The following is a 112,084-nucleotide window of genomic DNA, read 5'->3' as shown; positions in this document are numbered from 1 at the left end:
CATGATCTCGGCAAGGCGACCACGCCCGAGGACGTGCTGCCGCGGCATATCGGCCACGAAGGGCGCAGCGTCGATCTGCTCAAGCCGCTGTGCGAGCGGCTGCGCGTGCCGAACGAGTGCCGCGATCTCGCGGTGCTGGTCGCGCGCGAGCACGGCAATATTCATCGCGTGATGGGGATGGGGGCGGCGGCGCTGGTGCGCCTGTTCGAGCGCAGCGACGCGATCCGCAAACCGGCGCGCTTTGCCGAGGCATTGCAGGCCTGCGAGTCCGATGCGCGCGGGCGGCTTGGCTTCGAGATGAGCGACTATCCGCAGGCGGAGCGGCTGAGGGTGGCGCTAGTCGCTGTGCGCGGAGTCGATGCGGGGGCCGTCGCCAGGCGGCTCGCCGATGCGCCGGCCGGCATCAAGGACGCCGTACATGAGGAGCGGGTGCGCGCGGTAGAAGCGGCGCTCGCGTGAAGTCGCGCGGGCGTAAAGTGGCGCGCGGCGCCTACAACGCCCGCGCCAGCAGCGACAACAGCATCGACAGCACCAGCGTCGACATGAACGGAAACGGATACTCGCGACCAAACAGCCGCAAGGTCACGTCGCCGGGCATCCGGCCGATGCCGAGCTTCCTCAGCCACGGCCAGCACGACGACAGCACCGCGACGGCCACGAAGGTAGTCAGAAGCCAGCGGATCATCGCGCGTCCTCGTGCCTGGGCGGATTCACAATCACAGCGTATGCGAGCGGTCGCCGTTCGAAAAGGCGCGTAGCGTGTCGTCGAGTCCGCGCGAAAACGCGATCACCTTGAAGAGTTCACCCATCTCCGCCTCGGAGAGCAGCTTCTGCACCGCGTTGGCTGCGGGCAGAAAGCGCGCGGTGTCGTCGGGATCGATTTCGCCGAGCGCCTCGGTGACGCCCGCATTCAGCAGGAAGCGCGCTTGCGACGTGAAGCCGAGCAGGTCCGCGCCGGTTTCGACGCCCGCTTCGGCAATGCCGGTGAATTCGACGTGCGCGGTGATGTCCTGCAGACCGGGGTACAGGAACGGGTCGCCGTGCGCGCGGTGCCGGTAGTGGCACATCAGCGTGCCCTGCGCGCGCTGGTCGTGGTAGTACTCGTGGCGCGGAAAGCCGTAGTCGATCAGGAAAATCGCACCGCGCGCGAGCATCGTGCAGATGGTGCGCGTGAAGGCGCGCGCGGCTTCGTGCGTTTCGGTCACGTAGTCGTCGCCGGCGGGGTCGCGCGTCGTGTCGATTTCGGCGAGCAGCGCGAGGTCCTCGGCGGCCGCGACCGGCCGGTCGTCAAATCCGAATGCGGCGTCTCGCCACACCACGCCGCGCTCGTGCCAGACGCCGCCGCTATGGGCGAAGAGCCGTACCGGCATCGCGTCGAGCACCTCGTTGCCGATCACGACGCCCTCGAAGCGCTCCGGCAATGCGTCGAGCCAGTGCACTTTCGCGAGCAACGCGGGCGCTGCCGCCGCGATCGTCTCGCGCTGCCGCTCGCGCAGCTCACCCGACAGATCGACGATCGAATAGCTGTCGAATTCCGCGCCGAGCGTGTCGAGCGCATTGAGCAGCCCGGCGGCGAGCTTGCCGGTGCCCGCGCCGAACTCGATGACGTCGCGCGTGCCGCTCGCCTCCAACGCTTCGGCGACCGGGCGCGCGAGCGTCGCGGCGAAGAGGGGCGACAGTTCCGGCGCGGTGACGAAGTCGCTGCCGTCGTCGGCGCGCAGGCCGAATTTGCGCGCACCGCCGCTGTAGTAGCCGAGCCCCGGCGCGTACAGCGCGCGCTCCATGTAGCGGTCGAACGGCAGCCAGCCGCCGGTCGCGTCGAGCTGCGCGCGGATCGCGGCGACCAGCGCGTCGGACTGCGCGAGCGCGCTCGGGCCGGGAGCAGGTAAACTATCGGGTTGGTGAGCTTTCGGATTCATCCCCGCATTGTAAATGACCGTCTCTCCGGACATCGCTGCCCGCGCGGCCGACTTGCCGCCCGAAATGCCTCGCGTCGTGCTGGTTACCGGCGCCGCGCGCCGCATCGGGCGCGCGCTTGCGCTCGGCTTCGCCGCGCGCGGCTGGGATGTGGCCGTGCACTACGGTGCGTCGCGCGAGGAAGCCGACGAAGTGGTCGCGCAAATCGTCGCGCTGGGCCGCCGCGCGATCGCGCTGCACGCCGATCTCGGTGACGAAGCGCAGGTCGCGCGGCTGCTGCCGGACTGTATCGCCGCGCTGGGGCGGCCGTCGTGCATCGTCAACAACGCGTCGCGCTTCGAGGAAGACACGGCGCGCGATGTCGGCTACGAGCTGCTGCTGAAGCTGACCGCGATGAACCTAGGCGCGCCACTCGTGCTCGCGCGGATGCTGTACGACGCGACCCCCGATGCCGCGTCGCGCGACGAAAGCCAGCGCGGTGTTGTCATCAATGTGCTGGACCAGAAGCTGTACAACATGAACCCGGACTATCTGTCGTACACGCTGTCGAAGGCGGCGTTGCAGACTGCGACGGTCGCGCTCGCTCAGGCGCTCGCGCCGAAGCTCCGGGTGGTCGGGCTCGCGCCCGGCCTGACCATGCAATCGGGCGACCAGACCCAGGACGGGTTTGAAGCCGCTCACCGTATGACGCCTCTTGGCCGTGCGTCGCGGCCCGAGGATATCGTCGCCGCCGCGCTGTATCTCGCGGATGCAGCCGGCGTCACCGGAACGACGCTGGTGGTCGACGGCGGGCAGCATCTCGTGCCGCTGCCGCGCGACGTGATGTTTTTGACGGGCGCCTGACACGCGCACGCGGCTTGCCTTGCCGAGGCGGCCGTCGCGCGTGGTGAAGTGCCCCTTTGCGTGCAAGCGCACGCTTTTTTGATTGGAACGAACATGTTTGCCGCTCTTTCGCACCCCCGGCTCGCCGATTGCCGCCGGCTCTTTCTGCGCAATTACGAAGTGCACATCAATATCGGCGTGCACGACTTCGAAAAGCGTGGCGAACAGCGCGTCGTGATCAACGTCGAACTGTTCGTGCCGCTCGCGATGTCCACGCCGGTGCACGACAAGCTCAACGAAGTCGTCGACTACGACTTCATGCGCTCGACGATCGCCAAGCGCGTCTCACAAGGCCATATCCATCTGCAGGAAACGCTGTGCGACGATCTCGTGCGCGCCATGCTCGAGCATCCGCAAGTGCGCGGCGCGCGCGTGTCGACCGAGAAGCCGGATGTGTATCCGGACTGCGATGCGGTCGGCGTCGAAGTCTTCCGCATCAAGGAGGATTGAGCGATGAATGCGCCGGAAATGCTGAACCAGGGCGACGGAGCCACCGAGGCCACGCAAACCGCCCGCGCCTCGAAAATGCCGCTCACGCGCCGCGAGCAGAAGGAAGCGTACGAGAACAACAAGCTGTTCAAGCGCCTCGCGCGCCAGGTCGGCCAGGCGATCGGCGACTACAACATGATCGAGGACGGCGACAAGGTGATGGTGTGCCTGTCGGGCGGCAAAGACAGTTACGCGATGCTCGAGATCCTGATGCGGCTGCGCGAGCGCGCGCCGATCAATTTCGACATCGTCGCGGTGAACCTCGACCAGAAGCAGCCGGGCTTCCCCGAGCACGTGCTGCCGGAATACCTGACGCAGCTCGACATCCCGTTTCATATCGAGAACCAGGACACCTACAGCATCGTCAAGCGGCTCGTGCCGGAGGGCAAGACCACCTGCTCGCTGTGCTCGCGGCTGCGGCGCGGCATCCTGTACCGCGTCGCGGGCGAGCTCGGCGCGACCAAGATCGCGCTCGGCCATCATCGCGACGACATCCTGCAGACGCTGCTGCTGAACCTGTTCTACGGCGGCAAGCTGAAGGGCATGCCACCCAAGCTGCAATCGGACGACGGCAAGAACATCGTGATCCGGCCGCTCGCCTACGTGAAGGAAACCGATCTGGAGAAGTACGCGGAGCTGCGCGAATTCCCGATCATTCCGTGCAATCTTTGCGGTAGCCAACCGAACCTCAAGCGCGCGGAAATGAAGGCGCTGGTCCGCGACTGGGAGAAGCGCTTCCCGGGCCGCATCGAGAACATGTTCAACGCGTTGTCGAACGTGGTGCCGTCGCACCTGATGGATCATCAGCTGTTTCCGTTCAAGGGGCTGCGCGCGACTGGCGAGGCCGATCCGCAAGGCGATATCGCGTTCGACGAAGAACCGTGCTCGACCGGCGACGAAGGCGCACCGCTCACCGGCGCGAAGACCATTTCGCTGGTCCAGTTCGACGACCTCTGACAACGCCTGTCGAACAGTGTCTGGTCTGCAGGCATTCCGGCGGCTTTCCGCCGGTTTGCCACCCCTGCCGAGGCCGCGTCAGCGGCCTTTGTTGCAGGTGCAGCATGATAGAATCCTCCGCTCCAAACTCGTCTGATTACCGACGCCATGAACATCGTGATTTTGGCGGCAGGTACCGGCAAGCGCATGCGGTCCGCGCTTCCCAAGGTGCTCCATCCTCTGGCCGGCCGGCCGCTCCTCGCTCATGTCATCGACACCGCTCGCGCGCTCAAGCCCGCGCGTCTGATCGTCGTGATCGGTCACGGCGCCGAAGCCGTGCGTGAAGCCGTCGCGGCGCCTGATCTTCAATTCGTGGTGCAGGAGCAGCAGCTCGGCACCGGCCACGCGGTGCAGCAGGCGCTGCCGCTGCTCGATCCCTCACTGCCCACGCTGGTGCTCTATGGCGACGTGCCGCTCACGCGCGCGGAAACGCTGCGTGCGCTGACCGGGCGCGCCGGTCAGGACGGCTACGGCGTGCTCACCGTCACGCTCGACGACCCGACCGGCTACGGCCGCATCGTGCGCGATCAGCATGGCAAGGTGCAGCGCATCGTCGAACAGAAGGACGCCAGCCCTGAACAGCTGAGGATCGCCGAAATCAACACCGGCATCATGGTCGTACCGACCGCGCGCCTCGCCGGCTGGCTAGCGGCGCTGAAAAACGACAACGCGCAAGGTGAGTTCTATCTGACCGACGCGGTCGAGATGGCGATCGAAGCCGGCCTCGAAGTCGTCACCACGCAACCCGACGACGAATGGGAAACGCTCGGCGTGAACAGTAAGCAGCAGCTCGCCGAGCTCGAGCGGATTCAGCAGCGCAATGTCGCCGACACGCTGCTCGTCGCGGGCGTGACGCTCGCCGATCCGGCGCGAGTCGACGTGCGCGGCACGCTCGAATGCGGGCGCGACGTGTCGATCGACGTGAACTGCGTGTTCGAAGGCCGCGTGACGCTGGCCGATAACGTCAGCATCGGGCCGAACTGCGTGATCCGCAACGCGAGTCTCGGCGCCGGCACGCGCGTCGATGCGTTCACACACATCGAAGGTGCGGAAGTTGGCGCGAAGGTCGTGCTCGGTCCGTATGCGCGCTTGCGTCCAGGCGCGGCGCTGCAGGACGAGTCTCATGTAGGAAACTTCGTCGAGATCAAGAACGCGGTGCTCGGTCATGGCTCGAAAGCCAACCACCTCACCTATATCGGCGACGCCGATATAGGCGCGCGCGTGAATATCGGCGCGGGCACGATCACCTGCAACTATGACGGCGCCAACAAATTCCGCACCGTGATCGAGGACGACGTGTTCGTCGGCTCCGACACGCAGCTCGTCGCGCCGGTGCGCGTGCAGCGCGGCGCGACGATTGCGGCCGGCACCACGGTCTGGAAGGACGTCGCCGCCGATGCGCTGGTGTTGAACGACAAGACTCAAACGAGCAAGACCGGTTACGTGCGCCCGGTCAAAAAGAAAAGCTGATCGATATGGCGCGCCCACGAGGCGCGCTCACTGAATCCGGCACTGAAAAGGAATACACCATGTGCGGCATTGTCGGCGCGGTTGCGCAACGTAATATCGTTTCCGTCCTGATCGAAGGACTGCGGCGCCTCGAATATCGCGGCTACGATTCGTGCGGCGTCGCCGTGCTCGGCGGGCGCGGCCCGACCCGCGCGCGCAGCGTTGCGCGCGTCGCCGACCTCGAAGGCCAGGTGCGCGACGGAAACCTCGAAGGCGTGACGGGGATCGCGCATACGCGCTGGGCCACGCACGGCGCGCCGGTCACCGACAACGCGCATCCGATCTTCTCGCGGGATGCGCTCGCATTGGTACACAACGGCATCATCGAGAACTATGAGGTGCTGCGCGAAACGCTGCGGGGCAAGGGTTACGAGTTCGTCTCGCAGACCGACACCGAGGTTATCGCGCACCTGATCCACAGCCTGTATCGCGGCGATCTGTTCGCGGCGGTGCACGCGGCAATCGCGCAACTGCACGGCGCGTATGCGATCGCGGTGTTGCACAAGGACCAGCCGCATACGGTGGTCGGCGCGCGCCAGGGCTCGCCGCTCGTGGTCGGACTCGGCGACGTTGAGAACTTCCTCGCGTCCGACGCGCTCGCGCTCGCGGGCAGCACCGAGCGCTTCATCTTCCTCGAGGAAGGCGACGTCTGCGAACTGTCGCTCGATGGCGTGCGCATCGTCGATCGCCAGGGCGATGCCGCGCAACGCGAGGTGCGGCAGGTAGCGTCGTATGGCGGGGCGGTCGAACTCGGCCCGTATCGCCATTTCATGCAGAAGGAAATTTTCGAGCAGCCGCGCGCGATCACCGACACGATTGCCCAGGCCGATGCGTTCGATGCGTCGATTTTCGGTGAAGGCGCGGGCCAGGTGTTCGCGGACATCAACAGCCTGCTGATTCTCGCGTGCGGCACGAGCTACTACTCGGGGCTCACAGCCAAGTACTGGCTCGAATCGCTCGCGAAGATTCCGACCCAGGTCGAGATCGCTAGCGAGTACCGCTATCGCGAGTCGGTGCCGAATCCGAAGTCGCTGGTGGTGGTGATTTCGCAGTCAGGCGAAACCGCGGACACGCTCGCGGCGCTCAAGCACGCGCAGGAGCTCGGCCACAAGCATACGCTCGCAATCTGCAACGTCGGCACGAGCGCGATGGTTCGGCAGACGGAGTTGTCGTTCCTCACGCACGCGGGCCGCGAGATCGGTGTCGCGTCGACCAAGGCGTTCACGACGCAGCTGGTCGCGCTGTTCACGCTGGCCGCGACGCTCGCGAAGCTGCGCGGTCGCCTGAACCACGAGCAGGAAGCGGATTATCTGAAGCAGTTGCGCCACCTGCCGGCTGCGCTCAACAGCGTGCTCGCGCTGGAGCCGCAGATCATCGCGTGGTCGGAAGAGTTCTCGCGCAAGGAACACGCGTTGTTCCTCGGACGCGGCCTGCACTATCCGATCGCGCTCGAAGGCGCGCTGAAGCTGAAGGAAATTTCGTATATCCATGCCGAGGCGTATCCGGCTGGCGAACTCAAGCATGGGCCGCTGGCGCTCGTGACCGAAGCGATGCCGGTGGTGACGGTCGCGCCGAACGACGCGCTGCTCGAAAAGCTGAAGTCGAACATCCAGGAAGTGCGCGCGCGCGGCGGCCAGCTTTATGTATTTGCCGATGCGGATACGAAGATCGTCAACGGCGAGGGACTGCATGTGATCCGGATGCCGGAGCACTATGGCTTGCTGTCGCCGATTCTGCACGTCGTGCCGCTGCAGTTGCTCGCGTATCACACCGCTTGTGCGCGCGGCACGGATGTGGATAAGCCGCGGAACCTGGCGAAGTCGGTGACGGTGGAGTGAGGAAGCGGGCATAGCGGCAAACTGAACTGAGCTACAGGCTCAGGCGAAATTAGCCACACCGCCATGCGGTGTGGCTGACGAATCATCCACTGCTTCAGTCGGCATCCGTTGATCCTCGATGCCTCGACGTGACGACGCCACATCGACTACCCTCTGTCGACATCCCCGTGGCCTCGTCACCATGAAGACCTCATCCCCCAACACGCTAACCGCGAAGCTCAAGTCGCGAATCGTCCTGATCGCGCTGTTCGTCGGTTCGATGTGGGCGGTATTCTTTCTGTCGGTTGCATTGCCGTTCCTGCATCTGAACGAGCACGGCGTCGTGCCGCGTTCGCTCGGCGGCCTGCAAGGCATCCTGTTCGCGCCGTGGCTGCATGCGAGCCTGGGGCACATCGCCGCCAACACGAGCGGGCTCATCGTACTCGGCTGGCTGTGTACGTGGCCAGACATCGCCGGCTTCTTTCGTGCGACCCTCGGCGCGATGCTCGGAGCGGGCCTTTGCGCGTGGCTTTTCGGCGCGCCGGATTCGGTGCATATCGGCGCCAGCGGGCTGGTGTTCGGCTATGCGGGCTATCTGGTCGCACGCGGCTACTACGCGCGCAATCTCGTGTCGATCCTCGTGGCCCTGGTCGTTGTCAGCAGCTACGGTCTGAGCCTGCTGTTCGGCGTGCTGCCTATCTATCCAGATGTGTCGTGGCAGAGCCATATCGGCGGCGTGCTCGGTGGTGTGCTCGCCGCGCGTGCGCGGGCTGGCGCGGCAAGCCGGGTACGCGTGCGCTGACCGACTCGCGCGTGTTCGCGCATCGGTATATCGCCGGGTAATCGACGAATCCTATAACTCTGGCCGCGCCAGATCGCTCGCGACGATGTGTTCGCCATAAACCTGTGCGGCCGCAAGCGCTTCGAGCCGGCTCGCGTGCGGGCCCAGTTCGGGCGCGCCATCGAACGGAAACAGCACGCGGCCGTCGGTCGTGCGCACCACCTTCAGCACACCAAAAAAGCGCCGGTAGCCGGCCATCTTCGCGCTCGCCGAAATCTCGAAGTCGTCCTCCGACGTGCCGGGGACGCTGGGAATAAACGCGGTCTTGCTCATAGCTGAAAACATCGGTTGTTCATTGAAGCGGCGCGCAACGATAAGCGTGGCCGACGGGCATTGTCTCAAATCCGCGCGAAGCGTGAATCGAGTGGGCAACCCTCGGTGGCGCGAGCAAGCGCGCGATCCCAACACGTTCGATGTTTCGCCAATGGATTGATTGGTGAACCAACGTCAACTTTCACGGAAATGTCATGGGTGCTCCCTAAAGTCTGCCCGCAATTGAGACAGCCATCACTACATGGCAACAAAAGACAACAACAGAGGGCAACCAACATGTCACACCGCATCGGGTTACGCGCGTTCCTCATGGCCGCTTGCGCGGCTTTAATCGCTTTGATCGTGGCCGCCTGCGGCTCGTCTTCTTCCGGCGGGCTGCAATTGACCGGACAGCAGCAGATTCGCCACGTCTTCGTGATCACGCTCGAAAACGAAAATTACGCGACCACGTTCGGCGCGAACACCAAGGCGCCGTATCTGGCGCAGACGCTCGCTTCGCAAGGCGCGCTCGTGCAGCAGTACTACGGCACCGGCCACGTGAGCCTCGACAACTACATCGCGATGATCAGCGGCCAGTCGGCAACCAACGAGACCGATAACGACTGCATGACCTATCAGGACTTCAAGCTCACCGGCATGACGTCCGATGGCCAGGCGATCGGCTCCGGCTGCGTGTATCCGGCGAGCGTGAAGACGCTGCCGGACCAGCTCACGGCAGCGGGCTATACGTGGAAGGGCTATGAAGGCGACATGGGCAACGACCCGTCGCGCGAAGCCGCCACCTGCGGCCACCCGACGCTGAACACGACGGACCTGACGGAGTCGGCCGAAGCGCCGAGCGCGGCCGTGCCGCTCGGTGACCAGTACGCGACGCGCCACAACCCGTTCATGTACTTCCACTCGATCATCGATTCGCCGGACTGCGGGACGCACGTCGTCAATCTGAATAACCTGCAGAACGACCTGCAATCGGTTTCGACCACCGCGAACTTCAACCTGATCACGCCGAACCTGTGTGACGACGGCCACGACGCGCCTTGCGTGAACGGCCAGCCGGGTGGCCTGACGAGCGCGAACACGTTCCTGCAGAAGTGGGTGCCGATCATCACCGCGTCGCCGGCGTTCCAGAAGGACGGTCTGCTGATCATCAACTTCGACGAAAGCAGCTACGCGACGGTCACAACTTCCGCATCGGGCGAGGATCTGGTCTTTTCCGGCACGACCTGCTGCAGCCAGCAACCGGGCCCGAACCTGCCGTCGTTCCCGGAGACCTCGTCGCTCGCGTATAAGGGCGTCACGATCAACCTGACCAAGACGAGCTACGGCGGCGACCAGACCGGCGCGGTGATGATCTCGAAGTTCATCAAGCCGGGCACGGTGTCGACGGTGCCGTACAACCACTATTCGATGCTGAAGAGCATCGAGGATATCTTCCAGCTCGGCTACCTCGGTTATGCGGGGCAGGCGGGTCTGGTCGGATTCGGCAGCGATATCTTCACGAACCTCTAAAAGACTCGATGCTGTCTTCTGCCATGCGATTCTCGGCGCGCGCGAGCGCGAGCCGGATAGCAGTCGCCGCCCTGATGGGCGGCGCGTTGCTAACGGGCGCCTTTGCGGTTCCCGCCTTCGCGTCGACTCCAACAGCAGCGCCCGCCGATGCGAAGCCCGTCTACAGCGATGCCGCCGCGCTCGGCAAGCTGATGTTCTTCGATCCGGCGCTGTCGAGCTCGGGCAAGATGTCGTGCGCGAGCTGTCATAGTCCGGAGCACGCGTACGGGCCGCCCAACGGGCTCGCCGCGCAACTGGGCGGCGCGGACCTGCATCAGCAGGGCACGCGCGCAGTGCCGAGCCTGCGCTACGTGCTCAACCGTACGCCGGTCTGGACGCATGCGCAGGCAGCGAGCCTGTCCGAGCGGCTCAGCGAAACGGATAACGCGCCTGTCGGCGGCTTCGGCTGGGATGGGCGCTTCAACTATCTGCACGATCAGGCAAGCTTCCCGCTGTTCAATCCAAACGAGATGGCCAACAAGGATCCGGCCGCGTTGCTCGCGAAGATGCAGCGCGCGCCGTATGCAGCGCGCTTCAAGGAAGTATTCGGCCAGAACATCTTTGCCGATTCGTCGAAGGCATTCACGCAGGCGATGTACGCGATCGAGCGCTTCGAGCTCGAAGATCCGAGTTTTCATCCGTACACGAGCAAGTTCGATTACTACCTCGACGGAAAAGTGCAACTAACTGCACACGAATTGCGCGGCAAAAAACTGTTCGACGACCCCGCCGGCGGCAACTGCGCATCCTGTCATATTGACCAGCCGGGCGTGAACGGCGCTCATCCGCTCTTCACCGACTTCAACTTCCAGGCGCTTGGCGTGCCGCGCAACCCGGAACTGAAGGTCAACGCCGATCCCAAGTATTTCGACATGGGTCTGTGCGGACCGCTGCGCCTGGATCAGAGCGACAAGCACAATTGCGGGCTGTTCAAGTCAGTATCCCTGCGCAATACCGCGACGCGCCACGTGTTTTTCCACAACGGCCGCTTCCATACGCTGAAGGACGCGCTGCGTTTCTACGTGCAACGCGATACGAACCCGGCCAAGTGGTATCCGAAGGATGCGCACGGCAAAGTCGACAAATTCGACGATCTGCCGGTCGCACTGCGCGTGAACGTCGACACGACCGACGAGCCGCTGTCGCGCAAAACGGGTGAGCGCCCGGTATGGTCCGAGCGCGATATCGACGACGTCGCCGCATTCCTTGCAACGCTGACCGACGGCTACGATCCCAAGTCAAAGTAGGACCGATTCTCACCGAGAGTTCCGATCATCCTTGATTTAAAAGGCAAAAATTGTGGATGACCGGTGCCGGCGGGCATCGCGGCGCTATAATGCGCCGATCTTTGCTACCTTCCATCATCCCTCATGAGTCGGTTACTTTGCCTTTTCGTGCTTTCGCTCGGCCTCGCGCAAGCCGCGGCGGCCGACGAAAACAGCGACCGAATATCGGCGTATCTGACGCAGAAATTCGGGCTGACGAAGGACAAAGCTCAAAAGATTTCAGACGCGGTGCAATCCGCCGCCTCCAAATACTCCCTCCCTCCGGCGCTGTTGCTCGCCATCATCTCGATCGAATCCCGCTTCAAGGAAAAAGCCCGCGGCGCCAATGGCGCGACGGGGCTGATGCAGGTCGTGCCGCAGGCGCATCGCGGGCTGCTGCGCAACGTGAAGGACCTGACCGAGCCGGGCGCGAACATCGAGGCCGGTTCGGCGATCCTGTACGGCTATATGCGCTCGGCCAACGGCGATCTGAATGCCGCGCTGAAGAGCTATGGCGGGTCGAAGGCGTATGCGCAGAAGGTAAATCTGCGCGTCGGGGATTTTGCGGAGATCGCGTCGTCCGTGGACGGCGCTCAGGGGGCCGATGGGCGGCCCGCGTCGTGCGAGGCCGATCGGTGCGCGGGCACAAACCAGTGGGCGGCCGCGTTCAGCGTGCCGGCCACGCTTATCGCTCCCGCAGCGAGCGGGGCCGTCGCGGCGGCGGCGGCCGCGGCCTCTGGGGCGACTTCGGCCGCGACGGCAGGTTCGACGCGCTCGGCGTCGAACTAGGCGCACTCGCGCGGTTTCTTCTCCCGTGTCTGTCTGCACGCGCCGTGAAGCTCGGACGGCGCGCATCATGTTGAGACGCTGTTACCTGCCGTAATAGGTCGCGGGCTGCCCGTTGCCCGCTTTTTACGCACATTGCGCTGCCCGCTCTACAATGCATTCCCATTCGCGCTCACGAGGCGCTTCTTGCACCTGATCATGCAGACCCTTTTTTCCCGCACCACCACAGCGGCCCTGTTCGGCCTGCTGGCGCTCACGGCGTGCAGCAGCACGCCGCGGCCTCAATTCACTCAGGAACAGTTCCTAACTGGCGCAAGCCCGTACGCGCGCAATTTCAATTCGAGTACGACCGATAGCTGCGAAGCCGCGCGTCGCGCACTGCTGAGCCAGGGCTATCTGACGACGATGTCGCGCCCGGATACCGTCGACGGCACGAAGGATTTTCAGCCGACCAGCGATACCCATGTGTCCGTCGAATTTCACGTCGTCTGCACGCCCGGCGAAGAGGCGGCCAATACCAGCATCGTTTATGTGAATGCCGTACAGAACGGCTACGCGTTGAAGAAAAGCGATACGTCGGCGAGCGTCGGGCTCAGCGTGCTCGGTTCGCTGTCGCTGCCGATCCGCTCGAATAGCGACGCGATGGTGAAGATCTCGAGCGAGACGATTCCATCGGGCAAGTTCTACGACCGCTTTTTCAGCCTCGTCGATCACTATTTGCAGACCGTGGTGCGCACGGAGCCGGTGACGAGCAGCACGATCGAAACGCGAACATTGCCGGTAGCTGCGCCGCTTCAGGTGACGACCCCTGAGCCGGTGCCCGTGCCGGTACCGGCGCCGACTCCCGCCGCCGTTCAGGCGACGACGGCCGTTCCGGTTCATCCGACGTCGCCAGCGCCCGTTCAACTGACGACGGGCACGTCCGAAGCGGTGACACCTCCAGCCGCGGCTCAGGCGCCAACCTCAGCCTCCGCGCCCGCAGCGGTTCCGTTAACGATCCCGTCGCCGGCCTCCCAACTCGCCGACCCGATCGGCCAGGCGGCATCGATCGAACCCGCGAGCGGCTCGGCACAGGTGCCGTGATCGCGGCGCAGCGCGCCGTCGCATTCAGGCTGATCAAGCTCCGGTCAGCCTGTGATTCACCCGCGCAGCGAGATTCACCTTATGGTGTTTACGGTATACGTATACATACATAGTAGTAGTTAACAAGGGTTAACTGTTTCTGTGGATAACTCGCAAATGTCCCGGCGCTTCAACATCATGCGAAACCCATAACCCTGCGGAACACGTCGGTAGAAAAACTACATAAGTGGGATAAGTTCGAACGCCCGTTAACCGACCCCGCCTTTATCAAGATTTCGCGCACAGGCTGTTCGTCGTGCTATCCCGAAGTTGTTCAGAGGTCGCTGTGGATAACCGTCCCTCTGAATGATGCCTCCCGTTGCCTCCGCACCGACGCTTCGCGCGATGCGAAGCGCTCGCCAACGCACAGATTTCCGCCTGCCGAACGCGCACATTGATAACGCGGCACGAAGATTGCGCGTCTTTTTTTTGCAAGCGCAACTGTTGCTATTTCGTCAAAACCATTTGTACAGCGAACAATCCGGCCTAAAGTTAAAGTGCTTTCTGAGGTTCCTGATGCAGTGCGGGGGGATGTATGAAACGCAGATCAGCACGACAGCTAGTCCATCTTCTCTCGGACCTTCGGCATGCGGCCCATTGCAGTTCGCTACGCGCGGCCGCGACCAATCGGGCGATGGCACTGGCAGCCGCCGAGGCTGACGAGAAAGTCGACGCCGCCGGCGACGACAGCCCCGAGTCCACACGCGACACGCAGCGGGACAGACTCTTCCGGAGCAGATCATGAGAGCCGCGAGCGAGCAGTCGTTGCGGTTTCTGGTCGAGAAGTGGCTTGCGCCATTGCCTTCCCAGCCGGTTCACGTAACGGAGTTCAGCCGAACGCGCATGGGCGGGCGGCGTTATGTGCGAGTGGAGACGTCGGCGGAAGAGGGCGGGCGAGGGTTGTTCTTCTTTCGTCACGACGACGGCTGCTGGTGCGTGTTTCCGCCGACCGCCGATGCACCGAGCGTTGTCGCTCATCCGCGCGCGGCCTAGTTGGGCAAATCGGCGAGGCCGGCTGAACGCTCAACGGGTCAGCCGCACAACGAACCCGTTCACAACGCCTGCGGCGCACGCTGCCGGGCGCGCTTCCAGCCCGGCAGTACCTGACACACGATCAACCCCGCCAGCATCAGCGCACAGCCGAACAACGCGCGAGCCGTCAGCGTTTCGCCGAGAACGAGCCAGCCCGCGAACGCCGCGAACACCCCTTCCATGCTGAAAATCACCGCCGCGTGCGACGGCGCCGCGTAGCGCTGCGCGACCACCTGGATCGTATACGCGACGCCCACCGATAACGCCCCGCCGTATGCGATCGTCGGCGCAGCGCGCGCGATCACCGCGGTGCTGACCGGCTCCACGGCGAGACCGATCGACAAACACACGAGCCCGCAGACCACGAACTGCACGAGGGCGAGCATCAGCGTGTCGTGGCGCGCCGCGAAGCGGCCGACCAGCATCATCTGCGCGGAAATCACCAGCGCCCCCGCGAGCTGATACCAGTCGCCGTACAGCATCGAAAAATGCTCGTCGACGCTCAGAAAATACATGCCGAGCGCCGCGAGCAGTGCGCCAAGCCACGTACCGAGGCCGGTCCGGTGGCGAAACAGCACGCCGAGCAGCGGCACGATCACCACATAGAGCGAGCTGATGAAGCCCGCGTTCGCGATCTTCGTGAATTGCAGGCCGATCTGCTGCAGCGAAATCGACACGGCCAGCACGACACCGAGCAGCGCGCCCGCGCCAAGCAGTTCGCGGGCTCCACCGGGCGCGCGCTTCGTCAGCTCGGCGAGCGCCGGGCGGCGCACGCAGACGATCATCGTCAGTACGACGAGCGCGCCGAGCAGAAAGCGCAAGCCGGTGAACAGGAACGGGCCGATCGTATCGAGGCTCAGTCGCTGCGCGACGAACGCGGAGCCCCAGATCATCGCGGCGATCAGCATCAGCACGTTGGCGCGCAGGTGTTGGCGGGAATCGGGATTCAAGGATTTTTCTGATTTGGTGTGTGGATCGTGCCGGCCGCAGCACAGGCGCAACAGGCGGTGCTTGGCCGGTAAGGAATCGCTCACATGATACGCGGGCCTCGCGCGCGGGCAGGTAAAGCGCATCAGTCGCGCGATAATCGCGCAACGGCCGCGCGGCAATTGAACCGCGATATTCGGCTCCTTCACGAGCAAACCAAATGGACGACAAGGACTGGATCGCGGGCGCCGCGAAGGCGCTCGCGATCATCGAAGCATTCGACGAAGAGCACGCGCGCATGACGCCAACGATGGTCGCCGCCCGCGCCGGCCTGTCACGCACGGCCGCGCGCCGCTATCTCCTGACGCTGCGCGAGCTCGGCTACGTCGACACCGACGGCAAGCTGTTCTGGCTCGCCCCGCGCGTGCTGCGGCTCGGCCAGTCTTACCTCGATTCGGCACGCCTGCCGCGCACGGTGCAGCCGTTCCTGCAGCGGATCACCGCGACTGTGCAGGAAACCGCGCTGGTCGCGATCCTCGACGAACATGACGTGGTCTATGTCGCGCGCAACGGCGTCAATCGCGCGATGGCGGTCGGCTTCGTGACCGGCTCTCGCGCGCCGGCGCCATTGTCGTCGGCGGGGCTCGTGCTGCTTGCGTTCCAGCCGCCCGACGGTATCGACCAGTGGCTCGCGTCGTATCCGATCAAGGTTTTTACGCCTTATACCTATTCGACGGTCGAACGGCTGAGAGAAGTGCTCGGCGAAATCCGCCGCAACGGCTACGTGGTTACCGACCAGCAACTCGAGATCGGGGTGCGCGGCGTCGCGGTGCCGTTGCGCGACCGGCACGGCACGGTGGTCGCGGCGATCAGCGTCAGCATGCCGATCGGTGAAGAATCGGCGAACGCCGCGCTGCACCGCGTTTTGCCGGCGCTACAGGAGACCGCGAGCCTGTTGCGCAATCTGGTTTGAGCGTGCCGGAGCGGTCGGCGAGGCACGTGCCGGGCGGCTTCGGGTGGGCCTGGTCATGCCCCTGGTACGGCCTGCTGGGCAAATGAAAGTACGCTGAAAGTAAGCTGTCGCCCGGAAAATACATATCGGGTTTTGCGCATGACAAACCGCCTACGCCTGGGTAATACTCTCCCGCGGGGAGCGCAAGGCGCCTCGAAGTCCAGCCCGCTCCACCGTATAGCTGTTGTATTCATTCACATTGACTCAGTCGTCTGGTTTGGGGAACAACACATGAAGAAAGTTATCGTCTCGCTCGCAGCCGCTTCGATCGCGCTCGTTTCCGTTCAAGCTTTCGCACAGGCATCGGAAGCCGCTCCCGCAGCAGCGGCAAGCGCACCGAAGAAGCACCACACGAAGCAGCTGAAGACCCACGGCAAGAAAGCACACGTTTCCGCGGAAGCTTCCGCAGCAGGCACGAACGACAAAGGCACGCAAAACTGATCCGAAGCCCGCTCGTCGGGCGCGCCGTACCGCTGCGCCGGGCCGCTAGTCGGTCGATGCAGCCGTGGCGGCAGATGCGTTGCCAGCAAAAAGGCCAGAGCATGCTCTGGCCTTTTTGCTTTTGCGGCGGGTCTTGCTTGGGCGGATCAGCCCTCGAGTCCGCGCCGGATCACTTCATCCAGCAGCCCGTTCAGGCCGTCCGGATGCGTGGCGGCGCGCGTTTTCAGCTCTTCCACCAGTCCGCTGTTCAGCTTGCACGCAAACGGGACCAGGCCTTGCGCCTGATCGAGCTTGCGCTGCTCGCGCCGGTCGATCTTCGGCTCGGTCGCCGTGCCCTTGCCGCCGCGGCTCGCGGCCGCCTGCTTCATCGCGTTGCCCAGTTTCAGTGCCTTGTTCTTCTCAAGGTCGGTTTTTTTCATCGCCATCGGAAAGGCCTCTGCGAAATAGATCAACCCGCATTGTACGCAAGCACGCGGCGTCAGCCGATGCGGTCCGGCTCGCCGGCGGAAACGCTGTCCATCAACGCGCGCATCCTCTGCCAATGCGTGCCTTCCCAGAACACGCGTCCGCAGATGTCGCACGTGACGAAGCGGCTATGCCGTTGCAGCACGCCGTGCGGCACGCGCGGGCCGGCTTCCTCGCGCCCGATGCGCCGCAGCGGCGCGTTGCATACCAGACATAGCCGGAACGGCTGGGCGCTGCGCGCGAGATCGAGCCGTTCAAACACTTCGCGCAACTGCTCTCGCGGGCGCAGCGCGCGCACATAGCAGCCGTGCGTGATGTTGCGGCGTTTGAGCAACTCGCGGTCGCGCGTCAGCACGATGCGCTGTTGCGCGGCGGCGAGCGCCTCGATATCGGCGTCGGGAAAGTGATTGTCATAGAGCGTATCGAAGCCCGCGAGCCGCAGCAGCGGCGCGAGGCCGCCGAGATGCGCATCGGCGATGAAGCGCATCACCCGCAATGGCCGCTCGCGCACGCGCAGCAGCGGCTGGATGTCGAGCGCCTCGAATTTCGGATAGACGGCGACGCGGTCGCCGTCGGCAAGCGGATGATCGAACCCGACCGAGTCGCCGTTCACGAGTATCAGCTCGACCTCGGTATGCGGCACGCCGAGCACTTCGATCATATGCTTGGTCGTCGCGTCGCGAGCGCAGACGCAGGTAAACGCTCGCCGGCGCAGCGGCCGGGCGATGAAGTCGTTAAGCTCCTCGTAGAAGCGGAATGTCGCCGTGACCATCTCAGGAGTATGGCACCGCTCGTGTTGCGCGTTGTCCTGCGCTTGTCGCATGAGTGTGCTTTACTTCGGGTTCTTTAGAAGACGGAGCGATAGATGGACATCGGTTTTATCGGTCTCGGCGAGATGGGCGCCGCGATGGTTGCAAACATTCTGAAAGCCGGGCACCAGGTGCGCGTGTGGAACCGTTCGCCGGAAAAGGCGCAGCCGCTGGCCGGGCTGGGCGCGCAGATCGTCGCGACGCCGGCAGAAGCGTTTGCGGGCGACGCCGTGTTCTCGATGCTCGCCGACGATGCCGCGCTGCGCGAAGTCATCACCGCGTCGCTGCTCGAACATGCGCCGCGCGGGCTGATCCACGCAAACATGGCGACGATTTCCGTGGCGCTCGCCGAGGAACTGGCGACCGCGCACGCGTCGCGCGGCGTGCACTATGTCGCCGCGCCAGTGCTCGGACGGCCTGACGTCGCAGCGGCGGGCAAGCTAACGATCGTCGCGGGAGGCCCGGCCGAATCGATCGACCGAATCCAGCCGATTTTCGACGCGCTCGGCCAGAAGACCTGGCGCATCGGCTCGCTGCCGCAGCAGGCAAATGTGATGAAGCTGGCCGCGAACTTCATGCTCGGCGCGGCGATCGAGGCGCTCGGCGAAGCGGCCGCGCTCGTGAGCGGCCACGGTGTCGCGATGCAGGATTTCCTCGACGTGATCACGAACGGCCCGTTCCCGGGACCGGTGTACTCGGGCTACGGCAAACTGATCGCCGAGCAGCGCTTCGAACCGGCGCTGTTCAAAGCGCGCCTCGGCCTCAAGGACGTGCGCCTCGCGCTCGCCGCCGCCGATGCGGTGACGACGCCGATGCCGGTCGCGAGTGTGGTGCGCGACAGCCTGATCGAGGCGATCGCGCACGGCGACGGCGAGAAGGATTTCGCGGTGCTGGGTCAGGTGGCGACGCGTCGCGCCGGCCGTTGACGATGGTTGTGGATCGCCGGACCAACGTGGCCGCGTGAAGTTACGAAGGGCGGCAAGGCATAATAGTCGCCCGATTCTCCCTCACCCCGATTTCGATGACTCTGCACACCTGGTGGCTGTTCGCCGTCACCGTTTTCGTCGTTTCCGCTATTCCCGGTCCCAACATGCTGCTCGTGATGACGCACGGCGCCCAGCACGGCCTGCGCCGCGCAAGCGCGACGATGGCCGGCTGTCTGTCGGCGTTGGTGCTGATGCTGGCGGTATCGGCGGCGGGGCTTGGCGTGTTTCTGTCGGCGTGGCCGACAATGTTCAATGCGCTGCGCATGATCGGCGCGGCCTATCTCGTCTATCTGGGCATTAAGGCATGGCGCGCGCCGGCTGACGAAACCGCTGCGCAAAACGTCGACGAACTGACAGCCAAACCCGCGCGCTCGCGCTTTGCGCTATTTCGCAACGGTTTTCTGGTCGCGAGCAGCAATCCGAAGGCGATTCTGTTCGCGGCCGCGCTGCTGCCGCAATTCATCGATGCGGCGCAGCCGAAGCTGCCGCAATTCGGCGTGCTGGTCGCCACGTTCGCGTCGATCGAAGTCAGCTGGTATCTGGTGTACGCGGGCTTCGGCACGCGCATCGGTACGAAGCTGAAGAGCCGCAGCGTCGCGCGGATGTTCAACCGGCTGACGGGCGGCGTGTTCGTCGGTTTCGGCGCGATGATGGCGCTGGTGCGTCATTAAGCAGCTTGCGTCTGGGCAGACAAGGGGAAACTGAACCATACGAATGTGACCGTTGTATGTTCGCAACATCGAGGGTCAACCCTAATTTGCATGTTGCGACGCACCAAGCGGTTTGCTATAGTACGTCTTGTCTCCTCCATGTCTCCTCTGATATGGATTCAGCCCGCCAACCTAGGCGGGCTTTTTTTTGCCCGGAATTCAGCGGACAAAATGAGCGCGCTTTAAAGCAAAAAGCCGGTCTGTAAAGACCGGCTTTTCCGTGGGATTGCGGACGCTTGACCTCTTGCCGACGTCCGCGGGCCGGTTCGCCTAGCGCTTCAAGCCGGTGTCTTCGGCCGCGCCAATCGCGAGGTTCATACACTGGATCGCGGCGCCCGATGCGCCCTTGCCGAGATTGTCCAGACGCGCCACGGTCACGAAGCGCTCCTCGTTACCGAACACAAACAGGTCGACGCGATTGGTGTCGTTGTTCGCCTGCACGTCGAAGAAGCCGTTATCGAGATTCGCGTCGGCGCTGAACGGTGCGACGTGCACGAACGCTTCACCCGCGTAGTACTCGGCGAACAGAGCCTGCACGTCCTGCGGCGTGGTCTTCTTCGCAAGCTGGTCCGGCGAGAAGTACGTGGTGACCGAGAGGCCCTTGTAGAAGTCGCCGACGATCGGCGTGAAGATCGGCGCCGACTTCAGGCCGGTATGTGCGGCCATTTCCGGCAGATGCTTGTGCGTGAGGCCGAGCGCGTACGGGCGCGGACTCTTCAGCCTGTCGTTGCCGCCCGCTTGGTAGTCGGCAATCATCTTCTTGCCGCCGCCGCTGTAGCCAGTGATCGAATAGGCGTGCGCGGCGAACTCGGGCGCGACTACGCCGGCTTGGACGAGCGGGCGCATCGCGAGCACGAAGGCCGATGCGTGGCAGCCCGGCACTGCAATGCGTTTGGCCGTGCGCAGACGCTCGCGTTGCGAGCGGGCCAGCTCGGGCAGGCCGTAGGCCCAGTCGGCCGACGTGCGGAACGCGGTGCTCGCGTCGATCAGCACGGTGCGGCCGTTGTCGACGAGCGATGCGGATTCGCGCGAGGCGACGTCGGGCAGGCACAGGAACGTGACGTCCGACGCGTTGATGAGACGACGGCGCTCGTCGAGATCCTTGCGCTTGGCTTCTTCGATACGCAGGATTTCAACGTCGGCGCGCTGCGACAGGTATTCAAAAATCTTCAGGCCGGTGGTGCCTTCCTGTCCGTCGACAAAAACTTTCGTGCTCATCTCGATCTCACTCGCTGGAAACGGGGCGCGACGCCGCGCCGGAACGCCATTTTAAGACTTCATCGCCGCGCACGTGCGGTGCAGCGCGAAAAAACGACGATGCGCGCGGAGCGTGACATCGGCGTGACCTGTTGCGAGGTGAATGCGGGCCGAAGACCGCCGATAAGCGGCAGATGAGCGCGGCGCCATCCCGGCGGCGTACAGCCGTTACCTGCGCGCCGCGATCCAGCGCGCGGTGACGTCCGCAATCCGCTCGCCGAACAGCCGGGCGGTTTCGAGGTCCCCGGGCGGCGGTGCTTCCTCGGCCGACGCATCGGCCGCTGATTGCGTGAGCAGTCCGGTAAAGCCGCCAACGAAGTTCAGATCGTCGCGCGTCGCGGCCTTCGTGTTCGACGGCATCATGCCGGTGCCCGCCCAGATCATGCTGTGCTGCATCGCCAGCGTGACGAAGTACTGGATCGTCGAGAACTTGTCGCCGTTCATCGTCGCCGAATTTGTGAAGCCGGCCGCGATCTTGTCCCTCCACGCCTGGCCGAACCACGGTTTCGAACTCGCGTCCGCGAACTTCTTGAAGTCGGCCGACGGGCCGCCCATGTAGGTCGGCGCCCCGAAGATCAGCGCATCGGCCGCGGCGAGCTCGTCCCACGAGGCGTCGTCGAGGTCGCCGACCGGCATCAGCTTCGCCTGCGCACCGGCTTCGAGCGCGCCGGCGAGCACGGCTTCGGCGACCTTCTTCGTGTGTCCGTAGCCGCTGTGATAAACGATGACGATCGTCGGCATGGAGGGCTCCAGCAAGGCAATCAGAAAGGCGAACGGGAAAGCAACGCAGTGCAGCGCGACGGCGCGCCAGGACGACCACGACGAGCGCCGCTAGCGCCCGTAATTGATCACCAGCCGCGCGCTGCCGATCGCGGCCGTGCCGATCTCGTGATCGAACATCAACGCGGGACGTCCTTGCGCGAGACGCAGATTGGCCGAGTTCAGCGCGTACACGGTGATGATATAGCGATGCGGTTTGCCGGGCGGCGGACACGGGCCCCCATAACCGTCGGTATCGAAGTCGTTGCGCGCTTCGACCGCGCCGAGCTTCTGCAGGAAACCGGACGAACTCGCATTTTCGGGCAGGCTGTCGACGCTAGCCGGGATGCCTGCGACCGCCCAGTGCCACCAGCCGCGCCCCGGCGCGTCCTCGTCGAACATCGTGATCGCGAAGCCGCGCGTGCCGGCCGGCGCGTTGCGCCATGTCAGTTGCGGCGAATGGTTGCCGCCCTTGCAGTCGTTCTGGTCGAACACCTGCGCGCTCTGCACCGTACCGCCCCCGCGCACGTTCGCGCTCGTCAGCGTGAACGCGCCGTCGGCCCGCGCACCGCCACTATGTGCCGCGAAGAGCGCGAGCATCGCGCCGACCGCGAGCGATCGATCCCGCCACGATGAAGCCAGCGAAACAACCAGGCAACGCATGCGCATATGCCGGTTCTCCTGTCAGGGCGCGAGGCGGATCTCCTCGCGATGGTCGTTGTCCTTAATTGTGCCCCAAGGTCGAATCAAGTCTAACATTAGCGCTGATTAGCTCTGCGATGCATTATGTTCGCGTCTCGCGGAATTAGCAGATAGGAAATCAGCTATAGTGGCAGGCATAGTCGCGCGACCCTGATGGCATTTCACTCGCTTAAATGGCGAGCGTTGAAATAAGTGTTAGAAGTTGTGGAGACCGGTTTATCCGTCCAGAGGAGGACGATGCAAGTTTCACTCAGGGTCGTGGTTGCAGATGATCATCCGGTCATTCTGTTTGGCGCAGAACATGCGCTGCTCAAGTTTCCCGGTATGCAAGTCGTTGGGCGTGCAAGGCAGTCGACGGAACTCGTCAAAATGCTGCAATCCACCGAATGCGACGTGCTCGTCACCGACCTGGCCATGCCAGGCGGCCAGTACGGCGATGGCTTGCAACTGATCGACTATTTGCGCCGCAATTTCCCGAATCTGCCGATCGTCGTGCTCACCATGCTCGAGAACGCCGCGTTGCTCAAACGGCTCAAGGAGCTTGGCGTGACGTCGGTCGTGAACAAATCGGACGATCTGAGCCACATTGCGCTCGCGGTGCAGCACGTCGGCCGTCGCATCGGCTATATGAGTCCGTCGGTGAAGGCGGTGCTCGATGGGTTGAGGGTCAATTCTGCCGGCAGGCGCGACGACTCGAAGCTGTCGCGGCGCGAACTCGAAGTCGTACGCCTGTTCGTGTCGGGCATGACGATCAAGGAAATTTCGGAGCGTTTGAATCGAAGCATCAAGACGATCAGCACGCAGAAAAATGCGGCCATGCGCAAGCTGGGAATCGATCGCGACTCCGAACTATTCAAATATGCTCAGAGTAATGGTTTGCTGAATCTGTCGTCGAATTTGCGTAAGGACACCGGCAGCGAGTCCTGATATCGCGCATCATTTTGTCCGCAAGCCGATCGGCGATAAAAAAGCCGCCTGTTTCGCAACAGGCGGCTTTTTCATTCATTTCGCATAAAGCGACAGTGCTTTACTGCGGCGCAGCCGTTGCACCGCCATGCGCAGCCGACCACTCGGCCGGCGCGTGCAGGAATTTCTCCACTTCGTCGATCGTCTTCGTGTCGAAGTAGTTGTTTGCCTTCGCGACACGCAGCACGTCCCACCACGTGGCGAGCGCGTGCAGATCGACGTCGATGTCTTTCAGCACCGACACGCTTTCCTTGAAGATGTTGTAGTGGAACAGCACGAAGCAATGGTTCACCGTGGCGCCGGCGGTGCGCAGCGCGTTGATGAAGTTGATCTTGCTACGGCTGTCGGTGGTCAGGTCTTCGACCAGCAGCACGCGCTGGCCTTCGGTCAGGAGACCCTCGATCTGCGCGTTGCGGCCGAAACCCTTCGGCTTCTTGCGCACGTACTGCATCGGCACCATCAGGCGATCGGACAGCCAGGCCGCGAACGGGATGCCCGCGGTTTCGCCGCCGGCGACCGCGTCGATCTGCTCGTAGCCAACGTCGCGCAGGATCGTCGCTTCGGCCATTTCCATCAGGCCACGGCGCACGCGCGGATACGAAATCAGCTTGCGGCAGTCGATATACACCGGGCTTGCCCAGCCGGACGTGAAAATATACGGTTTCTCCGCGTTGAAATGCACTGCTTGCACTTCGAGCAGCATCTTGGCGGTGGTGTCGGAGATCGTCTGGCGATCGAAGCCTGTCATGGGCGGATCCTTCGGAATGAGCGGGGGAGAAGCGGGCGCTGGGCCCGGTGGCGCAGCAAGCGGGGTATGCCGCGCCATGTTGGGCGGGATACGCGGCCGGGGGCAGAGCACAGACCGGCGTTTGCTGCGCGCGTGGGCGGCTATTTTACCTGAAATGGGTCGTCCCGAGGAGGCTGTCGTGAGCGGCGGTGCGGGGGCGCTTCGCCGCGCGCATCGTCTTGTGACCGGCTGAGGCCGCCTTTACACTCACGCGACTTCTCCGGGCCGCTGTCCGCACAGTCGCCCCATGACCTACGGAATGCTTTCAATGAACGCCGCCCCACCCGCCATCTCGACCGACACCCGCCTTCCCGACAATCAGGGCTATGCGGGCCGCGCGCTGCTCGCGTCGGTGCTCGGCTACGCGATGGACGGCTTCGATCTGCTGATTCTCGGCTTCATGCTGCCGGTAATCGCCGTCGACCTGCATCTGAGCTCGTCGCAGGCCGGTGCGCTGGTGACCTGGACGCTGATCGGCGCAGTCGCGGGTGGCGTGATCTTCGGCGTGCTCAGTGATTATTACGGGCGTGTGCGAATGCTGACGTGGACGATCCTGGTCTTCGCGGTGTTTACCGGTCTGTGCGCACTCGCGCAGGGCTACACGGACCTGCTGGTTTATCGGACGATTGCGGGTATCGGGCTCGGGGGCGAATTCGGCATCGGCATGACGCTCGTCGCGGAAGCGTGGCCGGCGGCGCAGCGGGCGCGGGCTTCATCGTATGTCGGGCTCGGCTGGCAGCTTGGCGTGCTGGCGGCCGCGTTGCTGACGCCGCTGCTGCTGCCGGTGATCGGCTGGCGCGGCATGTTCGCGCTGGGGCTGCTGCCGGCGCTAGCGTCGTTCTTCGTGCGACGCCGCGTCGAGGAGCCGGCGCTTTTCAACGAACGCGTCGCGCGCGGCATGCGCAAGCTGCCGCTCAAACTGCTGTTTGTCGATGCGCGCACGGCGCGCGCGAGTCTCGGCGTCGTAGTTCTGTGCTCGGTGCAAAACTTCGGCTATTACGGGCTGATGATCTGGCTGCCGAGCTATCTGTCGAAGACTTTCGGCTATTCGCTCACCAAATCAGGGCTGTGGACCGCCGCAACGATCCTCGGCATGGCGTCCGGCATCTGGCTATTCGGCATCGCCGCCGACCGCTTCGGCCGCAAGCCGACGTTCCTGTTCTACCAGGCGGGCGCTGTCGTGATGGTGTTCGTGTATGCGCAACTGACGACGCCGGCGGCACTGCTGATCGGCGGTGCGGCGATGGGGGTGTTCGTGAACGGCATGATCTGCGGCTACGGCGCGCTTATATCGGAGCTCTATCCAACCGATGCGCGCGCCACCGCGCAGAACGTGCTGTTCAACGCTGGCCGCGCGGTGGGCGGTTTTGGGCCGCTCGTCGTGGGCGCGCTGGCGGCACGGTACTCGTTCGGGGCGGCGCTCGCGCTGCTGGCGTCGATTTACCTGTTCGACATCTTCGCGACACTGTTCCTGATTCCTGAGCGACGCGGCGCCGAACTCGACTGACCGCATCGACGCCGTGCGGCCATCAATCGTGTCGGGAACGAGCACAGTCCGCGTGCGGCGACGCAGCATCGGCGGCGATTGCTTCGCTAATGGCGAGTCCTGTTAACCACGCAGTGCATCGAAGCATTCGGGGTGTACACTGATCGACCCGCGAAGCACTCCACATCATCCCGTCTTCGTCGAGGTAAGCCATCGCGCCTGACTAGGCGCGTGCGAAACCTGCCTCGGTCGGCTATGCGTCCGACAGATGAATGCGCTGCAACGGTGTGGGGCACCGGGCCCAATCACTTACGTCTCGCAGGCCTAGAAATGGACGAACAACTCAAGCAAAGCGCTCTCGCATATCACCAGAATCCGAAACCTGGCAAGATTTCGGTGACGCCCACCAAGCCGCTGTCGAACCAGCTGGATCTGTCGCTGGCGTATTCGCCGGGTGTGGCCGCAGCCTGTATGGCGATCTACGACGAACCGCTCGACGCGCAGAAGTACACGTCGCGCGGCAACCTTGTCGGCGTGATCACGAACGGCACCGCGGTGCTCGGCCTCGGCAATATCGGCCCGCTCGCCGCGAAGCCGGTGATGGAAGGCAAGGGCTGTCTGTTCAAGAAGTTCGCGGGCATCGACGTGTTCGACATCGAACTCTCCGAGTCGGATCCGGACAAGCTTGTCGAGGCGATCGCGATGCTCGAGCCGACGTTGGGCGGCATCAACCTCGAAGACATCAAGGCGCCCGAGTGCTTCTACATCGAGAAGAAGCTGCGCGAGCGTATGAAGATTCCGGTCTTCCACGACGATCAGCACGGCACCGCGATCATCGCGTCGGCGGCCATTCTGAACGGCCTCAAAGTGGTCGGCAAGAAGCTGGACGAAGTGAAGCTGGTCTGTTCGGGCGCGGGCGCGGCGGCCATCGCGTGTCTGGATCTGCTCGTCAATCTTGGTCTGTCGAAGAAGAACGTTCTCGTCGCCGACTCGAAGGGCGTGATCTACGAAGGGCGCGGCAACCTCGATCCGTCGAAGGAGCGCTATGCGGCGCACACCGAAGCGCGCACGCTCGCCGATGCGATCCGTGGCGCCGACGTGTTCCTCGGCTGCTCGAGCGCCGGTGTGCTGAAGCCGGAAATGGTCGCCGAAATGGGTTCGCAGCCCCTGATTCTCGCGCTCGCGAACCCCGAGCCGGAAATCCGTCCGGAAGAAGCGAAGAAGGTGCGCCCGGACTGCATCATCGCGACCGGCCGTTCGGACTACCCGAACCAGGTCAACAATGTGCTGTGCTTCCCATTCATCTTCCGCGGTGCGCTCGACGTCGGCGCGACGACGATCACCGAAGAAATGAAGCTCGCGTGCGTGCGCGCGATCGCCGAGCTGGCCGAAGAAACCGACCAGGGCGATGAAGTTGCGAAGGCCTACGAAGGCCACTCGCTCGAATTCGGTCCCGAATACCTGATTCCGAAGCCGTTCGATCCACGCCTGATCATCAAGATCGCTCCGGCCGTCGCTCAGGCTGCGATGGATTCGGGCGTCGCGACCCGTCCGATCCAGGACATGGATGCGTACCGCGAACAGCTCGGCGCGACCGTCTATCGCTCGGGCATGGTGATGCGCCCCGTATTCGCGGCGGCGAAGTCGGCACCGGCGCGCATCGTGTTCGCGGAAGGCGAAGACGAGCGCGTGCTGCGCGCCGCGCAATTCGTGCTGCTCGAAAAGATCGCCAAGCCGATCCTGGTCGGCCGTCCGTCGGTGATCGAGATGCGTCTGAAGAAGATGGGCTCGAAGCTCAAGTGCGGCGAAGACGTCGAGATCGTCGATCCGGAAGACGATCCGCGCTATCACCAGTGCTGGCAGGCGTATCACGAACTCGGCGCGCGCGAAGGCGTGACGCCGGACGTCGCGAAGGCCGCGATGCGCAAGTTCAACACGCTGATCGGCTCGATCCTCGTGCGCCTTGGCGAAGCAGACGGCATGATCTGCGGCATGATCGGCCAGTACCACACGCACCTGAACTTCATCGAGCAGGTGCTCGGCAAGGCCAGCGACGTGCAGAACTTCGCCGCGATGAACCTGCTGATGCTGCCGGGCCGCAACCTGTTCATCTGCGACACGTACGTGAACGAAGTGCCGACCGCCGAGCAGCTCGCCGACATGACGATGCTCGCCGCGCGCGAAATCGAGAAGTTCGGCATCACGCCGAAGGTCGCGCTGCTGTCGAACTCGAACTTCGGCAGCGCGCCGTCGTCGTCGTCGCAGCGCATGGCAGCGGCGCGCAAGCTGATCACTGAACGCGCGCCGTCGCTCGAAATCGACGGTGAAATGCATGGCGACGCGGCGCTGTCGGAGGCGATCCGCAAGGCCGCGTTCCCGGGCACGACACTCGCCGGCGAAGCGAATCTGCTGATCATGCCGAACGTCGAAGCGGCGAACATCGCCTACAACCTGCTGAAGGTCGTCGGCGGCGAGGGCGTGACGGTCGGTCCGTTCCTGCTCGGCGCGGAAAAGCCGGTGCACATCCTGACGCCGGCCGCGACCGTGCGCCGGATCATCAACATGACGGCGGTCGCTTCGGCGAACGCGCGCAAGCCGGTGAACGCGAAGTAACCTGCATCGCGTGACGTTGAAGCGGGCTCGGTAATCACGCGCTCGCGATCGCGCCGTCAAAAGCGCTACGGAACTCCGGTTCCGTAGCGCTTTTTTTCCGCGCAAAAAAATGGCGGTCTGCGAAGACCGCCGCCTTTTCCGTTCAGCTGCGAGAGTCGATCAAGCCGCGTGCTGCGTCGTCTTGCCCGCGTCCGGCGAACGCCAACGCGCAAGCAGCTCGTTCCACGTGATGTGCACACCCTTCAGGTTGTTCTCCTTCACGTGGCCATAACCGCGGATCGCATCGGGCAGATTCGCGAGCTCGACCGCGAGATCGCGTTTTTGCGTAGTCAGCCCCCCTATCAACTCGCGCACCAGCGCCTCGTACTCGCCGATCAGCGCGCGCTCAGTGCGCCGCTCGGCGGTGTTGCCGAACACGTCGAACGCGGTGCCGCGCAGGAACTTGAACTTCGCTAGCATGTGCATTGCGCGGAACATCCAGGGGCCGTACTTCCTCTTCACCAGATGGCCGTGCGCGTCCTTCTTCGATAGCGTCGGCGGCGCGAGATGCACATGCAGCTTCCAGTCGCCTTCGAACGTCGCGTTCAGCTTTTCGATGAACGCCGGGTCGCTGTACAGACGCGCGACTTCGTATTCGTCCTTGTACGCCATCAACTTGTGCAGGTTCTTCGCGACCGCTTCGGTGAGCGGCAGCTGGCCGTCGGCGGATTCGAGCGCTGTTTCCGCGACCCGCACCTGCGACACCAGCGCGCGATAGCGCTCCGCATACGCACGGTTTTGCCACGCGGTGAGATAGGCGGCGCGCTTGTCGATCAGCGTGTCGAGCGACTTCGGCGTATGCAGCGCGATGATCTTGCCGCTCGCGCTGTCCGCCGTCTCGCCGCGTCCCTGCGATTGCGCGAGCTTGCGTACCGCGGCCAGATCGTGCGCGGCGCGCCGTCCCCACTCGAACGCCGCGCGGTTTTTCTCCACCTGCACGTTGTTCAGCTCGATCGCGCGGATAAGCGATTCATGCGTGAGCGGCACCCAGCCGCGCTGCCACGCGTAGCCGAGCACGAACGGGTTCGTGTAGATTGCGTCGCCGAGCAGCGCTACCGCGAAGTGATTCGCGTCGACGGTCGAGACGTTGTCGTCGCCGGCGGCGGCGCGCACGTCGGCCTCGGTGCTGGTGCCGGGGAAGCGCCAGTTCGGGTTCTTGATCAGCTCAGCCGTCGGCGTATGCGCGCTGTTCAGCACGACGCGCGTGTGATCCGCCTGCATGCGCGACACGCATTCGTCGCTCGCGGTCACGATCGCATCGCAGCCGATCACGAGGCTCGCTTCGCCCATCGCGATGCGAGTCGCGTGAATGTCGGCGGGTTGGTTCGCGATCTGCACGTGGCTCATTACGGCGCCGCCTTTCTGCGCGAGGCCGGTGACGTCGAGCACGGTGACGCCCTTGTTCTCGAGGTGCGCGGCCATGCCGAGCAGCGCGCCGATCGTGACGACGCCCGTGCCGCCGACGCCCGTCACCAGCACGCCGTACGGACGGTCGATGGACGGCAACTCGGGGTCCGGAACCGGCGGCATCGCGTCGGCGCCGGCACCGGAAGCCGCCTTTGGCTTGCGCAACTGGCCGCCTTCAACGGAGACGAAGCTCGGGCAGAAGCCGTTCACGCACGAGAAGTCCTTGTTGCAGGTCGACTGGTTGATCTGGCGCTTGGTGCCGTACTCGGTGTCGAGTGGCTCGACCGACAGGCAGTTCGATTTCACCGAGCAATCGCCGCAGCCTTCGCACACCGCCTCGTTGATCACGACGCGCCGCGCCGGATCGGGATACGCGCCGCGCTTCCTGCGACGGCGCTTTTCGGTCGCACAGGTCTGGTCGTAGATCAGGATCGTGGTGCCGGGAACCTCGCGCAGCTGGCGCTGCACGTCGTCGAGCTGGTCGCGGTGATGAACGTCGACGCCGGGCGCGAGGCCGACGTTCGCCGCGTACTTCTCCGGCTGATCGGTGACGATGACGATTTTCGCCGCGCCTTCGGCGGCGAGCTGATGCGTGATCTGCGGCACGGTCAGCACGCCGTCGACCGGCTGGCCGCCCGTCATCGCGACCGCGTCGTTGTACAGCAGCTTGTACGTGATGTTCGCCTTCGACGCGATGGCCGCGCGAATCGCGAGTAGTCCCGAGTGGAAGTAGGTGCCGTCACCGAGATTGGCGAACACGTGTTTGTCGTTCGTGAACGGCGCCTGGCCGATCCACGCGACGCCTTCGCCGCCCATCTGGCTGAACGTGCTGGTGCTGCGATCCATCCAGACCGTCATGTAATGACAGCCGATACCGGCCATTGCGCGCGAGCCTTCCGGCACGTTGGTCGACGTATTGTGCGGGCATCCCGAGCAAAACCACGGTTTGCGCTCGACTTCGACGCGCGGCCGCGCGAGCGCCTTTTCCTTCGCCTCGATCACCGCGATGCGCGCGGCGATGCGGGCTCTCACATCCGACGGCAGATCGAACTTGTCGAGCCGCGTGGCGATCGCCTTCGCGATGATCGCGGGCGACAGCTCGTAATGCGCCGGTAGCAGCCAGTTGCCCATCGGCACCGACCATTCGCCGCCCGCGCCGTCTTTTTCGTCGAACTTGCCGAACACGCGCGGGCGCTGCGCGTCGGGCCAGTTGTACAGCTCTTCCTTGATCGCGTATTCGAGGATCTGGCGCTTTTCCTCGACCACCAGAATTTCGTCGAGGCCGCGCGCGAAGGCCTGTGCGCCTTGCGCTTCGAGCGGCCACACGCAGCCGACCTTGTACAGACGGATGCCGATGCGCGAGCAGGTTTCGTCGTCGAGACCGAGGTCGGTCAGCGCCTGACGCACGTCGAGATAGGCCTTGCCGCCGGTCATGATGCCGAAGCGCGCGTGCGGCGAATCGATTTCGACGCGGTCGAGTTTGTTCGCGCGCACGTAGGCGAGTCCCGCGTACCACTTGTAGTCGAGCAGACGCGCTTCCTGCACGAGCGGCGGATCAGGCCAGCGGATGTTCAGCCCGCCGTCGGGCATCAGGAAGTCTTCCGGCAGGATGATGTTCGTGCGGTGCGGGTCGATATCGACGGAGGCGGACGATTCGACCACATCGGTCACGCATTTCATCGCGACCCATAGGCCCGAGTAGCGGCTCATCGCCCAGCCGTGCAGGCCGAAGTCGAGATATTCCTGCACGTTCGACGGAAACAGCACCGGCAGCCCGCACGCCTTGAAGATGTGTTCGGACTGGTGCGCGAGCGTCGAGGATTTGGCCGCGTGATCGTCGCCGGCGAGCACGAGAACGCCGCCGTGCCGCGACGAGCCGGCCGAGTTGCCGTGTTTGAAGACGTCACCGCTGCGGTCGACGCCGGGGCCCTTGCCGTACCACATCGAGAACACGCCGTCGTATTTGGCGCTCGGGTACAGATTGACCTGCTGCGAACCCCACACGGCGGTGGCCGCGAGGTCTTCGTTGACGCCGGGCTGGAACACAACCTGATGCGCGGCCAGATGCTTTTGCGCTTTCCACAGCGACAGGTCGAGTCCGCCGAGCGGCGATCCGCGGTAGCCGGAGATGAAGCCGGCGGTGTTGAGGCCGACGGCGCGGTCGCGTTCCTGCTGCAGCATCGGCAGACGCACCAGCGCCTGGATGCCGCTCATGTACGCGCGGCCGCGTTCGAGGGTGTATTTGTCGTCGAGCGTGACGGAAGATAACGCGGCTTCGAGCGAGGCTCGCTGACCTGCGTCTAGCGGGGCATTCATTATGTGTACTCCTCCACTTCAGCTTGGGATCACCAAAACTTTTCTGGCTCCCGGCATCTCGTGAATGCTGGGGCCGGGGTCGTCATATTGACGGGTTTTAAACGATGATAGCACTGGTGGAAACCCGCCGCAGCGGGTCAAAAATCGCCCGCGCATGGCCCGAATTCGGGCGGATTCGCCGCAAGTTGACTACGTATTGCACGCATTTGCCCGGTATTTCCGTTGGAATTGACTTGTATTGCGATTTCGCGTGTAACAAGCTGTAAAACCTACAAATTCGCGGAACCGCAGTGAAAACCACTGTCTAACACCGACCTGCGAGCGATGCCGAACGTCGCGCATTCTGCGTGGCTTCAGGGCAGCAGGGACAGTTAGAAAAGGAGTACACATGAACACGAAAAACATCCAGACCTTCCTGATGGTGTCCGCCGCCTTCTTCGCGATGAGCGCGCCGGCGCGCTCGAATCCGGGCAGCACGGGGGCACTGGCGAACGCGATCATTCGCACCGCACAGGTTGCGCCGGCGTGTGTCGGGACGAGCCGGATCGACGGTTCGGTCGGCAGCGACGAGTAGAGGGAGAATTCGTGACGCGCCGCATCGTGCGCGTCTTTTGACAACCGGCCGCCGGTCCGACGCGAGCGGCGGCGCAGCAAAGTAAAAGGGCGAGGATCCTGTGATCCTCGCCCTTTTTTCGTCTGCGCGCCGCTTACGCGCGATGCATCGTGGTCAGCTCTTGTCCTGCACGACGCCGCGCCGGATCTGGTCGAGTTCGATCGATTCGAACAGCGCCTTGAAGTTGCCTTCGCCAAAGCCCTGGTTGCCCTTGCGCTGGATGATCTCGAAGAAGATCGGACCGATCTGGTTTTCGGTGAAGATCTGCAGCAGCAGATCGTCCGGCGCGCCGTCGATCAGGATCTTGCGCTTGCGCAGTTCGTCGAGCGGCTCGCCGTGATTCGGCACACGGCGGTCGACGAGTTCGTAGTACGTGTCGATCGTGTCGAGCAGCGAAATGTTCGACGCGCGCAGGCCGTCGACGGTGCGGTAAATGTCGCCGGTGCCGAGCGCGATGTGCTGGATGCCTTCGCCGTGGTACGCGTCCAGATATTCCTGGATCTGGCCGGCGGTGTCCGAGCCTTCTTCGTTGATCGGAATGCGGATCTTGCCGCACGGCGAGGTCATCGCCTTCGACTTCACGCCAGTCACCTTGCCCTCGATGTCGAAGTAGCGCACCTCGCGGAAGTTGAACAGGCGCTCGTAGAACTCGGCCCATTCCCGCATGCGGCCGCGATGCACGTTGTGTGTCAGATGATCGATATAAGTCAGGCCGTGGCCGACCGGGTTCGGGTTCGCGCCCGGGATCGGCTCGAAGTCGACGTCGTAAATGTCGATGTCGCCGATGCTATTCGGCGCCGCACCATTCTTGCCGCGCCAGCGGTCGACGAAATAGATCAGCGAATCGCCGATGCCCTTGATCGCCGGAATGTTCAGCTCCATCGGGCCGGTCTTGTTGTCGAAGCCCCACGCGCCTTTTTCGAGCGCCTGGCTATACGCCTTCGCGGCGTCCTTCACGCGAAACGCGATCGCGCAGATCGACGGACCATGCAAGCGCGCGAAGCGCTGCGCGAACGAATGCTTTTCCGCATTGACGATGAAGTTGATGCCGCCCTGACGATACAGCGTCACGTCCTTGTGACGATGCCGCGCGACCGCAGTGAAGCCCATCCGCTCGAATAGCTTGCCGAGCGCTTTCGGGTCCGGGGCCGTGTATTCGATGAATTCGAAGCCGTCGGTACCGACCGGGTTTTCCCAAGTTGAAACCTGCATTGTCTGTCTCCAATCCCATACCGGATAGAGCAAGTGTAGAACTGTGATGGAGGCAAAAACTTGCGAAGTTAATCGTCCGTCGCTACGCTTGAGCCAGTTTATGGCTCGAGCAGAAGGATGCGTGGCAGAACATGGCGAACACCGAGTTAGACGCGATCGACCGGCGTATTCTGGCCATCCTTCAGGAGAATGGCCGTCTGTCGAATCAGGAAATTGCCGAGCGGATCAATCTGTCGCCGAGTCCGTGCCTGCGGCGCATTCGCCGCCTCGAGGAAAGTGGCGTGATTCGCGGCTACGTCGCGCTGCTCGACGCGCAGCGTCTCGGGCTCGACCTGCTCGCGTATGTCAGCGTGCGGCTGGAGAAGGGGGGAGGTCGCGCGTTCAGCCCGCATGGCGAGGCCACGCACGCCGATCTGTTTGGCGCGGCCGTGCAGACGTGGCCCGAAGTGGTCGCGTGTCACGCGATGACCGGTGAGATGGACTACCTGCTGCGCATCCAGGTGGAGGACATGGCGCACTTTTCGCGTTTCGTGCAGGATCAGTTGTTGCGGCATCCGTCGGTGATCGACGTGAAATCGAGCTTCTCGCTCGAAAAGATCAAGGAAACTACAGCGCTGCCTATTCTTTAGGCTCCACGCGCACGGTCCGGCGCGTGCCGTCGGCCGCGTCGCAGATAGAAAAAAGGGCGACCGTGTGGCCGCCCCCTTCTCATTTCCCCGTAGCGATTATTCAGGCAGCGACAGCCACCGGCATGAACGACTCGAACAGTCGCGATGCCTGGCGCGCATGGCGCTTGAGTGCGTAGTCGAACACCGCGGCCTGCTCCTGCAGCATTTCCGCGAGGATGCTCGACTGGTCTGCCGGCGACAGCGTCAGATAGGCGTCGGCTTCGCCGTACGCGTACTCGATCTTCATGCCGGCCTTTTTGGCGATGTGCATCATGGTCGAATTGCGCGACAGGCAGTGGATGTAAAGCATCGTCACATGCGTGTTGCGGCTGCGGATCGCGGCGCGCTCGAACAGCTTTGAGCCGATGCCCTGGCCGCGCGCGCTTTCGAGCACCGAGACGCCGAATTCGGCGGTGCGCTTGTCGCCTTCGGCCGGCAGATAGGCCAGATGGCCGACGCCGCTCAGTTCCAGCTTGCTGTTGAATACGCCGAACACGGTGTCGCGCTTGAAGTCGATCGTGCGCACGTAGTTTTCGATCACTCGGTCCGGCACAACCTGGCCGAAGCGCAGCAGACGGTCTTCTTCGTCAAGCGCGAGGAAGTGGGTGAGCAGGCGTTCGCGATCGATGGCGGTGAGTTCGCGGACCAGAACGTGCGGGCGTCCGGCAGACAACGACGCACGATCGTTCGAGGCGATCGGCTCGGCGGTGCTAAGGGGCTGCGTGTTCATGGTCGGGTTCTCCTTTTAATCAGGCGGTGTTGTGCACCGCAATACCGATTTTAGCGGAAAGCGAAGCCAATCACTAGGGAAAACCCGTATCAAAATCCGAGGTGGATACCTGGAATGTCAGCGAGATGTTTTTAAAACAATGATTTTTAACGAGAAATTAAAATGAACGGGCGTTCGTGACAAGATGTCGCATGGATCCAACGCCCCGCTTTATTTCATCTGAATATTGTTGCCTTGCGTCATCCAGTGGGCTCGTGGCGGTCAATTCAGGCGGCTGCCTCAGTTGCCCGGCGCCGTCCCAAGACCATGCTCGACCATGCCGACCACCTGCTCGGCGAACTCGCGGTAGCCCATGCGGCCGCCCGGCTTGAGCCATGTGAAGGTCCAGTTGATCATGCCGAACACCATCATCGTCAGCGCGGTCTGGTTGTCGCGTGTCGCGCGTTCGGGGTAGGCGCGCGCGAGTTGCCGCGCGAACGCCGCGACCACGTCGCGCTGACGGTTCAGGATGATCTCGCGCTGCGTGTCGACCAGATACTTGACGTCGTTCAGCAGCGCGACGTGTCGGCTGTGCGACGTCTCGTACTCGGACAGGAATGCGCGAATCAGCTCCGCGAAGGATTCGCGCTCGCTCAGTCCGCGCCGCTGGCTCGAGCCTTCCACCTCGGCGATGATCAGCATCAGTCGCTTGGTGTAGCGATCGAGCAGGTCGAACAGGATGGCTTCCTTGCTCTCGTAATAGTGATAGAGGCGTGCCTTCGAGGTGCCGCTCGCCGCAGCGAGATCGGCCATCGACGTGCTCGGATAGCTGGTCTGCGCGAATTTCGCCGCAGCCAGTTCGAGAATCTGCTCGCGTTGGGTTTCGTGGTCGGGGGCTCGGGTGCGGGCCATAGTCGTGTGTTTTTATCTTATTGAGGTGAGCAGGAGGCGGGCGCTGCGCTCAGCTCGAGCGAGCGCCATGCGTTCGCGTCGCCGCGCAGGTGGATGCGCTGCTGCGCCGCGAGTTCGCGCATGCGCCACAACACGATGCGATCGCTGACGAGGAACCCCACCTCGGCGGTCATGACGTAGGCGGCGACGCGGTTGGCGGGCTGCCAGTCGTCGGTCGTGCGTTCGAGGATCAGCGTGTCGAGCTCGGCAAAGCTGCCGCTCGTGAACGTGTTGTCGCGCCAGCGCCGCGTCTCGCCGTTCGCCTGCCTGACCTCCTGCCATTCGAGCGCAAGCCGGCTGATGCGCAGCACGGAAATCGGCGCGGCGTCCTGCAGGTGCGTCTGCAGCACGTCCGGCGCGAACATACCGACCGATGTCGCGCGATCCTTACGGGTATGTGCCCACGCTTGGCGGTCGGTGAGCTCGGCAATCGACAGACGCACTTCGTTCAAACGCTCCGGGCTGTGGCTCAGCAGGTAGCAGACGCGGCGCAGCATCAGCTGGTCGGACGCGCTTTCGCCGTGCCACATCACGAGATTCGCGGGGCTGGTCGCGAGGTCGTCGAGCACCGCGGCCTGTTCGCGGAACTCGCGCACGAAGTCGCGTTGCGTATCGGCGGTGACGCGTTCCCAGAAGTCGGCGCGCACGTGTGGACTGTCGTCGATGCCGCGTAGCGGACCAACCGCCAGATCGTCCCGCAACGGCTGCACGCGATCGTCGCGGCCCGCCTGGGCCAGCGCGATGCGCAGCGACTCTGCGGCGACGTCGCCGTTGGTGAGGTGAATCGTGCTCATAGGCAAGGGCTCGCTGTGACGCCAGCAGCTATAACAAAAGGAGGCCGCTCGCCGACCAGGAACCGATGTCCCGATCGATGAGCGGCCCCTAGTGTAAGCGGATCGCGATACGGCCGAAAGCGGCGGTGGTTGTCACGCGAAGCCAGTGCGCACTCAGACTACGAAAGTCGTCGACTCAACGTTCGTCGTAACTGACGACGACCTTGTCGCTCACCGGATGACACTGACACGTCAGCACGAACCCGTCGCGGATCTCGTGTTCTTCGAGCGTGTAGTTCTTTTCCATCTTCACTTCGCCCTCGAGCACCTTCGCGCGACAGGTGCAGCAGACGCCACCCTTGCACGCATAGGGCAGCGCGAGACCGGCGCGCAGCCCGACGTCGAGCACGCTGACGCCCTGATACGGCAGGCGCAGCTTGCGCCGCTTGCCGTCGAGCACGATTTCGAGTTCGGCCGCGGGGGTGTCCCCGGTGATTTCGACGCTCGGCACGCCCGCCTGCGGCAGTGGTGTGCCGAAGCGCTCGACGTGCACCTTCGCTTGCGGCACGCCGGCCGCTTTGAGCGCGGCCTCGGCGGCGTCCATCATCGGCGCGGGGCCGCAGATGAACGCTTCGTCGATCGCGTCGGCCGGCAGCAGCTGTTCGATGAAGGCCGCGCACTTTTCCTGGTCGAGCACGCCGTTGAAGAGCTCCACGTCCTGCAGATCGTCCGAGAGCACGTGATACAGCACGAAGCGGTTCATGAAGCGGTTCTTCAGGTCCTCGAGCTCCTCGGCGAACATGATCTGCTCGACGCTGCGGTTGCCGTACACGAGCGTGAACGTGCTGCGCGGCTCGATCTCGAGCGTGGTCTTGATGATCGCGAGCACCGGCGTGATGCCCGAGCCGCCCGAGAACGCGAGGTACTGCTTGCCCTGGCCGGCGTTCAGGTGCGTGAAGAAACGGCCGTCGGGCGTCATCACGTCGATCGTGTGGCCGGGCTGCAGCGTGTCGAACGCGAAGTTCGAGAAGCGCCCGCCGCGCACGCGCTTGATGCCGATGCGCAGCTCGCCGTCGCGATCGTAGTCGGTGACGCCCACGCAGATCGAATACGAGCGGCGCGTTTCCTCACCGTCGATATGCGTCTTGAGCGTGACGAACTGGCCCTGCGTGAAGCGATAGCGCTCGCGCAGTTCGGGCGGGACTTCGAAGGCGACCGAGACCGCATCGGCCGTTTCGGGGCGCACTTCGCGGATACGCAGCGGATGGAATTGCGGGGTGGCCATATCAGTACGGTTTGAAGTAGTCGAAGGGTTCGCGGCAGTCGAGGCAGCGATACAGGGCCTTGCAGGCCGTCGAGCCGAATTGCGCGAGCCGCTCGGTGTGCGCCGAGCCGCAGCGCGGGCAGGACGGGGCGGGCAGGGCGCGTGGCACGAAACGCAGCACCTTTTCCTGCGGTGCGGTGGGCGCGCTGGCGGCCGAGGCGCATTGGCCCGTCGGCGGCGCGATGCCGTAGGCGCGCAGTTTTTCGCGGGCGCCGGCGGTGATCCAGTCGGTGGTCCAGGCCGGCGCGAGCACCGTGGCGACGCGGTAAGGCGCAAGCTGCGCGGCCTCGAGCGCGTGGCCGATGTCTTCGGCAATCTGCGACATCGCGGGGCAGCCCGAGTAGGTCGGCGTGATCACGACTTCGAGCACGCCGTCGGCGGCGCGTCGCACGTCGCGCAGAATGCCGAGCTCGCGGATCGAGACCACCGGGATCTCCGGATCCGGCACCGCTTCAAGGACGGTCCAGGCGCGATTGAGCGCAGCGTCTGCGGTGGCGGGCAGGGCGGTCGGAGTCGTCATCGCGTGATCACCAGCTGGCGCCCGGATGCTGGCGCGCGAGGCTCTGCATCTCGGCCAGCACGAAGCCCATGTGTTCGGAATGCTCGCCGTGCTTGCCCGTCGTCACGTGCCTCACCGCCGCGGGCAGCGTCAGCGTGGCTTCGTCGAGCGTCGCACGCACGTCGTCGAGCCATGCGGCTTCCAGTTCTGAGGTGCGCGGGCCGATGCCGGCCGCGGCGATGGCGTCTTCCACCGCGTCCGCGCTGAAGAACTCGTACGTGTACGGCATCAGGTAGTCGAGCGCGGCCTGCGCGCGGCGGTGCGATTCGTCGGTGCCGTCGCCGAAACGGACCAGCCACTCGCCCGCGTGATGCACGTGGTACTGCGTTTCCTTGACCGACTTCGCGGCGATCGCGGCGAGCTGTTCGTCGCTGGAGTGCGTCAGCGCGCGCCACAGATGCCTCATCAGCGTGGCGTACAGGAAGTTGCGCACGATCGTGACCGCGTAGTCCTTCTGCGCCTGCGCGGTGGCGGCGAGCGGCCCGTAATGCGGCAGCTCGACGAGCGTGTAGCTGGCGAACTCGCGCTCGGCGCGGAAGTACGCGTAGTCGTCTTCGGTGCGCGCGCGGCCGGTGAGCTGCTGCTCGAGCGCGGCCGCGTGCGTGTACAGCAGCCGCGCCTGGCCGATCAGGTCGAGGCTCATGTTCGACAGCGCGATGTCCTCTTCGAGGATCGGGCCGTGGCCGCACCACTCGGTGTTGCGCTGACCGAGGATCAGCGCGGTATCGGCAAGGCGCAGCACGTACTGCAGATGGTCGGGCGTGATGGACGTGGTGGACGTAGTGGACATGGCCGCGCCTACATGTGGTTGACTTCGTCGGGGAGCGTGTAGAACGTCGGGTGGCGATAGATCTTGTCGCCCGCCGGTTCGAACAGCTCGGCCTTCTCCTCCGGCGCGGAGGCCGTGATCGCCGCGGACGGCACCACCCAGATGCTCACGCCTTCCTGGCGGCGCGTGTAGACGTCGCGCGCCATGCGCAGCGCCATCGGCGCGTCGGCGGCGTGCAGACTGCCGCAGTGTTTATGGTCGAGTCCCTGCCTGCTGCGCACGAACACTTCCCAAATCGGCCATTCCCTGTTCATTGCTGATCTCCTGATTGCTCTGTTGTGCCGGGCCACTCAGGCCGCGTGCTGCTGCGCGCGCTGGCGCTGCCTGGCGGCGTGGGCGAGCGCGGCTTCGCGCACCCATGCACCGTCTTCATGGGCCTTCACGCGGGTCGCGAGGCGCTCGCGGTTGCACGGGCCGTCGCCGTTCACCACGCGCCAGAACTCGTCCCAGTCGATGGCGCCGTAGTCGTACTGGCCGCGCGCCGCGTTCCATTTGAGGTCCGCGTCGGGCAGCGTGACGCCGAGCACCCGGGCCTGCCCGACGGTCGCGTCGACGAATTTCTGGCGCAGGTCGTCGTTGGTGATGCGCTTGATACCCCATTGCGCCGACTGGTTGCTGTGCACCGACTCCCTGTCGCTCGGGCCGAACATCATCAGCACCGGCCACCACCAGCGGTTCACCGCCTGCTGGACCAGCTCGCGCTGCGCCTCGGTGCCGGCCATCATCGCGAGCAGCGCATCGAACCCCTGGCGCTGATGGAACGACTCTTCCTTGCAGATGCGGATCATGGCGCGCGCGTACGGGCCATATGTGCAGCGGCACAGCGGGATCTGGTTCATGATCGCCGCGCCGTCGACCAGCCAGCCGATCACGCCGACGTCGGCCCAGGTGGGCGTCGGGTAGTTGAAGATGCTCGAATACTTGGCCTTGCCCGCATGCAGCGCGGCGATGAGCTGGTCGCGCGAGACGCCGAGCGTTTCGGCCGCGCTGTACAGGTACAGCCCGTGGCCGGCTTCGTCCTGCACCTTGGCGATCAGGATCGCCTTGCGCTTCAGGCTCGGCGCGCGCGTGATCCAGTTGCCCTCGGGCAGCATGCCGACGATTTCCGAGTGCGCATGCTGGGAGATCTGCCGCACCAGCGTTTTGCGGTACGCGTCGGGCATCCAGTCCTGCGGCTCGATCTTGCCGTCGGCGGCCATGACCGCGTCAAAGCGCGCCTGTTCGGGCGAATCCGCCTGCGCGTCGGGCGGGGCGACATGGCCGGGGATATCGAGGGATTGCGTGTACATGAGAGACGCTCTCTGGGGGAGTGGTCGATGTCGGCGTAGTATAAACCAACCGACCGGTCGGTTAATAAATTTTTTGTGGACCGGTGCTGGAATCCGGAGGGGCGCGCACGGCCGTCGAAGCATGGTTGCTGGCCTGCCGGGGCGTTGATGCGGCGGCGGTTCATGACCGGCCGCCACCCCGCTCCGACACTTACGCCGGTAAAATTGCGAATTGGCCGCGATTTGCGGCCCACTTGCATCTCCGGTACTCATGTTACGTCTAAGCGAAATCAAACTCCCGCTCGATCACCCCGAGAGCGCCCTCGAAGCGGCCATCCTTGCACGCCTCGCGGAACTCGGCGTGGCGCGGGACGGACTCATCCGATACACCGTGTTTCGCCGCGCGCACGACGCGCGCAAGCGCGCCGACATCAAGCTCACCTACATCATTGATGTCGAGGTCAAGGATGAAGCGGCCGCGCTGAAGCGGCTCGCCGACGTGCCGCATTGCAGCGTGACGCCGGACATGAGCTACAAGTTCGTCGCCCAGGCGCCCGCGCAATTGAGCACGCCTCGTCCGGTCGTGATCGGCATGGGGCCGTGCGGCTTGTTCGCGGGCCTGATCCTCGCGCAAATGGGCTTCCGGCCGATCATCCTCGAACGCGGCAAGGCCGTGCGCGAGCGCACCAAGGACACGTTTGGCCTGTGGCGCAAATCGGTGTTGAATCCCGAGTCGAACGTGCAGTTCGGCGAGGGCGGCGCGGGTACGTTTTCGGACGGCAAGCTTTACAGCCAGATCAAGGACCCGAAGCACTACGGCCGCAAGGTGCTCGACGAATTCGTGCGGGCCGGCGCGCCGGAGGACATTCTGTACCTGAGCCGGCCCCATATCGGCACGTTCCGCCTCGTCAGCATGGTTGAGAAGATGCGCGCGAGCATCCACGAACTGGGCGGCGAGGTGCGTTTCGAGACACGCGTCGAGGACATCGACATCGACAACGGCCAGGTGCGCGGGCTGAAACTGTCAACCGGTGAGACGCTGCGCTGTGATCACGTTGTGCTGGCGGTCGGCCATAGCGCACGAGACACTTTCCAGATGCTGTTCGATCGCGGCGTGTATGTCGAAGCGAAGCCGTTCTCGCTCGGCTTCCGGATCGAGCATCCGCAGGGTGTGATCGATCGCAGCCGTTTTGGGAAATTTGCCGGTCACAAACAGCTCGGCGCAGCCGACTATAAGGTTGTGCACCACTGCAGCAACGGGCGCGCGGTGTATAGCTTCTGCATGTGTCCGGGCGGCACCGTTGTGGCGGCGACGTCCGAGCCGGGGCGTGTTGTCACGAACGGCATGAGCCAGTACTCGCGTGCGGAGCGCAACGCGAACGCGGGCATCGTGGTCGGAATTACCCCAGATGACTACCCGGGCGGCCCACTTGCCGGCATCGCATTCCAGCGCAAGTGGGAAGAGCGGGCATTCGAGCTCGGCGGCGGCAACTATATGGCGCCGGGGCAGCTGGTCGGCGACTTCATCGCGGGGCGGCCGTCCACGTCGCTCGGCTCGGTCGTGCCGTCGTACAAGCCGGGCGTGAGGCCCACTGATCTCAGCACCGCCCTGCCCGACTACGCGATCGAAGCGATCCGCGAAGCGCTGCCGCAGATGGAGAAAAAAATCGCCGGTTTCGCGATGCATGACGCCGTGCTTACCGGTGTCGAAACGCGAACGTCATCGCCGGTGCGCGTGCGTCGTGGCGACGATTACCAGAGTGTCAACGTTAAGGGGCTGTATCCCGCGGGCGAGGGCGCGGGGTATGCGGGCGGGATCTACTCGGCGGCCATCGACGGAATCGAGGTTGCCGAAGCGGTCGCGCTGAAGATTATGAGTCAGCAAACGGCGTGAGTTCGAGCGGCCACGGCCGCCGAGTCCAGCGGTGAGCTGACTTGCCTGCAATTGCCGGCGATTGCTACGACGATCGGGCACAATGCCCATTTCGCCTCGAACCGATCCTCCGAATGACCATTCGCACCCTGGCTGCCGCATGCGGCGCGGCGCTGCTTGCCCAATTTGCTCCGATCGTCTGTTCCTCGAGCGCGTTCGCTGCCGAGCCGCCCGAGCATTGGGTCGCGGTGTGGGCGACCGCGCTGCAACCGATTCCGCAGCGGGCCGAGTTGTCGCCGCTGTATCGCGCGCCGGAAGTCGCCGGGCGTACGGTTCGGCAAATCGTTTATCCGACGTTGTCGGGGAAGACGGCGCGAATTCATTTGAGCAATGCGTACGGCAAGACGCGGCTCGTCATCGAGGAGCTGCGCATCGCGCGCTCCGCTGGCGGTGGGGCGGCGCTCGAGGGCGCCGGTAGTCGGGTGACGTTCGGCGGCAAGGGCGCGGTCAGCATTCCTCCGGGCGGTGAGCTGGACAGCGATCCGATCGCAATCGACGTCGTCGAAGGCGCGCCGTATGCGATTAGCACGTTTATGGGGCCCGAGCAGCGGATCGTGGCGTGGCACCGCGTGTCGAATCAGGTGAATTATGTGTCGGAGCCCGGCAGTCACGCAGCCGACGAGTCCGCCGCGGCGTTTCGCGGCCGTTTCACGCAATATGTGTGGGTAACGGGCTTGTCGGTGGAGGCGCCGTCGCCGTCGGCAGCCGTGGCCGCGATCGGCGACTCGATTACCGACGGCATGCGCTCCAGCCTGAACCAGAACCGTCGCTGGCCGGATGCGCTGGCTCGGCGGGGGGCGGCAAGCGGCGCACAGTCGACCGCGATCCTGAATCTTGGCATCAGTGGAAACCGGCTTCTCAGTGACTCGCCGTGCTATGGCGACGCGCTCGCGAGCCGCTTCGACCGCGACGTTTTGCAACGTCCGGGCGTCAAGGCCGCGATCCTGCTGATTGGTATCAACGACATCAACTTTGCGGCAATGCCACCTCATGGCGGGCTCGACTGCGATTTTCCGCATACGTCGGTCACGGCCGCTGATCTGATTGCCGGCTACCAGCGAGTGATCACCGCCGCGCGGCGCGATGGCGTCAAGGTGTTCGGCGCGACGCTGACGCCGGCTTCGCTGCCGCCGGAGCGGGAAAACATCCGGCTGGCGGTTAATAGATGGATTCGGACCAGTCAAGCGTTCGACGGCGTTGTCGATTTCGACGCGGCGCTGCGTGACCGGGCGCAGCCGGATCGTTTGCAGCGCGCTTTCGATAGCGGCGACCATATCCATCCGAGCGATGCAGGCTACGCGGCTATGGCCGATGCTGTTCCTGTCGAGGCTGTAGTGAACGCCGCCCGGAAATGAGTCGCAACTTTTTTTAAGCGAAAGCAAAAATGGGTGTTGACGAAGTGGGGAAGAGTCTCCATAATCTCGTTTCTCTGCTGCAGACGCAGCGACGCAAACGAAGCGGTGCCGGGTAGTTCAGGTGCGGCGGGTGGTGCGACCGATCTTTAAAAACTAACAGCCGATAAGTGTGGGCGCTTGATGCGGAGTGCGGCGGCGGATTCTGAGGAATCTGCTGCATGGCAAAAGTATCAGAAGCCTCACACAGTAATGAAAGGAAGGTCTGGTCATCGGAAGATGGCTGGACACTTCGTCAGTACGTTGAGTGAGCGACCGGGTTCGAGAGAGCCCGAAAACAGTAACAGGTTTGAACTGAAGAGTTTGATCCTGGCTCAGATTGAACGCTGGCGGCATGCCTTACACATGCAAGTCGAACGGCAGCACGGACTTCGGTCTGGTGGCGAGTGGCGAACGGGTGAGTAATACATCGGAACGTGTCCTGGAGTGGGGGATAGCCCGGCGAAAGCCGGATTAATACCGCATACGCTCTGAGGAGGAAAGCGGGGGATCGCAAGACCTCGCGCTGCAGGGGCGGCCGATGGCAGATTAGGTAGTTGGTGGGGTAAAGGCCTACCAAGCCGACGATCTGTAGCTGGTCTGAGAGGACGACCAGCCACACTGGGACTGAGACACGGCCCAGACTCCTACGGGAGGCAGCAGTGGGGAATTTTGGACAATGGGCGCAAGCCTGATCCAGCAATGCCGCGTGTGTGAAGAAGGCCTTCGGGTTGTAAAGCACTTTTGTCCGGGAAGAAATCCCTGGTCCTAATATGGCCGGGGGATGACGGTACCGGAAGAATAAGCACCGGCTAACTACGTGCCAGCAGCCGCGGTAATACGTAGGGTGCGAGCGTTAATCGGAATTACTGGGCGTAAAGCGTGCGCAGGCGGTGATGTAAGACCGATGTGAAATCCCCGGGCTTAACCTGGGAACTGCATTGGTGACTGCATCGCTGGAGTATGGCAGAGGGGGGTAGAATTCCACGTGTAGCAGTGAAATGCGTAGAGATGTGGAGGAATACCGATGGCGAAGGCAGCCCCCTGGGTCAATACTGACGCTCATGCACGAAAGCGTGGGGAGCAAACAGGATTAGATACCCTGGTAGTCCACGCCCTAAACGATGTCAACTGGTTGTCGGGCCTTCATTGGCTTGGTAACGTAGCTAACGCGTGAAGTTGACCGCCTGGGGAGTACGGTCGCAAGATTAAAACTCAAAGGAATTGACGGGGACCCGCACAAGCGGTGGATGATGTGGATTAATTCGATGCAACGCGAAAAACCTTACCTACCCTTGACATGTATGGAACCCTGCCGAGAGGTGGGGGTGCCCGAAAGGGAGCCATAACACAGGTGCTGCATGGCTGTCGTCAGCTCGTGTCGTGAGATGTTGGGTTAAGTCCCGCAACGAGCGCAACCCTTGTCCCTAGTTGCTACGCAAGAGCACTCCAGGGAGACTGCCGGTGACAAACCGGAGGAAGGTGGGGATGACGTCAAGTCCTCATGGCCCTTATGGGTAGGGCTTCACACGTCATACAATGGTCGGAACAGAGGGTTGCCAAGCCGCGAGGTGGAGCCAATCCCAGAAAACCGATCGTAGTCCGGATCGCACTCTGCAACTCGAGTGCGTGAAGCTGGAATCGCTAGTAATCGCGGATCAGCATGCCGCGGTGAATACGTTCCCGGGTCTTGTACACACCGCCCGTCACACCATGGGAGTGGGTTTTACCAGAAGTGGCTAGTCTAACCGCAAGGAGGACGGTCACCACGGTAGGATTCATGACTGGGGTGAAGTCGTAACAAGGTAGCCGTATCGGAAGGTGCGGCTGGATCACCTCCTTTCCAGAGCTACGCATTGCTGCGCAAGTGCTCACGCTTATCGGCTGTGGTTAGAAGAAGAAACGCAGACAGACTCAGGGGTCTGTAGCTCAGTCGGTTAGAGCACCGTCTTGATAAGGCGGGGGTCGATGGTTCGAATCCATCCAGACCCACCACTGTCTTGTCTGTGGTGCTGACTGGTCCACCCCGGAGTGACAGGTAACTATCTGTGTATGACTGGGGGATTAGCTCAGCTGGGAGAGCACCTGCTTTGCAAGCAGGGGGTCGTCGGTTCGATCCCGTCATCCTCCACCAATCTTCAATGCCAAGGGTTCAGCAGGAAGTGCTGCTGAGTACTTGGCATTGGCGATTGAGCCAGTCAGAGCGGTACGGGGCAACCCGCTATCGGCTGTCGTTCTTTAACAATCAGGAAGAAGTAGTAAAGAGATTCACGAAAGCGTGCTTAGAGATGGGCGCGTGAGTAGGTGAATCAGGGTTGTGATTGTATCGATGTATTTTTAAGTGATCGAGAGATCGCTTTGGAATACGGCGCAACACGAATACTCAACCTGTAACGCAGTGCGTTTCGAGAGAGACTCACCCGTTATAGGGTCAAGCGAACAAGTGCATGTGGTGGATGCCTTGGCGATCACAGGCGATGAAGGACGCGGTAGCCTGCGAAAAGCGACGGGGAGCTGGCAAACGAGCTTTGATCCGTCGATGTCCGAATGGGGAAACCCACTCCTAATGGAGTATCCGTAGCTGAATCCATAGGCTACGCGAAGCGAACGCGGTGAACTGAAACATCTAAGTAACCGCAGGAAAAGAAATCAACCGAGATTCCCAGAGTAGTGGCGAGCGAAATGGGACCAGCCTGTACTCTTTATTTGTAGTGTTAGCCGAACGCTCTGGAAAGTGCGGCCATAGCGGGTGATAGCCCCGTAGGCGAAAACATTATGAAAGAACTGGGTGTACGACAAGTAGGGCGGGACACGTGAAATCCTGTCTGAAGATGGGGGGACCATCCTCCAAGGCTAAATACTCGTGATCGACCGATAGTGAACCAGTACCGTGAGGGAAAGGCGAAAAGAACCCCGGGAGGGGAGTGAAACAGATCCTGAAACCGCATGCATACAAACAGTCGGAGCCTCGCAAGGGGTGACGGCGTACCTTTTGTATAATGGGTCAGCGACTTACATTCAGTGGCGAGCTTAACCGATTAGGGCAGGCGTAGCGAAAGCGAGTCCGAACAGGGCGTCCAGTCGCTGGGTGTAGACCCGAAACCAGGTGATCTATCCATGGCCAGGTTGAAGGCACGGTAACACGTGCTGGAGGACCGAACCCACTAACGTTGAAAAGTTAGGGGATGAGCTGTGGATAGGGGTGAAAGGCTAAACAAACCTGGAAATAGCTGGTTCTCTCCGAAAACTATTTAGGTAGTGCCTCGTGTATCACCTTCGGGGGTAGAGCACTGTCATGGTTGTGGGGTCCATTGCGGATTACTACGCCATAGCAAACTCCGAATACCGAAGAGTGCAATCACGGGAGACAGACATCGGGTGCTAACGTCCGGTGTCAAGAGGGAAACAACCCAGACCGCCAGCTAAGGTCCCCAAATATGGCTAAGTGGGAAACGAAGTGGGAAGGCTAAAACAGTCAGGAGGTTGGCTTAGAAGCAGCCACCCTTTAAAGAAAGCGTAATAGCTCACTGATCGAGTCGTCCTGCGCGGAAGATGTAACGGGGCTAAGCCATATACCGAAGCTGCGGATGCGTGCTTTGCACGCATGGTAGGAGAGCGTTCCGTAAGCCTGCGAAGGTGCACTGGAAAGTGTGCTGGAGGTATCGGAAGTGCGAATGCTGACATGAGTAGCGATAAAGGGGGTGAAAGGCCCCCTCGCCGTAAGCCCAAGGTTTCCTACGCAACGTTCATCGGCGTAGGGTGAGTCGGCCCCTAAGGCGAGGCAGAAATGCGTAGCTGATGGGAAGCAGATTAATATTTCTGCACCATTGTGAAATGCGATGGGGGGACGGATCGCGGAAGGTTGTCCGGGTGTTGGAAGTCCCGGTCGCTGCATTGAAGAGGGTGCTTTGGCAAATCCGGGCACAGGACTCAAGGGTGTGGCGCGAGCTTCTTCGGAAGCGAAGCAACTGGAAGGGGTTCCAGGAAAAGCCTCTAAGCTTCAGTTTCACAGTGACCGTACCGCAAACCGACACAGGTGGGCGAGATGAGTATTCTAAGGCGCTTGAGAGAACTCGGGAGAAGGAACTCGGCAAATTGGTACCGTAACTTCGGGATAAGGTACGCCCTGGTAGCTTGATGCGCCTGCGCGCAGAGGGTGAAGGGGTTGCAATAAACTGGTGGCTGCGACTGTTTAATAAAAACACAGCACTCTGCAAACACGAAAGTGGACGTATAGGGTGTGACGCCTGCCCGGTGCCGGAAGATTAAATGATGGGGTGCAAGCTCCTGATTGAAGTCCCGGTAAACGGCGGCCGTAACTATAACGGTCCTAAGGTAGCGAAATTCCTTGTCGGGTAAGTTCCGACCTGCACGAATGGCGTAACGATGGCCACACTGTCTCCTCCCGAGACTCAGCGAAGTTGAAGTGTTTGTGATGATGCAATCTCCCCGCGGCTAGACGGAAAGACCCCATGAACCTTTACTGTAGCTTTGCATTGGACTTTGAACCGGTCTGTGTAGGATAGGTGGGAGGCTATGAAGCGTGGACGCCAGTCTGCGTGGAGCCGTCCTTGAAATACCACCCTGATCTGTTTGAGGTTCTAACCTTGGCCCGTGATCCGGGTCGGGGACAGTGCATGGTAGGCAGTTTGACTGGGGCGGTCTCCTCCCAAAGTGTAACGGAGGAGTACGAAGGTACGCTAGGTACGGTCGGAAATCGTGCTGATAGTGCAATGGCATAAGCGTGCTTGACTGTGAGACTGACAAGTCGAACAGGTGCGAAAGCAGGTCATAGTGATCCGGTGGTTCTGTATGGAAGGGCCATCGCTCAACGGATAAAAGGTACTCTGGGGATAACAGGCTGATACCGCCCAAGAGTTCATATCGACGGCGGTGTTTGGCACCTCGATGTCGGCTCATCTCATCCTGGGGCTGTAGCCGGTCCCAAGGGTATGGCTGTTCGCCATTTAAAGAGGTACGTGAGCTGGGTTTAAAACGTCGTGAGACAGTTTGGTCCCTATCTGCCGTGGGCGCTGGATATTTGAAGGGGGCTGCTCCTAGTACGAGAGGACCGGAGTGGACGAACCTCTGGTGTACCGGTTGTCACGCCAGTGGCATCGCCGGGTAGCTATGTTCGGAAGAGATAACCGCTGAAAGCATCTAAGCGGGAAACTCGCCTTAAGATGAGATATCCCCGGGGCTTCGAGCCCCTTGAAGGGTCGTTCAAGACCAGGACGTTGATAGGTCAGGTGTGCACGTACAGTAATGTACTGAGCTAACTGATACTAATTGCCCGTAAGGCTTGATCCTATAACCGGTGGGTTTCACCGGTTGAGATCCATGTTGTGCCAGAAACAGCACAACCCCCACACACGAATCCTTTACGCTTCTTCCCGATTGGCTGTGGCGCTCACCCGTAGCGACGCAGCAACCCGTCATGCCTGATGACCATAGCGAGTCGGTCCCACCCCTTCCCATCCCGAACAGGACCGTGAAACGACTCCACGCCGATGATAGTGCGGATTGCCCGTGTGAAAGTAGGTAATCGTCAGGCTCCCTCCCAGGCCAGAAACCCCACCCCTCGCGGTGGGGTTTCTGCGTTTACGGAAGACTGGCAATCAATCACTATATAAGTGAGAACGTTGGGTTCGGAACGGTCAAGCAGGTCTTGACAAGAAGGTGTTGTTCCACCATAATCATCAGTTCTCTGCGGAGGGGTGCCCGAGTGGCTAAAGGGGGCAGACTGTAAATCTGTTGGCTTACGCCTACGTTGGTTCGAATCCAACCTCCTCCACCAGAATGCGAGTTGTAGCGGTTGTTGGGAATCCATAATTCTTGCGGGTGTAGCTCAATGGTAGAGCAGAAGCCTTCCAAGCTTACGACGAGGGTTCGATTCCCTTCACCCGCTCCAGCAACACGGATGTAGCGCCCATGTGGCTCAGTGGTAGAGCACTCCCTTGGTAAGGGAGAGGTCGGCAGTTCGATCCTGCCCATGGGCACCAGATGTACTCGGTGATTGTTTGCGCCCGGCGCAACGTACGGAAAATCCTCTTAGGAGTCGAAAATGGCCAAGGGTAAGTTTGAGCGGACCAAGCCGCACGTGAACGTGGGCACGATCGGTCACGTTGACCACGGCAAGACCACGCTGACGGCAGCGATCACGACGGTTCTGACGCAGAAGTTTGGCGGCGAAGCGAAGGCGTACGACCAGATCGACGCTGCGCCGGAAGAGAAGGCGCGTGGTATTACCATCAACACCGCGCACGTCGAGTACGAAACGGCTAACCGCCACTACGCACACGTCGACTGCCCGGGCCACGCTGACTACGTGAAGAACATGATCACGGGCGCGGCACAGATGGACGGCGCAATCCTGGTGTGCTCGGCCGCTGACGGCCCGATGCCGCAAACGCGTGAGCACATCCTGCTGGCGCGTCAGGTTGGCGTTCCGTACATCATCGTGTTCCTGAACAAGTGCGACATGGTGGACGATGCCGAGCTGCTGGAGCTCGTCGAGATGGAAGTCCGCGAACTTCTGTCGAAGTACGACTTCCCGGGCGACGACACGCCGATCATCAAGGGTTCGGCCAAGCTGGCGCTGGAAGGCGACAAGGGTGAGCTGGGCGAAGTGGCGATCATGAACCTGGCCGACGCGCTGGACACGTACATCCCGACGCCCGAGCGCGCGATTGACGGTTCGTTCCTGATGCCGGTGGAAGACGTGTTCTCGATCTCGGGTCGTGGCACGGTGGTGACGGGTCGCGTGGAGCGCGGCGTCGTCAAGGTCGGTGAAGAAATCGAAATCGTCGGTATCAAGCCGACGGTGAAGACGACCTGCACGGGCGTGGAAATGTTCCGCAAGCTGCTCGACCAGGGTCAGGCAGGCGACAACGTTGGTATCCTGCTGCGCGGCACGAAGCGCGAAGACGTGGAGCGTGGCCAGGTTCTGGCCAAGCCGGGTTCGATCAACCCGCACACGCACTTCACGGCTGAGGTGTACGTGCTGAGCAAGGACGAAGGCGGCCGTCACACGCCGTTCTTCAACAACTACCGTCCGCAGTTCTACTTCCGTACGACCGACGTGACGGGCTCGATCGAGCTGCCGAAGGACAAGGAAATGGTGATGCCGGGCGACAACGTGTCGATCACGGTGAAGCTGATCAACCCGATCGCGATGGAAGAAGGTCTGCGCTTCGCAATTCGCGAAGGCGGCCGTACGGTCGGCGCTGGTGTCGTCGCAAAGATCATCGAGTAACGCCAGGCAGTTCTCGATAATCGGTTGTATCGGGGTTGGCGGTGTCGTCAGTCCCAAATGGTTTAGGGGTATAGCTCAACTGGCAGAGCGTCGGTCTCCAAAACCGAAGGTTGGGGGTTCGATTCCCTCTGCCCCTGCCAACTATCGCGTCGTAGTGGCGCTTCGTTAAGGTATTATGGCGAATCCTTCCGTCGAAACTGTAAATACATCCGGCGACAAGTTGATGTTGATCGCAGGTGTGTTGCTGGTCTTGGCCGGGTTCGTGGGGTTCTTCTGGCTAAGTGGCCAGGAATGGTACATCCGCGGAGCTGCCTTGGCTGTTGGTGCGATCGCGGGTGTTGCAGTCGGTCTTCTCTCAGCGCCAGGCAAGGGTTTTATCGCTTTCGCCAAAGACTCGTACAAAGAAGTCCGCAAGGTTGTTTGGCCCACTCGCAAAGAGGCCACCCAGACAACCCTCGTAGTGTTCGGCTTCGTAGTCGTGATGGCAATCTTTCTCTGGGTTTGTGATAAATCCATTGAATGGGCGATTTTCTCGGCGATTCTGGGTTGGAAATGATATGAGTGATACTCCGGCATCCCCGAGCGGTAAACGTTGGTACGTAGTGCACGCTTACTCCGGCATGGAGAAAAGCGTGCAACGAGCGCTTCAGGAGCGTATCGAGCGTGCCGGCATGCAGAACCAGTTTGGCCAGATCCTCGTTCCGACAGAAGAAGTTGTCGAGGTGAAGGGCGGTCACAAATCAGTGACAGAACGTCGGTTCTTTCCCGGCTACGTGCTGGTCGAAATGGAGATGACAGACGAAACGTGGCACCTTGTGAAGAATACGGCAAAGGTGACCGGTTTTGTCGGTGGGGCGCGTAATCGTCCGAGCCCGATTTCCCCTAGGGAAGTTGAAAAAATCATGTCGCAGATGCAGGAAGGCGTGGAGAAGCCGCGTCCGAAGACCCTGTTCGAAGTAGGCGAGATGGTGCGGGTGAAGGAAGGCCCGTTCACTGATTTCAACGGTAGCGTCGAAGAAGTGAACTACGAAAAGTCGCGAGTCCGTGTTTCCGTTACGATCTTCGGCCGCGCAACGCCGGTCGAGCTGGAATTCGGCCAGGTCGAAAAGTTGTGATCCAGATTTTACGGAACGCACCGCCCGGTGCGTTCCGTATTTCGCGCTTACGGTTCGCGTAATGGCCGTTGAGGAGCGTAACTAGCCGACTTTGTTGGCGAACACGCGCTACTACTCACTGAACGTTTGCACGCAAGCCTACGTTCCAAAGAGGTTCTCGAAATGGCAAAGAAAATCATCGGCTTTATCAAGCTGCAGATTCCTGCAGGTAAAGCCAACCCGTCGCCGCCGGTCGGTCCGGCACTAGGCCAGCGCGGCCTGAACATCATGGAGTTCTGCAAGGCGTTCAACGCGCAGACTCAAGCAATGGAACCGGGTCTGCCGATTCCTGTCGTGATTACGGCGTTTGCGGACAAGAGCTTCACGTTCGTCCTGAAGACGCCGCCGGCTACGGTTCTGATCAAGAAGGCAGCGAAGCTGGACAAGGGTTCCAGCAAGCCGCATACCGACAAGGTCGGCAAGATCACCCGCGCTCAAGCTGAAGACATCGCTAAGACCAAGATGCCCGATCTAACGGCTGCTGATCTGGACGCAGCGGTTCGTACGATCGCTGGTAGCGCCCGCTCGATGGGCATCACCGTGGAGGGCGTGTAAATGGCTAAGCTTTCGAAGCGTCTGCAAGCATTTGCAGCCAAGGTTGACCGTCAGAAGTTGTACCCGATCGAAGACGCTCTGTCGCTCGTGAAGGAATGCGCAAGCGCGAAGTTCGACGAGTCGATCGACGTCGCCGTACAACTCGGCATTGACGCGAAGAAGTCGGACCAAGTCGTTCGCGGCTCGGTCGTGCTGCCCGCGGGTACCGGTAAGTCGGTCCGCGTCGCTGTGTTCGCCCAGGGCGAAAAGGCTGAACAGGCTCGTGCAGCTGGTGCAGACGTGGTCGGTATGGAAGACCTGGCTGAACAGGTCAAGGCCGGCAACCTGAACTTCGACATCGTGATCGCTTCGCCGGACACGATGCGTATCGTCGGTACGCTCGGTCAGATCCTCGGCCCGCGCGGCCTGATGCCGAACCCGAAGGTCGGCACTGTCACGCCGGACGTCGCGACCGCGGTCAAGAATGCCAAGGCTGGTCAGGTGCAATTCCGTGTCGACAAGGCCGGTATTATCCACGCAACCATCGGCCGTGCTTCGTTCGAACCGACTGCTCTGCGCAACAACCTGAACGCGCTGATCGAAGCGCTGCAAAAGGCGAAGCCCGCAACGAGCAAGGGCGTGTACCTGCGCAAGGTCGCTCTGTCGAGCACGATGGGTGTTGGCGTTCGCGTCGACCAGACGTCGATCGCTGCACAGTAATGAATTTGGCCGCTCAGGTGCGAGCCGGAGCGGTTTGTAAGGGCTTTGGGCGGTTGCGAGGTGGCAGTCTGCATCGCGTAACCGGTTGTCAAAGACCGTTGGTGGGCACGCAGCAGGTAGGCGGGTCCTTAATGTAAAGCCAACGCAGATGGCGAACCCGAAAAGGTTTTGTAGTGATGAAGCCGTTGGATGTCCGTAGCGATGCGGGCTTTGTGCGGTCGAAATACTCCTGACTGGTCGGACGCCGTTATTGAACGCGGTACACAAGGCGCACGCTGCGTGTATCGAATCTGGAGGTTAACCGTGCCACTCAACAAAGAAAGCAAGCAGGCCGTCGTCGCTGAGGTTGCCGCGCAAGTCGCGAAAGCTCAGACCGTGGTTCTGGCTGAGTATCGTGGAATCGCGGTTGGCGATCTGACCAAGCTGCGCGCGAAAGCGCGTGAGCAACAGGTTTACCTTCGCGTGTTGAAGAACACGCTGGCGCGTCGCGCTGTCGAAGGTACCCCGTTTGCTCCGCTGGCAGAGCAGATGACTGGCCCCCTGATCTACGGCATCTCGGAAGATGCAATTGCTGCTGCTAAGGTCGTCAATGACTTCAGCAAGAGCAATGACAAGTTGGTCATCAAGGCTGGTTCCTACGAAGGCAAGGTGATGGACAAGGCTGGCGTGCAAGCGCTGGCGAGCATCCCGAGCCGCGAAGAACTGCTCTCCAAGCTGTTGTACGTTATGCAGGCACCTGTTTCTGGCTTCGCGCGCGCTCTGGCCGCGCTGGCTGAAAAGAAACAAGGCGAAGAAACCGCTGCGTAATGCACTTCAGTCGAGCGTGATTGATCGCTGGCTGTATCCGAATTCAATTTAGGAGTATTTCAAATGGCAATCGCAAAAGAAGACATCCTCGAAGCCGTAGGCTCGATGTCGGTTCTGGAACTGAACGAGCTGGTTAAGGCGTTCGAAGAAAAGTTTGGCGTGTCGGCAGCAGCTGTTGCAGTGGCAGGCCCGGCAGGCGCAGGCGGCGGCGCTGCTGCTGCTGAAGAGCAGACCGAATTCACGGTCATCCTGGCTGAAACCGGTGCAAACAAGGTCTCGGTCATTAAGGCTGTTCGCGAACTGACGGGTCTCGGCCTGAAGGAAGCGAAGGATCTGGTCGATGGCGCACCGAAGCCCGTTAAGGAAGCGGTACCCAAGGCTGCGGCTGAAGAAGCTAAGAAGAAGCTGGAAGAAGCCGGCGCGAAGGTTGAAATCAAGTAAGTTTCAACGCGCTGTGCGAAGGCTGGCGGTTTTTCACCGCCGGCCTTTTTGTGCTTTGTGGGGGCTGCGTTTTTGCAGGCGTATGCCGGCGAGGGCGTAATCCCAAGAAGCCAAAGAAAATCGCCAATGGTCAACATTGACCGGCGCTTCTCTTTGTCTTCTGAAGCGACTGCAGAAGGCAAGTTTGGTCGGGTAGCGGGCAACACAGGCATCCGCTGCCGTCAGCCAGCGGTTGGTAGCGGCCAACCACCAAGCTTCTAGGCTCGTTCAAGCCATCGGACGGCCATCGGGTCTCAGTCGGTGAACACTCGGGTTGTCTCATCAAGGTATCCTGCCTCGACAACTATGCCCGCCGTGATTCGGAGATCGTATGCAATATTCCTTCACCGAGAAGAAGCGTATTCGCAAGAGTTTTGCGAAGCGCCCCATCGTTCACCAAGTACCTTTCCTGCTGGCTACCCAGCTTGAATCATTCAGCACGTTTCTGCAAGCAGATACGTTGTCTACGCAACGCAAGCCGGAAGGCCTGCAGGCAGCGTTTACCTCCGTTTTCCCGATCGTTTCGCATAACGGCTTCGCGCGCCTCGAGTTCGTCAGCTACATGCTGTCGCCGCCGGCATTCAACATCAAGGAATGCCAGCAGCGCGGTCTGACGTACTGCTCGGCGTTGCGCGCCAAGGTGCGTCTAGTGCTGCTCGACAAGGAATCGCCGAGCAAACCGGTCGTCAAGGAAGTGAAGGAACAGGAAGTGTACATGGGCGAAATTCCGCTCATGACGCCGACCGGTTCGTTCGTCATCAATGGCACTGAACGTGTGATCGTTTCGCAGCTGCACCGTTCGCCGGGCGTGTTCTTCGAACACGACAAAGGCAAGACGCACAGCTCGGGCAAGCTGCTGTTCTCGGCACGTATCATTCCTTACCGCGGCTCGTGGCTCGACTTCGAGTTTGACCCGAAGGACGTGCTGTACTTCCGCGTCGACCGTCGCCGCAAGATGCCGGTGACGATCCTGCTGAAGGCGATCGGCCTTACGCCGGAACAGATCCTCGCAAACTTCTTCGTGTTCGACAATTTCACGCTGATGCCGGAAGGCGCGCAGATGGAATTCGTGCCGGAGCGTCTGCGTGGCGAAGTCGCGCGCTTCGATATCACGGACCGCGACGGCAACGTGATCGTCCAGAAGGACAAGCGGATCAACGCCAAGCACATTCGCGACCTCGATAACGCGAAGACCAAGTTCATTTCGGTACCGGAAGACTATCTGCTCGGCCGCGTGCTCGCGAAGAACGTAATCGATGGCGATACTGGTGAAGTCATCGCGAACGCCAACGACGAAATCACCGAATCGGTGCTCGAGAAGCTGCGCGAAGCGAAGATCAAGGACATCCAGACGCTCTACACGAACGATCTGGACCAAGGTCCGTATATCTCCTCGACGCTTCGCATCGACGAAACGGCCGACAAGATGGCCGCGCGCATCGCGATCTACCGAATGATGCGTCCGGGCGAGCCGCCCACCGAAGAAGCAGTCGAGGCGCTGTTCAACCGTCTCTTCTACAGCGAAGAAGCGTACGACCTGTCGAAGGTGGGTCGTATGAAGTTCAATCGCCGGGTTGGCCGTGACGAAATCGTCGGCCCGATGACGCTGCAGGACGACGACATCCTCGCGACGATCAAGATCCTGGTCGAGCTGCGCAACGGTAAGGGCGAAGTCGACGACATCGACCACCTCGGCAACCGTCGTGTGCGTTGCGTCGGCGAACTCGCGGAGAACCAGTTCCGCGCGGGCCTTGTGCGTGTCGAACGTGCTGTGAAGGAACGCCTCGGCCAGGCCGAAAGCGAAAACCTGATGCCGCACGACCTGATCAACTCGAAGCCGATTTCGTCGGCAATCCGCGAGTTCTTCGGTTCGTCGCAGCTGTCGCAGTTCATGGACCAGACCAACCCGCTGTCGGAAATCACGCACAAGCGTCGTGTTTCCGCACTGGGCCCGGGCGGTCTGACGCGCGAACGCGCAGGCTTTGAAGTCCGCGACGTGCACCCGACCCACTACGGCCGCGTGTGCCCGATCGAGACGCCGGAAGGTCCGAACATCGGCCTGATCAATTCGCTCGCTCTGTACGCGCACCTGAACGAATACGGCTTCCTCGAAACGCCGTACCGCAAGGTCACGGACGGCAAGGTTACCGACCAGATCGACTATCTGTCGGCGATCGAAGAAGGCCGTTACGTGATCGCTCAGGCGAACGCGGCGGTGGCCGACGACGGCACGCTGACCGACGAACTCGTGTCGTCGCGTGAAGCGGGCGAAACGCTGATGGTCACGCCGGACCGCATCCAGTACATGGACGTGGCGCCGTCGCAGATCGTGTCGGTCGCAGCTTCGCTGATTCCGTTCCTCGAACACGACGACGCGAACCGCGCGTTGATGGGCTCGAACATGCAGCGTCAGGCTGTGCCGTGTCTGCGTCCGGAAAAGCCGGTCGTCGGTACGGGCATCGAGCGCACCGTGGCGGTCGACTCGGGCACGACGGTTCAGGCACTGCGTGGCGGTGTGGTCGATTACGTCGACGCGGGCCGTATCGTGATTCGCGTGAACGACGATGAAGCGGTCGCGGGTGAAGTCGGTGTCGACATCTACAACCTGATCAAGTACACGCGTTCGAACCAGAACACGAACATCAACCAGCGTCCGATCGTGAAGATGGGCGACAAGGTTGCGCGTGGCGACGTGCTGGCTGACGGCGCATCGACCGATCTGGGCGAGCTCGCGCTCGGTCAGAACATGCTGATCGCGTTCATGCCGTGGAACGGCTACAACTTCGAAGACTCGATCCTGATCTCGGAGAAGGTCGTTGCGGACGACCGCTACACGTCGATCCACATCGAAGAACTGAACGTCGTTGCTCGCGATACGAAGCTCGGACCGGAAGAAATCACCCGCGACATCTCGAACCTCGCAGAAGTGCAGCTTGGCCGTCTCGACGAGTCGGGCATCGTGTACATCGGCGCGGAAGTCGAAGCGGGCGACGTGCTGGTCGGCAAGGTCACGCCCAAGGGCGAAACCCAGCTGACGCCGGAAGAAAAGCTGCTGCGCGCGATCTTCGGTGAGAAGGCGTCGGACGTGAAGGACACGTCGCTGCGCGTCCCGTCGGGCATGAGCGGCACTGTGATCGACGTGCAGGTGTTCACGCGTGAAGGCATCCAGCGCGACAAGCGCGCGCAACAGATCATCGACGATGAACTGAAGCGCTATCGCCTCGACCTGAACGACCAGCTGCGTATCGTGGAAGGCGATGCGTTCCAGCGTCTCGCGCGTATGCTCGAAGGCAAGGTGGCGAACGGCGGTCCGAAGAAGCTCGCGAAGGGCACGAAGATCGAGCGCGCTTACCTCGAAGATCTGGACCACTATCACTGGTTCGACATCCGCCTCGCGGATGAAGAAGCAGCGGCCCAGCTCGAAGCGATCAAGAACTCGATCGAAGAGAAGCGCCACCAGTTCGACCTCGCGTTCGAAGAGAAGCGCAAGAAGCTCACGCAAGGCGACGAACTGCCGCCGGGCGTGCTGAAGATGGTCAAGGTGTATCTGGCGGTGAAACGCCGTCTGCAGCCTGGCGACAAGATGGCAGGTCGTCACGGTAACAAGGGTGTGGTGTCGAAGATCGTCCCGATCGAAGACATGCCGTACATGGCCGACGGCCGTCCGGCTGACGTCGTTCTGAACCCGCTCGGCGTGCCGTCGCGGATGAACGTGGGTCAGGTTCTCGAGGTGCATCTGGGTTGGGCCGCGAAGGGTCTCGGCTGGCGTATCGGCGAAATGCTGCAGCGTCAGGCGAAGATCGCTGAACTGCGCGAATTCCTGACCAAGATCTATAACGAGTCGGGCCGCGCCGAAGAGCTGGACAGCTTCTCCGACGACGAAATCATCGAACTGGCGAAGAACCTGCGCGAGGGCGTGCCGTTTGCGACGCCGGTGTTCGACGGTGCGACGGAAGAAGAAATGTCGCGCGCGCTGGATCTGGCATTCCCGGACGACATCGCGCAGAACCTCGGCATGACGCCGTCGAAGAACCAGGTGCGGCTGTTCGACGGCCGCACGGGCGAGATGTTCGAACGGACGGTGACGGTCGGCTACATGCACTACCTGAAGCTGCACCACCTGGTCGACGACAAGATGCACGCGCGTTCCACGGGCCCGTACTCGCTCGTCACGCAGCAGCCGTTGGGCGGTAAGGCGCAGTTCGGTGGCCAGCGTTTCGGTGAAATGGAAGTGTGGGCGCTCGAAGCGTACGGCGCATCGTACGTGCTGCAGGAAATGCTGACGGTCAAGTCGGACGACGTGACGGGCCGGACCAAGGTTTACGAGAACCTGGTCAAGGGCGATCACGTGATCGATGCCGGCATGCCTGAGTCGTTCAACGTGTTGGTGAAGGAAATCCGGTCGCTGGGTATCGACATCGACCTGGACCGGAACTAATCGGACTACTGGAGAGAAGCGATGAAAGCTTTGCTCGATCTATTCAAGCAAGTCCAACAACCTGAAGTTTTTGACGCGATTAAGATCGGTCTGGCTTCGCCGGACAAGATCCGTTCGTGGTCGTTCGGTGAAGTCAAGAAGCCGGAAACCATCAACTACCGCACGTTCAAGCCGGAGCGCGATGGTCTGTTCTGCGCGAAGATTTTCGGTCCGATCAAGGACTACGAATGCCTTTGCGGCAAGTACAAGCGCCTGAAGCACCGTGGCGTGATCTGCGAGAAGTGCGGCGTCGAAGTGACGCTCGCGAAGGTGCGTCGTGAACGGATGGGCCACATTGAGTTGGCCTCGCCGGTCGCGCACATCTGGTTCCTGAAGTCGCTGCCGTCGCGTCTGGGCATGGTGCTCGACATGACGCTGCGCGACATCGAGCGCGTGCTGTACTTCGAAGCATATGTGGTGATTGATCCGGGCATGACGCCGCTCAAAGCGCGGCAGATCATGACCGAAGAGGATTACTACAACAAGGTCGAGGAATACGGCGACGAATTCCGTGCAGAGATGGGCGCGGAAGGTATTCGCGAACTGCTGCGCGCGATCAACATCGACGAGCAGGTCGAAGTGCTGCGCACGGAGCTCAAGAACACCGGCTCTGAAGCGAAGATCAAGAAGTACGCGAAGCGCCTGAAGGTGCTCGAGGCGTTCCAGCGTTCGGGCATCAAGCCGGACTGGATGGTCCTCGAAGTGCTGCCGGTGCTGCCGCCGGAACTGCGTCCGCTGGTGCCGCTCGACGGCGGCCGTTTCGCGACGTCGGACCTGAACGATCTGTATCGCCGCGTGATCAACCGTAACAACCGGTTGAAGCGTCTGCTCGAGCTGAAGGCACCTGAAATCATCGTCCGCAATGAAAAGCGGATGCTGCAGGAAGCCGTCGACTCGCTGCTCGACAACGGCCGTCGCGGCAAGGCGATGACCGGCGCGAACAAGCGTCCGCTGAAGTCGCTCGCCGACATGATCAAGGGTAAGGGCGGTCGCTTCCGTCAGAACCTGCTCGGTAAGCGTGTCGACTACTCGGGCCGTTCGGTGATCGTGGTCGGCCCGACGTTGAAGCTGCACCAGTGCGGTCTGCCGAAGCTGATGGCGCTCGAACTGTTCAAGCCGTTCATCTTCAACAAGCTCGAAGTGATGGGTGTCGCTACCACCATCAAGGCTGCGAAGAAGGAAGTCGAGAACCAGACGCCGGTCGTGTGGGACATCCTCGAAGAGGTCATCCGCGAACATCCGGTCATGCTGAACCGTGCGCCGACGCTGCACCGTCTCGGCATCCAGGCGTTTGAGCCGGTGCTGATCGAAGGTAAAGCAATCCAGCTGCACCCGCTCGTTTGCGCGGCGTTCAACGCTGACTTCGACGGTGACCAGATGGCCGTTCACGTGCCGCTGTCGCTCGAAGCGCAGATGGAAGCGCGCACGCTGATGCTCGCGTCGAACAACGTGCTGTTCCCGGCTAACGGCGATCCGTCGATCGTGCCGTCGCAGGATATCGTGCTGGGTCTGTACTACGCGACGCGTGAAGCAGTGAACGGCAAGGGCGAAGGTCTGACGTTCACGGGCGTGTCGGAAGTGCTGCGCGCGTACGAGAACAAGGAAGTCGAGCTTGCCTCGCGCGTCAACGTGCGGATCACCGAAATGGTCCACAACGAAGACAAGTCGGAAGGTGCGCCGGCGTTCGTGCCGCAGATCACGCTGTACGCAACCACGGTTGGCCGCTCGATCCTGTCGGAAATCCTTCCGCCGGGTCTGCCGTTCTCGGTGCTGAACAAGCCGCTGAAGAAGAAGGAAATCTCGCGCCTGATCAACACGGCGTTCCGCAAGTGCGGTCTGCGCGAGACGGTGATTTTCGCCGACCAGCTGATGCAGTCGGGCTTCCGTCTGGCAACGCGTGCTGGTATTTCGATCTGCGTCGACGACATGCTCGTGCCGCCGCAGAAGGAAACCATCGTTGGCGACGCCGCGAAGAAGGTGAAGGAATACGACCGTCAGTACATGTCGGGTCTTGTCACCGCACAGGAACGCTACAACAACGTGGTTGACATCTGGTCGGCAACGTCGGAAGCGGTCGGCAAGGCGATGATGGAGCAGCTGTCGACGGAGCCGGTCACGGACCGCGACGGCAACCAGACGCGTCAGGAGTCGTTCAACTCCATCTACATGATGGCGGACTCGGGCGCTCGTGGTTCTGCGGTTCAGATCCGTCAGCTGGCCGGTATGCGCGGCCTGATGGCGAAGCCGGACGGCTCGATCATCGAGACGCCGATTACGGCGAACTTCCGCGAAGGTCTGAACGTGTTGCAGTACTTCATCTCGACCCACGGCGCACGTAAGGGTCTGGCTGATACGGCACTGAAGACCGCGAACTCGGGTTACCTGACGCGTCGTCTCGTCGACGTGACGCAGGATCTGGTCGTCGTCGAGGAAGATTGCGGCACGTCGAACGGCGTGGCGATGAAGGCGCTCGTGGAAGGCGGTGAAGTGGTCGAAGCGCTGCGTGACCGTATTCTGGGTCGTGTGGCCGTGGCTGACATCGTCAACCCGGAATCGCAGGAAACGCTGTTCGAAACGGGCACGCTGCTCGACGAAGACGCGGTCGAAGACATCGAACGCCTCGGCATTGACGAAGTGCGCGTGCGCACGCCGCTCACCTGCGAAACGCGCTACGGTCTGTGCGCGGCCTGCTATGGTCGCGACCTCGGCCGCGGCTCGCGCGTGAACGTCGGCGAAGCGGTCGGCGTGATCGCGGCGCAGTCGATCGGTGAACCGGGCACGCAGCTCACGATGCGTACGTTCCACATCGGTGGCGCGGCGTCGCGTGCGGCGGTGGCTTCGTCGGTCGAAGCGAAGTCGAACGGTACGGTGCGTTTCACGTCGACGATGCGTTACGTCACGAATGCGAAGGGCGAGCAGATCGTCATCTCGCGTTCGGGCGAAGCGATGATCACCGACGATCACGGCCGCGAGCGCGAGCGTCACAAGGTGCCGTACGGCGCCACGCTGCTGCAGCTCGACGGTGCGCAGATCAAGGCCGGCACGCAACTGGCTACTTGGGATCCGATGACGCGTCCGATCATCACCGAGTACGGTGGTACGGTGAAGTTCGAGAACGTCGAGGAAGGCGTGACCGTCGCGAAGCAGATCGACGACGTGACGGGTCTGTCCACGCTCGTCGTGATTGACGTGAAGCGTCGTGGTTCGCAGGCGTCGAAGACGGTACGTCCGCAGGTGAAGCTGCTCGACGCGAACGGCGAGGAAGTGAAGATCCCGAACACCGAGCACTCGGTGCAGATCGGCTTCCAGGTCGGCGCGCTGATCACCGTCAAGGACGGTCAGCAGGTGCAGGTCGGTGAAGTGCTCGCACGTATCCCGACCGAATCGCAGAAGACGCGTGACATTACCGGTGGTCTGCCGCGTGTGGCGGAACTGTTCGAAGCACGTTCGCCGAAGGACGCGGGTATCCTGGCGGAAGTCACGGGTACGACGTCGTTCGGTAAGGACACGAAGGGCAAGCAGCGTCTCGTTATCACGGACCTCGAGGGCAATCAGCACGAGTTCCTGATCGCGAAGGAAAAGCAGGTTCTGGTGCACGATGGTCAGGTCGTCAACAAGGGCGAAATGATCGTCGACGGACCCGCGGATCCGCACGACATCCTGCGTCTGCAGGGCGTCGAGGCGCTGTCGCGCTACATCGTTGACGAAGTGCAGGACGTGTACCGTCTGCAGGGCGTGAAGATCAACGACAAGCACATTGAAGTGATCGTGCGTCAGATGCTGCGCCGCGTGCAGATTTCGGACAACGGCGATACGCGCTTCATCCCGGGCGAACAGGTCGAGCGGTCGGACATGCTCGACGAGAACGACCGTATGATCGCGGAAGACAAGCGTCCGGCAACGTACGAAAACGTGCTGCTCGGTATCACGAAGGCGTCGCTGTCGACCGATTCGTTCATCTCTGCGGCGTCGTTCCAGGAAACGACCCGCGTGCTGACCGAAGCGGCGATCATGGGCAAGCGCGACGATCTGCGTGGCCTGAAGGAAAACGTGATCGTCGGCCGTCTGATTCCGGCCGGTACCGGTCTCGCGTTCCACAAGGCGCGCAAGAGCAAGGAACTGGCCGACCGCGAGCGTTTCGATCAGATCGCAGCGGAAGAGTCGTTCGAATTTGGTGCGCCGGAAACCCCGGCTGCCGAACAACAGCACTCTGGCGAGTAAATGCGGGCGGCGCAAGCCGCCTCACCTGACGAGCCACGAAAGCCGCTCAGTTTCGACTGAGCGGCTTTTTTTATGCGTCTTTTTTGCGCGTGGATCGGTGCCGTGCGCCGACGCAGTCCTAGGCCGCATGGCTAACGTTGTCACAGAACGCGGGCGCGGCACGAATGCGTTGGTAAAATCCGTGTCACCGCCTGCGTGCCGTTCCCTTCGCCGTCTCTCTGGAATACATGTCCCGTCCGCTCGAAATCCTCAACGAAGTCTTTGGTTATCCCGCGTTCAGAGGACAGCAGGGCGAAATTGTCGAGCACGTCGCCGACGGCGGCGATTGCCTCGTGCTGATGCCGACGGGTGGCGGCAAATCGCTGTGCTATCAGATTCCGTCGCTGGTGCGACGCGAACGCGGCTTTGGAGCGGGCATCGTAGTGTCGCCGCTGATTGCGCTCATGCAGGACCAGGTGGCGGCGCTGACCGAAGTCGGCGTGCGCGCCGCGTATCTGAACTCGACGCTCTCGAGTGCCGAGGCGATTGCCACTGAGCGTGCGCTGCGCGACGGCGACATCGATCTGCTGTATGTCGCGCCGGAACGGCTGATGACACCGCGCTTTCAGGAGCTGCTCGAGCGCGCTCGCATCGGCCTTTTCGCGATTGACGAAGCGCACTGCGTGTCGCAATGGGGACACGATTTCCGTCCTGAATATATCCAGCTGTCGGTACTGCACGAGCGCTTTCCGAATGTGCCGCGCATCGCATTGACGGCCACTGCCGACGCGATTACGCGCGACGAAATCATTCACCGTCTCGCACTCGAGGATGCGCGCGTGTTCGTGTCCAGTTTCGATCGGCCGAACATCCGCTACCGCATCGCCGAAAAGGACAATGCGCGCACGCAGCTGCTCGACTTCATCCGCGCCGAGCATACGAAGCCTGATGGCACGACCGACGCGGGCGTCGTCTATTGCCTGTCGCGCCGCAAGGTCGAGGAAACCGCGGAGTGGCTGAAGGAAAAGGGCATGCGCGCGCTGCCGTACCACGCCGGCATGGAGTTCGAGGTGCGCCAGAAGCATCAGGAGATGTTCCAGCGCGAGGAAGGTATCGTCATGTGCGCGACGATTGCTTTTGGCATGGGCATCGACAAACCCGACGTGCGGTTCGTCGCGCATCTGGATCTGCCAAAGAGCGTCGAAGGCTACTACCAGGAGACCGGTCGCGCGGGGCGCGACGGGCTGCCGTCGAACGCGTGGATGGCCTACGGGCTTGGCGACGTCGTGCAGCAGCGCAAAATGATCGACGAATCGGAAGCCGACGAAGCGCACAAGCGCGTCCAGACCGGCAAGCTCGACGCGCTGCTTGGCCTGTGCGAAACGGCGACCTGCCGGCGCGTGCGCCTGCTCGCGTACTTTGGTGAAACGAGCCAGCCGTGCGGAAACTGCGATAACTGCCTCGAGCCGCCGCCGACGTGGGATGCGACGCGCGAGGCTCAGATGGCGCTGTCGTGCGTGTTTCGCGCGCAGCGGGCGAGCGGCTTTCATTTCGGCGCCGGACATCTGATCGATATTTTGCGCGGCAGCCGCACCGAGAAAATCCTGCAGCGCGGCCACGAGAAGCTCACCACGTTCGGTATCGGCGCGGCGCTCGGCGAGCCGGAATGGCGCGCGGTGTTCCGCCAGCTAGTCGCGTTCGGCTATCTGACGGTCGACCACGAAGGTTTCGGCTCGCTCGTGCTGACCGAGGCGAGCAAGGCAGTGCTCAAGGGTGAGCAGACGGTGACGATGCGCCGCTACGTTAAGCCGACGCGCACGCGCCAGTCGTCGGGGCGCACGAGTGAGCGCGCCGATCCGACGATCGGCATGGGTCCGCGCGAGCGCGCGCGCTGGGAGCGTCTGCGCATGTGGCGCACTGAAACCGCCAAGAGCGACGGCGTGCCGGCTTACGTGATTTTCCATGACGCGACGCTCGCGGAAATCGCCCGTCTCGGCCCCGATTCGATTGACGATTTGCGCGGCATTCCGGGCATGGGAGCGCGTAAACTCGATCGTTTCGGCTACGAATTGCTGCATGTCGTAGCCGCAGACTGAGCTCATCTGGCTTCTTCGCCAGATTGACAGGGGTGCGAAACATTGCAACCTGTTGACTCCCTTAGTATTTTCGGAATATTATGCTAGGTTCCGGTTCTTGGAATGCCTGCGCGCGGCTTCAATTCGTGCGTGAGCAGGCCAGTCGGAAGTTCGATGCGCAGGCGTTTTCGCTTTGCCCGGAAACAGATGCGTCGATTTTGTTCAATTTCAGGAATAAACAATGCCAACCATCAATCAACTGGTTCGCAAAGGCCGCACGTCGGAAACGACGAAGAGCAAGAGCCCGGCTTTGCAGGACTGTCCCCAGCGTCGCGGCGTGTGCACCCGTGTGTACACCACGACGCCGAAAAAGCCGAACTCGGCGCTCCGTAAGGTCGCCAAGGTTCGTCTGACGAATGGCTTCGAAGTCATTTCGTACATCGGTGGTGAAGGCCACAACCTGCAGGAACACTCGGTCGTGCTGATTCGCGGCGGCCGTGTGAAGGACTTGCCGGGTGTGCGTTACCACATGGTTCGCGGCTCGCTGGATACCCAGGGCGTCAAGGATCGTAAGCAGGCTCGCTCGAAGTACGGTGCGAAGCGTGCCAAGGCTGGCAAGTAATTCGCCAGTCGCAAGTAGTTTCAGGTCGCCTGCAAAGGCGGTAAATGCGATGGTGCCGGAATCGCCGGTGCTATCGAGTAAGTGGTCACCCGACCAGGCTGGTTAGTCTTACGGATGAATCGGGTTAGTTGGTGGCCGCGGGGCTGCAAACAGCTCCAACTGAAAAGGTAAAGGAAGAAACATGCCGCGTCGTCGCGAAGTCCCCAAGCGGGAAGTGTTGCCGGATCCGAAGTTCGGCAACGTTGATGTAGCAAAATTCATGAACGTGCTGATGCTCTCCGGCAAGAAGTCGGTTGCCGAGCGTATCGTGTACGGCGCTTTCGAACAGATCCAGACCAAGGGTGGCAAGGACCCGCTGGAAGTGTTCACGGTGGCGCTCAACAACGTCAAGCCGGTGGTCGAAGTGAAGAGCCGCCGCGTTGGTGGTGCGAACTATCAGGTTCCGGTCGAAGTGCGCCCGTCGCGTCGTATGGCATTGGCGATGCGTTGGCTGCGTGAGGCCGCGAAGAAGCGCAGCGAGAAGTCGATGGCCCTGCGTCTGGCAGGTGAACTCTCCGAAGCGGCCGAAGGCCGTGGCGGCGCGATGAAGAAGCGCGACGAAGTTCACCGGATGGCAGAAGCCAATAAGGCGTTCTCGCACTTCCGTTTCTAAGCTACCGGACCCCGGGTTTAGCGGAAAAGCGGAAAGAAATTCCGGGCGGGTGCGCTTCAAAGGCGCCTCGCCCGTTTGTGTTACAGCGCGATGGGTATCTCTCGCATCGCGTCATCCCAATAGAGGCTCAAAGTGGCTCGCAAGACTCCTATCGAGCGCTACCGTAACATCGGTATTAGCGCTCACATCGACGCCGGCAAGACGACGACGACCGAGCGCATTCTGTTCTACACGGGCGTGAACCACAAGATTGGTGAAGTTCACGACGGCGCTGCCACCATGGACTGGATGGAGCAGGAACAGGAACGCGGCATCACGATTACTTCCGCTGCTACCACGGCATTCTGGAAGGGCATGGCGGGCGACCGCGCCGAGCACCGCATCAACATCATCGACACCCCGGGCCACGTCGACTTCACGATCGAAGTCGAGCGCTCGATGCGCGTGCTCGACGGCGCGTGCATGGTGTACTGCGCTGTGGGCGGCGTGCAGCCCCAGTCGGAAACCGTGTGGCGTCAGGCTAACAAGTACAAGGTTCCCCGTCTCGCGTTCATCAACAAGATGGACCGTACCGGCGCGAACTTCTTCAAGGTCTACGACCAGCTCAAGCTGCGTCTGAAGGCGAACCCGGTTCCGGTCGTGGTGCCTATCGGCGCTGAAGAGAGCTTCACGGGCGTCGTCGATCTGATGAAGATGAAGGCGATCATTTGGGACGACGCGTCCCAAGGTACCAAGTTTTCGTACGAAGAAATTCCGGCTGAGCTCGTCGACACGTGCAACGAATGGCGTGAAAAGATGGTCGAAGCCGCGGCTGAAGCGAACGAAGAAATGATGAACAAGTACCTCGAGTCAGGTGAGTTGACCGAAGAGGAAATCCTCAAGGGCTTGCGCGACCGTACGATCGCTTGTGAAATCCAGCCGATGCTGTGCGGCACCGCGTTCAAGAACAAGGGTGTGCAGCGCATGCTGGACGCCGTGCTTGACTTCCTGCCGTCGCCGGTCGACATCCCGCCGGTGACCGGCGAGTTGGAAAACGGTGAAAAGGCTGAGCGCCGCGCTGCCGACGATGAAAAGTTCTCGGCTCTGGCATTCAAGATCATGACCGACCCGTTCGTTGGTCAGCTGATCTTCTTCCGTGTGTATTCGGGCGTCGTGAATTCGGGTGATACGGTGCTGAACGCGACCAAGGACAAGAAGGAACGTCTGGGCCGTATTCTGCAGATGCACGCGAACCAGCGCGAAGAAATCAAGGAAGTGCGCGCCGGTGACATCGCTGCCGCAGTGGGTCTGAAGGAAGCGACCACGGGCGACACGTTGTGCGATCCGCAAAACCCGATCGTGCTTGAACGCATGATTTTCCCGGAGCCGGTGATTTCGCAGGCTGTCGAGCCGAAGACGAAGCCTGACCAGGAAAAAATGGGTCTGGCACTGAATCGTCTGGCGCAGGAAGATCCGTCGTTCCGCGTTCAAACGGATGAGGAATCGGGCCAGACCATTATTTCGGGTATGGGCGAGCTCCACCTCGAAATCCTGGTTGACCGTATGAAGCGCGAATTCGGCGTGGAAGCGACCGTTGGCAAGCCGCAAGTTGCTTACCGCGAAACGATTCGCGGCAAGGCGGAAGACGTTGACGGCAAGTTCGTCAAGCAGTCGGGCGGCCGCGGTCAGTACGGTCACGCAGTCATTACGCTTGAACCCAACGAGCAGGGCAAGGGTTACGAGTTCCTCGACGAAATCAAGGGCGGCGTGATTCCGCGTGAATACATCCCGGCAGTCGACAAGGGTATCCAGGAAACGCTGAAGGCTGGCGTGCTGGCAGGCTTCCCGGTCGTTGACGTGAAGGTTCACCTGACGTTCGGTTCGTACCACGACGTTGACTCGAACGAAAATGCGTTCCGCATGGCCGGTTCGATGGCGTTCAAGGAAGCAATGCGCAAGGCAAGCCCGGTCATCCTCGAACCGATGATGGCTGTGGAAGTCGAAACGCCGGAAGACTACATGGGCAACGTGATGGGCGACCTGTCGGGCCGTCGCGGTATCGTCCAGGGCATGGAAGACATGGTTGGTGGCGGCAAGATCGTTCGCGCCGAAGTGCCGCTGTCGGAAATGTTCGGCTACTCGACGTCGCTGCGTTCGCTGACGCAAGGTCGTGCAACGTACACGATGGAGTTCAAGCACTACGCCGAAGCTCCGCGTAACGTGTCGGAAGCGATCATCAACGCGAAGTCGAAGTAATCGCGCGGCAAAGTCATTCAACGATTAACTTTCTGAAAGAAGAGAAACATGGCTAAAGGTAAATTCGAACGGACCAAGCCGCACGTGAACGTGGGCACGATCGGTCACGTTGACCACGGCAAGACCACGCTGACGGCAGCGATCACGACGGTTCTGACGCAGAAGTTTGGTGGCGAAGCGAAGGCGTACGACCAGATCGACGCTGCGCCGGAAGAGAAGGCGCGTGGTATTACCATCAACACCGCGCACGTCGAGTACGAAACGGCTAACCGCCACTACGCACACGTCGACTGCCCGGGCCACGCTGACTACGTGAAGAACATGATCACGGGCGCGGCACAGATGGACGGCGCAATCCTGGTGTGCTCGGCCGCTGACGGCCCGATGCCGCAAACGCGTGAGCACATCCTGCTGGCGCGTCAGGTTGGCGTTCCGTACATCATCGTGTTCCTGAACAAGTGCGACATGGTGGACGATGCCGAGCTGCTGGAGCTCGTCGAGATGGAAGTCCGCGAACTTCTGTCGAAGTACGACTTCCCGGGCGACGACACGCCGATCATCAAGGGTTCGGCCAAGCTGGCGCTGGAAGGCGACAAGGGTGAGCTGGGCGAAGTGGCGATCATGAACCTGGCCGACGCGCTGGACACGTACATCCCGACGCCCGAGCGCGCGATTGACGGTTCGTTCCTGATGCCGGTGGAAGACGTGTTCTCGATCTCGGGTCGTGGCACGGTGGTGACGGGTCGCGTGGAGCGCGGCGTCGTCAAGGTCGGTGAAGAAATCGAAATCGTCGGTATCAAGCCGACGGTGAAGACGACCTGCACGGGCGTGGAAATGTTCCGCAAGCTGCTCGACCAGGGTCAGGCAGGCGACAACGTTGGTATCCTGCTGCGCGGCACGAAGCGCGAAGACGTGGAGCGTGGCCAGGTTCTGGCCAAGCCGGGTTCGATCAACCCGCACACGCACTTCACGGCTGAGGTGTACGTGCTGAGCAAGGACGAAGGCGGCCGTCACACGCCGTTCTTCAACAACTACCGTCCGCAGTTCTACTTCCGTACGACCGACGTGACGGGCTCGATCGAGCTGCCGAAGGACAAGGAAATGGTGATGCCGGGCGACAACGTGTCGATCACGGTGAAGCTGATCAACCCGATCGCGATGGAAGAAGGTCTGCGCTTCGCAATTCGCGAAGGCGGCCGTACGGTCGGCGCTGGTGTCGTCGCAAAGATCATCGAGTAAAATCGAAGTTTGCTATAGAAGTATGCAGTGCTCGGGTCCGGGCACTCGCTCTCCGCGAGCGCCCGGGCCTACGTTCTTTTTCTAATCGGCGGTGCAATATCGCCTCGCTCTTTTCAAGGAATTCGTCATGCAAAACCAGAAAATCCGCATTCGTCTGAAGGCTTTCGACTATCGCTTGATCGATCAATCGGCAGCTGAAATCGTCGACACGGCAAAGCGGACTGGCGCAATCGTTCGTGGTCCGGTGCCCCTGCCGACCCGCATTCAACGCTTCGACATCCTGCGTTCGCCGCACGTCAACAAGACATCGCGCGACCAGCTCGAAATCCGCACGCACCAACGTCTGATGGACATCGTCGACCCGACGGACAAGACCGTTGACGCGCTGATGAAGCTGGATCTGCCGGCTGGCGTGGACGTTGAAATCAAGCTGCAGTAAGGCTTCCAGCCCTTGTCCGGCAAGCCGGGCAGCGCTAAGTCATTGATTGCTTGCGGAAAACGAAAAGGCTCGCTATACTGGTGAGCTTTTCGCGCATTTGCGTAAAAAAGTCGGCGTGCTGCAGCATGGTTTCATGCCCGAAACGGCGCCGGCATTTTGTAAATTAGCCCCGACCAATCGCAGTCGGGAATGGAGAAAACGATGAGCCTTGGACTCGTAGGTCGCAAGGTTGGCATGACCCGTATCTTCACGGCTGAAGGGGATTCGATTCCCGTCACCGTGCTGGACGTGTCCGACAACCGCGTGACGCAGATCAAGACTGTTGAAACCGACGGCTACACGGCCGTGCAGGTTGCGTTCGGTACGCGCCGTGCATCGCGCGTGACGAAGCCGTTGGCAGGTCATCTCGCCAAAGCCGGCGTTCAAGCCGGTGAAATCCTCAAAGAATTCCAGATCGATGCCGCTAAGGCTGCCGAGTTGTCGAACGGCACCGTGGTTGGTCCCGAGTTGTTCGAAGTGGGCCAGAAGGTCGACGTGCAAGGCGTGTCGATCGGTAAGGGCTACGCCGGTACCATCAAGCGTTACAACTTCTCGTCTGGCCGTGCATCGCACGGTAACTCGCGCTCGCACAACGTGCCGGGCTCGATCGGTATGGCGCAGGATCCGGGTCGTGTTTTCCCGGGTAAGCGCATGACCGGTCACATGGGTGACGAGAAGGTAACGGTGCAAAACCTCGAAATCGCTCGTATCGACGCTGACCGCAAGCTGCTGCTGGTCAAGGGCGCCGTTCCGGGTGCGAAGGGTGGCAAGGTATTCGTTACGCCGGCCGTGAAGACGCGTGCCGTGAAAGGAGCGAAATAATGGAACTTAAGCTCCTGAATGCCAATGGTCAGGAAGGTGCAGGCGTTAGCGCGTCGGACGTCGTGTTCGGCCGCGATTACAACGAAGCCCTGATTCACCAGGTGGTGGTTGCGTACCAGGCGAATGCCCGTAGCGGCAACCGCGCGCAGAAGGATCGTGAGCAGGTCAAGCACACGACCAAGAAGCCGTGGCGCCAGAAGGGTACGGGGCGTGCCCGTGCCGGTATGTCGTCGAGCCCGCTGTGGCGCGGCGGTGGTCGGATCTTCCCGAATTCGCCGGAAGAAAACTTTTCGCACAAGGTCAACAAGAAGATGCATCGTGCAGGCCTCTGCTCGATCTTCTCGCAGCTGGCCCGCGAAGGCCGCATCTCGGTGGTCGATGAGCTGACGCTCGAGGCGCCGAAGACGAAGCTGCTGGCCGAAAAATTCAAGGCGATGGGTCTCGACTCCGTGCTGGTGATTACCGACACGGTTGACGAAAACCTGTACCTCGCGTCGCGCAACCTCGCCCACGTGGCGGTTGTCGAGCCGCGTTACGCCGACCCGCTGTCGCTGATCTACTTCAAGAAGGTTCTGATCACGAAGGCTGCGGTCGCCCAGATCGAGGAGTTGCTGTCATGAGCGAGATTCGCAAGAACGATCATCGTTTGATGCAGGTCCTGCTCGCGCCGGTGGTCTCCGAAAAGGCGACGCTGGTTGCCGACAAGAACGAGCAGGTTGTGTTCGAAGTCGCGCCGGATGCCACGAAGCAGGAAGTGAAGGCTGCAGTCGAGCTGCTGTTCAAGGTGGAAGTCGATTCCGTCAACGTGCTGGTCGCGAAGGGCAAGGCCAAGCGCTTTGGTCGCTTCATGGGCAAGCGCAAGGACGTGAAGAAGGCGTACGTCTGCCTGAAGCCCGGCCAGGAAATCAACTTTGAAGCGGAGGCCAAGTAATCATGGCAATCGTGAAAGTTAAGCCGACTTCGCCGGGTCGCCGCGCGATGGTCAAGGTGGTCAACAAGGAACTGCACAAGGGCAAGCCGTTCGCAGCGCTGCTCGATACGCAATCCTCGACCGCCGGCCGTAACAACAACGGTCACATCACCACGCGTCATAAGGGTGGTGGTCACAAGCATCACTATCGTGTCGTCGACTTCCGTCGCACGAAGGATGGTATTCCGGCCAAGGTCGAACGTCTCGAGTACGACCCGAACCGTAGCGCGAACATCGCGCTGGTTCTGTACGCAGACGGCGAGCGCCGCTACATCATCGCTCCGAAGGGTATCACCGTCGGTCAGCAACTGATGTCGGGTTCGGAAGCGCCGATCCGCGCGGGTAACACGCTGCCGATCCGCAACATTCCGGTCGGTACGACGATTCACTGCATCGAAATGCTGCCGGGCAAGGGTGCGCAAATGGCGCGCTCGGCTGGTACGTCGGCAATGCTGCTGGCTCGCGAAGGCATCTACGCGCAGGTTCGTCTGCGTTCGGGCGAAATCCGCCGCGTGCACGTTGAATGCCGCGCGACGATCGGTGAAGTGGGCAACGAAGAGCACAGCCTCCGTCAAATCGGTAAGGCTGGCGCGAACCGCTGGCGCGGTATTCGCCCGACGGTGCGTGGCGTTGCAATGAACCCGGTCGACCACCCGCACGGTGGTGGCGAAGGCAAGACTGCGGCTGGCCGCGATCCGGTGAGCCCGTGGGGCACGCCGACGAAGGGCTATCGCACCCGCAGCAACAAGCGCACGACGAGCATGATCGTCCAGCGCCGTCACAAGCGTTAAGGAGTAGGCAATGGCACGTTCTATTAAGAAAGGTCCGTTCTGCGACGCCCATTTGCTGAAGAAGGTTGAGGCGGCTGCAGCATCGCGTGACAAGAAACCAATCAAGACCTGGTCACGTCGCTCGACGATCCTGCCGGACTTCATCGGCCTGACGATCGCCGTTCACAACGGCCGTCAACACGTTCCGGTGTATGTCACGGAAAACATGGTCGGCCACAAGCTTGGCGAGTTCGCACTGACCCGTACGTTCAAGGGTCACGCGGCCGACAAGAAGGCCAAGAAATAAGGGGCTATCAAGATGGAAGTGAAAGCAATTCATCGCGGTGCCCGCATCTCGGCGCAGAAAACGCGCCTTGTGGCTGACCAGATCCGCGGTTTGCCGGTCGACAAGGCGCTGAACGTTCTGACGTTCTCGCCGAAGAAGGCTGCGGGAATCGTGAAAAAGGTCGTGCTGTCGGCGATCGCGAATGCGGAGCACAACGAAGGCGCCGATATCGACGAGCTCAAGATCACGAGCATCTACGTCGACAAGGCAGCGTCGCTGAAGCGTTTTACCGCGCGCGCTAAAGGCCGCGGTAATCGCATCGAGAAGCAATCCTGTCACATCACTGTGACGGTCGGGAATTAAGGGGTCATACGATGGGACAGAAAATTCATCCGACTGGCTTCCGTTTGGCCGTCAGCCGTAATTGGGCTTCGCGTTGGTACGCGAACAACAACAATTTCGCGGCGATGTTGCAGGAAGACATCGGTGTTCGTGAATACCTGAAGAAGAAGCTGAAGAACGCGTCCGTCGGCCGCGTTGTGATCGAGCGTCCTGCAAAGAACGCACGTATCACGATTTTCAGCTCGCGCCCGGGTGTCGTGATCGGCAAGAAGGGTGAAGACATCGAACTGCTGAAGTCCGAGCTGCAAAAGCGCATGGGCGTTCCGGTTCACGTCAACATCGAAGAAATCCGCAAGCCGGAAACCGACGCGCAACTGATCGCTGATTCGATCACGCAACAGCTCGAGCGTCGGATCATGTTCCGCCGCGCGATGAAGCGTGCGATGCAGAACGCGATGCGTCTGGGTGCTCAAGGCATCAAGATCATGAGCGCCGGCCGTCTGAACGGTATCGAAATCGCTCGTACGGAATGGTATCGCGAAGGTCGCGTGCCGCTTCATACGCTGCGTGCTGATATCGACTACGCAACGTCGGAAGCAAAGACGACGTACGGCATCATCGGCGTGAAGGTGTGGGTCTACAAGGGCGACACGCTCGGCCGCAACGACGCACCGGTGGTCGAAGAAGTCGCCGAAGAAAAGCGTCCGCGCCGCAACGCGCGTCCGGGTGGCGATCGCCGTCCGCGTCGTGATGGTGAAGGTGGTGGCCCGGCAGGTGCACGCCGTGGCGCTCCTCGTCGTGCTGGCGGTGCCGGCGGCGACGGGAAGACTGGAGAATAACGATGCTGCAACCGAAACGCAGAAAGTATCGCAAAGAGCAGAAAGGTCGTAACACCGGCGTTGCTACCCGCGGCAACGCGGTGTCGTTCGGTGAGTTCGGCCTGAAGGCTGTCGGTCGCGGCCGTCTGACCGCGCGCCAGATTGAAGCGGCGCGTCGTGCGATGACGCGTCACATCAAGCGCGGTGGCCGCATCTGGATCCGGATCTTCCCGGACAAGCCGATCTCGACCAAGCCGGCCGAAGTGCGTATGGGTAACGGTAAGGGTAACCCGGAGTACTACGTCGCTGAGATTCAACCGGGCAAGATGCTGTACGAAATGGACGGCGTAACCGAAGAACTGGCGCGCGAAGCGTTCCGTCTGGCTGCAGCGAAGCTGCCGCTGAAGACGACGTTTATCGTGCGTCAGCTCGGCGCCTAAGGAGCAAATGATGAAGGCTTCCGAACTTCACCAGAAAGATCAGGCCGCGCTCAACAAGGAGCTGTCGGACCTGTTGAAGGCGCAATTCGGCCTGCGCATGCAACTCGCGACCCAGCAGCTCACGAACACGAGCCAGCTGAAGAAGGTCCGTCGCGACATCGCACGTGTGCGGACCGTCCTGACTGAGAAGGCGAACCAGAAATGAACGATAGCGTAAAAACCTCGCTCAAGCGGACGCTGGTCGGCAAGGTCGTCAGCAACAAGATGGACAAGACGGTTACCGTGCTGGTCGAGCACCGCGTGAAGCACCCGATCTACGGCAAGTATGTCGTGCGTTCGAAGAAGTATCACGCGCATGACGATGCGAACACGTACAACGAGGGCGACCTCGTGGAAATCCAGGAAACTCGTCCGATTTCGAAGACGAAGGCTTGGGTTGTGGCTCGCCTAGTCGAGGCTGCTCGCGTCATCTAATGTCGCAACGCTGTAGAAGTAGTTGAAATCGCAGTAAGTTTCGCTTGCAAGGCCGGGATTATTTGATATAATCTCGGTCTTCCCTCTTTATGGGAGCCCCGTCGCGGGCGAAGTTGGTGGGGGGAGCGGTTCGGGCGCCAGCCTGTGCCGAAGGATTCACCGGATTGCGATGGCGGGTTTCGTTTGCCGTCGCTGCTGTTCTAACCCAAGCAGCCGATCGGCTGACGGGACCAAGACTGACCGGGGAGCACCATGGTGGTGTGACCGGATTAAGTTGGGAAAGATAAACCATGATCCAGACCGAAACTCGGCTTGAAGTGGCCGACAACACGGGTGCACGTGAAGTCATGTGCATCAAGGTGCTCGGCGGCTCGAAGCGTCGTTATGCCAGCATTGGCGACATCATCAAGGTGACTGTCAAAGAGGCAACGCCGCGCGGGCGCGTGAAGAAAGGCGAAATCTACAACGCCGTGGTGGTTCGCACCGCCAAGGGCGTGCGCCGTCAAGACGGCTCGCTGATCAAGTTCGACGGCAACGCAGCTGTGTTGCTCAACACCAAGCTCGAACCGATCGGTACCCGTATTTTCGGGCCTGTCACGCGCGAGTTGCGTAGCGAACGATTCATGAAGATCGTTTCGCTGGCGCCTGAAGTGCTGTAAGGAGTCGCGATGAACAAGATTCGCAAAGGTGACGAAGTTATCGTCATCACCGGCAAAGATAAGGGCAAGCGTGGCGTAGTGCTGGCTGTTCACGGCGAGACGGCGACTGTCGAGGGCATCAACCTCGTCAAGAAGCACGTCAAGCCGAACCCGATGAAGGGTACGACGGGCGGTGTGGAAGCCAAGACGATGCCGCTGCAAATTTCGAACGTCGCATTGGTGGACGCGAATGGCAAGCCATCGCGTGTAGGCATCAAGGTCGAAGGGGAAAAGAAGGTTCGTTTCCTCAAGACGACCGGTGCCGTACTGAGCGCCTGACGCTGCGGAGTAAAAAATGGCTCGTTTGCAAGAGTTTTACAAAGAGAAGGTTGTACCCGGCCTCGTCGAGAAGTTCGGTTACAAGTCCGTGATGGAAGTGCCGCGCATCACCAAGATCACCCTGAACATGGGCCTTGGCGAAGCGATCGCTGACAAGAAGATCATCGAAAACGCCGTTGGCGATCTGACGAAGATCGCAGGTCAGAAGCCGGTGATCACGAAGGCACGCAAGGCAATCGCTGGCTTCAAGATCCGTCAGGGCTATCCGATCGGTGCAATGGTCACGCTGCGTGGCCAGGCAATGTACGAATTCCTCGACCGTTTCGTGACGGTTGCGCTCCCCCGCGTGCGCGACTTCCGTGGCGTGTCGGGCAAGGCGTTCGATGGTCGCGGCAACTACAACATCGGTGTGAAAGAGCAGATTATTTTCCCCGAAATCGACTACGACAAGATCGACGCACTGCGTGGGCTGAACATCAGCATCACGACGACTGCGAAGACTGACGACGAAGCAAAGGCTCTGCTCGCCGGCTTCAAGTTCCCGTTCAGAAACTGAGGTTACCGTGGCTAAACTGGCACTGATCGAACGTGAAAAGAAGCGTGCTCGCCTCGCTGCTAAGTACGCTCCCAAGCGTGCGGAGTTGAAGGCGATCATTGGCGATATGAGCAAGTCGGACGAAGAGCACTACGCCGCACGTCTGGAACTGCAACAACTGCCGCGCAACTCCAATCCGACTCGTAAGCGCAACCGTTGCGCAATTACCGGTCGTCCGCGCGGCACGTTCCGTAAATTCGGGCTGGCGCGTAACAAGATTCGTGAAATCGCGTTCCGCGGCGAGATCCCTGGCCTGACCAAGGCGAGCTGGTAATAGGAGAAACATAAATGAGCATGAGTGATCCTATCGCCGATATGCTGACTCGCATCCGCAATGCGCAGATGGTTGAGAAGGTTTCGGTGACTATGCCCTCGTCGAAAGTCAAGATTGCGATTGCGCAGGTCCTGAAGGACGAAGGTTATATCGACGATTTCGCAGTGAAGTCCGAAGGTGCGAAGTCGGAATTGAACATCGTGTTGAAGTATTACGCTGGCCGTCCGGTCATCGAGCGCATCGAACGCGTCTCGAAGCCTGGTCTGCGTGTGTACCGCGGCCGTAACGACATCCCTGTGGTCATGAATGGCCTGGGCGTGGCAATCGTGTCGACGCCGAAGGGCGTGATGACGGACCGCAAGGCACGTGCAACGGGCGTTGGCGGCGAAGTCATCTGCTACGTCGCTTAAGGCCGAAAGGAGAGAAACATGTCTCGAGTAGGTAAGAGCCCGATCGTGCTGCAAGGCGCGGAAGTGGCCCTGAGCGGCGAAAGCATCACTGTCAAGGGTCCGCTGGGTACGATTTCGCAGGCTGCCAACAGCCTCGTGAAAGTGGTGAACGACAACGGCACGCTGAAGTTTGAGCCGGTCGACGAAAGCCGCGAAGCGAATGCGATGTCGGGCACGATGCGCGCACTGGTTGCGAACATGGTGCATGGCGTGACGAAGGGTTTCGAGCGCAAGCTGACGCTGGTTGGCGTTGGTTACCGCGCGCAAGCGCAAGGCGACAAGCTGAATCTGTCGCTGGGTTTCTCGCACCCGGTGGTGCACCAGATGCCGGCTGGCGTCAAGGCAGAAACCCCGTCGCAAACCGAAATCGTGATCAAGGGGATCAACAAGCAACAAGTCGGTCAAGTAGCTGCAGAAGTGCGCGGCTACCGTCCGCCGGAGCCCTACAAGGGCAAGGGCGTGCGCTATGCCGATGAGGTTGTGATCCTCAAAGAAACGAAGAAGAAGTAAGGGTGCGCAATCATGGATAAGACTCAATCTCGCCTGCGCCGCGCTCGTCAGACGCGTATCAAGATCGCTGAGCTGCAGGTCGCGCGTCTCGCCGTGCATCGCACGAACACGCACATCTATGCGCAAGTGTTCTCGCCGTGCGGCACCAAGGTGCTCGCCAGCGCGTCGACGCTCGAAGCCGAAGTGCGTGCGCAACTGGCCGATCAGTCGGGCAAGGGCGGCAACGTTGCTGCTGCAACCCTGATCGGCAAGCGCATTGCAGAAAAGGCTAAGGCTGCCGGCATCGAATCCGTCGCCTTCGACCGTTCGGGTTTCCGTTACCACGGCCGCGTGAAAGCGCTGGCTGATGCGGCGCGCGAAGCCGGACTCAAGTTCTAAGGGAAGAATTCGTCATGGCAAAGATGCAAGCTAAAGTTCAGGCTGACGAACGCGACGACGGCCTTCGTGAAAAGATGATCTCGGTCAACCGCGTGACCAAGGTCGTGAAGGGTGGCCGTATTCTCGGCTTCGCTGCACTGACCGTGGTTGGCGACGGTGATGGCCGCGTCGGTATGGGCAAGGGCAAGGCGAAGGAAGTGCCGGTCGCTGTCCAGAAGGCGATGGAACAGGCTCGCCGCAACATGTTCAAGGTGCCGTTGAAGAATGGTACGCTGCAACACGAAGTGCACGGTAAGCACGGCGCCTCGACGGTCCTCCTCGCTCCGGCGAAGGACGGTACCGGCGTGATCGCAGGCGGCCCGATGCGCGCAGTGTTCGACGTGATGGGCGTGCAGAACGTCGTGGCCAAGAGCCACGGTTCGACGAATCCGTACAACCTCGTTCGTGCGACGCTCGACGGTCTGCGCAAGCAGTCCACGCCGGCCGACATCGCTGCGAAGCGTGGCAAGTCCGTCGAAGACATTCTGGGCTAAAGGTGGACACCATGTCTGATAAAACTGTCAAGGTCCAGCTCGTCAAGAGCCTGATCGGCACCCGTGAATCGCACCGTGCAACGGTGCGTGGCTTGGGCCTGCGCCGACTCAACTCGGTTAGCGAGTTGCAGGACACGCCGGCTGTGCGCGGCATGATCAACAAGGTTTCGTACCTCGTTAAGGTCATCAGCTAAGCGGCTGACCAGGACTCAAGGAGTTGATAATGGAATTGAATAACCTGAAGCCGGCTGAAGGCGCGAAGCACGCAAAGCGTCGCGTTGGTCGCGGCATCGGCTCCGGCCTCGGCAAGACCGCTGGCCGTGGTCACAAGGGTCAGAAGTCGCGTTCGGGCGGCTTTCACAAGGTTGGCTTCGAAGGCGGTCAAATGCCGCTGCAACGTCGCCTGCCGAAGCGTGGCTTCACCTCGCTGACGAAGGAATTCGTCGGTGAAGTGCGTCTCTCGGATATCGAGAAGCTGCCGGTCGACGAAATCGATCTGCTGGCTCTCAAGCAAGCCGGCCTGGTCGGCGAGCTGATCCGTAGCGCCAAGATCATTGCAACGGGCGAGCTCAAGCGCAAGGTCGTTGTGAAGGGTCTCGGTGCAACGAAGAGCGCACGCGCTGCTATCGAAGCGGCCGGTGGCTCTTTCGCCGAGTAACGCGCAAGTTATTTGCCGTCACTAGCACTTGCATCGGAGAAGGTACTTGGCTAACAGTCCGAGCCTCGCAAAACCCGGTCGCAGCGCGGCGAAGTTTGGCGATCTGCGTCGGCGAGCAGTATTCCTGCTGCTGGCGCTGGTCGTCTACCGCATCGGCGCGCACATTCCGGTGCCGGGTATCGACCCGGACCAACTGGCGAAGTTGTTCCAGAGCCAGTCGGGCGGCATCCTTGGCATGTTCAACATGTTTTCGGGTGGCGCACTTTCGCGGTTCACGATTTTCGCGCTTGGGATCATGCCGTACATTTCGGCGTCGATCATCATGCAGTTGCTGGCGATTGTATCGCCGCAGCTCGAAGCGCTGAAAAAAGAAGGGCAGGCAGGTCAGCGGAAGATTACGCAGTACACGCGGATCTTCACGGTTGTGCTGGCGACGTTCCAGGCGTTCGGTATCGCCGTCGCACTGGAAAATCAGCCGGGCCTCGTGATTGATCCGGGGATGGTGTTCCGGTTGACGACGGTCGTAACGCTGGTGACTGGCACGATGTTCCTGATGTGGCTGGGTGAGCAGATCACGGAGCGCGGGCTTGGCAACGGTATCTCGATCATCATTTTTGGCGGTATTGCAGCGGGTTTCCCGAATGCAATCGGTGGTCTCTTTGAACTGGTGCGAACTGGCTCGATGAGCATCATCTCGGCGATTATCGTCGTCGCGCTGATTGCTGCTGTGACGTATCTGGTGGTGTTCATCGAACGCGGCCAGCGCAAGATTCTTGTGAATTACGCCAAGAGGCAGGTGGGCAACAAGATTTACGGCGGCCAGTCTTCGCATTTGCCGCTGAAGCTGAACATGTCGGGTGTGATTCCGCCGATCTTCGCGTCGTCGATCATTCTCTTCCCGGCAACTATCCTGAACTGGTTCAGTTCGGGTTCGCGTACCAGCTGGTTCGCAGACACGTTGCACAACGTGGCCGAAGCCCTGAAGCCCGGTCAACCTGTGTACGTGTTGCTGTACGCGTTGGCGATCGTCTTCTTCTGCTTCTTCTACACCGCACTGGTGTTCAACAGCAGAGAAACGGCCGACAACCTGAAAAAGAGTGGCGCTTTCGTCCCTGGCATCCGCCCGGGCGATCAGACGGCGCGATATATCGACCGCATCCTCACGCGTCTGACGCTGGCCGGTGCGATCTACATCGTGTTCGTTTGCCTGCTGCCCGAATTTCTGGTGCTGCGCTGGAACGTGCCGTTTTATTTTGGTGGAACGTCGCTGCTGATCATTGTCGTCGTCACAATGGATTTCATGGCGCAGGTGCAGTCGTACGTTATGTCGCAACAGTATGAATCGCTGCTGAAGAAAGCTAATTTCAAAGGCGGCGGCGTCCCGATGCGTTGAAAGGACTTATGGCCAAAGACGATGTTATCCAGATGCAGGGCGAAGTAATTGAGAACCTGCCTAACGCTACCTTCAGGGTAAAGCTGGAAAACGGCCATGTCGTGTTGGGACACATATCCGGCAAGATGCGGATGCACTACATCCGGATTCTGCCGGGCGACAAGGTGACGGTTGAATTGACGCCTTACGATCTGTCGCGTGCGCGGATCGTGTTCCGGGCGAAGTGATTTGAAAAAAGGGTAATATCATGAAAGTGATGGCATCGGTTAAGCGCATTTGCCGCAATTGCAAGATCATCAAGCGCAAAGGCGTTGTGCGCGTGATTTGCAGCTCTGATCCGCGCCACAAACAGCGTCAAGGCTGAACGCCGCGCTTTTGCTTGCGCTTTTTGTTTGAGGAAAAACAATGGCTCGTATCGCAGGGGTTAACATCCCGAATCACCAGCATACTGAAATCGGCCTGACGGCTATTTACGGTATCGGTCGCACGCGCTCGCGCGACATTTGCGTCGCTGCTGGTGTGGCATTTTCGAAGAAGGTCAAAGACCTGACTGACGCAGACCTCGAAAAGCTGCGTGAAGAAGTCGGCAAGTTCATCGTGGAAGGCGATCTGCGCCGTGAAACGACGATGAACATCAAGCGCCTGATGGATCTCGGCTGCTATCGTGGCGTGCGGCATCGTAAGGGTCTCCCCCTGCGCGGCCAGCGTACGCGTACGAATGCCCGTACGCGCAAGGGTCCGCGTCGTGCAGCGCAATCGCTGAAGAAGTAAGCGGAACTGACAGTTACAGGAAAACGTAATGGCTAAGGCTTCGAACAACTCCGCGGCGCAACGCGTTCGCAAGAAGGTCAAGAAGAACGTCGCCGAGGGCGTGGTTCACGTTCACGCGTCGTTCAACAACACCATCATCACGATCACCGATCGTCAAGGCAACGCGCTTGCTTGGGCAACGTCGGGTGGTCAGGGCTTCAAGGGTTCGCGTAAGTCGACCCCGTTTGCAGCTCAGGTCGCAGCTGAATCGGCTGGCCGCGTGGCGATGGAATACGGCGTGAAGAACCTCGAAGTGCGGATCAAGGGCCCCGGTCCTGGCCGTGAATCGGCGGTGCGCGCGCTGCATGGTCTTGGCATCAAGATCACCGCGATCTCCGACGTGACGCCGGTCCCGCACAACGGCTGCCGTCCGCCGAAGCGTCGCCGTATCTAAGACGCTGGTTTTGCGAGCGAGCCTGTTGCCGCCTTGCGCGGCGGCGGGCTGCGCGCGTTATTGAATTGACTAAGCCCACCGTTCGAGCCAAAGGGTTCGGACTAGCGCGAGTGGAAGCATTCGCGTGATAAATCACAGAAGGAATCAACGTGGCACGTTATATCGGCCCCAAGGCCAAGCTGTCCCGCCGAGAAGGCACCGACCTCTTCCTGAAGAGCGCCCGTCGTTCGCTCGCTGACAAGTGCAAGCTTGACAGCAAGCCGGGCCAGCACGGCCGTACCTCGGGCGCACGTACGTCCGACTATGGCACGCAGCTGCGCGAAAAACAAAAAGTGAAGCGTATCTACGGTGTCCTCGAGCGCCAGTTCCGTCGCTACTTCGCTGAAGCGGACCGCCTGAAGGGCAACACGGGTGAAAACCTGCTGCAACTGCTTGAGTCGCGTCTGGACAACGTCGTGTATCGCATGGGCTTCGGCTCGACGCGCGCTGAAGCACGTCAGCTTGTGGGCCACAAGGCGATCACGGTGAACGGCGTCGTGACGAACATCCCGTCGATGCAAGTGAAGGCTGGCGACGTCGTCGCCGTGCGCGAACAGAAGCGCAAGCAGGCTCGTATTATCGAAGCCCTGTCGCTCGCTGAACAAGGCGGTATGCCGAGTTGGGTCGCGGTCGACGCGAAGAAGTTCGAAGGTACCTTCAAGCAGAAGCCGGAGCGCAGCGACATCGCTGGCGACATCAACGAAAGCCTGATCGTCGAATTGTATTCGCGGTAATCGGATTGATGGCCGGGGCACCCCGATTGCGTTGCGCAAGGGGGCGTCTCGGCTGTTTATTTTCAGGTTGTGACCGGTCAGCCTTATCGGTGTAACGAGCCGAGGGTATTGAAAAGGAAAACCTATGCAAACCAGTTTGTTGAAGCCCAAGATCATCGCAGTTGAATCGCTTGGCGAGAGCCACGCGAAAGTGGTCATGGAACCGTTTGAACGCGGTTATGGCCATACCTTGGGTAACGCGCTTCGGCGCGTGCTGTTGTCGTCGATGGTGGGCTACGCGCCGACCGAAGTGACGATTGCAGGCGTCGTGCATGAGTATTCGACGCTCGACGGTGTGCAAGAGGATGTGGTCAACCTGTTGTTGAACCTGAAGGGCGTCGTCTTCAAGCTGCATAACCGTGACGAAGTCACGGTTACGCTCCGCAAGGAAGGCGAAGGCGTGGTCACCGCCGGCGATATCGAACTCGCACACGATTGCGAGGTCATCAACCCGGATCACGTGATTGCGCATCTGTCGAAGGGCGGCAAGCTCGACGTGCAGATCAAGGTCGAAAAGGGCCGGGGCTATGTACCGGGCAACGTGCGTCGTTACGGCGAAGAGTCGGCCAAGATCATCGGCCGTATCGTGCTGGACGCATCGTTCTCGCCGGTTCGTCGCGTGAGCTACGCGGTTGAAAGTGCTCGTGTCGAGCAGCGCACCGACCTCGACAAGCTCGTGATGAACATCGAAACCAACGGTGTGATTTCGCCGGAGGAAGCGATCCGTCAATCGGCGCGTATTCTGGTCGATCAGCTGTCGGTGTTTGCGGCGCTGGAAGGTACCGAAGCAGCGGCCGAAGCGCCGTCGCGCGCACCGCAGATTGATCCGATCCTGCTGCGCCCGGTCGACGATCTCGAACTGACGGTTCGTTCCGCGAACTGCCTGAAGGCCGAGAACATCTACTACATCGGCGACCTGATCCAGCGCACCGAGAATGAGCTGCTCAAGACGCCGAATCTGGGCCGCAAGTCGCTGAACGAGATCAAGGAAGTTCTGGCGTCGCGTGGTCTGACGCTCGGCATGAAGCTCGAAAACTGGCCGCCGGCTGGTCTCGACAAGTAAGCCGGCAAGTCGGTCGGGTTTAACCCGCGATTTGTACCGCTGTACTGTACTGGCAAAGACGCGGATTTTCCTTTAAAATCCGCGTCTTGTCTTTTTTCACTACCGGCCCGTGCGCTCACTGTGTGCTGCTGATCTGGGCAGAGCGAGTGCGATAGAAGAGCTGGACCAAAACTTTGAACTGAAGGAATTAACATGCGTCACCGTCATGGTCTGCGGAAACTGAACCGCACGAGCAGCCACCGTCTGGCAATGCTCCGTAACATGTCTAACTCGCTGATCGAGCACGAAGTCATCAAGACTACGCTGCCGAAGGCGAAGGAACTCCGTAAAGTCGTCGAGCCGCTGATCACGCTCGGCAAGAAGCCGTCGCTGGCAAACCGTCGTTTGGCGTTCAACCGTCTTCGCGATCGTGACTCGGTCACGAAGCTGTTCGAAGTCCTCGGCCCGCGCTACGCAACCCGTCCGGGCGGCTACCTGCGCGTGCTGAAGTTCGGCTTCCGCGTTGGCGACAACGCGCCGATGGCACTGGTCGAACTGCTCGACCGTCCGGAAGTTGAAGAAACTGAAGTGCAAGAAGCTGAGTAAGTTTCTTAGCTTCGACAAAAAGCCAGGCGCATCGCCTGGCTTTTTTGTTTTCGGCGGCAGATTCTTCATGGACGGCGAAGCCAAACCGCAGTGGCCAAATGCCGCGTGGCGCTCTGCGGGGCGGCAGGGCCAAGTGATACGATATCGGGATCGAAATCCTGCGTCGCCGGAGTTTTATGTGAGCGCGAATGTGACCTTGATGTTGACGACGGTGCCAGATGCGGCCGTCGCTCAAAAGCTCGCCGCTGACGCGCTTGCGGCGCGCCTTTGCGCGTGCGTCACGCAGCTAGGTACCGTGCAGTCGAGCTATCACTGGCAGGGCGCGATCGAAGCCGCGCAGGAAATCCAACTGCTGTTCAAGACGAGCGCTGTCCGCGCGCTCGAGCTCGAGCAATTCATTCAGGCGCATCATCCCTACGACACGCCAGAAATCCTTTCATGGCAAGCGACGGCCTCTCCCGCGTATGGCCAGTGGATCACTGCTGAAACCCAACGTCCTCTTCATGTTTAACGGTCTCGACCGGCGTGCACGCGCTGCGATGCGCACCGTATTCTTTCTGCTCGGCTGCGTGCTCCTCGCACAGTTCGGCACGTTCGCGCGCGCCGCGGATGACTTCCTCGACCCTGCCGTCGCGTTCAGGTTCAGCGCGACCGAGCAGCCCGGCGAAGTCGTCGTGACGTACAAGATCGCGGACGGTTACTACATGTACCGCGAACGCTTCGCGTTCGCGACCCGCAACGGCACGGCGACGGTTGGCGAGCCGCAACTGCCGGCCGGTCACGTGAAGTTCGATCAGACTTTCAATAAGAACGTCGAGACCTACCGCCACGAATTGACGATCCGCATTCCGGTCAAGCAGGCTGCCGGACCCTTCGATCTCGCGGTCACGTCGCAGGGTTGCGCCGACGCCGGCATCTGCTATCCGCCGATGGAGCGCGTGTACCACGTGAGCGGTGAGGCATTGCAACCGGCCGGCAGCGCAGTAGCGACCCTAGCCGCCCCAGCCGCGCAACAATCTACCTCCATCGACGACGAACCCTGGTACGAACGCGCGACCAGCGCCGACTACGCGCAGTCGTTGCTGCAGCGTGGTGGCTTCTTCGCGATCGTCGGGCTTTATTTCGTCGCGGGGGCGATTCTGAGCCTGCTGCCGTGCTCGTACCCGATGATCCCGATCCTGTCGGCGATCATCATCGGTGAGGGCCCGAGCGTGACGCGTGGGCGTGGTTTCGCGCTGTCGCTCGCGTATGTGATCGGGATGGCGCTCGTGTATACGGTGTTGGGCGTCATGGCGGCGCTCGTTGGGCAGAGTCTCGGCGCGTGGCTTCAAAATCCATGGGTGCTCGGCGCGTTCGGCGGGCTTCTGACGATTTTCGCGCTGCTGCTGATCGCCGGTGTGGATATCGAACTGTCGCCGCGCTGGCGCGATCGCATGTCGAGCGCGTCAACGGGCGGCTCGGGCGGCAAATTTACCGCGGTCGCCGTGATGGGCGCGCTGTCGGCGTTGGTGGTCGGCGCCTGCATGACCGCGCCACTTTTTGCGGTGCTCGCGTTCATCGCGCATACAGGCAATGCGGTGCTCGGCGGCGCGGCGCTGTTCTCGATGGGCATCGGACTCGGTGTGCCGCTGCTGATCATCGGCCTTGGCGCGGGCACGCTGCTGCCGCGCGCGGGCAAGTGGATGGACAGCGTGAAGGTGTTCTTTGGTGTCGTGCTGCTCGCGGCCGCGCTGTGGATCGTCTGGCCCGTGCTCGGCGGGGCGGCGTCGATGCTGTTGAGCGCGCTTTGGCTACTGATCGCTGCAGTTACGCTCGGCCTGTTTTCCTCATCGGTTGCGGGCGGCTCGGTATGGCGCCGGTTCGGCCGGGCGGTCGGCGTCGTGATGGCTGTCTGGGCTGCCGCGCTTCTAGTGGGCCTCGCGGCGGGTTCGTCGGATCCACTGCGGCCGCTGGCGGTGCTCGCAGAGCGCGCCGGCAATCACGCGACCGTCGCGAATGACGGCTCGAACGCGGCCGCAACGCTGTCACAAAGCGATCTGACGTTCGCCCCGGTACGTTCGTCGGATCAGCTCGACCAGGCCGTCAAAACGGCCGCACAGCCTGCCATGCTCGATTTTTACGCGGACTGGTGCGTGAGCTGCAAGGAAATGGAGAAATTCACGTTCAGCGACCCGCGCGTTCAGGCGAAGCTGAAGCAGATGAGTCTGCTGCGCGCCGACGTCACCGCGAACAATACCGACGACCAGGCGCTGCTCAAGCGCTTCAACCTGTTCGGCCCGCCAGGGATTATTTTCTTCGATCAAGGCGGCAAGGAAGTCTTGCGAGTGGTTGGCTACGAATCGGCGGATAAATTCCTGCGTACGCTGGACCGGGCGAGGGCGTCGGGGGTGTAATCGAACGCCGTTGGGTGTTGCCAGGCCGCAGTGGCGAAAACGACCAGCATAAAAAAACGGAGGCGAAACCCTAGGGTTCCCCTCCGTTTTTTATTTCAACAGGCGCGCGCAAAACCGCGCGCCGGCTCACTTCTGCGAACGCAGAATCCGCGCGGCATCGAGCGCGAAATACGTCAGCACGCCATCCGCGCCGGCACGCTTGAACGCGAGCAGCGATTCCATCATGACCTTGTCGTGATCGAGCCAGCCGTTCTGTGCGGCGGCTTTCAGCATCGCGTATTCGCCGCTCACCTGGTACACGTACGTCGGGAACTGGAACTCGTCCTTCACGCGACGCACGATGTCCAGATACGGCATGCCCGGCTTGACCATTACCATGTCCGCGCCTTCGTTGATGTCGGCCTGCACTTCGCGCAGCGCCTCATTCGAATTAGCCGGGTCCATCTGGTAGGTCATCTTGTTGCTTTTGCCGAGGTTCGTCGCGGAACCGACGGCATCGCGGAACGGGCCGTAGAACGCTGAAGCGTACTTAGCCGCATACGCCATGATGCGCGTGTGAATGTGGTCCTCGCTCTCGAGCATTTCGCGGATCGCGCCGATGCGGCCGTCCATCATGTCCGACGGCGCGACGATGTCGACACCGGCTTCCGCCTGCACTCGGGCCTGATCGACGAGGATCTCGACCGTCTCGTCGTTGCGCACGTAGCCGGTCTCGTCGAGCACACCGTCCTGGCCGTGGCTCGTGTACGGATCGAGCGCGACGTCGGTGAGCACGCCGAGCTCCGGGAAATTCTTCTTCAGCTCACGCACCGCGCGCGGAATCAGGCCCGCCGGGTTGGCGGCCTCGCGCCCTTCGGGGGTTTTCAGTGAGGGCTCGATCGCGGGGAATAGCGACAAAACCGGCACGCCCAGATCGACGCATTGCTCGGCGACACCCATCAGCAGATCAACCGACACGCGCTCGACACCCGGCATCGAAGGCACGGCCTGTCGCACATTGATGCCTTCGACGATGAATACGGGGTAAATCAGATCGTTGGTAGTGAGGATATTTTCCCGCATCAGGCGACGCGAGAAGTCGTCACGGCGCATGCGGCGCGGACGGTGGTGCGGGTAGAAGCTCATATCGAATCGAAGATCGTGGATGGGTGGAGTGGACAAATAGCACCTGGCTCCGCTCCCGGAAACTTTTCGAGACAATGGTATATCATACCGATCGAGCAAGGCGCCTGGCGCTGACCTCCCCGCTTCTCCTCCCTGAGCGGGTGCCTGTCGTTTTTCGATTAGGCTGTTTGACCCGCCGTTCTAGCGGCGGGTTTTTTTATGTGCGGCCGCAAACACGCTTTGATGCGTGCTTTAACGGCATCTCACGCGCGCGGCAGGATTCTGGCACCGATAGACGCTTACCCGGCGGCCGGCGCTTCGCCTGTTTCCCCCGCCGCCTGCGGGATCAACCAGCTCTCGATCAGCTCGTGCGCTTCGTCGAGCCCCGTCCGTTTGAGCGCCGAAAACAGCTGCGCGGTCAGCTCACCGCGATAGCCGGCGGCGCGATATTCGGCCAGTCCCTTCTGCGCGGTGCGCAACGCGTTCGTGCTTTCCTGGCGCGTCAATTTGTCGCATTTGGTGAGCAGCGTATGGATCGGCTTGCCGGTCGGCGCGAACCACTCGATCATCCGTCGATCGAGTTCCGTCAGCGGGCGGCGCGAATCCATCATCAGGATCATGCCGCGCAGTTGCGAGCGCGATTGCAGATACGTGGATAGCAGCGCTTCCCAGTGCGCCTTCGCCGCGCCCGGCACTTCCGCATAACCGTAGCCCGGCAGGTCGACCAGATAAGCGGTCGGCTCATCTGCCTTGCCAACCGAAAAATAATTGATGTGCTGCGTACGGCCTGGCGTCTTACTCGCGAACGCAAGTCGCTTCTGATTGCAAAGCACGTTGATCGCGGTCGACTTGCCCGCGTTCGAGCGTCCCGCGAAAGCGATCTCGGGCTGCGCGGTAGCAGGCAGGTCACGCAGATGATTGACGGTGGTGAAGAAGCGGGATTCGTGGAGCAGGAAGGGCATGGTGGAAGCCAGATTGGAGACGCCGCGGAGCCCACAGCGGGAGCGGGGTCAAGCCCGACTGGCGTCTAAGCGATTAGCGAGTTATTGTACAATACGACGGTTTACTGGAAACCTTAGGAGGCCGCCCCACGTGCCTTGGCGGCTCCTGGTGGTCATTCGGTCGCCGTCGTCGTACTTTGCAGAACCTCTAAAATCCCACAAGACGAGACAGGGTGTGCGAATGAATCGACTGAGCAAGACTCTGATGGTGCTTCATGTAGCGGCAGGTCTTTCAGGTTTGGCAATTCAGGCACGAGCAGCAGATCCGGCAAAGCCGGACATCAATCGGGGGCAGGCAATCGCGGTACAGGTATGCGCGTCATGTCATGGGGCAGACGGCAACAGTGCCGGCGGCGCATATCCGAAGCTGGCGGGCCAGCATCCTGAGTATCTCGTCAAGCAGCTCAGAGATTTCAAGACACAACCGGGCGCGAAACAGCCTGCGCGCAACAATGCGATCATGGCGGGCATGGCCGCCGCGCTTTCCGATCAGGACATGATCAACGTCGCGGCTTATTTCTCGACGCAGACGCCGAAGCCCGGCTATGCGCACAACAAGAACACCGTCGCGCTGGGTCAACAGATCTATCGCGGTGGAATTGCAGACCGCGGCGTGCCGGCCTGCGCGAGCTGCCACGGGCCCGCGGGGCAGGGCATTCCGATCCAGTTTCCGCGCCTGTCCGGGCAGTGGGCCGAGTATTCGGTGACGCAGTTGGGCGCGTTCACGCAAGGTCCGGGCGCTCGCAATAACAACGACGCGATGCATGCGATAGCATCGCGTCTGTCGGACAACGAAATCAAAGCGGTTGCCGACTACATCGCGGGGCTGCATTAAGCGGTTCGCACGCGCGAATCCAACCGGCCCGACGAGGCCGTTGAAAAACAAGAAAAGGGTGAGGGTGTCGTGGTTACGACAGCCCTTCACCCTTTTTTGCTGTTCAGTCGGAGTTTGAATGAGCGTCACCACGTCGGGTCTGCAGTCGAAGTCGGGCAATCGCGTCATGCGCAGCACCATCGAGCTCCTGAGCTCGATGCGTTTCGCCATTGCGCTGCTCGTGATTCTGTCGATTGCCAGCATCATCGGTACCGTCCTCACGCAGGACGATCCGTATCCCAACTACGTCAACCAGTTCGGTCCGTTCTGGGCCGATATCTTCCGTGCGCTGAGCCTCTACACGGTGTACAGCTCGTGGTGGTTCATGCTGATCCTCGGCTTCCTGATGGTGTCGGTGTCACTGTGCGTGATCCGCAATGCGCCGAAGATGCTCGCCGACGCGAAGAGCTGGAAGGACAAGGTGCGCGAAGGCAGCCTGCGCGCGTTCCATCACAAGGGTGAGTTCGCGGTGCACGGCACGCGCGCGCAGACCGCGACCGTGCTCGCCAAACTGTCGGGGAAGCTCGGCTACAAGTTCGTCACGCGCGAGTCGGACGGCGCCACGCTGATCGCCGCGAAGCGTGGCGCGCTGACGAGGTTCGGCTACATCTCCGCGCACCTCGCGATTGTCGTGATCTGTCTCGGCGGCCTGCTCGACAGTAATTTGCCGATCAAACTGCAGATGTGGCTGTTCGACAAGTCGCCGATCCGCTCGAATACGATCATCAACGACATTCCGCCCGAGCATCGTCTGTCGCAGTCGAACCCGACGTTCCGTGGCTACGCATGGGTGCCGGAAGGGGAGCATGTGTCGACGGCGATCCTGAACCAGCCAGACGGTTCGCTGATCCAGGACCTGCCGTTTTCGATCGAGCTGAACAAGTTCATCGTTGATTACTACTCGACCGGCATGCCGAAGCTGTTCGCGAGCGACATCGTCGTGATCGACCACAAGACCGGCGCGCGCGTGCCGGCGCGGGTCGAAGTCAACAAGCCGTTCGAATACGACGGCGTGTCGATTTATCAGTCGAGCTTCCAGGACGGCGGCTCGCAAATGCAGATGACGGCGTACCCGATGTCCGGCCCGAGCGCGAAGACCGCGCCGTTCGGCGGCACGATCGGCGGCAGCGCGCCGTTGAGCTCGGCCACGCCGCTCGCCGGCGGCCAGACCGTCGAATTCACCGACTTCCGCGCGATCAACGTCGAGAACATCTCGAACGGCAATGGCCAGAACGATGCGCGCGGCGTCGCCGCGCAGCACTCGCTGAAGGAAGCCCTCGACGAGCGCCTCGGCTCCGGCGCGAAGACCTCGAAGCCGCTCGATCTGCACAACGTCGGTCCGTCGGTGCAGTACAAGATTCGCGGCAAGGACGGCCAGGCGCGCGAGTACAACAACTACATGCTGCCGGTCGATGTGAACGGCGAGAAGATGTTCCTCGCCGGCATGCGCATGAATCCCGACGACCCGTTCCGCTACTTGCGCATTCCCGCCGACAGCGGCGGCACGCTCAAGGAATGGATGAACCTGCGCGCCACGCTCGAAGACCCGAACCAGCGTGCCATCGCCGCTCATCAGTTCGCGCAGCGCTCGGTGCCGGGCTCGAATGCGGAGTTGCAGCAGCATCTGGAGGAAAGTGCCTTGCGGGTGCTGACCCTTTTTGCGGGCGTCGACCGCAACATGAAGATGCCGAATGAAGAAACGCTCGGCGGCTTCCAGGCGATCGCCGGTTTTATCGACCATTCAGTGCCGAAAGACGAGCAGGAAAAGGCCGCGAGCCTGTTGTTGCGCATGCTCGAAGGCGCGACGTGGGATCTGTGGCAGCTTTCGCGCCAGCAGCTCGGCGAGCCCGCCGCGCCGGCCAACGCAGACACGAGCCGCTTCATCCAGAGTTCGCTCAATGCGATATCCGACAGCTTTCTGTATGGATCGCCGGTCTATTTGCAGCTTGACTCATTCAAGCAGGTGCAAGCTTCGGTATTTCAGTTGACACGCGCACCGGGCAAAAAAGTCGTGTATCTTGGCAGCCTGCTTCTCGTATTCGGCATCTTTTCGATGTTCTACGTCCGCGAACGGCGCCTGTGGTTCTGGCTCAAGGATACGGACCACGGCACGAGCGTCGTGATGGCGATGTCGAGCGCGCGCAAGACGCTAGACTTCGAGAAGGAGTTCGTCCAGACGCGCGACGCCGTGAGCGCCGCACTGGGCGCGAAACTCATCGAAGCAGCCGATGCCACCCCGGCCGCTCAGGCCGCCGCATCGTCGGCAAGCTCAAAGGATTCGACCCGGTAAGATCATGGACTTGACTCAGGTTTCCTCCTCCTCTTCTTCTCCGTCTGCTTCGCGCGCCGACAAGGCGTTTGCGAACAGCACGCCCGAACTCCCGCTCTACGACGAGCGGCCGTTCCTGAAACGGCTCGGGATCGTCGACTGGCTGTTCGCGCTCGCGCTCGTCGGGGGCGCCGGGTTCGCGCTGTCGCGCTATTACCCGTTCATGAACTACTACGACAAACTGGTGCTGGTGTGCTCGGTGCCGGTTTTCGTTGTGCTCGGCTGGCGCTGGAAGCCGGTGCGTCCGCTGATGGCGGGGATCGCCGCGCTGTCGCTGCTCGCGATCCAGATCTACCAGGGGGATCTGAGCCGCGCCGACAACGCGTTTTTCCTCAAGTATTTCCTGTCGAGCCAGTCCGCGATCCTGTGGATGAGCGCGCTGTTCGTGTTCGCGACCGTGTTCTACTGGATCGCGCTGCTGTCGCGCTCGCCGACCGGCGCCGCAATCGGCTCGAAGATGACGTGGGCGGCGGTGCTGATGGGCTTTGTCGGCATGATGGTGCGCTGGTACGAGTCGTACCTGATCGGCGCGGACGTCGGCCATATTCCCATTTCGAACCTCTATGAAGTGTTCGTGCTGTTCAGCCTGATCACTGCGCTGTTCTATCTGTACTACGAGCAGCACTACAACACGCGTGCGCTAGGCGCGTTCGTGTTGCTCGTGATCAGCGCAGCCGTCGGTTTCCTGATGTGGTACTCGGTCTCGCGCGACGCGCAGCAGATCCAGCCGCTCGTGCCGGCGCTGCAAAGCTGGTGGATGAAGATTCACGTGCCGGCGAACTTCATCGGCTATGGCAGCTTCGCGCTGTCGGCGATGGTCGGCGTCGCGTATCTGGCGAAGGAGCGCGGCGTGCTGGCCGATCGTCTGCCGGCGCTCGACGTGCTCGACGACGTGATGTACAAGTCGATCGCGGTCGGCTTCGCGTTTTTCACGATCGCGACGATTCTCGGCGCGCTGTGGGCCGCCGAAGCGTGGGGTGGCTACTGGAGCTGGGATCCGAAGGAGACGTGGGCGCTGATCGTCTGGCTGAACTACGCGGCCTGGCTGCACATGCGTCTGATGAAGGGCCTGCGCGGCGCGGTCGCCGCATGGTGGGCGTTGACCGGCCTGCTCGTCACGACCTTCGCGTTTCTCGGCGTGAACATGTTCCTGTCGGGATTGCATAGCTACGGCAAGCTGTAAGATCCGCCGCGCTGAACCGACTAAGAACCGCCGTGTGCTTTGCACCGGCGGTTTTTTATGGCCGATGGAATATTCATTGCATCGCGGTGTTTGCTGATTGAGTACCTCAGGATGACAGACGCCCCCAAACGGGCGATCATCAACATGGCTCTGCAACGCGCACGACGAGGCGGGCCGGCAAGGAGCAGCACGATGTGGATCAAGCGAAGCGACAGAATCCAACTGACCGGCGATGACATCGCGCGCAGCGAAATCACGCCGCGGCACGTGTTCGAGAACCGCCGACGCATCCTGCAGGCCGCGGGCGCCGTGGCGCTCGGCAGCCTGATCGGCGTGAGCGGCGAGGCGCTCGCCACGTACTCGTCGCCAGATCCGAAAGCGCAGAAGCTCGCGGCGAAAACCAACACCAGGTTCGTCGCGCTCGACAAGATCACGCCGTACAAGGACATTACCAGCTACAACAATTTCTACGAGTTCGGCACCGGCAAATCCGACCCCGCGCAGAACGCGGGCACGTTGCGGCCGCGTCCGTGGAAGGTGAGCGTCGAAGGCGAGATCAAGAATCCGAAGGTTTACGACATCGACGACCTGCTGAAGCTCGCGCCGCTCGAGGAGCGTGTGTACCGGCATCGCTGCGTCGAAGGTTGGTCGATCGTGGTGCCGTGGATCGGCGTCTCATTGTCGGAGCTGATCAAACGCGTCGAGCCGACCGGCAACGCGAAGTACGTGCAGTTCATCACGCTCGCCGATCCGTCGCAGATGCCCGGATTGTCGGCGCCCATACTCGACTGGCCCTACTCCGAAGGCCTGCGGATGGACGAAGCGATGCATCCGCTGACGCTGCTGACGATGGGCCTCTACGGCCAGGTGCTGCCGAATCAGAACGGCGCGCCGGTGCGTGTCGTGGTGCCGTGGAAGTACGGTTTCAAGAGCGCGAAATCGCTGGTGAAAATCCGCTTCGTCGAGAAGCAGCCGTCGACGAGCTGGAACACGTACGCGTCGAACGAATACGGGTTCTATTCGAACGTGAATCCGAACGTCGATCATCCGCGCTGGAGTCAGGCCACCGAGCGACGCATCGGCGAGGACGGCTTTTTCACGCCAAAACGCAAGACGTTGATGTTCAATGGCTACGCCGATCAGGTCGCGTCGCTTTATCAAGGCATGGACCTGAAGAAGAACTTCTGAGGCGCACGCGATGGCTTCCGACACGCAATCTGTCACCCGGAACGAGCCAGCGGCACGGCGCGCGACGTCGGTGTCGGCGGCGAAGCCGCGTTCCGCTGGTGGCGCGCGCTGGGTGGTACCGGCGAAAGTCGTGGTCTTCATCGCGGCGCTGTACCCGCTCGCACGCATAGTGCTGTTCGGCGTGACCGACCGGCTCGGCGCGAATCCGATCGAGTTCATTACGCGCTCGACGGGTCTGTGGACACTCGTGTTCCTGTGCATCACGCTCACGGTGACGCCGCTGCGCCGTCTGACCGGTGTCGCCGCGTTGGTGCGGTTCCGGCGCATGCTCGGGCTCTACACGTTCTTCTATGCCACGCTGCATTTCACCACGTACCTGTGGTTCGACAAGTGGTTCGATGTCGCGGAGATTCTGAAGGACATCGGCAAGCGGCCGTTCATCACGGTGGGCTTCGCCGCGTTCGTGCTGCTGATCGCGCTTGCGGTCACGTCGCCGCGCGCGATGGTGCGCAAGCTGGGGCGCCGCTGGCAGACACTGCATCGCGCGATCTATGTGATCGGCGTGCTCGCGATTCTGCATTTCTGGTGGATGAAGGCGGGCAAGCACGATCTGCTGCTGCCAAAGATTTACGGCGCGGTGATGATCGCGTTGCTGGGGTGGCGGCTGGTGGTGTGGATACGCGAGCGGAGAATGGGAACGCGGCGACGGTGAGCGAGGGATGTCCGCGTTACGCCGCTGCAAAGAAAAATGGCGATGCCACGGTGGCATCGCCATTTTTGTTGCTGCGTCCGACCGAGGGGTCTGTCGGAGGTACTGACGTTTACGCCGGCAGAATCGTTTCACCGGCAAACAGCTGCTTGACCTCTTCGCGCGCGCGAACTACATGCGCCTGTGTACCATCCACCATCACTTCGGCGGCGCGCGCACGGGTGTTGTAGTTCGAGCTCATCACGAAGCCGTACGCGCCGGCCGAGCGAATCGCCAGCAGATCGCCGGGTTCGACCGCGAGCAGGCGTTCGCGGCCGAGCCAGTCGCCGCTTTCGCAGACCGGGCCGACCACGTCGTACACGTGCGCGGGCACGTCGCGCTTCACGACCGGCTCGATGGCGTGATACGCGTCGTACATCGCGGGGCGTGCGAGATCGGTCATCGCCGCGTCGACGATCGCGAAGTTCTTGTCCTCGCCCGGCTTCAGAAACTCGAGACGCGTGAGCAGCACGCCCGCATTGCCGACCAGCGAGCGGCCCGGCTCGAAATAGACTTCGCGGTGACCGTGGCCGCGCGCTTCGATTCGATCGAGCACCGTGCGCACGAACTCGCCAATTTCCGGCGGCGTTTCGTCGTCGTAGGTGATGCCGAGACCGCCGCCGACGTCGATATGGCGAATCGTCACTCCGTCCTGCTCGATCTGCTCGACGAGTTCCAGCACCTTGTCGATCGCGTCGAGATAGGGCGCGACTTCGGTGATCTGCGAGCCGATATGGCAGTCGATGCCGACCACCTCGAGATTCGCCATCGCCGCGGCCGCCTGGTAGGTGGCGCGTGCATCCTCGAACGCGACGCCGAACTTGTTCGTCTTCAGGCCGGTGGAAATGTACGGATGCGTTTTCGCATCGACGTCGGGATTCACGCGCAGCGACACCGGCGCCTTCTTGCCCATCTCGCCGGCCACCGCGTTGAGGCGGTCGAGCTCGGGAATCGATTCGACGTTGAAGCATTTGACGCCGGCCGCGAGCGCGTCGCGCATTTCGCTCGCCTGCTTGCCGACGCCCGAAAACACGGTGTTTTCCGCTTTGCCGCCGGCCGCGAGCACGCGCGCGAGCTCGCCGCCCGACACGATGTCGAAGCCCGCGCCGAGACGCGCGAACACGTTCAGCACCGCGAGATTGCTGTTGGCCTTGACGGCCACGTGCACGCTCGCGCGACGCCCGGCGCAAGCACCCGCATAGGCGTTCCACGCAGCGGTGAGTGCGGCGCGCGAATAGACGTACAACGGCGTGCCGAACTGCTCGGCGAGGGAAACGGCGGACACGCCTTCGGCGTGCAATACGCCGTCGACGTAGTCAAATGCGGATCGAGTCATGCGAAAGTCTTATTGAACGGACGGGACGGCAGAGGCGGGCAGCGGCACTGCGGGAGCCGATGCCGCCGAAGCGGGCGGTGTCGTGAGTTGCTCTTCGGGGGCAAGCGTGAGCGGCGTGCCCGAGGTGTTCGGGATCGAGCCCATGCCGGCCGCGTTGCCGCTAGCCGGTTGCGTCTGATCGGTCGACGGTGTTTGCGTGCGGTTAGCCGGCGGGGCAGGCAGCGGCGGTACGGTCGGCAGATAGAGCGAGCCGCGTTGGCCGCAGCCGGTGAGCGCACAACCTGCGAAAATGGCTAAAACCGCTACAATCGCGCGGCCGGGTGCTGCCGCGCGCATCCGAGTTACGACTCGCATGACTGTCCCTGAATAAATAATCGATGGAGTTTAGCATGTCCGATAGTGATTACCTGACCCGTGCGGAAGCCGTGCTGGCCGCCATCGAGAGCGCGCTAGACGACATCGACGCCGACATCGAGCTCGAGCGCAGCGGCAACGTTCTGACTCTCGAATTCGAGAACCGCACGAAGATCATCGTCAACCTTCAGCCGCCAATGAGCGAGATCTGGATCGCGGCGAAGGCCGGTGGTTTCCACTTCCGTTTCGTCGATGGTGAATGGCGCGATACGCGCAGCGGTTCGGAGTTTTTCGCAGCCCTGTCGCAGTATGCGACGCAGCAGGCCGGTGAGCCGGTGCGGATCACCGCGCAATAAGCTCGAAGCGCTCTCAAAACAGAACCGCCGCGTATCGAACGCGGCGGTTTTTCTTTTCTAACGGGACATCGACGCGGCCTCAGTGCCCGCGGAACAGATTCATGATGTTCTGCTTTTCCTGCTCGCCGACCTGCTCGGGCGCGGCCGTGGTTGCCGCGCTCGCCTCGGCATCGAGCGTCGCCTGACTGACGCCGACCGTCGCGATGAAACCGTGCCCCGGCGTGAAGTCGTCGAAATACAGCTCCGAGCCGATTTCGGCGACGTTGTCGGGGCGTGCCATCTTGTACTCGGGCACGCCCTTCAGCGCGCGTCCCATGTAGTCGATCCACACCGGCAGCGCGAGGCCGCCGCCGGTTTCCTTGTCGCCGAGGCTGCGCGGGTTGTCGTAGCCAATCCACGCGATTGCGGTGAGCGTGTGCTGATAGCCGGCGAACCACGCATCGCGCGAATCGTTGGTCGTGCCGGTCTTGCCGGCGAGGTCGGTGCGCTTGAGCACGTTGCTCTTCGCGCCGGTGCCGCGCTGCGCCACGCTTTGCAGCAGGCTGTTCATCACGTATGCGTTGCGCGGCTCGATCGCGAACGGCGCGCTTTGCCCGGCCACGAGCGGCTGCGCGTGCGCCACGACGATGCCGCGCTGATCGGTGACCTCGGCGATCAGATAAGGATTGATCCGGTAGCCGCCGTTCGCGAACACCGAGAACGCGCCCGCCATCTGCAGCGGCGTCACGAGGCCCGCGCCGAGCGCCATCGGCAGATAGGCGGGATGGCGGTCGGCGTCGAAGCCGAAGCGCGTGATGTATTGTTGCGCGTACTTCGGGCCGATGTGGTTCAGGATGCGGATCGATACGAGGTTCTTCGACTTCTGCAGCGCCGTGCGCATCGTCATCGGACCATCGAAGCCGCCGCCGTAGTTTTTCGGCTCCCACGCCTGGCCGCCGGTTTCGGCGGCGCTGAAAAAGAGCGGCGCGTCGTTGATGATCGTGGCGGGCCCGAGGCCCTTTTCGAGCGACGCCGAATAGATGAACGGCTTGAAGCTCGAGCCCGGCTGACGCCACGCCTGCGTCACGTGATTGAACTTGTTCTTGTTGAAGTCGAAGCCGCCGACCAGCGAGCGGATCGCACCGTCCTGCGGCACCAGCGAGATGAACGCGCCTTCCACCTGCGGCAATTGCGTGATCGACCAGTCGCCGTCGTCGTTCTTCACGAGCCGCACGATTGCGCCGGGCCGGATGCGCTGATTCGCCTGCGCGCGCGGGCCGAGCGCGAATTGCGCGTAGCGCAGGCCGTCGCCCTCGATCGTCGCGACATTGCCGTCGATGAACGCCGCCTGCACCTGCTTCGGGCCCGCCGCCGTGACGACGGCCGCGATGATTTCGCCGTTGTCGGGATGCTCGAGCAGCGCGTCGTCGATAGCCTGCTCGCGCTCGTCGGCGTCGACCGGCAGATCGATGAACGCCTCCGGGCCACGATAGCCGTGGCGGCGCTCGTAGTCCATCAACCCTTTGCGCAGCGCGTGATAGGCGACGTCCTGATCGGCCGAATCGATCGTGGTCACGACGTTCAGGCCGCGCGTGTAGGCCTCTTCGCGATATTGCGCGTACATCATCTGTCGCACCATTTCCGCGACGTACTCCGCGTGCACGCTGTACTCCTTGCCCAGGCCCTTCACGATGAGCGGCTGCCGGCTCGCCGCGTCGTACTGCTCCTGGGTGATGGAACGTAACTCGTACATGCGTTGCAGGATGTACTCCTGGCGCACCTTCGCGCGCTTCGGATTGACGACCGGGTTGTACGCCGACGGTGCCTTCGGCAGACCGGCGAGCATCGCCGATTCGGCGAGCGTCAGGTCCTTCAGATCCTTGCCGAAGTACACGCGCGCCGCGCTCGCGAAACCATATGCACGCTGGCCGAGATAGATCTGATTCATGTACACCTCGAGAATCTGATCCTTGCTCAGCTTCGACTCGATCTTGTACGCAAGCAGCATCTCGTAAATCTTGCGCGTGTAGGTCTTCTCGCTGGAGAGAAAGAAGTTGCGCGCGACCTGCATCGTGATCGTGCTCGCACCTTGCGTCGCATGGCCATTGGTCAGCGCGACGATGCCGGCCCGCGCGATGCCGGTCAGATCGACGCCACCGTGCTCATAGAAGCGCGCGTCCTCGATCGCGAGGATCGCTTTCTTCAGGCTGTCGGGCACGTCCTGGATGTGCACGATGTCGCGCCGCTCCTCGCCGAATTCGCCGATCAGCACGTGGTCGGCCGTGTAGATGCGCAGCGGCACCTTCGGCTGGTAGTCGGTCAATGCGTCGAGCGACGGCAGGTTCGGCGTCGCGACCACGAGTGCATAGCCGAGCAGCAGCGCCACGCACACGATGCCCGCCACGATCAAGCCGATAAAGCCGAGGATGAGCTTCTGCCACAACGGGCGCTTGCGCTTTTTGGGCGCGGGCGGCGGGGACGTAGGAGACGTGACTTGCATAGGAGTACCGGAAAAACAGTCCCGCGATTATAGCCGCCAGACGTTTTTGCTTTCGACTTGCTTACGGATGGCGTGCGATCGACGTGCGTCAGGTGCAAGACGCGAAACGAGCACAGGGCAGGCGCGGGAATGACTTTGCTGTAGTCCCCACTGTAGTCGCTTTGATGGCGCCCGGGGCGGCTTCGCGTGCGCGTTAGCCGTTCGGCCGAATGTCGTTAGGACGTGCGTCTGCCGACAATGATCCTTCGTTACTCGCGTTCGAATGGTTCGTCGCGTGAGTCAGAGGGAGGGCGTGATGGCCTATAAAAATTCGTGGTTTCAGGCAGTGCGGGAAGGCCGGCAGAGTTTCGCCGCCGGCATTGACGTTGGTTCGCAAAACGTGCGTCTGGTTGTGTTGAGTCAGCGCTCGCGCGCACGGGGTGCGCTGCATCTCGAGTATGTAAGCACCGTGCCGCTCGCGGCCGGCGCAATGGCGGGCACCGAGATAGTCGACCGGCAGGCAGTCGCGCGCGCGTTGCGCGATGCCTTCGCCGATTTGCCGCGCGTGTGCGCGACGCACGCGCTGCGCTGCTCGATGGCGGTGCCCGCGTCGGCCACGCTGACGACAACGGTGCCGCTCGCGCGGCTCGCCGCGCAAAGCGACTGCGAGGAGGAGGACGGTGGCGTTGCGCTGGCCGGACTCGCGCCCGCGGTGATGAGCGAGGCGGAGCGCATCGCCGGGCTCGAGCGTCATGCGCTCGCGGTCGACTGGTACGTCGACGAGATACCGGGGCCGGTGCGCTCGGTGAGGATCGCCGCGACCGCGCGTCAGCATCTCGAAGCGCGCATCGAATGCGCGGCGACCGCAGGCATTTCTCTCTCAGCGATCGATGGCGAGCCGCACGCGGCATTGCGCGCGATGCGCTACGCGGCGAGCCGCGAACTCGACCCGAACGAGTCGTACGCGGCAGTGTGGGTCGGCTCCGACGGCGTGTACGGTTGGCGCGTCGTCGATGGCGCGAACGCCAACACGATGCGTTATCCCGCGCCCGAGCATGCCGATCTCGCCGATGCGTTGCGCGACCTCGTGCATGGCCCGGCGGTCGACTGCGCGCTGATCGGCGGTGAAATCGATCTGCTCGACGGCGTCGGCTTTTCGCTCGCCGATGTCGGCGACGCGCTCGGCTGCTCGGTGCTGCCGTTCGAATGCGCGCTGCTCGGCAGCCACGCGCGGCCGCTCGACGACGCATTGCTGCACGAGCCGGCCGGCGCGGTCGCTTTTGGGCTCGCGTTGCGCGGGATGCTGGAATGATCGGCGGTCTGTCGTTCTCGTCCGGCGTGACCGCGGGTTCCGATCGGCGTGATCCGCGCGCCGCACTGCCGTGGCTCGGCGGCTTCAATCTGCTGCCGTACCGCCAACGCAATGAGCGCCTCGCGCGGCGCCGCTGTATGCGCGACTGGGCTGTCGCAGCTTGCATCGGCGTTTCGGGCGTGTTGCTGGTCGCCGGCTGGCAGAGCTTCGCCACAGCGCGGCTCGATGCGCGGCGCGAGGCTGCCGGGCAAGCGCTGGCGCGGCTCGCTGCGCCGCTCGAGGAGCACGCGAAGCTGTCGCGGGCCGAGGAGGAGCGGCGCAAAGCCGCGGCGCGCGCCGCGAGCCTCGCGACGCCGCTCGTGCATCTGCGCGATCTGCTCGACGCGTTGAGCTTCGAGCCCGGCGGTAGCGTCGTGTTGCGTCAGTTGCGCCAGCGCGAGCTCGAGACCGAGGTGCTGGCGACTTCGAGCAGCCATATCGCTTCGGCGGAGTGGCTCAAGCGGCTTGGCTCGATCCACGGCGTGCAGGGCGCGGAGATGCGCGATCTGCATCGGCCGACGGGGCAGGGCGGCGCGTCGATTGAACAGGCGATTGGCGGACCGGTGGAGTTCGATGCGCGTCTGCGCTGGGGCGATCCACCGCCGAAAGCGACACGCGCGTTGAAGGCCGCACAAACGGGAGGTGCACGATGAGTACGACCTTCTTCGAGCCGAACGGTGCGGCGCACGTGTCGGCCGGTTTTTCGCGCTGGGTCAAGCGGGTGCGTGTGCCGCTCGCGGCGTGGAGCGGGCGCCGTCGCCGGCTCGTTGCGGCGACGCTTGCCGCGCTCGTGTTCGGCCTCGGCGCCTACGGCTGGAACGCGGCCGATCTCGCCGGACTGGCCGCGAGCCGCGCGGCGCTCGCGGCCAGTACGCAGCGCCTCGCGGAGGCGCGGCGTGCGCTCGCGCAACTGCCGTCGCTGCGCCGTGCGGCCGCGGCGTGGCCGGCCACGGCGTCGACCTCCGTGTCGTGGAGTTCCGCCGACGACGTGCGCATCGTCTCCGAGCTGGCCACGCAAAGCGGTGTCGCGTTGCTCGCGGTGGAGCCGGGCGCGGCGAGCGGTGAGGGCGTCGAACGGATGCGCGCGCTCCAGCTCACTGCGCGCACGGACTTCGTTCACCTGATGGCGTTCTTCCAGGGGCTTGTGCAACTGCCGGTGCTGATCGTTCCCGTCGACGTGACCATTAAACAGGACGGCAAAGGGCTCGCTGTTGCCGCGACACTGCAGGTATACGACGCGTTGCGGCCGGCGTCCGGGACCGACGCGGCACGCGCAGACGAGCCGGATGACGACGAGGACCTCGTATTCTTCGATCCGTTTGCTCGGCCGCGGATCGTCGCTAGCGGTGAGGCGGGCGACACCGCGCAGTTGCGCCTTGTCGGTTTGCTGCGTGAGCGCAGCCGCGGGCTCGCGTTGCTCGATACGCCGGACGGCACGACGACGGTCACGGCTGGGCAGCAACTGGGCGTCGAGCGGGTCACGCAACTCGACGCGCTCGGCATCACGCTCACGAACGGCGGGGCGACGCGCACGCTGACGCTCGCGGAGGCGTCATGATGAGCGCCCTCAAGCTATGGAGCGGGGCGGCGTTGGGTGCCGGACGCGAGCTCCACATCAGGTTCGGGCTGTGTTTCGGGCTCTACGTCGGTGCGACGCTGGGCGCCGGCATCGCGCAGGCATCGACGCTGCCGCTGCTGCCGCCCTTGCCGACCTACGCGGCGCTCGACGATCCGGCCGCATCGGCCGATACAACCTACGGGACAGCGCCGTTGCCGAGCGGCAGCATCGGCAAAGCGGCGAATCCGTTCGGTGACGCTTCAGCACAAAACGCCGCCCAGGCCCCGGACGTTCACGAGGCAGCCCCGCCTTCGACGATAGCCTCCGACGCTTTCACAGACGACGTCGCCACCACCGGTCCGACACCGCCGCTGCCAAAACAACCCGCCGCCCCGCCTCGCGAAGACACGGCCGGTGCGCCCAGTCTCGAAGGGCCGCCGGTCCCGCTGCCGCCGCCGCTGCGCCTCGCCAATGCTGCGGCCAGTGCCGACTCGGGCCTTCCTGCGGGCAACAAGCCGATTTCGCTGAACTTCCAACGCGCGGAACTCGGCGCGGTCCTGAAAGCCTTCGCCGAGTTCACCGGTCTGAACATCGTCGCGAGCGCCAAAGTGCACGGCGCCGTATCGCTACGGATCGACAAGGTGCCGTGGCGTACCGCGTTCGATACGCTGCTCGACGTCAACAATCTGGCGATGGAGCGCCACGGCAACGTCATCTGGGTCGCGCCGGCCGCCGAACTCGCCGCGCGCGAACGCCAGCGCTTCGAAGCCCATGCGCGCGCCGCTGACCTGGAGCCGCTCGCGAGCCGCACGTTCGAGCTGCACTACGCGCACGCCGAAGACGTGCGCCGTCTGCTGACTGGCTCCGGCACCCAGCGCGTGCTGTCGAAACGCGGCGCCGTCACCGCCGATCCGCGCACCAATCTACTGTTCGTCACCGACCTCGCAGGGCGGCTCGAGCAGATCGCGGCGCTGATCGCATCCGTCGACCGGCCGACCCGTCAGGTGCTGATCGAGGCGCAGATCGTCGAAGGCGACCATGGCTTTTCGCGCAATCTCGGGGTGCGGTTGTCGCTCGCCGGGACGAGCGCGGACGGTACATCGAGAGGGCTGGGCGGCGGCGCGGACGGCACCGTGTACGATCTGTCGGCCCGCCCGATCTCCGGTTTCGACGCCGCGACCGCCGGCCTCACGCTATTCGCGGCGCACGCGACACGGCTGCTGAATATCGAACTCTCGGCGCTCGAATCCGAGGGGCATGGGAAAATCGTGTCGAGCCCGCGAGTCGTCACCGCAGACCGGATGAAGGCAATCGTCGAGCAGGGCACCGAGCTGCCGTATCAGGCCAAGGTCGGGCAGGGCATATCTGGCGTGCAGTTTCGCCGCGCGACGCTCAAACTGGAGGTCGAGCCGCAGATCATGCCGGATGGCCGCGTGGTGCTTGATCTCGACGTCGCGAAGGACAGCGTCGGCGCGCAGACCGACGCCGGGCCCGCGATCAACACCAAGCACGTGCAAACGCGCGTCGAAGTCGAGGATGGTGGTACGGTGTCGATCGGCGGAATTTACGAGACCGGCGACCGGGACGACGTCGAGAGGGTGCCCATCCTCGGCAAAATACCGATTCTGGGGGCGTTGTTCCGCAATCGGACCCATAGCGACACGCGCAGCGAACTGGCGGTTTTCATCACGCCGCGCGTGGTGCGGGACAATTAGGGCACATAGGGTCAGCGCGCGCCGTCGTCCGCCGGCGGCGCGCAGGCTCGACAAGGCAGCCGCTTTGCCAGTAAGCTGCGGCACGAACTACACCGGATTAGCCAGAGGACACCGTTGCAAGCGCGGGACGCACACGCCAATGTTTTTTTCGTAGGGCTCATGGGGGCAGGAAAAACCACTGTGGGTCGGGCGGTTGCGCGCCGTCTCGAGCGCCCGTTCTTCGATTCCGACCATGAAATCGAGGCGCGCACGGGCGCGCGCATTCCGGTGATCTTCGAGCTGGAGGGCGAAGCTGGCTTTCGCGATCGCGAAGCGAGCGTCATCTCCGAGCTGACCCAGCGCGACAATATCGTGCTCGCGACCGGTGGCGGCGCGGTGTTGCGCCCGGAAAACCGCGAAGCGCTGAAAAGCCGCGGTCTCGTGATCTATCTGCGCGCCAATCCGCACGATCTTTGGCTGCGCACGCGGCGCGACAAGAATCGCCCGCTGCTGCAGACGGAAGACCCCAAGGCGCGCCTCGAAGCGCTCTATGAAGTGCGCGATCCGCTGTACCGCGAATGCGCGCATTTCGTCATTGAAACCGGCCGGCCCTCGGTCAACGGACTCGTCAACATGGTTCTGATGCAGCTCGAGATGGCCGGCGTCGCCAAACATCCTGCGCCATAATGGACCGTATGATCACCGTCAACGTCGAACTGGGCGAGCGTGCCTACCCCATCCATATCGGTGCCGATCTGATCGGCCAGACCGAGTTGTTCGCGCCGCATATCGCCGGCAACTCGGTCACGATCGTCAGCAACACCGCCGTCGATCCGCTCTACGGCGACAAGCTGCGTGCGGCGCTCGCGCCGCTGAACAAGCAGGTGTCCACGGTCGTTTTGCCAGATGGCGAAGCGTACAAGAATCTTCAGACGCTGAACCTGATCTTCGACGCGCTGCTCGGCTCGCGCGCCGACCGCAAGACCACGCTGATCGCGCTCGGCGGCGGCGTGATCGGCGACATGACCGGGTTTGCCGCCGCGTGCTACATGCGCGGCGTGCCGTTCATCCAGGTGCCGACCACGTTGCTGTCGCAGGTGGATTCGTCGGTGGGCGGCAAGACCGGCATCAACCATCCGCTCGGCAAGAATATGATCGGCGCGTTCTACCAGCCGCAGGCGGTCATCGCTGACATTGGCGCATTGCGCACGCTACCCGAGCGCGAACTCGCGGCGGGCATCGCCGAGGTCATCAAGACAGGCGCTATCGCCGACGCCGGTTTCTTTGCCTGGATCGAGGCCAATATCGAGGCGTTGAACCGCTGCGAACCGGAGGCGTTGGCCGAAGCGATCAAGCGTTCGTGCGAGATCAAGGCGTCCGTGGTCGCGCAGGACGAACGCGAAGGCGGTCTGCGCGCGATCCTCAACTTCGGCCACACGTTCGGCCACGCGATCGAAGCCGGGCTCGGCTATGGCGAATGGCTGCACGGCGAGGCGGTCGGCTGCGGGATGGTGATGGCGGCGGATCTGTCCGTGCGCCTCGGCCATCTCGACGAAGCGTCGCGCAATCGGCTCGTCGAGGTGGTGCGTGCCGCGCATCTGCCCACCCGGGCTCCCGCGCTCGGCGCGGACCGTTACGTCGAGCTGATGCAGGTCGACAAGAAGGCCGAAGCCGGTGCGATCAAGTTCATTCTGTTGAAGCGTTTCGGTGAGACGCTGATCACTCGGGCGCCCGACACCGACGTACAGGCGACGCTGGCCGCTGCCGTCTAGTTTCATCCCGGCCCTGCAGCCACGCTTCACGCACCCACGTCACGAGGCGCCGCCCATGTTTCGGAGAATCCGGTGACTGACAGGCGCAGCGACGATATCCAGCATGACCCGAGCGCGCGCGCAGCCGCCGTGAGCGGCGCCGTTAGCGGCATCGATAACACAGCCATCGCCGCGGATGCCGCTGCCGCCGTCGCAATACCCGCCGTCGCCGCGCCGACCCAGCAGGCGCTTGAAGCGCATCTCGCGCCGTACGCGGCACACTCGAGCCAGTCGCGCGGGCGTCGCTATGCGGAAGCCGCACCGAGCGCGCGCACCGAGTTTCAGCGCGATCGCGACCGCATCGTCCACTCGACCGCATTCCGACGGCTCGAGTACAAGACTCAGGTATTCGTCAATCACGAGGGCGACCTGTTTCGCACGCGCCTCACGCATAGCCTCGAAGTAGCGCAGATCGCGCGTTCGGTCGCGCGCAATCTGCGCGTCAACGAAGATCTCGTCGAAGCGATTTCGCTCGCGCACGATCTCGGCCATACGCCGTTCGGCCATGCCGGGCAGGATGCGTTGAACGAATGCATGCGCGAGCACGGCGGCTTCGAGCACAACCTGCAAAGCCTCGCGGTCGTCGACGAACTGGAAGAGCACTACGGAGCGTTCAATGGCCTGAACCTGTGCTTCGAAACACGCGAGGGCATCCTCAAGCATTGCTCGCGCGACAACGCGCGGCGGCTCTGCGCATTGGGCGAGCGCTTTCTCGAAGGACGGCAGCCGTCGCTGGAGGCGCAGATCGCGAACGTCGCCGACGAAATCGCGTACAACAATCACGACGTCGACGATGGATTGCGCTCCGGCCTCCTGTCGCTCGAGCAGCTTGCGGAAGTTGAACTCTGGCAGACGCACTGCGAGGCGGCGCGCGGCGACTACCCGCAGATCGAAGGGCGCCGGCTGATTCACGAGACGGTGCGGCGCGTGATCAATACGCTGATCGTCGATCTGATCGAGACGACGCGCGCAAATCTCGCCCGCTACGCGCCGGCATCGCTCGACGACGTGCGTGCGGCGCCGCCGCTCGTCGCGCACAGCGACGCGATCGCTGCGCAGGCGGCAGCGCTCAAGCGCTTTCTGTTAAGAAACCTGTACCGCCACTATCGTGTGATGCGGATGGCTAACAAGGCGCGTCGTATCGTGGTTGGCCTGTTCGACGCGTTCACCGACGACCCGCGACTGCTGCCCCCGGACTACCAGTCGGCCGATGCGGCGCGCCAGCCGCGTCTGATCGCGCATTACATCGCGGGGATGACCGATCGCTATGCGGTCAAGGAGTATCAGCGGCTGTTTGTTATCGACGATAACTAGCCGCTGGCGGCGAGGCGCGGCAACGGGTGTAGCGTTCAGCGTGGCCGCATTCAATGTGGCCATCGAGCCACCGCTGCCAGCACCATCGAGCCGCGCCAGCCAGCGTCACCGCGAGCGCGACGCGAGCAGCACCCCCGCCACCAGCGCAAGGCCACCGACGATCGCAATCGTCTGCCACGGATTTTCATGCACGTAGTGATCGGCGTCCGAGATCGCGACTCCTGCGCGCTCGCGCATCGCGTCGCGTGTGTCGTTCAGCCGCTCGCGCGCGGCGTCCAGTTGTTTGCGCAGCTTGCTGCGCAAGGCCACGGCGTCGGCCTGCGTGCCGTCGGCCAAAGTTGATTCGAGTTCCGACAGCAGGGTGCGCAACTCGACCGCGATGTCTTCGGCCGCATGGCGGCTGTGGCGAGCGATGCGCCGCGCGCGGCGGCTCGCGCTGGTCCAGGATTCGCCGAGGGCGTCTCGCGTATTTGGAAGTGCTGTCATGGTCGCTCCGTCGATGAGTTGAAAGGCCCCGCACATCGTCGCTTGGACACGCTATCCGCAGACGCAGTATCCGGTCGCAGCGTAGGGAACGCCATCTGAACGCAACTTCGATGCCAAAGCGCAACACCGCCCGGAACGTGGCGCACGCGGCGGCGCTGAGAAGACGGGCATGCCCGTGTCGTCAGCAGATATTGCACGTGCGCGCCGAATCCGGGTCATTTTTACAAACGTTCATGCCGCCTGACGCGGCCATGAAGGCGCCAGCGCAAAGCCAAATGAAAACGCCGTCATCGGTTCGATGACGGCGTTCCCCATGCCGCGAAAATTCGACTACCCTAATTCAAGCCACTCGTTTTCGCGAAGCGTTAGAAGCGGTAGCCCACGTTGGCGTAAGTGACGATCGGGTTCAGCCTGATCTTGGTCTGCGATTGGATGGTCAGCGTGCCGACCGGCGTGGTCGACTGCGAGCTCAGCTTCGCGGTCGTGCTGAGCGGGAGGTATGAGATCGACAGGCCGGCGAACCAGTGCTGGTTGAAAGCGTACGTGAAGCCCGCATTAAACACAGGTACCCACGAACTATCCGTCGACACGGTGGTCGGACCATGCAGAACTTGGGCTTCAAAGTCGCTGTTGGTGATCTTCGCATCGGTGAACGAGACGCGGCTCACACCAAGACCGAGATACGGGCGGAGCGAAGCGGTCGGCGCGTTGAAGTAGTACTTGAACAGCAGAGTCGGGCTCCACTGTTTGGCCTGCCCGATCTTGCCGTACTGTTCGAGGCTGCCCGTGCCTTCCAGGTCGAAAGAAGGGGGGACGCCAATGACGAATTCGGTTGCGATGTGGTCGGTGATGAAATAACCGCCGGTGAAGCCGATGGTGTCGGCCGAACTCAGTGAGGCACCGGTGTTGGCTTCGGTGATGTTGGTTGGGCTGCCGCCGATGCTGGTCACGCTCAGCGGTTGGCTGCTCGATTGGGGCGCCAGATGGAACCAACCCGTCGTGAGGAAAAAGGTGCCGGCCGATTGCGCGTGTGCTGCCGTGCTCATGCAGGCGGCTACCGCCATCCCCGTTACGGCCTGTTTTAATTTCATATGTGCTCCTCCAAAAAAGGCCCGCTCATTATGACTACAACGTTTGAAACAAACCATACGCGGCGGTTAGAGTTTTCTCCCTAAGCGCCACGTGGTTTCTGGCTTGGCCGCATGGCGTCGAACATTGCGCGCATGCGGCTCTTTGGACCTTCGGGTATATACCAACGCGACTAATGGACACTCCAGCATGGCACGGCTTGCACGTCTTTATGTCCCCGACCAGCCGCAGCACGTCATCCTCCGCGGGCTCGACCAGCAGCCCGCCTTCGTCGACGACCAGGACTACGAGCTTTTCATCGACTGTCTGAAGGCGGCTTCCCGGGACCATCACCTCTCGATCCACGCTTACGCCTTGATGCCGGGCGCCGTGCAACTGCTCGTCACGCCGACCGAGGAGTCGAGCTTGCCCAAGGCGATGCAGGCCGTCGGGCGGCGCTACGTCGCGCACTTCAACCGGCGCTATGCGCGCCGCGGCACATTGTGGGAAGGCCGCTACCGGGCTACGGTGATCGAAGGCGAGCGCTACTTCCTGCTCGCGAGCCGCGTCGTCGAAATGTGTCCAGTCCGCGCGCAACTCGTCAGCGCGGCGGAAGATTATCGCTGGTCGAGCTATCGTCATCACATCGGCCTTACCCTCGATAGCCTGATTACCGATCACCCCCTCTACTGGTCACTCGGCAATACGCCGTTCGAGCGGCAGCGCGCTTATCGCGAACTGTGCGAGCAGCCGCTCGACGAGCGCGAAGCGAGTCAGCTCCAGCAAGCCACGTTAAAGGGCTGGGTGCTTGGCAGCGACACTTACCGCGAATGGGCGGCGCGCGCCGCGAACCGGCGTGTGTCGCCGCTGCCGCGTGGCCGGCCTCGCAAGGTGCGCGAGACACCGCATACGCAGTGAGGCGGCGGCGAGGCAGCGCGATGGCGTCGCCGATAGAGTCGCTTTAAATCCGAATAAAGTGTTTTGCATCAAGGGGCTATATGAAAACGGCATTTCGTATGTCGTTTTCTTTCGCCTCAAAATGATATGGCACCAATAAAAAATAGCCGCGGTGCACCAATTTGATAATTGGTGCCTGATCACCACGTTTTATTTGCTATTTCATTGATTCGTCGCGTATATTCCGATTTCCGACGCTTTTCGACCCGCGCGGCATTGCTGCGAGAAGAGCGCCGTCGCGGTCGCCAGGCGCGCTGCGGCAAAAAAACAATGGTTTAACGGCCTGTCCGGCCTCCTCACAGACGGTGTCCCCATGAACGACCACCAGCAACCGATTCACCCGGTTCCCGCCGCCCAAGGTCTGTACGACCCGCAGAACGAGCATGACGCCTGCGGCGTCGGCTTCGTCGCTCATATCAAGGGCCAGAAGAGTCACGAAATCGTCCAGCAAGGCCTGAAGATTCTCGAGAACCTCGACCACCGGGGCGCCGTCGGCGCCGATCCGCTGATGGGCGACGGCGCGGGCATCCTGATCCAGATTCCGGACGGCTTCTATCGCGAAGAGATGGCGCGGCAAGGCGTGACGCTGCCGCCGGCTGGCGAATACGGCGTCGGCATGATTTTTCTGCCGAAGGAGCATGCATCGCGTATCGCCTGTGAGCAGGAGCTCGAGCGCACGGTGAAGGCCGAAGGCCAGGTCGTGCTCGGCTGGCGCGACGTGCCGGTCGACCACGCCATGCCGATCTCGCCGACCGTGAAGGCGAGCGAGCCGCTGATCCGCCAGATCTTCATCGGCCGCGGCAAGGACATCATGGTGACCGACGCGCTCGAGCGGAAGCTGTACGTGATCC

General features: G+C 62.1%; 111 protein-coding genes, 6 tRNA genes and 3 rRNA genes (2 of these 120 only partly in view). 92 read left to right on the top strand and 28 right to left on the bottom strand.

Going from position 1 to position 112,084, the window contains the following annotated elements; translation table 11 throughout:
* A protein-coding gene (locus L0U81_RS14995; protein WP_233803829.1) for a multifunctional CCA addition/repair protein crosses the window boundary here: on the top strand, positions 1-459 show its final stretch. The gene continues 774 nt to the left of window position 1, outside the view; 459 of the gene's 1,233 nt are visible here — the last part of the coding sequence; the start codon falls outside the window, past its left edge; it ends in the stop codon at positions 457-459.
* A 31-nt stretch (positions 460-490) separates the two neighbouring features.
* On the opposite strand, the gene L0U81_RS14990 is transcribed toward L0U81_RS14995, so the two are convergent.
* Positions 491-685: a DUF2905 domain-containing protein gene (locus L0U81_RS14990; protein ID WP_027199138.1), complete on the bottom strand. Its 195-nt coding sequence runs from the start codon at positions 683-685 to the stop codon at positions 491-493.
* Positions 686-716: 31 nt separating this feature from the next.
* The gene (locus L0U81_RS14985) at positions 717-1,919 is read right to left on the bottom strand and encodes a class I SAM-dependent methyltransferase (RefSeq protein ID WP_233803827.1); all 1,203 of its coding nucleotides are present in this window, start codon (positions 1,917-1,919) and stop codon (positions 717-719) included.
* Between the two features lie 13 nt (positions 1,920-1,932).
* Between L0U81_RS14985 and L0U81_RS14980 the strand changes: the two genes are divergently transcribed.
* The 6 genes from L0U81_RS14980 to L0U81_RS14955 all read left to right on the top strand — a co-directional run bounded on the left by L0U81_RS14980 (position 1,933) and on the right by L0U81_RS14955 (position 8,412).
* Positions 1,933-2,760, top strand: a complete 828-nt coding sequence (locus L0U81_RS14980; RefSeq protein ID WP_233803825.1) for an SDR family oxidoreductase — start codon at positions 1,933-1,935, stop codon at positions 2,758-2,760.
* A 93-nt stretch (positions 2,761-2,853) separates the two neighbouring features.
* Positions 2,854-3,249 (top strand): dihydroneopterin aldolase, encoded by a 396-nt coding sequence (locus tag L0U81_RS14975; protein WP_062124935.1) that lies wholly within the window; start codon positions 2,854-2,856, stop codon positions 3,247-3,249.
* Between the two features lie 3 nt (positions 3,250-3,252).
* Positions 3,253-4,245, top strand: a complete 993-nt coding sequence (gene ttcA / locus L0U81_RS14970; RefSeq protein ID WP_442793410.1) for a tRNA 2-thiocytidine(32) synthetase TtcA — start codon at positions 3,253-3,255, stop codon at positions 4,243-4,245.
* Between the two features lie 147 nt (positions 4,246-4,392).
* Positions 4,393-5,754, top strand: a complete 1,362-nt coding sequence (gene glmU / locus L0U81_RS14965; RefSeq protein ID WP_233803823.1) for a bifunctional UDP-N-acetylglucosamine diphosphorylase/glucosamine-1-phosphate N-acetyltransferase GlmU — start codon at positions 4,393-4,395, stop codon at positions 5,752-5,754.
* 59 nt (positions 5,755-5,813) lie between these two features.
* Positions 5,814-7,631, top strand: coding sequence for a glutamine--fructose-6-phosphate transaminase (isomerizing) (gene glmS / locus L0U81_RS14960; RefSeq protein ID WP_233803821.1), 1,818 nt, complete (start codon positions 5,814-5,816; stop codon positions 7,629-7,631).
* Between the two features lie 181 nt (positions 7,632-7,812).
* Entirely contained in the window at positions 7,813-8,412 is a 600-nt protein-coding gene (locus tag L0U81_RS14955) for a rhomboid family intramembrane serine protease (protein WP_233803819.1), read from the top strand.
* A gap of 51 nt (positions 8,413-8,463) precedes the next feature.
* Here the strand turns inward: L0U81_RS14955 and L0U81_RS14950 are convergent, their stop codons facing one another.
* Positions 8,464-8,724, bottom strand: coding sequence for a DUF6723 family protein (locus tag L0U81_RS14950; protein WP_090805534.1), 261 nt, complete (start codon positions 8,722-8,724; stop codon positions 8,464-8,466).
* Between the two features lie 276 nt (positions 8,725-9,000).
* Between L0U81_RS14950 and L0U81_RS14945 the strand changes: the two genes are divergently transcribed.
* The 5 genes from L0U81_RS14945 (at position 9,001) to L0U81_RS14925 (ending at position 14,438) form a co-directional block, all read left to right on the top strand.
* A complete protein-coding gene (locus tag L0U81_RS14945; protein WP_233803817.1) occupies positions 9,001-10,233 on the top strand; it encodes an alkaline phosphatase family protein in 1,233 nt (410 codons plus the stop codon).
* A gap of 8 nt (positions 10,234-10,241) precedes the next feature.
* Entirely contained in the window at positions 10,242-11,519 is a 1,278-nt protein-coding gene (locus L0U81_RS14940; RefSeq protein ID WP_267956800.1) for a cytochrome-c peroxidase, read from the top strand.
* Between the two features lie 123 nt (positions 11,520-11,642).
* Positions 11,643-12,326 (top strand): lytic transglycosylase domain-containing protein, encoded by a 684-nt coding sequence (locus L0U81_RS14935; RefSeq protein WP_233803815.1) that lies wholly within the window; start codon positions 11,643-11,645, stop codon positions 12,324-12,326.
* Between the two features lie 195 nt (positions 12,327-12,521).
* Complete coding sequence (locus L0U81_RS14930; RefSeq protein ID WP_233803813.1) at positions 12,522-13,406, top strand: DUF2242 domain-containing protein; 885 nt, start codon at positions 12,522-12,524, stop codon at positions 13,404-13,406.
* A 780-nt stretch (positions 13,407-14,186) separates the two neighbouring features.
* Positions 14,187-14,438: a hypothetical protein gene (locus tag L0U81_RS14925; RefSeq protein ID WP_233803811.1), complete on the top strand. Its 252-nt coding sequence runs from the start codon at positions 14,187-14,189 to the stop codon at positions 14,436-14,438.
* Between the two features lie 59 nt (positions 14,439-14,497).
* On the opposite strand, the gene L0U81_RS14920 is transcribed toward L0U81_RS14925, so the two are convergent.
* Entirely contained in the window at positions 14,498-15,427 is a 930-nt protein-coding gene (locus L0U81_RS14920) for a DMT family transporter (RefSeq protein WP_233803809.1), read from the bottom strand.
* Between the two features lie 197 nt (positions 15,428-15,624).
* On the opposite strand from L0U81_RS14920, the gene L0U81_RS14915 reads away from it, so the two are divergent.
* Positions 15,625-16,377, top strand: a complete 753-nt coding sequence (locus L0U81_RS14915) for an IclR family transcriptional regulator domain-containing protein (protein ID WP_233803807.1) — start codon at positions 15,625-15,627, stop codon at positions 16,375-16,377.
* Between the two features lie 270 nt (positions 16,378-16,647).
* Positions 16,648-16,857 carry a hypothetical protein gene (locus L0U81_RS14910; RefSeq protein WP_233803805.1) on the top strand — a complete coding sequence of 70 codons (210 nt, stop codon included), beginning with the start codon at positions 16,648-16,650 and terminating at the stop codon, positions 16,855-16,857.
* Positions 16,858-17,003: 146 nt separating this feature from the next.
* Here the strand turns inward: L0U81_RS14910 and L0U81_RS14905 are convergent, their stop codons facing one another.
* Positions 17,004-17,282: a hypothetical protein gene (locus L0U81_RS14905; RefSeq protein ID WP_233803803.1), complete on the bottom strand. Its 279-nt coding sequence runs from the start codon at positions 17,280-17,282 to the stop codon at positions 17,004-17,006.
* A gap of 53 nt (positions 17,283-17,335) precedes the next feature.
* The gene (locus L0U81_RS14900; RefSeq protein WP_233804347.1) at positions 17,336-18,094 is read right to left on the bottom strand and encodes a Mut7-C ubiquitin/RNAse domain-containing protein; all 759 of its coding nucleotides are present in this window, start codon (positions 18,092-18,094) and stop codon (positions 17,336-17,338) included.
* 93 nt (positions 18,095-18,187) lie between these two features.
* On the opposite strand from L0U81_RS14900, the gene L0U81_RS14895 reads away from it, so the two are divergent.
* Together L0U81_RS14895 and L0U81_RS14890 are read left to right on the top strand one after the other, a co-directional pair.
* Positions 18,188-19,057 carry an NAD(P)-dependent oxidoreductase gene (locus tag L0U81_RS14895; RefSeq protein ID WP_233803801.1) on the top strand — a complete coding sequence of 290 codons (870 nt, stop codon included), beginning with the start codon at positions 18,188-18,190 and terminating at the stop codon, positions 19,055-19,057.
* A 95-nt stretch (positions 19,058-19,152) separates the two neighbouring features.
* The gene (locus L0U81_RS14890; RefSeq protein WP_233803799.1) at positions 19,153-19,788 is read left to right on the top strand and encodes a LysE family translocator; all 636 of its coding nucleotides are present in this window, start codon (positions 19,153-19,155) and stop codon (positions 19,786-19,788) included.
* Positions 19,789-20,097: 309 nt separating this feature from the next.
* Here the strand turns inward: L0U81_RS14890 and argC are convergent, their stop codons facing one another.
* The 3 genes from argC to L0U81_RS14875 all read right to left on the bottom strand — a co-directional run bounded on the left by argC (position 20,098) and on the right by L0U81_RS14875 (position 22,512).
* Positions 20,098-21,045: an N-acetyl-gamma-glutamyl-phosphate reductase gene (gene argC / locus L0U81_RS14885; protein ID WP_233803797.1), complete on the bottom strand. Its 948-nt coding sequence runs from the start codon at positions 21,043-21,045 to the stop codon at positions 20,098-20,100.
* 207 nt (positions 21,046-21,252) lie between these two features.
* Positions 21,253-21,825, bottom strand: a complete 573-nt coding sequence (locus L0U81_RS14880; RefSeq protein WP_233803795.1) for a flavodoxin family protein — start codon at positions 21,823-21,825, stop codon at positions 21,253-21,255.
* A gap of 90 nt (positions 21,826-21,915) precedes the next feature.
* On the bottom strand, positions 21,916-22,512 hold the full coding sequence (locus L0U81_RS14875; protein WP_233803793.1) for a YbhB/YbcL family Raf kinase inhibitor-like protein: 597 nt from the start codon (positions 22,510-22,512) through the stop codon (positions 21,916-21,918).
* 270 nt (positions 22,513-22,782) lie between these two features.
* Here L0U81_RS14875 and L0U81_RS14870 point away from each other — a divergent pair, with 270 nt between their 5' ends.
* A complete protein-coding gene (locus tag L0U81_RS14870; RefSeq protein ID WP_233803791.1) occupies positions 22,783-23,472 on the top strand; it encodes a response regulator in 690 nt (229 codons plus the stop codon).
* A gap of 100 nt (positions 23,473-23,572) precedes the next feature.
* Here the strand turns inward: L0U81_RS14870 and L0U81_RS14865 are convergent, their stop codons facing one another.
* Complete coding sequence (locus tag L0U81_RS14865; protein WP_233803789.1) at positions 23,573-24,259, bottom strand: orotate phosphoribosyltransferase; 687 nt, start codon at positions 24,257-24,259, stop codon at positions 23,573-23,575.
* 307 nt (positions 24,260-24,566) lie between these two features.
* Between L0U81_RS14865 and L0U81_RS14860 the strand changes: the two genes are divergently transcribed.
* Together L0U81_RS14860 and L0U81_RS14855 are read left to right on the top strand one after the other, a co-directional pair.
* Positions 24,567-25,805, top strand: coding sequence for an MFS transporter (locus L0U81_RS14860; protein WP_233803787.1), 1,239 nt, complete (start codon positions 24,567-24,569; stop codon positions 25,803-25,805).
* 309 nt (positions 25,806-26,114) lie between these two features.
* The gene (locus tag L0U81_RS14855; RefSeq protein WP_233803786.1) at positions 26,115-28,397 is read left to right on the top strand and encodes an NADP-dependent malic enzyme; all 2,283 of its coding nucleotides are present in this window, start codon (positions 26,115-26,117) and stop codon (positions 28,395-28,397) included.
* 159 nt (positions 28,398-28,556) lie between these two features.
* Here L0U81_RS14855 and L0U81_RS14850 read toward each other — a convergent pair whose 3' ends face one another.
* The gene (locus tag L0U81_RS14850) at positions 28,557-32,159 is read right to left on the bottom strand and encodes an indolepyruvate ferredoxin oxidoreductase family protein (protein WP_233803784.1); all 3,603 of its coding nucleotides are present in this window, start codon (positions 32,157-32,159) and stop codon (positions 28,557-28,559) included.
* A gap of 388 nt (positions 32,160-32,547) precedes the next feature.
* On the opposite strand from L0U81_RS14850, the gene L0U81_RS14845 reads away from it, so the two are divergent.
* Positions 32,548-32,733, top strand: coding sequence for a hypothetical protein (locus L0U81_RS14845; RefSeq protein WP_233803782.1), 186 nt, complete (start codon positions 32,548-32,550; stop codon positions 32,731-32,733).
* 153 nt (positions 32,734-32,886) lie between these two features.
* Here L0U81_RS14845 and hppD read toward each other — a convergent pair whose 3' ends face one another.
* Complete coding sequence (hppD, locus tag L0U81_RS14840; protein WP_233803780.1) at positions 32,887-33,984, bottom strand: 4-hydroxyphenylpyruvate dioxygenase; 1,098 nt, start codon at positions 33,982-33,984, stop codon at positions 32,887-32,889.
* A gap of 131 nt (positions 33,985-34,115) precedes the next feature.
* Between hppD and L0U81_RS14835 the strand changes: the two genes are divergently transcribed.
* On the top strand, positions 34,116-34,613 hold the full coding sequence (locus L0U81_RS14835) for an Lrp/AsnC family transcriptional regulator (protein ID WP_233803778.1): 498 nt from the start codon (positions 34,116-34,118) through the stop codon (positions 34,611-34,613).
* Between the two features lie 100 nt (positions 34,614-34,713).
* Here the strand turns inward: L0U81_RS14835 and L0U81_RS14830 are convergent, their stop codons facing one another.
* The 8 genes from L0U81_RS14830 to paaA form a co-directional block, all read right to left on the bottom strand.
* Positions 34,714-35,382, bottom strand: coding sequence for a GNAT family N-acetyltransferase (locus L0U81_RS14830; RefSeq protein WP_233803776.1), 669 nt, complete (start codon positions 35,380-35,382; stop codon positions 34,714-34,716).
* 279 nt (positions 35,383-35,661) lie between these two features.
* On the bottom strand, positions 35,662-36,273 hold the full coding sequence (locus L0U81_RS14825; RefSeq protein ID WP_233803774.1) for a TetR/AcrR family transcriptional regulator: 612 nt from the start codon (positions 36,271-36,273) through the stop codon (positions 35,662-35,664).
* A 17-nt stretch (positions 36,274-36,290) separates the two neighbouring features.
* Positions 36,291-37,106 (bottom strand): DUF1835 domain-containing protein, encoded by an 816-nt coding sequence (locus L0U81_RS14820; RefSeq protein WP_233803772.1) that lies wholly within the window; start codon positions 37,104-37,106, stop codon positions 36,291-36,293.
* A 175-nt stretch (positions 37,107-37,281) separates the two neighbouring features.
* Positions 37,282-38,370, bottom strand: coding sequence for a 1,2-phenylacetyl-CoA epoxidase subunit PaaE (paaE, locus tag L0U81_RS14815; protein ID WP_233803770.1), 1,089 nt, complete (start codon positions 38,368-38,370; stop codon positions 37,282-37,284).
* A gap of 1 nt (position 38,371) precedes the next feature.
* Complete coding sequence (paaD, locus tag L0U81_RS14810) at positions 38,372-38,929, bottom strand: 1,2-phenylacetyl-CoA epoxidase subunit PaaD (RefSeq protein WP_233803768.1); 558 nt, start codon at positions 38,927-38,929, stop codon at positions 38,372-38,374.
* Positions 38,930-38,936: 7 nt separating this feature from the next.
* Positions 38,937-39,758 carry a 1,2-phenylacetyl-CoA epoxidase subunit PaaC gene (gene paaC, locus L0U81_RS14805; protein WP_233803766.1) on the bottom strand — a complete coding sequence of 274 codons (822 nt, stop codon included), beginning with the start codon at positions 39,756-39,758 and terminating at the stop codon, positions 38,937-38,939.
* An 8-nt stretch (positions 39,759-39,766) separates the two neighbouring features.
* A complete protein-coding gene (gene paaB / locus L0U81_RS14800) occupies positions 39,767-40,051 on the bottom strand; it encodes a 1,2-phenylacetyl-CoA epoxidase subunit PaaB (RefSeq protein WP_233803764.1) in 285 nt (94 codons plus the stop codon).
* Between the two features lie 36 nt (positions 40,052-40,087).
* Positions 40,088-41,086 carry a 1,2-phenylacetyl-CoA epoxidase subunit PaaA gene (paaA, locus tag L0U81_RS14795; protein WP_233803762.1) on the bottom strand — a complete coding sequence of 333 codons (999 nt, stop codon included), beginning with the start codon at positions 41,084-41,086 and terminating at the stop codon, positions 40,088-40,090.
* 250 nt (positions 41,087-41,336) lie between these two features.
* Here paaA and L0U81_RS14790 point away from each other — a divergent pair, with 250 nt between their 5' ends.
* From L0U81_RS14790 to rplL, 18 genes are all read left to right on the top strand, one after another.
* The gene (locus L0U81_RS14790) at positions 41,337-42,959 is read left to right on the top strand and encodes an NAD(P)/FAD-dependent oxidoreductase (RefSeq protein WP_233803761.1); all 1,623 of its coding nucleotides are present in this window, start codon (positions 41,337-41,339) and stop codon (positions 42,957-42,959) included.
* Between the two features lie 113 nt (positions 42,960-43,072).
* The gene (locus tag L0U81_RS14785; RefSeq protein WP_233803759.1) at positions 43,073-44,353 is read left to right on the top strand and encodes an SGNH/GDSL hydrolase family protein; all 1,281 of its coding nucleotides are present in this window, start codon (positions 43,073-43,075) and stop codon (positions 44,351-44,353) included.
* Positions 44,354-44,701: 348 nt separating this feature from the next.
* Positions 44,702-46,232 (top strand): 16S ribosomal RNA (locus tag L0U81_RS14780).
* A gap of 75 nt (positions 46,233-46,307) precedes the next feature.
* Positions 46,308-46,384 (top strand) — tRNA-Ile (locus L0U81_RS14775).
* A gap of 63 nt (positions 46,385-46,447) precedes the next feature.
* Positions 46,448-46,523: transfer RNA gene (locus L0U81_RS14770), tRNA-Ala, on the top strand.
* Positions 46,524-46,818: 295 nt separating this feature from the next.
* Positions 46,819-49,699, top strand: a 23S ribosomal RNA gene (locus tag L0U81_RS14765).
* A gap of 130 nt (positions 49,700-49,829) precedes the next feature.
* Positions 49,830-49,943, top strand: a 5S ribosomal RNA gene (gene rrf / locus L0U81_RS14760).
* Together the 16S, 23S and 5S rRNA genes with 5 tRNA genes alongside form the textbook arrangement of a ribosomal RNA operon.
* Before the next feature lie 157 nt (positions 49,944-50,100).
* Positions 50,101-50,186 (top strand) — tRNA-Tyr (locus tag L0U81_RS14755).
* Positions 50,187-50,226: 40 nt separating this feature from the next.
* Positions 50,227-50,300 (top strand) — tRNA-Gly (locus L0U81_RS14750).
* Between the two features lie 16 nt (positions 50,301-50,316).
* A tRNA-Thr gene (locus L0U81_RS14745) sits at positions 50,317-50,391 on the top strand.
* Between the two features lie 62 nt (positions 50,392-50,453).
* On the top strand, positions 50,454-51,644 hold the full coding sequence (gene tuf / locus L0U81_RS14740; RefSeq protein WP_187636117.1) for an elongation factor Tu: 1,191 nt from the start codon (positions 50,454-50,456) through the stop codon (positions 51,642-51,644).
* Between the two features lie 64 nt (positions 51,645-51,708).
* Positions 51,709-51,784: transfer RNA gene (locus L0U81_RS14735), tRNA-Trp, on the top strand.
* Between the two features lie 35 nt (positions 51,785-51,819).
* On the top strand, positions 51,820-52,200 hold the full coding sequence (secE, locus tag L0U81_RS14730) for a preprotein translocase subunit SecE (protein ID WP_233803757.1): 381 nt from the start codon (positions 51,820-51,822) through the stop codon (positions 52,198-52,200).
* 1 nt (position 52,201) lies between these two features.
* Entirely contained in the window at positions 52,202-52,759 is a 558-nt protein-coding gene (gene nusG, locus L0U81_RS14725) for a transcription termination/antitermination protein NusG (protein WP_008922975.1), read from the top strand.
* Between the two features lie 162 nt (positions 52,760-52,921).
* On the top strand, positions 52,922-53,353 hold the full coding sequence (gene rplK / locus L0U81_RS14720) for a 50S ribosomal protein L11 (protein WP_008922976.1): 432 nt from the start codon (positions 52,922-52,924) through the stop codon (positions 53,351-53,353).
* On the top strand, positions 53,354-54,052 hold the full coding sequence (gene rplA / locus L0U81_RS14715; RefSeq protein ID WP_233803755.1) for a 50S ribosomal protein L1: 699 nt from the start codon (positions 53,354-53,356) through the stop codon (positions 54,050-54,052). It begins immediately after the preceding gene.
* A gap of 303 nt (positions 54,053-54,355) precedes the next feature.
* Positions 54,356-54,859, top strand: coding sequence for a 50S ribosomal protein L10 (gene rplJ, locus L0U81_RS14710; RefSeq protein ID WP_169499938.1), 504 nt, complete (start codon positions 54,356-54,358; stop codon positions 54,857-54,859).
* A 63-nt stretch (positions 54,860-54,922) separates the two neighbouring features.
* Complete coding sequence (rplL, locus tag L0U81_RS14705; RefSeq protein ID WP_167045402.1) at positions 54,923-55,300, top strand: 50S ribosomal protein L7/L12; 378 nt, start codon at positions 54,923-54,925, stop codon at positions 55,298-55,300.
* A 33-nt stretch (positions 55,301-55,333) separates the two neighbouring features.
* On the opposite strand, the gene L0U81_RS14700 is transcribed toward rplL, so the two are convergent.
* The gene (locus L0U81_RS14700; RefSeq protein WP_233803753.1) at positions 55,334-55,546 is read right to left on the bottom strand and encodes a hypothetical protein; all 213 of its coding nucleotides are present in this window, start codon (positions 55,544-55,546) and stop codon (positions 55,334-55,336) included.
* Positions 55,547-55,670: 124 nt separating this feature from the next.
* Here L0U81_RS14700 and rpoB point away from each other — a divergent pair, with 124 nt between their 5' ends.
* The 38 genes from rpoB to dsbD all read left to right on the top strand — a co-directional run bounded on the left by rpoB (position 55,671) and on the right by dsbD (position 88,063).
* Positions 55,671-59,777, top strand: coding sequence for a DNA-directed RNA polymerase subunit beta (rpoB, locus tag L0U81_RS14695; RefSeq protein WP_233803751.1), 4,107 nt, complete (start codon positions 55,671-55,673; stop codon positions 59,775-59,777).
* A gap of 21 nt (positions 59,778-59,798) precedes the next feature.
* Positions 59,799-64,037 carry a DNA-directed RNA polymerase subunit beta' gene (rpoC, locus tag L0U81_RS14690; protein ID WP_233803749.1) on the top strand — a complete coding sequence of 1,413 codons (4,239 nt, stop codon included), beginning with the start codon at positions 59,799-59,801 and terminating at the stop codon, positions 64,035-64,037.
* A gap of 227 nt (positions 64,038-64,264) precedes the next feature.
* Positions 64,265-66,112 (top strand): DNA helicase RecQ, encoded by a 1,848-nt coding sequence (recQ, locus tag L0U81_RS14685; protein WP_233803747.1) that lies wholly within the window; start codon positions 64,265-64,267, stop codon positions 66,110-66,112.
* A gap of 220 nt (positions 66,113-66,332) precedes the next feature.
* Positions 66,333-66,713 (top strand): 30S ribosomal protein S12, encoded by a 381-nt coding sequence (rpsL, locus tag L0U81_RS14680; RefSeq protein ID WP_006053290.1) that lies wholly within the window; start codon positions 66,333-66,335, stop codon positions 66,711-66,713.
* Between the two features lie 181 nt (positions 66,714-66,894).
* A complete protein-coding gene (rpsG, locus tag L0U81_RS14675) occupies positions 66,895-67,365 on the top strand; it encodes a 30S ribosomal protein S7 (protein ID WP_006053291.1) in 471 nt (156 codons plus the stop codon).
* A gap of 132 nt (positions 67,366-67,497) precedes the next feature.
* A complete protein-coding gene (fusA, locus tag L0U81_RS14670) occupies positions 67,498-69,600 on the top strand; it encodes an elongation factor G (RefSeq protein ID WP_233803745.1) in 2,103 nt (700 codons plus the stop codon).
* A 48-nt stretch (positions 69,601-69,648) separates the two neighbouring features.
* Complete coding sequence (gene tuf, locus L0U81_RS14665) at positions 69,649-70,839, top strand: elongation factor Tu (RefSeq protein WP_187636117.1); 1,191 nt, start codon at positions 69,649-69,651, stop codon at positions 70,837-70,839.
* A gap of 127 nt (positions 70,840-70,966) precedes the next feature.
* Positions 70,967-71,278: a 30S ribosomal protein S10 gene (gene rpsJ, locus L0U81_RS14660; RefSeq protein WP_006998489.1), complete on the top strand. Its 312-nt coding sequence runs from the start codon at positions 70,967-70,969 to the stop codon at positions 71,276-71,278.
* A 201-nt stretch (positions 71,279-71,479) separates the two neighbouring features.
* Entirely contained in the window at positions 71,480-72,139 is a 660-nt protein-coding gene (rplC, locus tag L0U81_RS14655; protein ID WP_230563899.1) for a 50S ribosomal protein L3, read from the top strand.
* Positions 72,139-72,759 carry a 50S ribosomal protein L4 gene (gene rplD / locus L0U81_RS14650; protein WP_008923346.1) on the top strand — a complete coding sequence of 207 codons (621 nt, stop codon included), beginning with the start codon at positions 72,139-72,141 and terminating at the stop codon, positions 72,757-72,759. Before rplC ends, rplD begins: the two co-directional genes overlap by 1 nt.
* Complete coding sequence (rplW, locus tag L0U81_RS14645; RefSeq protein WP_008923345.1) at positions 72,756-73,070, top strand: 50S ribosomal protein L23; 315 nt, start codon at positions 72,756-72,758, stop codon at positions 73,068-73,070. The genes rplD and rplW overlap by 4 nt, the downstream gene beginning before the upstream one ends.
* Positions 73,071-73,072: 2 nt before the next feature.
* Positions 73,073-73,900 carry a 50S ribosomal protein L2 gene (rplB, locus tag L0U81_RS14640; protein ID WP_018420149.1) on the top strand — a complete coding sequence of 276 codons (828 nt, stop codon included), beginning with the start codon at positions 73,073-73,075 and terminating at the stop codon, positions 73,898-73,900.
* 10 nt (positions 73,901-73,910) lie between these two features.
* The gene (gene rpsS, locus L0U81_RS14635; RefSeq protein ID WP_006998484.1) at positions 73,911-74,186 is read left to right on the top strand and encodes a 30S ribosomal protein S19; all 276 of its coding nucleotides are present in this window, start codon (positions 73,911-73,913) and stop codon (positions 74,184-74,186) included.
* A 12-nt stretch (positions 74,187-74,198) separates the two neighbouring features.
* Positions 74,199-74,528 carry a 50S ribosomal protein L22 gene (gene rplV, locus L0U81_RS14630; RefSeq protein ID WP_007730533.1) on the top strand — a complete coding sequence of 110 codons (330 nt, stop codon included), beginning with the start codon at positions 74,199-74,201 and terminating at the stop codon, positions 74,526-74,528.
* An 11-nt stretch (positions 74,529-74,539) separates the two neighbouring features.
* Positions 74,540-75,346: a 30S ribosomal protein S3 gene (gene rpsC, locus L0U81_RS14625; protein WP_012434570.1), complete on the top strand. Its 807-nt coding sequence runs from the start codon at positions 74,540-74,542 to the stop codon at positions 75,344-75,346.
* A gap of 2 nt (positions 75,347-75,348) precedes the next feature.
* Positions 75,349-75,765 carry a 50S ribosomal protein L16 gene (rplP, locus tag L0U81_RS14620; protein ID WP_008923342.1) on the top strand — a complete coding sequence of 139 codons (417 nt, stop codon included), beginning with the start codon at positions 75,349-75,351 and terminating at the stop codon, positions 75,763-75,765.
* A 10-nt stretch (positions 75,766-75,775) separates the two neighbouring features.
* Entirely contained in the window at positions 75,776-75,970 is a 195-nt protein-coding gene (gene rpmC, locus L0U81_RS14615; RefSeq protein ID WP_007180130.1) for a 50S ribosomal protein L29, read from the top strand.
* Positions 75,967-76,239 carry a 30S ribosomal protein S17 gene (gene rpsQ, locus L0U81_RS14610; protein ID WP_007180129.1) on the top strand — a complete coding sequence of 91 codons (273 nt, stop codon included), beginning with the start codon at positions 75,967-75,969 and terminating at the stop codon, positions 76,237-76,239. The genes rpmC and rpsQ overlap by 4 nt, the downstream gene beginning before the upstream one ends.
* 290 nt (positions 76,240-76,529) lie before the next feature.
* Complete coding sequence (gene rplN / locus L0U81_RS14605) at positions 76,530-76,898, top strand: 50S ribosomal protein L14 (RefSeq protein ID WP_006998478.1); 369 nt, start codon at positions 76,530-76,532, stop codon at positions 76,896-76,898.
* 9 nt (positions 76,899-76,907) lie between these two features.
* Positions 76,908-77,216, top strand: a complete 309-nt coding sequence (gene rplX, locus L0U81_RS14600; protein WP_233803743.1) for a 50S ribosomal protein L24 — start codon at positions 76,908-76,910, stop codon at positions 77,214-77,216.
* 16 nt (positions 77,217-77,232) lie between these two features.
* A complete protein-coding gene (rplE, locus tag L0U81_RS14595; RefSeq protein ID WP_233803741.1) occupies positions 77,233-77,772 on the top strand; it encodes a 50S ribosomal protein L5 in 540 nt (179 codons plus the stop codon).
* Positions 77,773-77,779: 7 nt separating this feature from the next.
* Positions 77,780-78,085 (top strand): 30S ribosomal protein S14, encoded by a 306-nt coding sequence (gene rpsN, locus L0U81_RS14590; RefSeq protein ID WP_006052215.1) that lies wholly within the window; start codon positions 77,780-77,782, stop codon positions 78,083-78,085.
* Positions 78,086-78,099: 14 nt separating this feature from the next.
* Complete coding sequence (rpsH, locus tag L0U81_RS14585; protein ID WP_027199076.1) at positions 78,100-78,495, top strand: 30S ribosomal protein S8; 396 nt, start codon at positions 78,100-78,102, stop codon at positions 78,493-78,495.
* A gap of 18 nt (positions 78,496-78,513) precedes the next feature.
* Complete coding sequence (gene rplF / locus L0U81_RS14580; protein WP_233803739.1) at positions 78,514-79,044, top strand: 50S ribosomal protein L6; 531 nt, start codon at positions 78,514-78,516, stop codon at positions 79,042-79,044.
* Positions 79,045-79,056: 12 nt separating this feature from the next.
* Positions 79,057-79,422 (top strand): 50S ribosomal protein L18, encoded by a 366-nt coding sequence (gene rplR, locus L0U81_RS14575; RefSeq protein WP_008923336.1) that lies wholly within the window; start codon positions 79,057-79,059, stop codon positions 79,420-79,422.
* A gap of 14 nt (positions 79,423-79,436) precedes the next feature.
* Positions 79,437-79,955, top strand: coding sequence for a 30S ribosomal protein S5 (gene rpsE / locus L0U81_RS14570; RefSeq protein WP_007730604.1), 519 nt, complete (start codon positions 79,437-79,439; stop codon positions 79,953-79,955).
* Positions 79,956-79,966: 11 nt separating this feature from the next.
* Complete coding sequence (gene rpmD / locus L0U81_RS14565; RefSeq protein ID WP_008923335.1) at positions 79,967-80,149, top strand: 50S ribosomal protein L30; 183 nt, start codon at positions 79,967-79,969, stop codon at positions 80,147-80,149.
* Between the two features lie 29 nt (positions 80,150-80,178).
* Complete coding sequence (gene rplO, locus L0U81_RS14560; RefSeq protein WP_008923334.1) at positions 80,179-80,613, top strand: 50S ribosomal protein L15; 435 nt, start codon at positions 80,179-80,181, stop codon at positions 80,611-80,613.
* A gap of 46 nt (positions 80,614-80,659) precedes the next feature.
* Positions 80,660-82,006: a preprotein translocase subunit SecY gene (secY, locus tag L0U81_RS14555; protein WP_013090753.1), complete on the top strand. Its 1,347-nt coding sequence runs from the start codon at positions 80,660-80,662 to the stop codon at positions 82,004-82,006.
* A gap of 8 nt (positions 82,007-82,014) precedes the next feature.
* Complete coding sequence (gene infA / locus L0U81_RS14550; protein ID WP_004521905.1) at positions 82,015-82,233, top strand: translation initiation factor IF-1; 219 nt, start codon at positions 82,015-82,017, stop codon at positions 82,231-82,233.
* 20 nt (positions 82,234-82,253) lie between these two features.
* Positions 82,254-82,370, top strand: coding sequence for a 50S ribosomal protein L36 (gene rpmJ, locus L0U81_RS14545; RefSeq protein ID WP_004199844.1), 117 nt, complete (start codon positions 82,254-82,256; stop codon positions 82,368-82,370).
* Between the two features lie 41 nt (positions 82,371-82,411).
* On the top strand, positions 82,412-82,777 hold the full coding sequence (gene rpsM / locus L0U81_RS14540; protein ID WP_008923332.1) for a 30S ribosomal protein S13: 366 nt from the start codon (positions 82,412-82,414) through the stop codon (positions 82,775-82,777).
* 28 nt (positions 82,778-82,805) lie between these two features.
* Positions 82,806-83,210 carry a 30S ribosomal protein S11 gene (rpsK, locus tag L0U81_RS14535; RefSeq protein WP_006052224.1) on the top strand — a complete coding sequence of 135 codons (405 nt, stop codon included), beginning with the start codon at positions 82,806-82,808 and terminating at the stop codon, positions 83,208-83,210.
* Positions 83,211-83,359: 149 nt separating this feature from the next.
* Positions 83,360-83,983, top strand: a complete 624-nt coding sequence (rpsD, locus tag L0U81_RS14530; protein ID WP_013090752.1) for a 30S ribosomal protein S4 — start codon at positions 83,360-83,362, stop codon at positions 83,981-83,983.
* 124 nt (positions 83,984-84,107) lie between these two features.
* Positions 84,108-85,085: a DNA-directed RNA polymerase subunit alpha gene (locus L0U81_RS14525; protein ID WP_007730697.1), complete on the top strand. Its 978-nt coding sequence runs from the start codon at positions 84,108-84,110 to the stop codon at positions 85,083-85,085.
* Positions 85,086-85,277: 192 nt separating this feature from the next.
* A complete protein-coding gene (gene rplQ, locus L0U81_RS14520; protein WP_008923330.1) occupies positions 85,278-85,670 on the top strand; it encodes a 50S ribosomal protein L17 in 393 nt (130 codons plus the stop codon).
* A gap of 199 nt (positions 85,671-85,869) precedes the next feature.
* Positions 85,870-86,181, top strand: coding sequence for a divalent-cation tolerance protein CutA (gene cutA / locus L0U81_RS14515; RefSeq protein ID WP_233804345.1), 312 nt, complete (start codon positions 85,870-85,872; stop codon positions 86,179-86,181).
* Complete coding sequence (dsbD, locus tag L0U81_RS14510) at positions 86,174-88,063, top strand: protein-disulfide reductase DsbD (protein ID WP_233803737.1); 1,890 nt, start codon at positions 86,174-86,176, stop codon at positions 88,061-88,063. The genes cutA and dsbD overlap by 8 nt, the downstream gene beginning before the upstream one ends.
* 126 nt (positions 88,064-88,189) lie before the next feature.
* Here the strand turns inward: dsbD and hemB are convergent, their stop codons facing one another.
* Positions 88,190-89,188 carry a porphobilinogen synthase gene (gene hemB / locus L0U81_RS14505; RefSeq protein ID WP_233803735.1) on the bottom strand — a complete coding sequence of 333 codons (999 nt, stop codon included), beginning with the start codon at positions 89,186-89,188 and terminating at the stop codon, positions 88,190-88,192.
* 278 nt (positions 89,189-89,466) lie between these two features.
* Positions 89,467-90,129, bottom strand: coding sequence for a ribosome biogenesis GTP-binding protein YihA/YsxC (gene yihA, locus L0U81_RS14500; RefSeq protein WP_233803733.1), 663 nt, complete (start codon positions 90,127-90,129; stop codon positions 89,467-89,469).
* A gap of 220 nt (positions 90,130-90,349) precedes the next feature.
* Between yihA and L0U81_RS14495 the strand changes: the two genes are divergently transcribed.
* The 5 genes from L0U81_RS14495 to msrQ all read left to right on the top strand — a co-directional run bounded on the left by L0U81_RS14495 (position 90,350) and on the right by msrQ (position 96,454).
* Positions 90,350-91,003, top strand: coding sequence for a c-type cytochrome (locus L0U81_RS14495; RefSeq protein ID WP_233803731.1), 654 nt, complete (start codon positions 90,350-90,352; stop codon positions 91,001-91,003).
* A gap of 118 nt (positions 91,004-91,121) precedes the next feature.
* Complete coding sequence (locus tag L0U81_RS14490; protein WP_233803729.1) at positions 91,122-93,332, top strand: cytochrome c biogenesis protein ResB; 2,211 nt, start codon at positions 91,122-91,124, stop codon at positions 93,330-93,332.
* Between the two features lie 4 nt (positions 93,333-93,336).
* Positions 93,337-94,554, top strand: coding sequence for a c-type cytochrome biogenesis protein CcsB (ccsB, locus tag L0U81_RS14485; protein ID WP_233803727.1), 1,218 nt, complete (start codon positions 93,337-93,339; stop codon positions 94,552-94,554).
* A gap of 192 nt (positions 94,555-94,746) precedes the next feature.
* The gene (gene msrP / locus L0U81_RS14480) at positions 94,747-95,742 is read left to right on the top strand and encodes a protein-methionine-sulfoxide reductase catalytic subunit MsrP (RefSeq protein WP_233803725.1); all 996 of its coding nucleotides are present in this window, start codon (positions 94,747-94,749) and stop codon (positions 95,740-95,742) included.
* A gap of 10 nt (positions 95,743-95,752) precedes the next feature.
* A complete protein-coding gene (gene msrQ / locus L0U81_RS14475) occupies positions 95,753-96,454 on the top strand; it encodes a protein-methionine-sulfoxide reductase heme-binding subunit MsrQ (RefSeq protein ID WP_233803723.1) in 702 nt (233 codons plus the stop codon).
* A 109-nt stretch (positions 96,455-96,563) separates the two neighbouring features.
* Here the strand turns inward: msrQ and lysA are convergent, their stop codons facing one another.
* Together lysA and lptM are read right to left on the bottom strand one after the other, a co-directional pair.
* A complete protein-coding gene (gene lysA, locus L0U81_RS14470; protein ID WP_233803721.1) occupies positions 96,564-97,826 on the bottom strand; it encodes a diaminopimelate decarboxylase in 1,263 nt (420 codons plus the stop codon).
* A 9-nt stretch (positions 97,827-97,835) separates the two neighbouring features.
* Complete coding sequence (gene lptM / locus L0U81_RS14465; RefSeq protein WP_233803720.1) at positions 97,836-98,180, bottom strand: LPS translocon maturation chaperone LptM; 345 nt, start codon at positions 98,178-98,180, stop codon at positions 97,836-97,838.
* Between the two features lie 35 nt (positions 98,181-98,215).
* On the opposite strand from lptM, the gene cyaY reads away from it, so the two are divergent.
* Positions 98,216-98,536 (top strand): iron donor protein CyaY, encoded by a 321-nt coding sequence (gene cyaY / locus L0U81_RS14460; RefSeq protein WP_233803718.1) that lies wholly within the window; start codon positions 98,216-98,218, stop codon positions 98,534-98,536.
* 79 nt (positions 98,537-98,615) lie between these two features.
* Here the strand turns inward: cyaY and L0U81_RS14455 are convergent, their stop codons facing one another.
* Complete coding sequence (locus L0U81_RS14455) at positions 98,616-101,015, bottom strand: penicillin-binding protein 1A (protein ID WP_233803717.1); 2,400 nt, start codon at positions 101,013-101,015, stop codon at positions 98,616-98,618.
* A gap of 295 nt (positions 101,016-101,310) precedes the next feature.
* On the opposite strand from L0U81_RS14455, the gene pilM reads away from it, so the two are divergent.
* From pilM to L0U81_RS14420, 7 genes are all read left to right on the top strand, one after another.
* Positions 101,311-102,306, top strand: coding sequence for a type IV pilus biogenesis protein PilM (gene pilM, locus L0U81_RS14450; protein ID WP_233803715.1), 996 nt, complete (start codon positions 101,311-101,313; stop codon positions 102,304-102,306).
* Entirely contained in the window at positions 102,303-102,998 is a 696-nt protein-coding gene (locus L0U81_RS14445) for a fimbrial assembly protein (protein WP_233803713.1), read from the top strand. Before pilM ends, L0U81_RS14445 begins: the two co-directional genes overlap by 4 nt.
* A complete protein-coding gene (locus L0U81_RS14440; RefSeq protein WP_233803711.1) occupies positions 102,995-103,903 on the top strand; it encodes a hypothetical protein in 909 nt (302 codons plus the stop codon). Before L0U81_RS14445 ends, L0U81_RS14440 begins: the two co-directional genes overlap by 4 nt.
* On the top strand, positions 103,900-105,618 hold the full coding sequence (gene pilQ / locus L0U81_RS14435; RefSeq protein ID WP_233803709.1) for a type IV pilus secretin PilQ: 1,719 nt from the start codon (positions 103,900-103,902) through the stop codon (positions 105,616-105,618). Before L0U81_RS14440 ends, pilQ begins: the two co-directional genes overlap by 4 nt.
* Before the next feature lie 114 nt (positions 105,619-105,732).
* Positions 105,733-106,284, top strand: a complete 552-nt coding sequence (locus L0U81_RS14430; RefSeq protein WP_233803707.1) for a shikimate kinase — start codon at positions 105,733-105,735, stop codon at positions 106,282-106,284.
* 8 nt (positions 106,285-106,292) lie between these two features.
* Positions 106,293-107,369, top strand: coding sequence for a 3-dehydroquinate synthase (aroB, locus tag L0U81_RS14425; protein WP_442793421.1), 1,077 nt, complete (start codon positions 106,293-106,295; stop codon positions 107,367-107,369).
* A 129-nt stretch (positions 107,370-107,498) separates the two neighbouring features.
* Positions 107,499-108,722, top strand: a complete 1,224-nt coding sequence (locus tag L0U81_RS14420; protein ID WP_442793420.1) for a deoxyguanosinetriphosphate triphosphohydrolase — start codon at positions 107,499-107,501, stop codon at positions 108,720-108,722.
* 105 nt (positions 108,723-108,827) lie between these two features.
* Here the strand turns inward: L0U81_RS14420 and L0U81_RS14415 are convergent, their stop codons facing one another.
* Positions 108,828-109,208, bottom strand: coding sequence for a DUF883 family protein (locus L0U81_RS14415; RefSeq protein ID WP_233803703.1), 381 nt, complete (start codon positions 109,206-109,208; stop codon positions 108,828-108,830).
* A gap of 365 nt (positions 109,209-109,573) precedes the next feature.
* Positions 109,574-110,299: an OmpW/AlkL family protein gene (locus L0U81_RS14410; RefSeq protein ID WP_233803701.1), complete on the bottom strand. Its 726-nt coding sequence runs from the start codon at positions 110,297-110,299 to the stop codon at positions 109,574-109,576.
* A 187-nt stretch (positions 110,300-110,486) separates the two neighbouring features.
* Between L0U81_RS14410 and L0U81_RS14405 the strand changes: the two genes are divergently transcribed.
* Together L0U81_RS14405 and L0U81_RS14400 are read left to right on the top strand one after the other, a co-directional pair.
* The gene (locus tag L0U81_RS14405) at positions 110,487-111,194 is read left to right on the top strand and encodes a transposase (protein ID WP_008922076.1); all 708 of its coding nucleotides are present in this window, start codon (positions 110,487-110,489) and stop codon (positions 111,192-111,194) included.
* 352 nt (positions 111,195-111,546) lie between these two features.
* Positions 111,547-112,084, top strand: partial view of a glutamate synthase-related protein gene (locus tag L0U81_RS14400; RefSeq protein WP_233803700.1) — the 5' end (the start) only. It continues 4,166 nt past the right edge of the window; only the first 538 of its 4,704 coding nucleotides appear in the window; its start codon is at positions 111,547-111,549; the stop codon falls past the right edge of the window.

The sequence above is a fragment of the Paraburkholderia sp. HP33-1 genome (assembly GCF_021390595.1).
Lineage (GTDB): Bacteria > Pseudomonadota > Gammaproteobacteria > Burkholderiales > Burkholderiaceae > Paraburkholderia.
Note: the sequence above shows the minus strand (reverse complement) of the source record. Positions and strands in the feature narration are given on the sequence as shown.

Excerpts from the sequence above, each read along its gene's own strand:
- L0U81_RS14990 (WP_027199138.1), bottom strand. The coding sequence starts at position 685 with ATGATCCGCTGGCTTCTGACTACCTTCGTGGCCGTCGCGGTGCTGTCG.
- L0U81_RS14985 (WP_233803827.1), bottom strand. The coding sequence starts at position 1,919 with ATGAATCCGAAAGCTCACCAACCCGATAGTTTACCTGCTCCCGGCCCG.
- L0U81_RS14980 (WP_233803825.1), top strand. The coding sequence starts at position 1,933 with ATGACCGTCTCTCCGGACATCGCTGCCCGCGCGGCCGACTTGCCGCCC.
- L0U81_RS14975 (WP_062124935.1), top strand. The coding sequence starts at position 2,854 with ATGTTTGCCGCTCTTTCGCACCCCCGGCTCGCCGATTGCCGCCGGCTC.
- ttcA (WP_442793410.1), top strand. The coding sequence starts at position 3,253 with ATGAATGCGCCGGAAATGCTGAACCAGGGCGACGGAGCCACCGAGGCC.
- glmU (WP_233803823.1), top strand. The coding sequence starts at position 4,393 with ATGAACATCGTGATTTTGGCGGCAGGTACCGGCAAGCGCATGCGGTCC.
- glmS (WP_233803821.1), top strand. The coding sequence starts at position 5,814 with ATGTGCGGCATTGTCGGCGCGGTTGCGCAACGTAATATCGTTTCCGTC.
- L0U81_RS14955 (WP_233803819.1), top strand. The coding sequence starts at position 7,813 with ATGAAGACCTCATCCCCCAACACGCTAACCGCGAAGCTCAAGTCGCGA.
- L0U81_RS14950 (WP_090805534.1), bottom strand. The coding sequence starts at position 8,724 with ATGAGCAAGACCGCGTTTATTCCCAGCGTCCCCGGCACGTCGGAGGAC.
- L0U81_RS14945 (WP_233803817.1), top strand. The coding sequence starts at position 9,001 with ATGTCACACCGCATCGGGTTACGCGCGTTCCTCATGGCCGCTTGCGCG.
- L0U81_RS14940 (WP_267956800.1), top strand. The coding sequence starts at position 10,242 with ATGCTGTCTTCTGCCATGCGATTCTCGGCGCGCGCGAGCGCGAGCCGG.
- L0U81_RS14935 (WP_233803815.1), top strand. The coding sequence starts at position 11,643 with ATGAGTCGGTTACTTTGCCTTTTCGTGCTTTCGCTCGGCCTCGCGCAA.
- L0U81_RS14930 (WP_233803813.1), top strand. The coding sequence starts at position 12,522 with ATGCAGACCCTTTTTTCCCGCACCACCACAGCGGCCCTGTTCGGCCTG.
- L0U81_RS14925 (WP_233803811.1), top strand. The coding sequence starts at position 14,187 with ATGAGAGCCGCGAGCGAGCAGTCGTTGCGGTTTCTGGTCGAGAAGTGG.
- L0U81_RS14915 (WP_233803807.1), top strand. The coding sequence starts at position 15,625 with ATGGACGACAAGGACTGGATCGCGGGCGCCGCGAAGGCGCTCGCGATC.
- L0U81_RS14910 (WP_233803805.1), top strand. The coding sequence starts at position 16,648 with ATGAAGAAAGTTATCGTCTCGCTCGCAGCCGCTTCGATCGCGCTCGTT.
- L0U81_RS14905 (WP_233803803.1), bottom strand. The coding sequence starts at position 17,282 with ATGGCGATGAAAAAAACCGACCTTGAGAAGAACAAGGCACTGAAACTG.
- L0U81_RS14900 (WP_233804347.1), bottom strand. The coding sequence starts at position 18,094 with ATGGTCACGGCGACATTCCGCTTCTACGAGGAGCTTAACGACTTCATC.
- L0U81_RS14895 (WP_233803801.1), top strand. The coding sequence starts at position 18,188 with ATGGACATCGGTTTTATCGGTCTCGGCGAGATGGGCGCCGCGATGGTT.
- L0U81_RS14890 (WP_233803799.1), top strand. The coding sequence starts at position 19,153 with ATGACTCTGCACACCTGGTGGCTGTTCGCCGTCACCGTTTTCGTCGTT.
- argC (WP_233803797.1), bottom strand. The coding sequence starts at position 21,045 with ATGAGCACGAAAGTTTTTGTCGACGGACAGGAAGGCACCACCGGCCTG.
- L0U81_RS14880 (WP_233803795.1), bottom strand. The coding sequence starts at position 21,825 with ATGCCGACGATCGTCATCGTTTATCACAGCGGCTACGGACACACGAAG.
- L0U81_RS14875 (WP_233803793.1), bottom strand. The coding sequence starts at position 22,512 with ATGCGCATGCGTTGCCTGGTTGTTTCGCTGGCTTCATCGTGGCGGGAT.
- L0U81_RS14870 (WP_233803791.1), top strand. The coding sequence starts at position 22,783 with ATGCAAGTTTCACTCAGGGTCGTGGTTGCAGATGATCATCCGGTCATT.
- L0U81_RS14865 (WP_233803789.1), bottom strand. The coding sequence starts at position 24,259 with ATGACAGGCTTCGATCGCCAGACGATCTCCGACACCACCGCCAAGATG.
- L0U81_RS14860 (WP_233803787.1), top strand. The coding sequence starts at position 24,567 with ATGAACGCCGCCCCACCCGCCATCTCGACCGACACCCGCCTTCCCGAC.
- L0U81_RS14855 (WP_233803786.1), top strand. The coding sequence starts at position 26,115 with ATGGACGAACAACTCAAGCAAAGCGCTCTCGCATATCACCAGAATCCG.
- L0U81_RS14850 (WP_233803784.1), bottom strand. The coding sequence starts at position 32,159 with ATGAATGCCCCGCTAGACGCAGGTCAGCGAGCCTCGCTCGAAGCCGCG.
- L0U81_RS14845 (WP_233803782.1), top strand. The coding sequence starts at position 32,548 with ATGAACACGAAAAACATCCAGACCTTCCTGATGGTGTCCGCCGCCTTC.
- hppD (WP_233803780.1), bottom strand. The coding sequence starts at position 33,984 with ATGCAGGTTTCAACTTGGGAAAACCCGGTCGGTACCGACGGCTTCGAA.
- L0U81_RS14835 (WP_233803778.1), top strand. The coding sequence starts at position 34,116 with ATGGCGAACACCGAGTTAGACGCGATCGACCGGCGTATTCTGGCCATC.
- L0U81_RS14830 (WP_233803776.1), bottom strand. The coding sequence starts at position 35,382 with ATGAACACGCAGCCCCTTAGCACCGCCGAGCCGATCGCCTCGAACGAT.
- L0U81_RS14825 (WP_233803774.1), bottom strand. The coding sequence starts at position 36,273 with ATGGCCCGCACCCGAGCCCCCGACCACGAAACCCAACGCGAGCAGATT.
- L0U81_RS14820 (WP_233803772.1), bottom strand. The coding sequence starts at position 37,106 with ATGAGCACGATTCACCTCACCAACGGCGACGTCGCCGCAGAGTCGCTG.
- paaE (WP_233803770.1), bottom strand. The coding sequence starts at position 38,370 with ATGGCCACCCCGCAATTCCATCCGCTGCGTATCCGCGAAGTGCGCCCC.
- paaD (WP_233803768.1), bottom strand. The coding sequence starts at position 38,929 with ATGACGACTCCGACCGCCCTGCCCGCCACCGCAGACGCTGCGCTCAAT.
- paaC (WP_233803766.1), bottom strand. The coding sequence starts at position 39,758 with ATGTCCACTACGTCCACCACGTCCATCACGCCCGACCATCTGCAGTAC.
- paaB (WP_233803764.1), bottom strand. The coding sequence starts at position 40,051 with ATGAACAGGGAATGGCCGATTTGGGAAGTGTTCGTGCGCAGCAGGCAG.
- paaA (WP_233803762.1), bottom strand. The coding sequence starts at position 41,086 with ATGTACACGCAATCCCTCGATATCCCCGGCCATGTCGCCCCGCCCGAC.
- L0U81_RS14790 (WP_233803761.1), top strand. The coding sequence starts at position 41,337 with ATGTTACGTCTAAGCGAAATCAAACTCCCGCTCGATCACCCCGAGAGC.
- L0U81_RS14785 (WP_233803759.1), top strand. The coding sequence starts at position 43,073 with ATGACCATTCGCACCCTGGCTGCCGCATGCGGCGCGGCGCTGCTTGCC.
- tuf (WP_187636117.1), top strand. The coding sequence starts at position 50,454 with ATGGCCAAGGGTAAGTTTGAGCGGACCAAGCCGCACGTGAACGTGGGC.
- secE (WP_233803757.1), top strand. The coding sequence starts at position 51,820 with ATGGCGAATCCTTCCGTCGAAACTGTAAATACATCCGGCGACAAGTTG.
- nusG (WP_008922975.1), top strand. The coding sequence starts at position 52,202 with ATGAGTGATACTCCGGCATCCCCGAGCGGTAAACGTTGGTACGTAGTG.
- rplK (WP_008922976.1), top strand. The coding sequence starts at position 52,922 with ATGGCAAAGAAAATCATCGGCTTTATCAAGCTGCAGATTCCTGCAGGT.
- rplA (WP_233803755.1), top strand. The coding sequence starts at position 53,354 with ATGGCTAAGCTTTCGAAGCGTCTGCAAGCATTTGCAGCCAAGGTTGAC.
- rplL (WP_167045402.1), top strand. The coding sequence starts at position 54,923 with ATGGCAATCGCAAAAGAAGACATCCTCGAAGCCGTAGGCTCGATGTCG.
- rpoB (WP_233803751.1), top strand. The coding sequence starts at position 55,671 with ATGCAATATTCCTTCACCGAGAAGAAGCGTATTCGCAAGAGTTTTGCG.
- rpoC (WP_233803749.1), top strand. The coding sequence starts at position 59,799 with ATGAAAGCTTTGCTCGATCTATTCAAGCAAGTCCAACAACCTGAAGTT.
- recQ (WP_233803747.1), top strand. The coding sequence starts at position 64,265 with ATGTCCCGTCCGCTCGAAATCCTCAACGAAGTCTTTGGTTATCCCGCG.
- rpsL (WP_006053290.1), top strand. The coding sequence starts at position 66,333 with ATGCCAACCATCAATCAACTGGTTCGCAAAGGCCGCACGTCGGAAACG.
- rpsG (WP_006053291.1), top strand. The coding sequence starts at position 66,895 with ATGCCGCGTCGTCGCGAAGTCCCCAAGCGGGAAGTGTTGCCGGATCCG.
- tuf (WP_187636117.1), top strand. The coding sequence starts at position 69,649 with ATGGCTAAAGGTAAATTCGAACGGACCAAGCCGCACGTGAACGTGGGC.
- rpsJ (WP_006998489.1), top strand. The coding sequence starts at position 70,967 with ATGCAAAACCAGAAAATCCGCATTCGTCTGAAGGCTTTCGACTATCGC.
- rplC (WP_230563899.1), top strand. The coding sequence starts at position 71,480 with ATGAGCCTTGGACTCGTAGGTCGCAAGGTTGGCATGACCCGTATCTTC.
- rplD (WP_008923346.1), top strand. The coding sequence starts at position 72,139 with ATGGAACTTAAGCTCCTGAATGCCAATGGTCAGGAAGGTGCAGGCGTT.
- rplW (WP_008923345.1), top strand. The coding sequence starts at position 72,756 with ATGAGCGAGATTCGCAAGAACGATCATCGTTTGATGCAGGTCCTGCTC.
- rplB (WP_018420149.1), top strand. The coding sequence starts at position 73,073 with ATGGCAATCGTGAAAGTTAAGCCGACTTCGCCGGGTCGCCGCGCGATG.
- rpsS (WP_006998484.1), top strand. The coding sequence starts at position 73,911 with ATGGCACGTTCTATTAAGAAAGGTCCGTTCTGCGACGCCCATTTGCTG.
- rplV (WP_007730533.1), top strand. The coding sequence starts at position 74,199 with ATGGAAGTGAAAGCAATTCATCGCGGTGCCCGCATCTCGGCGCAGAAA.
- rpsC (WP_012434570.1), top strand. The coding sequence starts at position 74,540 with ATGGGACAGAAAATTCATCCGACTGGCTTCCGTTTGGCCGTCAGCCGT.
- rplP (WP_008923342.1), top strand. The coding sequence starts at position 75,349 with ATGCTGCAACCGAAACGCAGAAAGTATCGCAAAGAGCAGAAAGGTCGT.
- rpmC (WP_007180130.1), top strand. The coding sequence starts at position 75,776 with ATGAAGGCTTCCGAACTTCACCAGAAAGATCAGGCCGCGCTCAACAAG.
- rpsQ (WP_007180129.1), top strand. The coding sequence starts at position 75,967 with ATGAACGATAGCGTAAAAACCTCGCTCAAGCGGACGCTGGTCGGCAAG.
- rplN (WP_006998478.1), top strand. The coding sequence starts at position 76,530 with ATGATCCAGACCGAAACTCGGCTTGAAGTGGCCGACAACACGGGTGCA.
- rplX (WP_233803743.1), top strand. The coding sequence starts at position 76,908 with ATGAACAAGATTCGCAAAGGTGACGAAGTTATCGTCATCACCGGCAAA.
- rplE (WP_233803741.1), top strand. The coding sequence starts at position 77,233 with ATGGCTCGTTTGCAAGAGTTTTACAAAGAGAAGGTTGTACCCGGCCTC.
- rpsH (WP_027199076.1), top strand. The coding sequence starts at position 78,100 with ATGAGCATGAGTGATCCTATCGCCGATATGCTGACTCGCATCCGCAAT.
- rplF (WP_233803739.1), top strand. The coding sequence starts at position 78,514 with ATGTCTCGAGTAGGTAAGAGCCCGATCGTGCTGCAAGGCGCGGAAGTG.
- rplR (WP_008923336.1), top strand. The coding sequence starts at position 79,057 with ATGGATAAGACTCAATCTCGCCTGCGCCGCGCTCGTCAGACGCGTATC.
- rpsE (WP_007730604.1), top strand. The coding sequence starts at position 79,437 with ATGGCAAAGATGCAAGCTAAAGTTCAGGCTGACGAACGCGACGACGGC.
- rpmD (WP_008923335.1), top strand. The coding sequence starts at position 79,967 with ATGTCTGATAAAACTGTCAAGGTCCAGCTCGTCAAGAGCCTGATCGGC.
- rplO (WP_008923334.1), top strand. The coding sequence starts at position 80,179 with ATGGAATTGAATAACCTGAAGCCGGCTGAAGGCGCGAAGCACGCAAAG.
- infA (WP_004521905.1), top strand. The coding sequence starts at position 82,015 with ATGGCCAAAGACGATGTTATCCAGATGCAGGGCGAAGTAATTGAGAAC.
- rpmJ (WP_004199844.1), top strand. The coding sequence starts at position 82,254 with ATGAAAGTGATGGCATCGGTTAAGCGCATTTGCCGCAATTGCAAGATC.
- rpsM (WP_008923332.1), top strand. The coding sequence starts at position 82,412 with ATGGCTCGTATCGCAGGGGTTAACATCCCGAATCACCAGCATACTGAA.
- rpsK (WP_006052224.1), top strand. The coding sequence starts at position 82,806 with ATGGCTAAGGCTTCGAACAACTCCGCGGCGCAACGCGTTCGCAAGAAG.
- L0U81_RS14525 (WP_007730697.1), top strand. The coding sequence starts at position 84,108 with ATGCAAACCAGTTTGTTGAAGCCCAAGATCATCGCAGTTGAATCGCTT.
- rplQ (WP_008923330.1), top strand. The coding sequence starts at position 85,278 with ATGCGTCACCGTCATGGTCTGCGGAAACTGAACCGCACGAGCAGCCAC.
- cutA (WP_233804345.1), top strand. The coding sequence starts at position 85,870 with ATGTTGACGACGGTGCCAGATGCGGCCGTCGCTCAAAAGCTCGCCGCT.
- dsbD (WP_233803737.1), top strand. The coding sequence starts at position 86,174 with ATGTTTAACGGTCTCGACCGGCGTGCACGCGCTGCGATGCGCACCGTA.
- hemB (WP_233803735.1), bottom strand. The coding sequence starts at position 89,188 with ATGAGCTTCTACCCGCACCACCGTCCGCGCCGCATGCGCCGTGACGAC.
- yihA (WP_233803733.1), bottom strand. The coding sequence starts at position 90,129 with ATGCCCTTCCTGCTCCACGAATCCCGCTTCTTCACCACCGTCAATCAT.
- L0U81_RS14495 (WP_233803731.1), top strand. The coding sequence starts at position 90,350 with ATGAATCGACTGAGCAAGACTCTGATGGTGCTTCATGTAGCGGCAGGT.
- L0U81_RS14490 (WP_233803729.1), top strand. The coding sequence starts at position 91,122 with ATGAGCGTCACCACGTCGGGTCTGCAGTCGAAGTCGGGCAATCGCGTC.
- ccsB (WP_233803727.1), top strand. The coding sequence starts at position 93,337 with ATGGACTTGACTCAGGTTTCCTCCTCCTCTTCTTCTCCGTCTGCTTCG.
- msrP (WP_233803725.1), top strand. The coding sequence starts at position 94,747 with ATGTGGATCAAGCGAAGCGACAGAATCCAACTGACCGGCGATGACATC.
- msrQ (WP_233803723.1), top strand. The coding sequence starts at position 95,753 with ATGGCTTCCGACACGCAATCTGTCACCCGGAACGAGCCAGCGGCACGG.
- lysA (WP_233803721.1), bottom strand. The coding sequence starts at position 97,826 with ATGACTCGATCCGCATTTGACTACGTCGACGGCGTATTGCACGCCGAA.
- lptM (WP_233803720.1), bottom strand. The coding sequence starts at position 98,180 with ATGCGAGTCGTAACTCGGATGCGCGCGGCAGCACCCGGCCGCGCGATT.
- cyaY (WP_233803718.1), top strand. The coding sequence starts at position 98,216 with ATGTCCGATAGTGATTACCTGACCCGTGCGGAAGCCGTGCTGGCCGCC.
- L0U81_RS14455 (WP_233803717.1), bottom strand. The coding sequence starts at position 101,015 with ATGCAAGTCACGTCTCCTACGTCCCCGCCGCCCGCGCCCAAAAAGCGC.
- pilM (WP_233803715.1), top strand. The coding sequence starts at position 101,311 with ATGGCCTATAAAAATTCGTGGTTTCAGGCAGTGCGGGAAGGCCGGCAG.
- L0U81_RS14445 (WP_233803713.1), top strand. The coding sequence starts at position 102,303 with ATGATCGGCGGTCTGTCGTTCTCGTCCGGCGTGACCGCGGGTTCCGAT.
- L0U81_RS14440 (WP_233803711.1), top strand. The coding sequence starts at position 102,995 with ATGAGTACGACCTTCTTCGAGCCGAACGGTGCGGCGCACGTGTCGGCC.
- pilQ (WP_233803709.1), top strand. The coding sequence starts at position 103,900 with ATGATGAGCGCCCTCAAGCTATGGAGCGGGGCGGCGTTGGGTGCCGGA.
- aroB (WP_442793421.1), top strand. The coding sequence starts at position 106,293 with ATGATCACCGTCAACGTCGAACTGGGCGAGCGTGCCTACCCCATCCAT.
- L0U81_RS14415 (WP_233803703.1), bottom strand. The coding sequence starts at position 109,208 with ATGACAGCACTTCCAAATACGCGAGACGCCCTCGGCGAATCCTGGACC.
- L0U81_RS14410 (WP_233803701.1), bottom strand. The coding sequence starts at position 110,299 with ATGAAATTAAAACAGGCCGTAACGGGGATGGCGGTAGCCGCCTGCATG.
- L0U81_RS14405 (WP_008922076.1), top strand. The coding sequence starts at position 110,487 with ATGGCACGGCTTGCACGTCTTTATGTCCCCGACCAGCCGCAGCACGTC.